110 protein-coding genes (1 of these 110 cut by a window edge) are annotated in these 114,031 nt (G+C 60.9%); 78 read left to right on the top strand and 32 right to left on the bottom strand.

Going from position 1 to position 114,031, the window contains the following annotated elements:
* Positions 1-983, bottom strand: partial view of a methyl-accepting chemotaxis protein gene (locus GA0061101_RS23415; RefSeq protein ID WP_092575186.1) — the start only. 1,030 nt of this gene lie to the left of the window's left edge; 983 of the gene's 2,013 nt are visible here — the first part of the coding sequence; its start codon is at positions 981-983; its stop codon lies off the left edge, out of view.
* A 494-nt stretch (positions 984-1,477) separates the two neighbouring features.
* Here GA0061101_RS23415 and GA0061101_RS23410 point away from each other — a divergent pair, with 494 nt between their 5' ends.
* Positions 1,478-2,287, top strand: coding sequence for a transporter substrate-binding domain-containing protein (locus GA0061101_RS23410; protein WP_245297559.1), 810 nt, complete (start codon positions 1,478-1,480; stop codon positions 2,285-2,287).
* On the opposite strand, the gene GA0061101_RS23405 is transcribed toward GA0061101_RS23410, so the two are convergent.
* The 4 genes from GA0061101_RS23405 to GA0061101_RS23390 all read right to left on the bottom strand — a co-directional run bounded on the left by GA0061101_RS23405 (position 2,288) and on the right by GA0061101_RS23390 (position 5,164).
* A complete protein-coding gene (locus GA0061101_RS23405) occupies positions 2,288-2,701 on the bottom strand; it encodes a tellurite resistance TerB family protein (RefSeq protein ID WP_034513789.1) in 414 nt (137 codons plus the stop codon). It abuts the gene before it with no gap.
* 78 nt (positions 2,702-2,779) lie between these two features.
* On the bottom strand, positions 2,780-3,925 hold the full coding sequence (locus GA0061101_RS23400; protein WP_092575100.1) for a thermonuclease family protein: 1,146 nt from the start codon (positions 3,923-3,925) through the stop codon (positions 2,780-2,782).
* A gap of 15 nt (positions 3,926-3,940) precedes the next feature.
* Entirely contained in the window at positions 3,941-4,594 is a 654-nt protein-coding gene (locus tag GA0061101_RS23395; protein ID WP_092575098.1) for a S24 family peptidase, read from the bottom strand.
* A 141-nt stretch (positions 4,595-4,735) separates the two neighbouring features.
* On the bottom strand, positions 4,736-5,164 hold the full coding sequence (locus tag GA0061101_RS23390; protein WP_037203157.1) for a hypothetical protein: 429 nt from the start codon (positions 5,162-5,164) through the stop codon (positions 4,736-4,738).
* 109 nt (positions 5,165-5,273) lie between these two features.
* Here GA0061101_RS23390 and GA0061101_RS23385 point away from each other — a divergent pair, with 109 nt between their 5' ends.
* Together GA0061101_RS23385 and GA0061101_RS23380 are read left to right on the top strand one after the other, a co-directional pair.
* Positions 5,274-5,630 carry a DUF952 domain-containing protein gene (locus GA0061101_RS23385; protein ID WP_092575096.1) on the top strand — a complete coding sequence of 119 codons (357 nt, stop codon included), beginning with the start codon at positions 5,274-5,276 and terminating at the stop codon, positions 5,628-5,630.
* Positions 5,627-6,715, top strand: coding sequence for a quinone-dependent dihydroorotate dehydrogenase (locus tag GA0061101_RS23380; RefSeq protein WP_037203160.1), 1,089 nt, complete (start codon positions 5,627-5,629; stop codon positions 6,713-6,715). The genes GA0061101_RS23385 and GA0061101_RS23380 overlap by 4 nt, the downstream gene beginning before the upstream one ends.
* Here GA0061101_RS23380 and GA0061101_RS23375 read toward each other — a convergent pair.
* Genes GA0061101_RS23375 through GA0061101_RS23365 form a run of 3 tightly spaced genes read right to left on the bottom strand, consistent with a single transcriptional unit; the run spans position 6,691 to position 8,829 of the window.
* Positions 6,691-8,040, bottom strand: coding sequence for an MATE family efflux transporter (locus GA0061101_RS23375; RefSeq protein ID WP_037203162.1), 1,350 nt, complete (start codon positions 8,038-8,040; stop codon positions 6,691-6,693). The genes GA0061101_RS23380 and GA0061101_RS23375 overlap by 25 nt on opposite strands.
* Before the next feature lie 17 nt (positions 8,041-8,057).
* Positions 8,058-8,561, bottom strand: coding sequence for a CAP domain-containing protein (locus GA0061101_RS23370; protein ID WP_037203163.1), 504 nt, complete (start codon positions 8,559-8,561; stop codon positions 8,058-8,060).
* 1 nt (position 8,562) lies between these two features.
* Complete coding sequence (locus GA0061101_RS23365) at positions 8,563-8,829, bottom strand: DUF6460 domain-containing protein (RefSeq protein ID WP_037203165.1); 267 nt, start codon at positions 8,827-8,829, stop codon at positions 8,563-8,565.
* Between the two features lie 167 nt (positions 8,830-8,996).
* Between GA0061101_RS23365 and GA0061101_RS23360 the strand changes: the two genes are divergently transcribed.
* Positions 8,997-9,941 carry a class I SAM-dependent methyltransferase gene (locus GA0061101_RS23360; protein ID WP_037203166.1) on the top strand — a complete coding sequence of 315 codons (945 nt, stop codon included), beginning with the start codon at positions 8,997-8,999 and terminating at the stop codon, positions 9,939-9,941.
* Between the two features lie 106 nt (positions 9,942-10,047).
* Positions 10,048-10,683 carry a YitT family protein gene (locus GA0061101_RS23355; protein WP_037203167.1) on the top strand — a complete coding sequence of 212 codons (636 nt, stop codon included), beginning with the start codon at positions 10,048-10,050 and terminating at the stop codon, positions 10,681-10,683.
* A 12-nt stretch (positions 10,684-10,695) separates the two neighbouring features.
* On the opposite strand, the gene GA0061101_RS23350 is transcribed toward GA0061101_RS23355, so the two are convergent.
* Positions 10,696-10,887, bottom strand: coding sequence for a DUF2735 domain-containing protein (locus GA0061101_RS23350; protein ID WP_037203168.1), 192 nt, complete (start codon positions 10,885-10,887; stop codon positions 10,696-10,698).
* Positions 10,888-11,328: 441 nt separating this feature from the next.
* On the opposite strand from GA0061101_RS23350, the gene GA0061101_RS23345 reads away from it, so the two are divergent.
* Positions 11,329-12,369, top strand: a complete 1,041-nt coding sequence (locus GA0061101_RS23345; RefSeq protein ID WP_037203169.1) for a glutamine synthetase beta-grasp domain-containing protein — start codon at positions 11,329-11,331, stop codon at positions 12,367-12,369.
* A gap of 231 nt (positions 12,370-12,600) precedes the next feature.
* Here GA0061101_RS23345 and GA0061101_RS23340 read toward each other — a convergent pair whose 3' ends face one another.
* Together GA0061101_RS23340 and GA0061101_RS23335 are read right to left on the bottom strand one after the other, a co-directional pair.
* Positions 12,601-13,062, bottom strand: coding sequence for a carboxymuconolactone decarboxylase family protein (locus GA0061101_RS23340; protein WP_092575094.1), 462 nt, complete (start codon positions 13,060-13,062; stop codon positions 12,601-12,603).
* 29 nt (positions 13,063-13,091) lie between these two features.
* On the bottom strand, positions 13,092-13,595 hold the full coding sequence (locus tag GA0061101_RS23335) for an RrF2 family transcriptional regulator (protein WP_037203171.1): 504 nt from the start codon (positions 13,593-13,595) through the stop codon (positions 13,092-13,094).
* A 249-nt stretch (positions 13,596-13,844) separates the two neighbouring features.
* Here GA0061101_RS23335 and GA0061101_RS23330 point away from each other — a divergent pair, with 249 nt between their 5' ends.
* Together GA0061101_RS23330 and pdeM are read left to right on the top strand one after the other, a co-directional pair.
* A complete protein-coding gene (locus GA0061101_RS23330; RefSeq protein WP_037203336.1) occupies positions 13,845-16,355 on the top strand; it encodes a ligase-associated DNA damage response DEXH box helicase in 2,511 nt (836 codons plus the stop codon).
* 78 nt (positions 16,356-16,433) lie between these two features.
* A complete protein-coding gene (gene pdeM / locus GA0061101_RS23325) occupies positions 16,434-17,171 on the top strand; it encodes a ligase-associated DNA damage response endonuclease PdeM (protein WP_037203172.1) in 738 nt (245 codons plus the stop codon).
* 6 nt (positions 17,172-17,177) lie between these two features.
* Here the strand turns inward: pdeM and GA0061101_RS23320 are convergent, their stop codons facing one another.
* Positions 17,178-17,738 carry a dihydrofolate reductase family protein gene (locus GA0061101_RS23320; protein WP_092575092.1) on the bottom strand — a complete coding sequence of 187 codons (561 nt, stop codon included), beginning with the start codon at positions 17,736-17,738 and terminating at the stop codon, positions 17,178-17,180.
* Positions 17,739-17,847: 109 nt separating this feature from the next.
* Between GA0061101_RS23320 and GA0061101_RS23315 the strand changes: the two genes are divergently transcribed.
* Positions 17,848-18,351, top strand: coding sequence for a winged helix-turn-helix transcriptional regulator (locus GA0061101_RS23315; protein WP_037203174.1), 504 nt, complete (start codon positions 17,848-17,850; stop codon positions 18,349-18,351).
* On the opposite strand, the gene GA0061101_RS23310 is transcribed toward GA0061101_RS23315, so the two are convergent.
* The 3 genes from GA0061101_RS23310 to GA0061101_RS23300 form a co-directional block, all read right to left on the bottom strand.
* Positions 18,352-19,161, bottom strand: coding sequence for a TIGR02186 family protein (locus GA0061101_RS23310; RefSeq protein ID WP_037203175.1), 810 nt, complete (start codon positions 19,159-19,161; stop codon positions 18,352-18,354). It abuts the gene before it with no gap.
* Entirely contained in the window at positions 19,158-20,081 is a 924-nt protein-coding gene (locus GA0061101_RS23305) for a sulfite exporter TauE/SafE family protein (protein WP_037203176.1), read from the bottom strand. Before GA0061101_RS23305 ends, GA0061101_RS23310 begins: the two co-directional genes overlap by 4 nt.
* A gap of 299 nt (positions 20,082-20,380) precedes the next feature.
* Positions 20,381-24,064 carry a peptidoglycan-binding protein gene (locus GA0061101_RS23300; protein WP_092575090.1) on the bottom strand — a complete coding sequence of 1,228 codons (3,684 nt, stop codon included), beginning with the start codon at positions 24,062-24,064 and terminating at the stop codon, positions 20,381-20,383.
* Between the two features lie 485 nt (positions 24,065-24,549).
* Between GA0061101_RS23300 and GA0061101_RS23295 the strand changes: the two genes are divergently transcribed.
* From GA0061101_RS23295 to GA0061101_RS23280, 4 genes are all read left to right on the top strand, one after another.
* Positions 24,550-26,346: an acyl-CoA dehydrogenase C-terminal domain-containing protein gene (locus GA0061101_RS23295; RefSeq protein WP_092575088.1), complete on the top strand. Its 1,797-nt coding sequence runs from the start codon at positions 24,550-24,552 to the stop codon at positions 26,344-26,346.
* Positions 26,347-26,442: 96 nt separating this feature from the next.
* Positions 26,443-27,651 (top strand): acetyl-CoA C-acetyltransferase, encoded by a 1,209-nt coding sequence (locus tag GA0061101_RS23290; RefSeq protein ID WP_092575087.1) that lies wholly within the window; start codon positions 26,443-26,445, stop codon positions 27,649-27,651.
* Positions 27,652-27,665: 14 nt separating this feature from the next.
* A complete protein-coding gene (locus GA0061101_RS23285) occupies positions 27,666-29,876 on the top strand; it encodes a 3-hydroxyacyl-CoA dehydrogenase NAD-binding domain-containing protein (RefSeq protein ID WP_092575086.1) in 2,211 nt (736 codons plus the stop codon).
* A 100-nt stretch (positions 29,877-29,976) separates the two neighbouring features.
* Entirely contained in the window at positions 29,977-30,420 is a 444-nt protein-coding gene (locus GA0061101_RS23280) for a YybH family protein (protein ID WP_092575085.1), read from the top strand.
* Positions 30,421-30,428: 8 nt separating this feature from the next.
* On the opposite strand, the gene GA0061101_RS23275 is transcribed toward GA0061101_RS23280, so the two are convergent.
* Positions 30,429-31,640, bottom strand: a complete 1,212-nt coding sequence (locus GA0061101_RS23275) for an MFS transporter (RefSeq protein ID WP_092575084.1) — start codon at positions 31,638-31,640, stop codon at positions 30,429-30,431.
* Between the two features lie 135 nt (positions 31,641-31,775).
* Between GA0061101_RS23275 and GA0061101_RS23270 the strand changes: the two genes are divergently transcribed.
* The 4 genes from GA0061101_RS23270 (at position 31,776) to galE (ending at position 35,627) form a co-directional block, all read left to right on the top strand.
* Positions 31,776-32,342, top strand: a complete 567-nt coding sequence (locus tag GA0061101_RS23270; RefSeq protein WP_037203186.1) for a TetR/AcrR family transcriptional regulator — start codon at positions 31,776-31,778, stop codon at positions 32,340-32,342.
* 251 nt (positions 32,343-32,593) lie between these two features.
* Positions 32,594-33,019, top strand: coding sequence for a large conductance mechanosensitive channel protein MscL (gene mscL / locus GA0061101_RS23265; protein WP_037203190.1), 426 nt, complete (start codon positions 32,594-32,596; stop codon positions 33,017-33,019).
* A 144-nt stretch (positions 33,020-33,163) separates the two neighbouring features.
* Positions 33,164-34,330 carry a pyridoxal phosphate-dependent aminotransferase gene (locus GA0061101_RS23260; RefSeq protein ID WP_047641031.1) on the top strand — a complete coding sequence of 389 codons (1,167 nt, stop codon included), beginning with the start codon at positions 33,164-33,166 and terminating at the stop codon, positions 34,328-34,330.
* Between the two features lie 259 nt (positions 34,331-34,589).
* Positions 34,590-35,627, top strand: a complete 1,038-nt coding sequence (gene galE, locus GA0061101_RS23255; protein WP_047641030.1) for a UDP-glucose 4-epimerase GalE — start codon at positions 34,590-34,592, stop codon at positions 35,625-35,627.
* Positions 35,628-35,642: 15 nt separating this feature from the next.
* Here the strand turns inward: galE and GA0061101_RS23250 are convergent, their stop codons facing one another.
* Positions 35,643-36,569 carry a LysR family transcriptional regulator gene (locus tag GA0061101_RS23250; protein WP_047641029.1) on the bottom strand — a complete coding sequence of 309 codons (927 nt, stop codon included), beginning with the start codon at positions 36,567-36,569 and terminating at the stop codon, positions 35,643-35,645.
* Between the two features lie 171 nt (positions 36,570-36,740).
* Here GA0061101_RS23250 and GA0061101_RS23245 point away from each other — a divergent pair, with 171 nt between their 5' ends.
* The 8 genes from GA0061101_RS23245 (at position 36,741) to mmsB (ending at position 45,183) form a co-directional block, all read left to right on the top strand.
* The gene (locus GA0061101_RS23245) at positions 36,741-37,949 is read left to right on the top strand and encodes an ABC transporter substrate-binding protein (protein WP_092575082.1); all 1,209 of its coding nucleotides are present in this window, start codon (positions 36,741-36,743) and stop codon (positions 37,947-37,949) included.
* A 15-nt stretch (positions 37,950-37,964) separates the two neighbouring features.
* Positions 37,965-38,747 carry an ABC transporter ATP-binding protein gene (locus GA0061101_RS23240; protein WP_092575081.1) on the top strand — a complete coding sequence of 261 codons (783 nt, stop codon included), beginning with the start codon at positions 37,965-37,967 and terminating at the stop codon, positions 38,745-38,747.
* Between the two features lie 2 nt (positions 38,748-38,749).
* The gene (locus GA0061101_RS23235; RefSeq protein WP_092575079.1) at positions 38,750-39,451 is read left to right on the top strand and encodes an ABC transporter ATP-binding protein; all 702 of its coding nucleotides are present in this window, start codon (positions 38,750-38,752) and stop codon (positions 39,449-39,451) included.
* 3 nt (positions 39,452-39,454) lie between these two features.
* On the top strand, positions 39,455-40,342 hold the full coding sequence (locus GA0061101_RS23230) for a branched-chain amino acid ABC transporter permease (protein WP_092575077.1): 888 nt from the start codon (positions 39,455-39,457) through the stop codon (positions 40,340-40,342).
* Between the two features lies 1 nt (position 40,343).
* Positions 40,344-41,327, top strand: a complete 984-nt coding sequence (locus tag GA0061101_RS23225) for a branched-chain amino acid ABC transporter permease (protein ID WP_037203203.1) — start codon at positions 40,344-40,346, stop codon at positions 41,325-41,327.
* Positions 41,328-41,489: 162 nt separating this feature from the next.
* Positions 41,490-43,085: a GMC family oxidoreductase gene (locus GA0061101_RS23220; protein WP_092575075.1), complete on the top strand. Its 1,596-nt coding sequence runs from the start codon at positions 41,490-41,492 to the stop codon at positions 43,083-43,085.
* 137 nt (positions 43,086-43,222) lie between these two features.
* Positions 43,223-44,281 carry an enoyl-CoA hydratase/isomerase family protein gene (locus GA0061101_RS23215; RefSeq protein ID WP_092575072.1) on the top strand — a complete coding sequence of 353 codons (1,059 nt, stop codon included), beginning with the start codon at positions 43,223-43,225 and terminating at the stop codon, positions 44,279-44,281.
* Positions 44,282-44,301: 20 nt separating this feature from the next.
* A complete protein-coding gene (gene mmsB, locus GA0061101_RS23210) occupies positions 44,302-45,183 on the top strand; it encodes a 3-hydroxyisobutyrate dehydrogenase (protein ID WP_092575069.1) in 882 nt (293 codons plus the stop codon).
* A 210-nt stretch (positions 45,184-45,393) separates the two neighbouring features.
* On the opposite strand, the gene GA0061101_RS23205 is transcribed toward mmsB, so the two are convergent.
* Positions 45,394-47,463: an ATP-dependent helicase gene (locus tag GA0061101_RS23205; protein WP_037203207.1), complete on the bottom strand. Its 2,070-nt coding sequence runs from the start codon at positions 47,461-47,463 to the stop codon at positions 45,394-45,396.
* Positions 47,464-47,738: 275 nt separating this feature from the next.
* Between GA0061101_RS23205 and GA0061101_RS23200 the strand changes: the two genes are divergently transcribed.
* Positions 47,739-48,611: an SMP-30/gluconolactonase/LRE family protein gene (locus GA0061101_RS23200; RefSeq protein WP_037203208.1), complete on the top strand. Its 873-nt coding sequence runs from the start codon at positions 47,739-47,741 to the stop codon at positions 48,609-48,611.
* Positions 48,612-49,325: 714 nt separating this feature from the next.
* Here the strand turns inward: GA0061101_RS23200 and secD are convergent.
* The 3 genes from secD to GA0061101_RS23175 form a co-directional block, all read right to left on the bottom strand.
* A complete protein-coding gene (gene secD, locus GA0061101_RS23185) occupies positions 49,326-51,884 on the bottom strand; it encodes a protein translocase subunit SecD (protein WP_037203210.1) in 2,559 nt (852 codons plus the stop codon).
* A gap of 94 nt (positions 51,885-51,978) precedes the next feature.
* Positions 51,979-52,398 (bottom strand): hypothetical protein, encoded by a 420-nt coding sequence (locus GA0061101_RS23180; protein WP_037203211.1) that lies wholly within the window; start codon positions 52,396-52,398, stop codon positions 51,979-51,981.
* 15 nt (positions 52,399-52,413) lie between these two features.
* A complete protein-coding gene (locus GA0061101_RS23175; RefSeq protein WP_037203213.1) occupies positions 52,414-54,273 on the bottom strand; it encodes a cation:proton antiporter domain-containing protein in 1,860 nt (619 codons plus the stop codon).
* Positions 54,274-54,375: 102 nt separating this feature from the next.
* Here GA0061101_RS23175 and GA0061101_RS23170 point away from each other — a divergent pair, with 102 nt between their 5' ends.
* Positions 54,376-54,621, top strand: a complete 246-nt coding sequence (locus GA0061101_RS23170) for a helix-turn-helix domain-containing protein (protein WP_376774215.1) — start codon at positions 54,376-54,378, stop codon at positions 54,619-54,621.
* Positions 54,622-54,718: 97 nt separating this feature from the next.
* Here GA0061101_RS23170 and GA0061101_RS23165 read toward each other — a convergent pair whose 3' ends face one another.
* Complete coding sequence (locus GA0061101_RS23165; protein WP_092575067.1) at positions 54,719-56,215, bottom strand: ArnT family glycosyltransferase; 1,497 nt, start codon at positions 56,213-56,215, stop codon at positions 54,719-54,721.
* 721 nt (positions 56,216-56,936) lie between these two features.
* On the opposite strand from GA0061101_RS23165, the gene GA0061101_RS23160 reads away from it, so the two are divergent.
* From GA0061101_RS23160 to fliF, 11 genes are all read left to right on the top strand, one after another.
* Positions 56,937-58,583, top strand: a complete 1,647-nt coding sequence (locus GA0061101_RS23160) for a globin-coupled sensor protein (RefSeq protein ID WP_092575065.1) — start codon at positions 56,937-56,939, stop codon at positions 58,581-58,583.
* 63 nt (positions 58,584-58,646) lie between these two features.
* Positions 58,647-58,943, top strand: coding sequence for an STAS domain-containing protein (locus tag GA0061101_RS23155; RefSeq protein WP_037203221.1), 297 nt, complete (start codon positions 58,647-58,649; stop codon positions 58,941-58,943).
* The gene (gene cheY1, locus GA0061101_RS23150) at positions 58,940-59,305 is read left to right on the top strand and encodes a chemotaxis response regulator CheY1 (RefSeq protein WP_034488652.1); all 366 of its coding nucleotides are present in this window, start codon (positions 58,940-58,942) and stop codon (positions 59,303-59,305) included. Before GA0061101_RS23155 ends, cheY1 begins: the two co-directional genes overlap by 4 nt.
* 16 nt (positions 59,306-59,321) lie before the next feature.
* Entirely contained in the window at positions 59,322-61,607 is a 2,286-nt protein-coding gene (locus GA0061101_RS23145) for a chemotaxis protein CheA (RefSeq protein ID WP_092575064.1), read from the top strand.
* A 4-nt stretch (positions 61,608-61,611) separates the two neighbouring features.
* Positions 61,612-62,079 carry a chemotaxis protein CheW gene (locus GA0061101_RS23140; protein ID WP_092575062.1) on the top strand — a complete coding sequence of 156 codons (468 nt, stop codon included), beginning with the start codon at positions 61,612-61,614 and terminating at the stop codon, positions 62,077-62,079.
* Positions 62,076-62,984, top strand: coding sequence for a protein-glutamate O-methyltransferase CheR (gene cheR / locus GA0061101_RS23135; RefSeq protein WP_037203224.1), 909 nt, complete (start codon positions 62,076-62,078; stop codon positions 62,982-62,984). The genes GA0061101_RS23140 and cheR overlap by 4 nt, the downstream gene beginning before the upstream one ends.
* A complete protein-coding gene (cheB, locus tag GA0061101_RS23130; protein ID WP_037203225.1) occupies positions 62,981-64,024 on the top strand; it encodes a protein-glutamate O-methylesterase CheB in 1,044 nt (347 codons plus the stop codon). Before cheR ends, cheB begins: the two co-directional genes overlap by 4 nt.
* Positions 64,024-64,413 (top strand): response regulator, encoded by a 390-nt coding sequence (locus tag GA0061101_RS23125; protein WP_037203226.1) that lies wholly within the window; start codon positions 64,024-64,026, stop codon positions 64,411-64,413. Before cheB ends, GA0061101_RS23125 begins: the two co-directional genes overlap by 1 nt.
* The gene (gene cheD, locus GA0061101_RS23120) at positions 64,410-64,964 is read left to right on the top strand and encodes a chemoreceptor glutamine deamidase CheD (RefSeq protein WP_037203228.1); all 555 of its coding nucleotides are present in this window, start codon (positions 64,410-64,412) and stop codon (positions 64,962-64,964) included. The genes GA0061101_RS23125 and cheD overlap by 4 nt, the downstream gene beginning before the upstream one ends.
* 16 nt (positions 64,965-64,980) lie before the next feature.
* Positions 64,981-65,370 (top strand): chemotaxis protein CheT, encoded by a 390-nt coding sequence (gene cheT / locus GA0061101_RS23115; RefSeq protein ID WP_037203230.1) that lies wholly within the window; start codon positions 64,981-64,983, stop codon positions 65,368-65,370.
* 167 nt (positions 65,371-65,537) lie between these two features.
* A complete protein-coding gene (gene fliF, locus GA0061101_RS23110) occupies positions 65,538-67,217 on the top strand; it encodes a flagellar basal-body MS-ring/collar protein FliF (RefSeq protein WP_037203232.1) in 1,680 nt (559 codons plus the stop codon).
* A 278-nt stretch (positions 67,218-67,495) separates the two neighbouring features.
* Here fliF and GA0061101_RS39890 read toward each other — a convergent pair whose 3' ends face one another.
* Positions 67,496-67,741 (bottom strand): hypothetical protein, encoded by a 246-nt coding sequence (locus GA0061101_RS39890; RefSeq protein WP_037203233.1) that lies wholly within the window; start codon positions 67,739-67,741, stop codon positions 67,496-67,498.
* Between the two features lie 2 nt (positions 67,742-67,743).
* Between GA0061101_RS39890 and visN the strand changes: the two genes are divergently transcribed.
* Complete coding sequence (gene visN / locus GA0061101_RS23100) at positions 67,744-68,481, top strand: transcriptional regulator VisN (protein WP_037203234.1); 738 nt, start codon at positions 67,744-67,746, stop codon at positions 68,479-68,481.
* An 11-nt stretch (positions 68,482-68,492) separates the two neighbouring features.
* Positions 68,493-69,239, top strand: a complete 747-nt coding sequence (visR, locus tag GA0061101_RS23095; RefSeq protein ID WP_037203235.1) for a transcriptional regulator VisR — start codon at positions 68,493-68,495, stop codon at positions 69,237-69,239.
* A 65-nt stretch (positions 69,240-69,304) separates the two neighbouring features.
* Here the strand turns inward: visR and GA0061101_RS23090 are convergent, their stop codons facing one another.
* From GA0061101_RS23090 to motA, 6 genes are all read right to left on the bottom strand, one after another.
* Positions 69,305-69,745 (bottom strand): hypothetical protein, encoded by a 441-nt coding sequence (locus GA0061101_RS23090; protein ID WP_047555998.1) that lies wholly within the window; start codon positions 69,743-69,745, stop codon positions 69,305-69,307.
* A 5-nt stretch (positions 69,746-69,750) separates the two neighbouring features.
* On the bottom strand, positions 69,751-70,830 hold the full coding sequence (gene flhB, locus GA0061101_RS23085; protein ID WP_037203238.1) for a flagellar biosynthesis protein FlhB: 1,080 nt from the start codon (positions 70,828-70,830) through the stop codon (positions 69,751-69,753).
* A gap of 94 nt (positions 70,831-70,924) precedes the next feature.
* The gene (fliG, locus tag GA0061101_RS23080) at positions 70,925-71,968 is read right to left on the bottom strand and encodes a flagellar motor switch protein FliG (protein WP_037203338.1); all 1,044 of its coding nucleotides are present in this window, start codon (positions 71,966-71,968) and stop codon (positions 70,925-70,927) included.
* A 49-nt stretch (positions 71,969-72,017) separates the two neighbouring features.
* Positions 72,018-72,548, bottom strand: a complete 531-nt coding sequence (fliN, locus tag GA0061101_RS23075) for a flagellar motor switch protein FliN (protein WP_092575060.1) — start codon at positions 72,546-72,548, stop codon at positions 72,018-72,020.
* A gap of 63 nt (positions 72,549-72,611) precedes the next feature.
* On the bottom strand, positions 72,612-73,562 hold the full coding sequence (locus GA0061101_RS23070) for a FliM/FliN family flagellar motor switch protein (RefSeq protein ID WP_167669587.1): 951 nt from the start codon (positions 73,560-73,562) through the stop codon (positions 72,612-72,614).
* Positions 73,562-74,434, bottom strand: a complete 873-nt coding sequence (motA, locus tag GA0061101_RS23065) for a flagellar motor stator protein MotA (RefSeq protein ID WP_037203242.1) — start codon at positions 74,432-74,434, stop codon at positions 73,562-73,564. The genes GA0061101_RS23070 and motA overlap by 1 nt, the downstream gene beginning before the upstream one ends.
* 223 nt (positions 74,435-74,657) lie before the next feature.
* On the opposite strand from motA, the gene flgF reads away from it, so the two are divergent.
* The 13 genes from flgF to fliP all read left to right on the top strand — a co-directional run bounded on the left by flgF (position 74,658) and on the right by fliP (position 83,805).
* Entirely contained in the window at positions 74,658-75,392 is a 735-nt protein-coding gene (gene flgF, locus GA0061101_RS23060; RefSeq protein ID WP_037203244.1) for a flagellar basal-body rod protein FlgF, read from the top strand.
* Positions 75,393-75,404: 12 nt separating this feature from the next.
* Positions 75,405-76,793: a flagellar protein export ATPase FliI gene (gene fliI, locus GA0061101_RS23055; protein ID WP_037203246.1), complete on the top strand. Its 1,389-nt coding sequence runs from the start codon at positions 75,405-75,407 to the stop codon at positions 76,791-76,793.
* Between the two features lie 100 nt (positions 76,794-76,893).
* Positions 76,894-77,439, top strand: a complete 546-nt coding sequence (locus GA0061101_RS23050) for a flagellar protein (RefSeq protein WP_092575058.1) — start codon at positions 76,894-76,896, stop codon at positions 77,437-77,439.
* A gap of 116 nt (positions 77,440-77,555) precedes the next feature.
* Positions 77,556-77,948, top strand: a complete 393-nt coding sequence (flgB, locus tag GA0061101_RS23045) for a flagellar basal body rod protein FlgB (protein ID WP_037203248.1) — start codon at positions 77,556-77,558, stop codon at positions 77,946-77,948.
* A 16-nt stretch (positions 77,949-77,964) separates the two neighbouring features.
* Positions 77,965-78,381 (top strand): flagellar basal body rod protein FlgC, encoded by a 417-nt coding sequence (gene flgC, locus GA0061101_RS23040; protein WP_037203249.1) that lies wholly within the window; start codon positions 77,965-77,967, stop codon positions 78,379-78,381.
* Positions 78,381-78,731, top strand: coding sequence for a flagellar hook-basal body complex protein FliE (fliE, locus tag GA0061101_RS23035; RefSeq protein ID WP_037203251.1), 351 nt, complete (start codon positions 78,381-78,383; stop codon positions 78,729-78,731). Before flgC ends, fliE begins: the two co-directional genes overlap by 1 nt.
* A gap of 96 nt (positions 78,732-78,827) precedes the next feature.
* Positions 78,828-79,616 carry a flagellar basal-body rod protein FlgG gene (flgG, locus tag GA0061101_RS23030; RefSeq protein ID WP_037203253.1) on the top strand — a complete coding sequence of 263 codons (789 nt, stop codon included), beginning with the start codon at positions 78,828-78,830 and terminating at the stop codon, positions 79,614-79,616.
* Between the two features lie 34 nt (positions 79,617-79,650).
* Entirely contained in the window at positions 79,651-80,136 is a 486-nt protein-coding gene (gene flgA / locus GA0061101_RS23025; RefSeq protein WP_376774213.1) for a flagellar basal body P-ring formation chaperone FlgA, read from the top strand.
* Positions 80,133-81,251 (top strand): flagellar basal body P-ring protein FlgI, encoded by a 1,119-nt coding sequence (locus tag GA0061101_RS23020; RefSeq protein ID WP_037203258.1) that lies wholly within the window; start codon positions 80,133-80,135, stop codon positions 81,249-81,251. Before flgA ends, GA0061101_RS23020 begins: the two co-directional genes overlap by 4 nt.
* Before the next feature lie 23 nt (positions 81,252-81,274).
* Positions 81,275-81,802 (top strand): MotE family protein, encoded by a 528-nt coding sequence (locus GA0061101_RS23015; protein WP_245297558.1) that lies wholly within the window; start codon positions 81,275-81,277, stop codon positions 81,800-81,802.
* Positions 81,799-82,512: a flagellar basal body L-ring protein FlgH gene (gene flgH, locus GA0061101_RS23010; protein WP_092575054.1), complete on the top strand. Its 714-nt coding sequence runs from the start codon at positions 81,799-81,801 to the stop codon at positions 82,510-82,512. The genes GA0061101_RS23015 and flgH overlap by 4 nt, the downstream gene beginning before the upstream one ends.
* 43 nt (positions 82,513-82,555) lie before the next feature.
* The gene (locus tag GA0061101_RS23005; protein WP_092575052.1) at positions 82,556-83,050 is read left to right on the top strand and encodes a flagellar basal body-associated FliL family protein; all 495 of its coding nucleotides are present in this window, start codon (positions 82,556-82,558) and stop codon (positions 83,048-83,050) included.
* On the top strand, positions 83,047-83,805 hold the full coding sequence (gene fliP, locus GA0061101_RS23000) for a flagellar type III secretion system pore protein FliP (protein WP_034513680.1): 759 nt from the start codon (positions 83,047-83,049) through the stop codon (positions 83,803-83,805). The genes GA0061101_RS23005 and fliP overlap by 4 nt, the downstream gene beginning before the upstream one ends.
* Before the next feature lie 51 nt (positions 83,806-83,856).
* Here fliP and GA0061101_RS22995 read toward each other — a convergent pair whose 3' ends face one another.
* The gene (locus tag GA0061101_RS22995) at positions 83,857-85,800 is read right to left on the bottom strand and encodes an O-linked N-acetylglucosamine transferase, SPINDLY family protein (protein WP_167669586.1); all 1,944 of its coding nucleotides are present in this window, start codon (positions 85,798-85,800) and stop codon (positions 83,857-83,859) included.
* Positions 85,801-86,133: 333 nt separating this feature from the next.
* On the opposite strand from GA0061101_RS22995, the gene GA0061101_RS22990 reads away from it, so the two are divergent.
* The gene (locus GA0061101_RS22990; RefSeq protein ID WP_092575048.1) at positions 86,134-87,042 is read left to right on the top strand and encodes a flagellin N-terminal helical domain-containing protein; all 909 of its coding nucleotides are present in this window, start codon (positions 86,134-86,136) and stop codon (positions 87,040-87,042) included.
* Positions 87,043-87,149: 107 nt separating this feature from the next.
* Here the strand turns inward: GA0061101_RS22990 and GA0061101_RS22985 are convergent, their stop codons facing one another.
* The gene (locus GA0061101_RS22985; protein WP_092575046.1) at positions 87,150-88,412 is read right to left on the bottom strand and encodes an ATP-grasp domain-containing protein; all 1,263 of its coding nucleotides are present in this window, start codon (positions 88,410-88,412) and stop codon (positions 87,150-87,152) included.
* Positions 88,406-89,893 carry a pyridoxal phosphate-dependent decarboxylase family protein gene (locus GA0061101_RS22980; RefSeq protein WP_092575182.1) on the bottom strand — a complete coding sequence of 496 codons (1,488 nt, stop codon included), beginning with the start codon at positions 89,891-89,893 and terminating at the stop codon, positions 88,406-88,408. Before GA0061101_RS22980 ends, GA0061101_RS22985 begins: the two co-directional genes overlap by 7 nt.
* Positions 89,894-90,331: 438 nt before the next feature.
* Between GA0061101_RS22980 and GA0061101_RS22975 the strand changes: the two genes are divergently transcribed.
* From GA0061101_RS22975 to folD, 24 genes are all read left to right on the top strand, one after another.
* On the top strand, positions 90,332-91,252 hold the full coding sequence (locus tag GA0061101_RS22975) for a flagellin N-terminal helical domain-containing protein (RefSeq protein WP_034513677.1): 921 nt from the start codon (positions 90,332-90,334) through the stop codon (positions 91,250-91,252).
* Between the two features lie 257 nt (positions 91,253-91,509).
* Positions 91,510-92,487 carry a flagellin N-terminal helical domain-containing protein gene (locus GA0061101_RS22970; RefSeq protein WP_092575044.1) on the top strand — a complete coding sequence of 326 codons (978 nt, stop codon included), beginning with the start codon at positions 91,510-91,512 and terminating at the stop codon, positions 92,485-92,487.
* Between the two features lie 247 nt (positions 92,488-92,734).
* On the top strand, positions 92,735-93,367 hold the full coding sequence (locus GA0061101_RS22960) for a FliH/SctL family protein (RefSeq protein WP_092575042.1): 633 nt from the start codon (positions 92,735-92,737) through the stop codon (positions 93,365-93,367).
* A complete protein-coding gene (locus GA0061101_RS22955) occupies positions 93,364-94,800 on the top strand; it encodes a MotB family protein (protein WP_037203276.1) in 1,437 nt (478 codons plus the stop codon). The genes GA0061101_RS22960 and GA0061101_RS22955 overlap by 4 nt, the downstream gene beginning before the upstream one ends.
* A 3-nt stretch (positions 94,801-94,803) precedes the next feature.
* Positions 94,804-96,108 carry a chemotaxis protein MotC gene (gene motC / locus GA0061101_RS22950; protein WP_092575040.1) on the top strand — a complete coding sequence of 435 codons (1,305 nt, stop codon included), beginning with the start codon at positions 94,804-94,806 and terminating at the stop codon, positions 96,106-96,108.
* A 2-nt stretch (positions 96,109-96,110) separates the two neighbouring features.
* The gene (gene fliK / locus GA0061101_RS22945; RefSeq protein ID WP_092575039.1) at positions 96,111-97,727 is read left to right on the top strand and encodes a flagellar hook-length control protein FliK; all 1,617 of its coding nucleotides are present in this window, start codon (positions 96,111-96,113) and stop codon (positions 97,725-97,727) included.
* Positions 97,675-98,262: a transglycosylase SLT domain-containing protein gene (locus GA0061101_RS22940; protein ID WP_037203279.1), complete on the top strand. Its 588-nt coding sequence runs from the start codon at positions 97,675-97,677 to the stop codon at positions 98,260-98,262. Before fliK ends, GA0061101_RS22940 begins: the two co-directional genes overlap by 53 nt.
* A 280-nt stretch (positions 98,263-98,542) precedes the next feature.
* A complete protein-coding gene (gene rem, locus GA0061101_RS22935; protein WP_037203280.1) occupies positions 98,543-99,214 on the top strand; it encodes a transcriptional activator Rem in 672 nt (223 codons plus the stop codon).
* A 272-nt stretch (positions 99,215-99,486) separates the two neighbouring features.
* Positions 99,487-100,752 carry a flagellar hook protein FlgE gene (locus tag GA0061101_RS22930; protein ID WP_037203282.1) on the top strand — a complete coding sequence of 422 codons (1,266 nt, stop codon included), beginning with the start codon at positions 99,487-99,489 and terminating at the stop codon, positions 100,750-100,752.
* A gap of 37 nt (positions 100,753-100,789) precedes the next feature.
* Positions 100,790-102,265, top strand: coding sequence for a flagellar hook-associated protein FlgK (flgK, locus tag GA0061101_RS22925; protein WP_047555967.1), 1,476 nt, complete (start codon positions 100,790-100,792; stop codon positions 102,263-102,265).
* A gap of 3 nt (positions 102,266-102,268) precedes the next feature.
* On the top strand, positions 102,269-103,312 hold the full coding sequence (locus GA0061101_RS22920) for a flagellar hook-associated family protein (protein ID WP_047555963.1): 1,044 nt from the start codon (positions 102,269-102,271) through the stop codon (positions 103,310-103,312).
* Between the two features lie 37 nt (positions 103,313-103,349).
* Complete coding sequence (gene flaF / locus GA0061101_RS22915) at positions 103,350-103,697, top strand: flagellar biosynthesis regulator FlaF (protein ID WP_037203287.1); 348 nt, start codon at positions 103,350-103,352, stop codon at positions 103,695-103,697.
* Positions 103,694-104,146: a flagellar biosynthesis repressor FlbT gene (flbT, locus tag GA0061101_RS22910; RefSeq protein WP_037203289.1), complete on the top strand. Its 453-nt coding sequence runs from the start codon at positions 103,694-103,696 to the stop codon at positions 104,144-104,146. Before flaF ends, flbT begins: the two co-directional genes overlap by 4 nt.
* Positions 104,134-104,610, top strand: coding sequence for a flagellar hook assembly protein FlgD (gene flgD, locus GA0061101_RS22905; protein ID WP_037203290.1), 477 nt, complete (start codon positions 104,134-104,136; stop codon positions 104,608-104,610). Before flbT ends, flgD begins: the two co-directional genes overlap by 13 nt.
* Positions 104,611-104,655: 45 nt before the next feature.
* Complete coding sequence (gene fliQ, locus GA0061101_RS22900) at positions 104,656-104,922, top strand: flagellar biosynthesis protein FliQ (RefSeq protein WP_037203292.1); 267 nt, start codon at positions 104,656-104,658, stop codon at positions 104,920-104,922.
* A 149-nt stretch (positions 104,923-105,071) separates the two neighbouring features.
* On the top strand, positions 105,072-107,159 hold the full coding sequence (gene flhA / locus GA0061101_RS22895) for a flagellar biosynthesis protein FlhA (protein WP_037203293.1): 2,088 nt from the start codon (positions 105,072-105,074) through the stop codon (positions 107,157-107,159).
* Positions 107,156-107,908 carry a flagellar biosynthetic protein FliR gene (gene fliR, locus GA0061101_RS22890; protein WP_037203295.1) on the top strand — a complete coding sequence of 251 codons (753 nt, stop codon included), beginning with the start codon at positions 107,156-107,158 and terminating at the stop codon, positions 107,906-107,908. Before flhA ends, fliR begins: the two co-directional genes overlap by 4 nt.
* A gap of 72 nt (positions 107,909-107,980) precedes the next feature.
* Positions 107,981-108,400 carry a hypothetical protein gene (locus GA0061101_RS22885; RefSeq protein ID WP_037203296.1) on the top strand — a complete coding sequence of 140 codons (420 nt, stop codon included), beginning with the start codon at positions 107,981-107,983 and terminating at the stop codon, positions 108,398-108,400.
* Positions 108,401-108,532: 132 nt separating this feature from the next.
* Positions 108,533-109,129: a rod-binding protein gene (locus GA0061101_RS22880; protein ID WP_047641009.1), complete on the top strand. Its 597-nt coding sequence runs from the start codon at positions 108,533-108,535 to the stop codon at positions 109,127-109,129.
* A 13-nt stretch (positions 109,130-109,142) separates the two neighbouring features.
* Entirely contained in the window at positions 109,143-109,511 is a 369-nt protein-coding gene (locus GA0061101_RS22875) for a hypothetical protein (protein ID WP_037203300.1), read from the top strand.
* On the top strand, positions 109,508-110,035 hold the full coding sequence (locus tag GA0061101_RS22870) for a hypothetical protein (RefSeq protein WP_037203301.1): 528 nt from the start codon (positions 109,508-109,510) through the stop codon (positions 110,033-110,035). The genes GA0061101_RS22875 and GA0061101_RS22870 overlap by 4 nt, the downstream gene beginning before the upstream one ends.
* Before the next feature lie 261 nt (positions 110,036-110,296).
* A complete protein-coding gene (locus tag GA0061101_RS22865) occupies positions 110,297-111,136 on the top strand; it encodes a WecB/TagA/CpsF family glycosyltransferase (RefSeq protein ID WP_037203344.1) in 840 nt (279 codons plus the stop codon).
* A gap of 100 nt (positions 111,137-111,236) precedes the next feature.
* Complete coding sequence (locus tag GA0061101_RS22860) at positions 111,237-113,156, top strand: GumC domain-containing protein (RefSeq protein ID WP_092575037.1); 1,920 nt, start codon at positions 111,237-111,239, stop codon at positions 113,154-113,156.
* 117 nt (positions 113,157-113,273) lie between these two features.
* The coding region (gene folD, locus GA0061101_RS22855; RefSeq protein ID WP_092575179.1) for a bifunctional methylenetetrahydrofolate dehydrogenase/methenyltetrahydrofolate cyclohydrolase FolD at positions 113,274-114,031 on the top strand (758 nt) is incomplete at its 3' end.

Below are 114,031 nucleotides of genomic sequence, written 5' to 3'. Positions count from 1 at the left end.
CGGAGCTGATCGAGATGTTCGACGAATTGGGTGTCGATGCGCGTCATGAGATCGCCTTCCGCAAGACGCTTCAAGCCATCGCCGACCGCTTGAACGGCCTGCTGCAGATGCGCTGCCTCGGCAGCCTGCCGAACCTCGCGTTGAGCGCGTTCGCTGTCGCTGAGCGTCCGGTCGGCTTCGGCCTGCGCCGCGAGCCGCGCGCGTTCTATCGCGTGGTCGCGGAACACGACGACGGCTGATGCCATCTGGCCGATCTCGTCGCGACGGTCGTGGCCTTCGATTTCGCTTGCCGTATCGCCGCCGGCGAGCGTCGTCATGCGGTGATGCAGATGCATCAGCGGCGCAGCAATGCTTTTCTGCGCGACATACATGCCGAAGATCAGGGAGAGAAGTGTCACGGCACCAAGGGTGCCGAGCGTATAATCGATGGCACTGTTGACCTCCGCCGACAAGGCATCGCCGCCGCTGTTCATTCGGTTTGCCAGCGCATCGCCATTGGCTTGCATCTGCACCATGAGCTTGAGCAGTTTGTCGTTGACCACGGCCATGCCCGCCTCGGCGCCTTTGGCGTCGCCATTCTTGCGCTGCTCGATCGCCTTGTTCGTGAGCGTTTGCAAGTCATCCAGTCCGGCGAGGATCGCGTCGATGGGCTGCTTCCGGGCGGGGACAAGGCTCTCGGCATGCTTCAGCCTATCCTTCGCCTCGCTGAAATAGCTGCTGCCCGCCGTCGCCGCCGTCTTGACGGCATCGCTGCCGGGATCGAAATTCAGCATCAGGCTTGCCTGCAGTACCCCGGCCAGTGCGGCGGAATTCGAGCGCGCCCCTTCCGTCGCCGCAATGGCTTCCCGATCGAGGAAGGCCTTGTAGGCCTGGTCCGCCTTGCGGGACTCGCCGGCGATATACAGCAGGCCGGCGAAGGAGATGAGGCCGAGAAAAAGGATCACGGCAAGCATCTTGGTTTTGATTTTCAGGTTCCTGAACATGATGGTCCATTTGGGTGCCGCGCCCTTATCGAGGAGAATGCGCAAGGGTCCGCTCGTCTTGGAAGGACGGTGAGGATCGCGCCGCCTGATATGTGCGGATGAAGCCGAATTTGCGGGATACCTTGCGAAGAAGGCTCGGACGACTTGCATCATGCGATCGGCTGCCGGGCCGACGTCGTCGATGCCGCGAGTACAATCAATAGAGCTTAATCGACCGCTAACGAGGGCACTTATGCGGCCGAATTCCCACGGCAATTTTGTGCTTGTTCAAAATCTCGCAACCGACCGGTGCGGCACGCGTCCGCCATTCATCTTGCGGACGCTGCCGCCATCATTCCTTGGCGCGATATTCCCCCTGCGGCATGACTCTGCTACATCGGTTGGTGAATCAGGGATCGATACACACGACCGGAGGCTGGATCATCACCATGCGTGTTTGCCTTTCGTCGCCAACCTCCGCAACGAAGCTTCTGGCGCGCGCGGCGCTGATCGCCATGTCGTGCGCCTTGCCGCTTGCCGCCCAGGAAGCCAAGCCGCCGAGCCTGCCGATCCTGTTCGATGCGCGCGAGCGACTGCCGAAACCTGATCTGTCTTCTTTGGTGAGATTGAGGTTTCTGACCTCGATCGATTTCCCGCCCTTCAATTTCGTCGATCAGAACGGCAAGCTCGCAGGCTTTCATGTCGAGCTCGCCCGCAAGATCTGCGACGAACTCGGCATATCGGACAAATGCCAGATCCAGGCGTTACCGTTCAACGAATTGCAGGGGGCGCTCACGGCTTCGCAGGGCGATGCGGTGATTGCCGGCGTCGCCGTGACCCCGGAGCTGCGCAAGACCTTCGCCTTTTCACGCCCCTTCCTGACGTTGCCGGCTCGTTTCGTCCGCAACCTCAAGGCTCCGATCAGCGGCACGACGGCCGCATCGCTTGCCGGACACCCCGTCGGCGTGGTCAAGGGGACGATGCACGAGGCTATGATGGCGGCTTTCTTCCCGGCGATCAAGCCGGTGCCGTTTGACGACAAGGCGGCTCTTCTGGCGGCCGTCAAGGACGGCAAGATCGATGCCGTCTTTGCCGACGGCTTGCAACTGTCCTTCTGGGTATCGTCGCCGGCGGCGGAAAAATGCTGCGCCCTTTTCGACGGTCCCTATCTCTCCCAGCAGTTCCTCGGCGAAGGCATGACCATCATGCTGCGTCAGCAGGACGCCGATCTGACGGCGGCGATCAATCATTCCCTCGCCACTCTGTCCCGCGATGGCAGGCTGCAGGAAATCTATCTGCGTTATTTCCCTTACGGGCTCTATTGATCAGGCCTTGCGGTAGCGGGCAATCGCGCTGCGCTCGATGGCCGCGCAGGTGAGCTTGTCGAGGCCCAGGCGGTCGCGAAGCAGGCTGAGAAGGCGCAATTCCTCCGCCTTGACCGACAGATCGGCCGACGCGACTTCCACGGCGAGCGCATACGCCGTGTCGTAGAGCCGGGCCGGCAAGGTGTCGCGCACGGTTTCAAGTACGATATCGAGCCCCTCATTGTTCGCCAGAAGCTTGGCGCAATCGCGGGAGACCGAGATCAGCGTCTCGTCGTCAAAACCCTTGAAAACCGGCAGGGCGTGGATGAGTTCTCCAATCCGGCTGAGTTCCCGGTCGTTCATCGTTCGATCGACGGCCGAGGCCAGTACCATGACGTAGATGAGGGCCTCGTGAGCGGAAAGCGGCTTGTTCATGACAGGCGAAGTCCTTCGAATTTGGCAGACTGAAAAGTCGCGCGTCTCATGGCAAAAGCTGGTGGCGGAAGCAAGGCGTCAGATCGGATTGAGCGGATCTTCCTTGGGCAAAGCAGGCCCAAGGGTCGATTTTCCAGTCTTTCGTGGGTCGTCACCATAGATGCCGCGCTGCTTCTGCTTTGCTTCGTCGACAAGCGGCGCCAGCGGCGATCCGGGTTCCGGCTCGGCCCAGCCGAAACGCACGAGCCAGGCGCTGAGATCGACGCGAACATAGCGGCAGGCACCTTTCACCGTGCCCTGCCAGGTCGCGCTCGGCAGGTCGCAGTCGATGGTGCGTCCGCGCAAATACATGCGGAATGCGGTGCGGGCAGCCAGTCCGCAAGGCCAGCTTTTGCCGCTCGGGCCGGTGCACATCCGATCGACATCGGTTGGGATGATGCCGGTGAGCTGCACGCTCCTGCCCGCAATGGTCAGCACACCCGCCTGATCCGCGAAGGGTCGGACAAGCTCGATGGGCTTTATCTGCTCCTCAGGTTTCTGCGCATCACCGAGCGAAGCCTGCTCCGACTGAGGCCGGGGCGGAAGGGTCTGATGTTCGGATGCAGCCATCTGCCTGTCGATCTGATCGGCCGGCATCCGGTTGTCCGGCGTCGGATCTACTTTAGCCTGGTCGGCAGGCGCAGGATCCGGCGATGTCGATGCGGCGCTGGCCTTGTCCGCCGCGACTTCGGTTGGCCCTGAAGTCTGGTCCGAGGGCGTGTCCGTGTTTTTCAAGAACCGTGCCGGCGGCGCCTCATTCGGCTTTGCCGAAACATTGGTCGACTGCGCTGTGGCGGGAAGGGCCTTGCTCTCTTGCGCCACTGCCGGCTGAGCAGTGGCTGCGTTGTCTTCCGCAGCCTTACTTACATCGCTGCCAGGCGCTATCTCCACGGCCGGCTTGGCGGGCGGCGCCCCGGTCTGATCTTCCGGCTGCGTTTTATTGGAGGTCGTATCGTCCTGCTTAGCTGTATCGATGGGCTTTGGCGCATCATTATTCTTCGCAGGCGTGAGATCGGCCTTGGCGGTTTCCGCCGGCGCTGTCGCCGGCCGATTTTCCGTCACCGCGCCGCTAGCGCCTCGGTGGGGCAGAGAAAAGCCATGCTCTCCCAGCTGGACCACGATCAGCGTCAACCACGAACCGACCACCGCGCCCGCCACACCTCCAAGCAAAATATTACGACGCATACCGAGAAAACTTTCCTATTGGCTTGCCCATATGATCCGGGCGATCCATTCCACATCCGCCAGATCGAAGCTGCGGTTGGGGTGCTCGGGGTTGAGCGACATCAACTCGATCGAGCGTGCACTCTGCCGCAGCAAGACCTTGGCCATGACTTCGCCGTCGCGGGTCTTGACCACGACACGGTCGTTTCGCCGGATCTGAGCCCCTGGTTCGACGATCAGAATGTCGCCGTCGCGGTAAAGCGGCAGCATGCTTTCACCCTGTATCTCCAGCGCATAGACGCCGGCCTCATGCCCGGTCGCGGCGGGAAATTCCACCATATCCCAGCCCTGGCCCGCCGGGAAGCCGCCGTCATCGAAGAAACCGCCGGCGCCTGCCTGGGCAAAACCGATAAGCGGAATGGAGCTGCCGGCTGGTGAAATTCCCTGGGCGGACATCTCGCCACTCCGCAGGAAACCCAGAAATTGCTCGAGGCTCGCGCCTGTCGCATCCAGCACCTTGGCGATCGATTCCGTCGATGGCCAGCGCAGGCGCCCGTCCTGGCTCAACCGCTTCGACTTGTTGAAGGACGTAGCATCGAGCCCCGCTCGGCGTGCCAGACCGGAGGGCGTCAAGGCATATCGCTCGGCGAGCCTGTCTATCGCACCCCATATCTGCTCATGTGACAGCATCGCCGCTCAGCATCCGCGCGCCGGATGGCCCGGCGCTCAACTCATTGCAAAAAGGTTAACCGAGGCATTTTGGCGAGTAAAGGGCGAGATAGGAATACGGTCCTTTATCCCTGTGCTTTCATCGCCCAGCTATCCCGGGCCTCAGGTCTTCTGTGGCTGCGGCTTGGTGTCCGGCTGCTCGTTCTGGAATTCCTTCGCCATGCCCATGAAGCCGCGCATGAATTTCTGCATGATGCCGAGCGTGCGATCGACATCGGCGTCGCTCGGAAGGCTTGATCCGTTGTTGGAGGCAACGGTCTTTTCCAGCTTGGTCACGCGGTCGGAGAGACGGTCGAGCTCGTCGTCATAGGCGGCGCGCTCGTCGGCGGCCATGCGGCAGACGAGGTTGCCGTTCTGATCCTGGCAGATGGACATCGCGCCGGTCTGCCGATCGAGGCGGACGAAATGATCGCCGCTTCGCTCCAGCTGGAAGCGCGTTGCGTCCGGTTCGGCCGCGAATGCGGGTGCAGTCAGAAGAACAGCGGCGGGCAGAAGCAGGGCCGCGATGCCGATTCTCATTTCCTTCGTCATGTCATCCTCCGGATTTTCTGCTTAACTGTGCATCTTCGCGCACGTTTCCCCGTGGACATCGACGGCGGTTTTCGTGCAAAGCCCTATCAGAGCAAATGTTCACATAGGGATGATGACCGCGATGCCAGTGGTTTACAAGATCGTGCCGGATGCGCTCTGGCAGCAGGCCAGACAAACCGGCGTTTTTAATGGCGCGGCGATCGATCTGACCGACGGCTTCATTCATCTGTCCACGGCCAGGCAGGCGGTGAAAACCGCGGAGCTCTATTTCGCCGGCCAGGCAGGGCTGCTGCTGGTGGCGATCGACGGCGATGTGCTTGGCGAGAAGCTGGTGTTCGAGCCCTCGCGTGGCGGCGATCTCTTCCCGCATCTCTACGCGCCGCTGCCGCTTTCGGCGGTGCTCTGGGAAAAGCCGCTGCCGATCGGTTCCGATGGTGCGCATGTCTTTCCGGAGATGGCCGAATGATCGGAGCCTTTCGTGATCTCGGCCGGCGCGGCCTCTTCCTCCTCGATCCGGAAACGGCGCATGGCATGTCGATTGCGGCGCTGAAGTCCGGCCTCGTGCCGGCTTGCCGCGTCAGCGCCGATCCGCGCCTGCGCCAGACCGTCGCCGGGCTCGACTTCGCCAATCCCATCGGCATGGCGGCCGGCTTCGACAAGAACGCCGAGGTGCCGGAAGCCCTGTTGAAGCTCGGTTTCGGCTTTACCGAAATCGGCACGGTGACGCCGAAGGCGCAGCCCGGCAATCCGCGCCCGCGCATCTTCCGTCTCGTCGAGGACGAGGGCGTCATCAACCGCCTCGGCTTCAACAATGAAGGTCATGAAGCGGCTCTCCGCCGGCTGCAGGCTGTTCGCGGCAAGGGCATCATCGGCGTCAATATCGGTGCCAACAAGGACAGCGTCGACCGCATCGCCGACTACGTCACCGGCATTCGCCGCTTCTATTCCGTGGCGCGCTATTTCACCGCCAACATTTCTTCGCCCAATACGCCGGGCCTGCGCGATCTGCAGGGGCGCGAAAGCCTGTCGGCGCTGCTGTCGGCCGTGCTCGCCGCCCGCGACGAGGAGGCAGCGAAGGCCGGCAAGCGCATCCCCGTCTTCTTGAAGATCGCGCCTGATCTGACCGAGGAGGGCATGGACGACATCGCGGCCGAAACCTTGGCCCACGCTTTGGACGGCCTGATCGTCTCCAACACCACGCTTTCGCGCGATGGGTTGAAGGATCAGCGACAGGCGAAAGAGGCGGGTGGCCTTTCCGGCAAGCCGGTCTTCGAGAAGTCGACCATTGTGCTGGCGAAGATGCGCCGCCGTGTCGGCAGCGCTCTCCCGATCATCGGGGTCGGCGGCGTCTCGTCGGCCGAGACGGCGCTGGAGAAGATCAAGGCAGGTGCCGATCTGGTGCAGCTTTATTCCTGCATGGTCTATGAAGGGCCGGGCTTGCCCGGCCAGATCGTCGCCGGCCTGTCGAAGCTGCTCGACCGCGAGCGTGCGGGCTCGATCCGCGACCTGCGCGACATCAGGCTGGACTACTGGGCGAACCGGAACGTCTGATCGGCCCGTTTCTTCAGGCCCATGGCCAGGAAGATGCCGCGGAACAGCAGGAAGGCATTCATGGCCATCCACAGGCCGTGATTGCCGAGCGTCGGGACGAGGATCGCAAGCGCTATAAGGTAGCCACCGAAGGACATCAGCATCCGGTTGCGCATGTCGCGCGACCAGGTGGCGCCGATGAAGACGCCGTCCATCAAGAAGGCGAGAGCGCCTGTCAGACCCGTGACGGCGGCCCAGGGCAGATAGGTTTCGGCAGCGGCGCGAACCTCCTGCGAAGTCGTCAGCAGGCGGATCAGCGCCGGGCCGACGGTGAAGAAGAACACGGCAGCGGCAAGCGCCAGCCCGAAGGACCAAAGCCCGGTCAGCTTCAATCCGCGCTCGAAGGCAGGCCGATAGTTGGCGCCGATTGAGCGGCCGGTAATCTGCTCTGCGGCGTTCGCCAGTCCGTCGAGATAATAGCCGGACAGCAGGAAGAAGTTCATCAGCACCGCATTGGCGGCCAGCATCACCGCGCCGAAGCTGTTGCCGATGCGCGTCATTAGTGTGAATGCGCCGATCAGCACGAAGGTCCGGATGAGGATGTCGCGGTTGAGCGCGAAGAGCTGCGTGAGCTTGGAGCGCGACAGCAATTCGGCGCGCGCCGGCCTCTCTTCGGCGGCAAAGCTGCGTATCACGATGGCGAGCCCCAGCAGCGTGCCGGTCGCCTCACCGATCAGCGTGCCCCAGGCGACGCCGGCAACCCCCCAGCCGAGCCAGAGGCCGAGAAAAATGGCGAGCGCGATGTTGACGCCGTTGATGACGGTCTGCAGCAGCAGCCCGATGCGGCCCTGGCCGCGACCGAGCACGAAGCCGAGCAGCGCGTAATTGGCAAGTGCCGCCGGGCCGGAGAGCATGCGGATGGAGAAGTAAGTGCGTGTTGCATCGGCAATGGCACCTTGCGGCCCCATCAGCTTGATGCCGAGCCAGAGCAGGACGGGCGACAGTACGACGATCAGGAAGCCGCAGCCGAGTGCCGAGATCAGGGCACGCCAGAAGACCGCCTGCTGTTCGTGCCGGTCATGGCGGCCATAGGCCTGTGCGGTAAGCCCGGTCGTGGAGGCGCGCAGAAAGTTGAAACTTGCGAAGATGAGATCGAAGAGCACCGCGCCGATCGCAAGTCCCGCAAGCGCATCCGGCTGGCCGAGATGGCCGACGACGGCGGTGTCGGCAAGACCGAGCAGCGGCGTCGTCATGAAGCCGAGGGTCATCGGAAGCGCGATCGACAGCACGAGCCGATGTGTGACATCGAAGGGCAGAACCCTTCCGCTCGCGTCCTGAACATTCATATCTGCTTCGCGCCTCCTCAATCCGTGGAGAGCACCATGGACCAATAGGGCTTGCTGCCGGAAGAGGGGGCATAGGCAAGAGCGACGCCGATACCGTCATATTTGCCGAGCATGTTGTGCAAATGCTTCGGCGAATTGATCCAGGCCGTGACAGCGGCGTTCACGTCGCGCTGGCCCTCGGCGATGTTTTCGGCGGCCGGCAACTTGACGCCGCTCGCCTTGACCCGCTTGCCGAAATCGTCGCCGATGCCGATCAGATGTTCCATCTTGCCGGCATCCGCCATGCGTCGCGCCTGATAGACGGCGGCGGTGCTGGCGGCGGTGTCGATCTTCAGCGGCGGCAGCCCGTTCTTGGCGCGCAGCGCGTTGACGAGCGGTAGGGCGGAGGCGGTCTGGTCGCTGGCCGGCGTGTTGGAAAGGCGGGCAGGCGGCGTGGCGCAGCTCGCAACGGAGGCAGCGAGCGCAAGGGCGGCGAGGCGCAGCGTATCGCGGCGCGTATAAGGCAATGTCTGGGAATTCATGTCAGCGGTTATAATTGAACAATCGGAGAATGATGAAGAGCGGGATGACGATGGATGCGCCAATAACCAGATAATCACCGAACTCACCGAGCGCAGCAAAGCCGCTGTGCCAGAGATCGACGACGAAGCGGCGCAGGCCGTTGAGGAAATCGAGCGGCCGCCAGCCGAAGAACTTCATCACGAAGCCGACGACGAGCGATACGACAACGAGCTTCACCACTGTGCGGCCCGGCGAGTCGCCGAGGAATCTGTTCACCTGATCGGACATGCTGACGTCTCCATAGTGGGCAGTCGGTCGGTTTTGAGATAGGGCCGCGGGCTGCTGCGCGCAAGCGCTTTTGCCTGGCATCCATCTCAAACACGCGTCTGCCTGAAATAGGACTTGAGTTTTTTTGTGGCCGCGTCCAAAGCCGAGCGTCAAACAGGATCGAACCCATGCTGCCGAGCCAGCTTTCCTCCGGCGATGTCATTGCCGACCGTCGTGCCGACTACGCGAAAATGCTTGCCGAGGGCGGCGAGCCAGCGAGCGCCGGCGAATTGATGGAACAGGCGCTGGAGCTTGTGCCGCACTGGGCCGCGGGCTGGTTCACCCTCGCGACCTATCGCGAAAAGGCCGGCGATGCGCCGGGCGCGATCGCTGCATTGAACGAGGTGCTGGCGCTGGATGCCGGCGACGTCTTCGGCGCGCGCCTTAAGCTTGCGGTTCTGGGAGCAGTGGCGGTGCCGGACCGGCCCCCGAGCCTTTACGTCGAGCGGCTGTTCGACGATTACGCCGATCGGTTCGAGACTTCGCTGGTGGGGAAGCTTGGCTATAGCGTTCCGGGCAAGCTTGCGGCCCTGATCGCCGGCACGGCCGATATATCAACGCATTTCCAACTCGCCGTCGATCTCGGCTGCGGCACCGGCCTGTTCGGGCCGGAGATCCGCGGGCGCGTCGATCGGCTCGAAGGCTTCGATCTGTCGAAGGGCATGCTCGCCAAGGCAGCGGAGAAGGGCGTCTACGACCATCTCGGCCAGGCCGATCTGTCGCTGGAGCCGCTTCTATCGGGCGTTTTCGATGCCGGGCTGGCGCCGGGACGGGCAGATCTCATCACCGCCGCCGATGTCTTGATGTATCTGGGCGATCTGCATGGCGTCATGGCGATCACGCGCATGCTGGCGGCCGACAATGCCGTCTTCGCCTTTTCGGTCGAGGATGCGGAGCATCCTGAGGGCTATGTGCTACGCCACTCTCTGCGTTTCGCCCATTCGGAAGCCTATGTGAGGGAGGTGTTGGCCGACCATGGCTTTGCGGTACAGGATCTCGCGCGCAGCATCATTCGCATGGATGCCGGAAAACCGGTCCACGGCATTCTGTTCATTACGCGCAAATCCGCCTGACCGATCGATTCTTGCGAATTTTAAATAGGTCAGTATTCCTTACATATTTGCTCTTGATTGTGGCACGGGCTTTCAGCAAATTCCCTGAAAACAAAGGGGAAAGCACATGGCAAACCTGAAGAGCGCCTTTGGCGTCTGGAACACGTCCGCGACCCGGCATTCGCTGGTCGAGGATATTCAAGGCATAGTTTCCGGCAGTCTGGTTTCGTCGCTCGGGCTTTTCTGCCTTTCGAGCGCCGGGCTGTTGACGGGCAGCACCGCCGGCGTCGCCTTCCTGCTGCATTATGCGATCGGCGTGAATTTCGGCCTGGCCTTCTTCGTGGTCAATCTGCCGTTCTTCTATCTGTCGCTGAAGCAGCTCGGTCCCGCCTTCACGGTGAAGACCTTCATCGCCATTGCGCTGACCTCGCTGCTGACCAATATTCAGCCGCGCCTGTTCGAGGTGGCCCATGTCAACGCCCTCTGGTCGGCACTTCTCGGCGGCATCCTGCTCGGCTTTGGACTGCTCGCACTCTACCGTCACCGCGCCAGCCTGGGCGGTGTCGGCATATTGGGGATCTATTTGCAGGAGCGTTTCGGCATACGTGCGGGGCTAGTGCAGCTTGCGGTCGACCTTTGCGTTCTCGCGGTCGCTTTTGCAGTGACCTCGCCATTCGTGGTCATCTGCTCGGTGTTGGGCGCAATCGCCCTCAACCTCTTCCTCGCGATCAATCACCGCTCGGATCGCTATATCGCCTTCTAGACGGCCAGTGATTTACTGTTTGCGGGTCTCGTCGGACTCGACGATCGCAGCTTCGTGATACCAGCTGTCGAATGCAGCCGTCGCGATGCTCGTGCCGATGTCCGGGGTGAGGTTTAGCTTAGCGCGCTGGCCGACCGCGGTAGGGCGGGCCTTGACGGGAAACTGATAAATCTTTGCCGTTTCGTGTTGAACACGGATTGCCATTCTTTGTCTCTCCTTTTGGTGTTCAAGCGGGCGTGCTTGAAGAGACAACTCATATATAGCAGAGCCAAACGCAGATTTCAGCATTCTGCTCAAAAAAAATGCTAAACGTTGAAATTATAGGCAATTTAGATGTCGCCAGATCGGCGCCCCCTGTCTGAACCGGCCGATTTTTCGGGCCGGCCCGAATCGGCGAGGGTGCGACAAGTTGGCAGCACCTGCCGTCGAGCGGCTTACGATTTGAAAAGATTTGGGCATTTAATGCTCATAAATCCCCGCGCAAAAGCGTGCGAATTGCGAAATCCTCGTCGCTCGAGTCGAACAGCCGCGTAATCTGGCATGTCAAATGCATGTCATGTGGCAGCCGTTTGTAGTGAAGGATTTTTCGGCGGGCGTGCCGGCAATTTTTTCTACTTCGCCTGATTAACTGTTATGAGGTGCGTAATGACGAAATTTAAGCTCGAGTATATCTGGCTCGACGGGTACACCCCGGTACCGAACCTGCGCGGTAAAACGCAGATCAAGGAATTCGACGCATTTCCGACGCTTGAGCAGCTTCCGCTTTGGGGCTTCGACGGTTCGTCGACGATGCAGGCCGAAGGCCGCAGCTCCGATTGCGTGCTCAAGCCCGTCGCCCTCTATCCCGACCCGGCCCGTACCAACGGCGCCCTCGTCATGTGCGAAGTCATGATGCCGGACGGCGTTACGCCGCACGCTTCCAACAGCCGCGCGACCATCCTTGACGATGAAGACGCATGGTTCGGCTTCGAGCAGGAATACTTCTTCTATAAGGACGGCCGTCCGCTCGGCTTCCCGGAAGCCGGCTACCCGGCTCCGCAGGGCCCGTACTACACCGGCGTCGGCTACAGCAATGTCGGCGACGTTGCTCGCGAAATCGTCGAAGAGCATCTCGATCTTTGCCTGGAAGCCGGCATCAACCATGAAGGCATCAACGCCGAAGTGGCCAAGGGCCAGTGGGAATTCCAGATTTTCGGCAAGGGCTCCAAGAAGGCCGCCGACCAGATCTGGATGGCCCGCTACCTGCTGCAGCGCCTGACGGAAAAGTACGGCATCGACATCGAGTTCCATTGCAAGCCGCTCGGCGACACCGACTGGAACGGCTCGGGCATGCACTGCAACTTCTCGACCAAGTTCATGCGCGAAGTCGGCGGCAAGGCTTATTTCGAAGCGCTGATGGCTCAGTTCGACAAGAACCTCGACGCTCACATCGCCGTCTACGGCCCGGACAACGACAAGCGTCTGACCGGTAAGCACGAAACTGCTCCGTGGAACAAGTTCAGCTACGGCGTTGCTGACCGCGGCGCCTCGATCCGCGTTCCTCACTCCTTCATCAAGAACGACTACAAGGGCTACCTCGAAGATCGTCGCCCGAACTCGCAAGGCGACCCCTACCAGATCGCTTCGCAGGTTCTGAAGACCATCTCGGAAGTCTCGACTGAAGGCTTCGCTTCGGCTGCCGCCTAAAGCTTCCAAGCTTGGCTTGCTGAGCATAGGAAAGTGAATGAATGACGCGGGACTTCGGTCCCGCGTCATTCGTTTTTTTGGGCCAGTTCTGAGCTTATCAAATGGCGTTTATCGCCCAGATTCTCATGTGCGCCGGCTGCTAACCCAGACGCCGTCATCCTCGGGCTTGACCCGAGGATGACGGCGTTCAGTGGCGAGCGGCGACGCACAGCATGTTTAGGAAAAGGAAACTCAGGCCGCCTTGTTTGCCGCATCGACCGGATGCAGCGCGCGGAAGCCGACGGCGAGCCGGTTCCAGATATTGATCGCGCAGATCGCCACGGTGATCTTGACGATCTCCTCTTCGCTGAAATGTTGTTTCAGCGGTTCGTAGTCGGCATCCGGTATGCCCGTCTGGGCAATCTTGGTGACGGAGTCGACCCAGCGAAGCAGGGCGCGTTCGCGGTCGTCATAAACAGGCGATTCCCACCAGACGCACATCAGGTTGATCCATTGTTCGCTAAGTCCGTCGTGCCGGGCTTCCTTCACATGCATGTCGACGCAATAGGCGCAGCCATTGATCTGCGAGGCGCGAAGCTTGATCAGGTGGATGAAGCGGCGCTCCAGACCCGAGCTCTGGACGAAGTTTTCCAGTGCGACGATGGCCTTGTAGGAGTCGGGCGAGGCTTTGGCGAAATTGAAACGGGGATGCATGGTCTTCTCCTTGGGTTCAAGTTCTTGGTTCAGCTTTTGGTCTTGCGTTCATGGATCGCGAGAAAGGCGCAGCCCCTCGCGTTTATGCCGCCGTCCGTGTCCGTTTGCCTGAGGTCGGTCAGCACGTCGGCGATGCTGGTTTTGGCCAGTTCGGCCCGATAGGCGCGTTCAGCCGCAAGCATGGCGGCGTTGATGCCGCAGGGCTTGGCGAAATAGCGCCCCGGCAATGGGCTCGGGCCGCGCTGGCGGATTTCCGCGCAGCGGAAGGCGGGCGCCGGACCCTCGGCGGCCAGCACGATATCAAGCAGGCTGATCGCCTCGGGCTTGCGCGCCAGCCGATAGCCGCCTTTCGGCCCTGGAACCGTATCGAGAATGCCCGCGCCCGAAAGCGCCTGCAGATGCTTCAGAAGGTAGCTGACCGAGACGCCATGAAATTCGGCAAGGGCAGCGGCCGAAAGCACACCTCCATCCGACAATCCAGCCAGCATGCTGACGCAATGGATGGATTGTTCGACGCCGTCTCCGAGTTTCATGTCTCGGCCTCTCTAATCATGGATATTTTTTATCCGCGATTATTCTCGGAGTCAATTGTTTTTTTAATTGGGGCGGTATGTAGCCTGAAAGGTGGCTGTCGATATGCTGCGCGCCCGACACCCCCCTTGTGGGGGAGATGTCACGACAATGAGAGAGGGGGTGCACACTTTCTACGAACTCCAAAACCAACGATGCGAAGTCAAACATCCCCGCTTCTCATCCGCCGCATATCCATTACATTTGCCCGCGTGGACCAGATCGACCCGGAGCACCCTCTTGCCCTGCCTGCCCCCTTCATCCGCTGGTTTGCGGAAAAGGGCTGGCAGCCGCGTGCCCATCAGCTCGAACTGTTAGCTCGCGCCGAGGCCGGCGAAAGCACGCTATTGATCGCACCGACGGGCGCGGGCAAGACGCTGGCGGGCTTCCTGCCGTCGCTCACCGATCTCACCCGCCGCGGCAAAGTCCCGCCCGGCTCGGCCTTCACCGGCATCCATACGCTCTACATCTCGCCGCTGAAGGCGCTCGCCGTCGATATCGAGCGCAACCTGATGAAGCCCGTTACCGAAATGGGTCTGCCTGTTTCGGTCGAAAACCGCACCGGCGATACGCCTGCCGGCAAGCGGCAGCGCCAGAAACTCAATCCGCCCGATATTCTTCTGACGACGCCAGAGCAGGTGGCGCTTTTGCTCGCCAATCGCGAGGCCGAGCGCTTCTTCAAGGATCTGAAATATATCGTCTTCGACGAGCTGCATTCGCTGGTCACCTCCAAGCGCGGTCACATGCTGTCGCTCGGTCTCGCCCGCATCCGCAGGCTCGCGCCAAGCGTCCGGACCATCGGCCTTTCAGCCACCGTCGCCCAGCCGATGGACCTGCAGAAATGGCTGGTGGCGCAAGAGCAAGGGAAGGAGCAACATGCCGGCCTAGTTCTGGTCGATGGCGGCGCCAAGCCTGACATATCGATACTATCAACCGAAGAGCGCATCCCCTGGTCCGGCCATTCCGCGAAGTATGCGATCCCCGATATCTATCGCGAGCTGAAGGCCCATCGCACCACGCTGCTCTTTGTCAACACGCGCTCGCAGGCAGAAATGCTGTTTCAGGAGCTGTGGTCCGCCAATGACGACAACCTGCCGATCGCCCTGCACCATGGCTCGCTCGATGTCGGCCAGCGCCGCAAGGTGGAGGCGGCCATGGACGCCAACCGCCTGCGCGCTGTCGTCGCCACCTCGACGCTCGATCTCGGCATAGACTGGGGCGATGTCGATCTCGTCATCCATGTCGGTGCGCCCAAAGGCGCAAGCCGCCTCGCCCAGCGTATAGGCCGCGCCAATCACCGCATGGATGAGCCTTCCAAGGCAATCCTGGTGCCGGCCAATCGCTTCGAGGTCATGGAATGCCAGGCAGCCCTCGACGCCAATTATATCGGCGCGCAGGATACGCCGCCGATCGGCGCCGGCGCGCTCGATGTTCTCGCCCAGCATGTGCTCGGCATGGCCTGCGCCGAGCCCTTCGACATGCTGGAGCTCTATGATGAGGTGCAGAGCGCCGCTCCCTATGCCGATCTCTCCTGGGAAACCTTCGAGCGCATCGTCGATTTCGTCGCCACTGGCGGCTATGCGCTCAGAACCTATGAGCGCTATGCCCGCATCCGCAAGACGCCGGAAGGACGCTGGCGCGTTTCCAATCCGCAGGTCGCCCAACAATACCGTCTTAACCTCGGCACCATCGTCGAAGAGGCGATGCTGAATATCCGCATGGTGAAGCGCAATGCGCTCGGCTCGCTCGGGCGAGGGGGAGCGCCGCTCGGCAAGGTCGAGGAGTATTTTCTCGAACAGCTTTCGCCCGGGGATACGTTTCTGTTCTCCGGCAAGGTGCTGCGCTTCGAAGGCATCCGAGAGAACGAATGCCTAGCGTCGCAGGCTTTCTCCATGGACCCGAAAATCCCATCCTATGCCGGCGGCAAGTTTCCGCTGTCAACCTATCTCGCCGATCAGGTGCGGGCGATGATCGCCGATCCCGACCGACGGCATCGCCTGCCGGATCAGGTGCGTGACTGGTTGGAACTCCAGAAGGAAAAATCGCTGCTGCCACGGCGCGACGAGTTTCTCATCGAGACTTTCCCACGCGGCAGCCGCGCCTACATGGTCGCCTATCCCTTTGAGGGGCGTTTGGCGCACCAGACGCTCGGCATGCTCTTGACCCGCCGGCTGGAGCGGGCCGGGGCCAAGCCGATGGGCTTTGTCGCCACCGATTATTCCCTTGGCATATGGGGATTGGAGGATATGGGGATGATGATCGCCAATCGCCGTCTCAGCCTCTCCGATCTGTTCGATGAGGACATGCTCGGCGATGATCTCGAGGCCTGGCTCGACGAATCCTTCCTGCTGAAACGCACCTTCCGCAATTGTGCCGTGATTGCCGGCTTGATCGAGCGCCGGCATCCCGGCAAGGAAAAGACCGGCCGTCAGGTGACGGTATCCGCCGACCTGATCTATGACGTGCTGCGCAGCCACGAGCCGGATCATATCCTGCTGCAGGCGACCCGGCAGGATGCCGCGACGGGACTTTTGGATATCGGCCGACTTGGAGATATGCTGAGACGAATCAAAGGCCATATCACCCACCGGGCGCTGGATCACATCTCGCCGCTCGCCGTGCCGGTGATGCTGGAAATCGGCAAGGTGCCGGTGCCTGGCGAGGCCCACGATGCCGTGCTTGCGGAGGCTGCCGACGACCTGATCCGCGAGGCCATGGAATGAAGCATGATCCCAAAAAGTGTGAAGCGGTTATTGGACGAGATCATGCGAAACAGACGACAAAGGTAGAGTATTAGGGTGATGAACCGCCTGGCGCTAGCGCGAGATATCAACGGTCAAGGGAACGGCGCGACAACTGCGTCGGGCGCCGAGACCGTCGTTCACGGCGTTGCCGCCCTCTGCGATCCGCTCGGTGCCCTCTATCTGCCGGATGCCGGCATTCTCGTCGTCTCCGATCTGCATCTGGAAAAGGGCGCCGCTTTCGCCCGCCGCGGCATGCTGCTGCCGCCTTACGATACGCTGGCGACGCTGACCGTGCTGGCAGCCGTCATCTCCCGTTACGACCCGAAGCTCGTCGTCTCGCTTGGCGACAATTTCCACGATCGCCTTGGCTCGCAGCATCTGCCGGAGGAGTTTCGGAGCCTGATCGTCACCATGGCGCGCGGCCGCGAATGGATATGGATCAACGGCAATCATGATCCGGACGGTACCGTCGATCTGCCCGGTCATTCGGTTGACGAGATGCACTATGGCGGGCTGACCTTCCGCCACGAGCCGAAGACGGGACGGCATGCCGGCGAGATCGCCGGCCACCTGCATCCTTCCGCCACCGTCCGTCGCCGTGAGAAATCGGTGCGACGCCCATGTTTCGCCACGGACGGCGCACGTCTGCTGATGCCCGCCTTCGGCGTCATGACCGGCGGCCTCGACCTTCGCCACAAGGCCATGGCCGGCCTGTTCGAGCCGGAGAGCCTGATCGCCCACCTGCTCGGCCGCGACCGGATCTATTCGGTGCGGTTTGGCAATCTGTCGGCCTGAAGCATTTCAGGCAAATTTCACCGGCTCGTAGCGCAGGACCACCGCTCCCGTTTTCAGCGCTCTGGATTCAAGCAGCTTCAACGGTCTCTGCTCGGCTGCCGGCTTGAAATGCGGATTGCCGGCGCCCAGCACGACGGGAACGAGGCAGATGCGGATCTCGTCCACCAGATCAGCCTTGAGCAACACATCCGTCACCTCGGCGCTGCCGAAGACGAACATGGTCTTGCCGGGCTCTTCCTTCAACTTCCTGACTTCGGCGGCAATGTCGCGAACCACGCGGGTATTGTTCCATTCCGCCTTGTCGAGCGTCCGCGAGGCGGCGATCTTGGCGATACCGTTCATATAGGCGGCGATATCGGGTGTCTCAGTTGCGGTCCGCCAGTAGGCGGCCATTCCCTCATAGGTCTTGCGGCCGAAGATCAATAGGTCGCCCTCGTGGCCGAGCTCGGTCGCATAGCGTTCCAGTTCGTCGCCCCAGGTGAGCATGTGAAAATCGAGGTCCCATGGCTTGATTCCCTCGAAGTAGCCGTCGAGCGTCATAAGATTCCAGACAACAAGCTTCCTCATCGTTTTTCCTTCGCCATAACCGTATCATGATCAAAACCGCTTGCTAAATGCAAGCAGTTGAAAACTAGTTCGACTGATGGCAAAATGCAAGCAGTTTTTGGAGACTCTTATGGACGCATTGCACCGCTCAGGCTGCCCGATCAATCTGACGCTGGAAATCCTCGGCGATCGCTGGAGCCTGATCATCATCAGGGACATCATGTTCGGCAATCGCCGCCATTTCCGCGAGCTGCTGCAGAAGTCGGAGGAGGGTATCGCTTCGAATATTCTCGCCGACCGCCTGAAGCGGCTGGTCGAGCGCGGGCTTCTCACCCGTGACGATGATCCCACCCACAAACAGAAAGCCGTCTACAGCCTCACCGAGATGGCGATCGATCTCGTGCCGCTCTTTGCCCACATGGGCGCCTGGGGCCGCAAGCATCTTCCGGTCTCGGAGGAACTGTCGATCCGCGCCGAGCTGCTGGAAGAGGGTGGGCCGAAGCTCTGGGAGGATTTCATGGACGAACTGCGCGCCAGGCATCTCGGCAAGGTGCTGCCACCGGGCACGCCGTCGGTGCTTGGCAGATTGACGCAAGCCTATCTCGCGGTCGTCGAGCGCAAGAAAAGCGAATGATCAGCTTTTCCGGAATATGAAGCTTGCCGCCCATCCGGTAATCAATGCCAGCAAGACGGAGAACACGCCGTAGGTGATCGGTCGCTGGTGCGCGGCGTCGGTTATCATCTGCTCTATGCCAGTCTTGATGACCCGCAGCGGCAGGGATTTTTCGTTCAGAAACTTGCCGGTTTTGAAGAGATAGGCGCGCACCGTATGCACGCCGTTCGGCACATCGGCGGGTATTCTGAGCGTCGCTTTGAACAGTGTGGAACTGACGAAGCGCACGCCTGCCGGATCGCTTTCATAGAGGCCTCCGGCCGATTGCAGCCGGCGGAAGGCCTGCCGGAATTCCGGCACGTCAGCGACATTGCCGACGAAGCCGACCGGGGTCAGGGGAATATGGTCGACGCCGATGCCGCGGTCGCTGAGTTCGAGCGGCGCGGTGATATTGTCGACGGCGCGCGTGCTCGACAGAGAATAGGCCTGCGGCACATGCTCGAATGTCATCGACCGGGTGTTGACCCAGATGCCGAAGACGCGCTCTTTCCTACGCACCGTGGCGTTTTCGCGTGGGCCCTCCAGCACGACGACGATGTCATACTGGCCGATCGCCAGAAGCAGCTGGTCGGTGTTCGAAAGGGCGCCGAAGATCGTCAGGTCGGCGCCGGCGAAGTCTGAGGTGATGGCGATCTCGCTCGTCGAGGTGCCGATCTCCATAGTCTCGCGCGATGATGTCGAGGTCGTCGGCTGATCGAGAAGCACCTGCGCCTGGCCGCCGAGCGGCGCAAGCAGCAGTGTCGCGGCGATGAGCAAGCCGACGCGCCTCATCTGCTTACCCCTTCGAGGACGACAGAATAGACGTCTGCTGGCGTGACCACCAGGGCGATTGCCAGGCGAAGCCCGACGGCGAGAACGAGGAGGCCGAGCAAGGCGCGCAACTGCTCGCCGCGCAGCCTCTGGCCGACGCGCACGCCGTATTGGGCGCCGACGACGCCCGCCACCATCAGCAGGAAGGCCAGTATGATATCGACGGAATAGTTGGTTGCGGCCTGGACGATGGTGGTGAAGGCCGTCACGAAAATGACCTGGAACAGCGAGGTGCCGACGACCACGTTCGTCGGAACGCGCAGCAGATAGATCATGGCCGGCACGAGGATGAAGCCGCCGCCGATACCCATGGGCGTCAGCATGCCGACGAAGAAGCCGAGGCCGACGACCGGTATGGCGCTGAGATAGAGCTTGGATTTCTTGAAGCGCAGCTTCAGGGGCAGGCGCTGCACCCAGTTATGATGGCGCGGCTTGCCGGAGGACGGCGGCAGCTTTCCCGCGGCCCGGCGCATCGCCCGCACGCTTTCCCACAGCATCAGCGTTCCGACGGTGCCGAGCAAAAGCACGTAGATCAGCGAGATGATCAGGTCGATCTGGCCCAGTCGGCGCAGCAGCACGAACAGCCAGAGGCCGAACGTCGCACCCGCAAGGCCGCCCGCCAGAAGTATCGCCCCCAGCTTCAGATCGAGCGAGCCGCGGCGAAAATGGGTAAGCGCGCCCGAGACCGAGGAGGCGACGACCTGATTGGAGCCGGTGGCGACCGCGACGACGGGCGGGATGTTGTAGAAGATCAGGAGGGGCGTGATGAGAAAGCCGCCGCCGACGCCGAACATGCCGGAGAGGAACCCTACGGCTGCGCCCATGCCGAGAATAATGAGGATATTCACCGACAGTTCTGCGATCGGCAGATAGATCGTCACGCGTTGTTCCCATTTGCAGGCATTCCGGCATGTCGACCGGAGCCCGGACCATTTTCCCCTTTAAACAGCGGATTCTAATCTGAAATCGTTGCCAGAGCCTTAGGAAAAGCCATGCCGCTTCAGTTTTCGAATTGCTGGCTCCACTCTAGCGCGGATTTTTCCGCATTTCTGTGACGTTGATCCAGCAGACGGGTGACAGGATGTAGACGGCAGTGCGTATCGCGGCTCCCCGAAACGAAAAATGCCGGCATGGTGGCGCCGGCATGTCGATGTCCTGAACTCCGCAGGAGCCGCAAAGCCTATTTGTTGCGGGCCAGAAGCTCCTTGACGACCTGATCGGTCACCCGGCCGTCCGACGGCAGGCCGACCGACTTCTGGAAGCTTTTCAATGCCGCCACGGTCTTGTCGCCCATGCTGCCATCAGGCGCACCGGCGTCGAAACCGTTCTTGTTGAGGATCGCCTGGATGTTGCGAATAGCCTTCTTCATGTCGATGGAGGCTGTGTTCACGCCCTTGCCGGTCGTCCATTCCTCCGGAATGTCGGTGCCGTTGGCCTTGGCGTCGGTCGGCTGCACTTTCCAGAGGTCGACCTTGGCGCGAGCGCTTTCGAGATCGGCCGGCTTCATGGCGTTGGCGACCTCGTCGCGCTTCTGAGCGGCGTCCTTGTCGCCGCTCTTTGCGGCGATCGCGAACCACTTGTAGGATTCCTGCAGATCCGCCTTCACGCCGTTGCCGCGCGCATAGAGGATCGCGAGGTTGAACTGGCTGTCGGACACGCCGAGGTTGGCGGCGCGGATGAACCAGTTTGCCGCCGAATCATAATCCTGCTGGCCGGCAGCGCCCGAGGCGTAGAGGACGGCGAGGTTATGCATGGCGCTGGCGTTGCCCTGATTGGAGGCCTGCTCGTAATATTGCTTGGCCTTGGCCAGATCGTGGTCGATGCCGTTGCCCTTCTCGTACATGCTGGCAAGACGGTACTGCGCGGGCGCGTAACCCTTGTCGGCCGAAAGCTGATACCAGCTTGCCGCTTGCTTGAGATCCGCCGCGACGCCGCGACCATCCGTATAGCGTGCGCCGATTTCGAAAAGCGCGACCGGGTCGCCCGACTTGGCGGCGGCGGCGAGCGAAGGCGGCTGGATGCCGTCGGGCACACTGATGTCCGTTGGCGCTGAGGAAGCTGCTGCCGGCGCTGCCTTGTCGGCCGGAACGAAGGCTGCCGTCTGCTGTGCGGACGGCGGCGTGCTGCCGACCGGAGCCAGAGCCTCGCTTGCCTGGTTGCCGTCGAGCGGAGCAGCGACCGTCAGGTGATCGTTTGTCTGCGCAGGGGCCGGATTGGTGGGCGCTGCCGTCTGTTGAACGTCCGCCGCATTGCCCGTGGAAACGGCAGGCAAGGCGGATTGGTTTGCGAGCTGCTGGTTGTTCACCATCGGGCTTGCATTGGCGGCGATGCCGTTGGTCGCGGCGCTGGCTGCCGGCGAGGCCATCGTCGAGACCTCTGCGGGCGGCAGGGCCTTTTGGCCGCGCGTCAGCGTGTTGACCAGCGGAAACGCCATGATGGCGAGCAGGGCTGCGCCGACGGCAAGCAGGATCGGCCGACGGAAGCGCGAAAATGCACCGCCCTTTTTTGCGTCCTTCTTGGACGAAGGGGTCGAGCGCTGCGTCTGGTCGACTTCCATCGCCGCTGCCTGAGCGGCGCGGCGGGCTGCTGCGATATAGTCGGCGCGTTCGATTTCGGTCGGCTGGCGGCTGTTGCCGTTGCGCGCGGCATTCTGGCTGGCGCGCACGCGCTCCAGGATTTTTTTGATGTCGGGCGCGCCCGAGCCCGGCTCCAGCAGCGCGTTGGCCTCTTCGGCGGGCATCATGTCGGCGGGATCGATCGACGGCGCCTGTTCGATGACCGGGCGGTCCGGCGGGAAGATCGGTTCCGCCTTTTCGGGCGTGAACAAACGCTTGCCAAGGCTGGCGAGCAGACCGGCCTTCGAGCCGCTCTTCTTCGCAGCCGCCTTGATTTCGGCTTTCGTGTTGGCATCGATCGCTTCCGCGATGGCGACCTCGGAAGAGACGGCGGATTCGGCGGGCGCAATCGTGCGGATGATCGGCCCGGCCTTCTGCTGCCCGGCCATCGGCGGTTTCACTGCCGGCGCATTCTCTTCGGCGAAGACGTCGCTTTCGAAGCCGGCGCCGGGCATGGCAGGTGTCGGCCGGCGATGCTCCATGTGATCCAGGCGGTCGGCGATCTGCAGCAGCGTGCCATGCAGCGCCTCGAAGGTGCGGTGCGTGCGTTCGTCGCTGCTGCGGCTGAGATCCTCTAAATGGCGAAGATCCTCGGCGAGCGCGCTAAGAGCGGACATATCGACGGCCTGCACGCCATTGCCGATCCCGCCGTCCCGGGAATAGGCCTCGACGACTGCTTCCGCCGCGTGGCGCGCCGCTTCGATGATGTATTCGTCATTGGTCGCCATATAGTCTTCGATGGCGCTCATCCGGCGGTCGAAATCGACCGGGATGTGGTCGGCAGCAGCCCTCGGTTCATTCGTCAGCAATGCGGACAGATGGGCAATCTGCTCTTCGAGATTGCGCAGCGCCTGCGTGTCCGTGGGCGCTGCGGCCGTGCTGGCCTCCAGCCGTGCCGCGATATCGGACAGGCGCCCCTCCAGCCGGTGAGCCATGCCGTCGTCGAGGCCGGCCGCGGGAAGCGGCGGATGAAAATCCATCTCGTCGATGCGGCGGGCCAGGTAATCGAGCCGGTCCGCCAGCACGTGATCGACCGACCCATGCTCCAGTGCATCGATCTTGTGGGAGATGTCGGCGAGATAACCGACGAGCTCGGGCTGCACGGCGGCCTTCTGCGAGTGCTCCATCATGTAGGAAAGCTGGTCCAGACGTTCCTCGAGCCGGGCGACGGCCTTGGCGCTGCCCAATTCGTCGATACGCACGGCGAGCGCTTCAAGACGACCGGAGAGATCGTCGGCCGGCTGGCGCCGCGCCGCATCGCGGCCCATCAGGTCTATCTGATCGGCAAGGCCGCCGATGCGGCCTTCCAGCCGTTGCATCGCCTGATCCTGCGGCTGCATCATGCTGCCGAAGCTCTCCACGGCGGTCGCGATCGCCAGCAGCTTGTTTTCCAGGGCATGCACGGCCGGGCTGTCGTTCCTGCCGGCCAGCTGCTGTTTCATGTCGTCGAGGCGATAAGCAAGCGAAACGAGCTCATCCTGCAGGCCGGCGGTGTCGATTGCCTTAACCTGGCGCTCGACATGATGCAGGGATTCCTCGCGGGCAAGGCCGTCCATCAGGGAGCGGAGCTCGTCGAACTCGGCCTTCAGGCCCATCGTTTCCGGCTGGCCAGCGAGTTGATTGATGCTGTCGGCAAGGCGAGTCATGTCTTCGCGAACGTCGGCGGCGAATTGCGTGTTCTGCGCGCTCTCGCGGATGTCGCGGATTTCGAGGCGTAAGGCGCCGACTTCGCGGGTCACGCTTTCGGCGATGTCACGCTTGAGATCCTGGCGAAGGTTGACGAGCGCCTGGGCGATGTCGACTGAGCTTTCGGCGGTCGGCCGCTGCGGCTGGCGCGCGGAGGTATAAGGATCGACCGGCCGGCGGGTCGGCTGTGGTTCGGCATGGGCGATATCGTCACGGCGCGCGTGCAGCCGCTCGCGGTTCGCCTCAAGCGCGCGCTGGCGCTGGCGGATCTCCGCAAGCGGGTCGGGACGAATATCGTTTTCCTGACGCTCGGCACGCAGCGGGCGTTCATAGGGTCGGCTGACCGGGGCCTCGCGTTCGACGCGGGGTGACATGCGCTCCGGTACGGCGGCCCGCTCGGGAGCGGCTGCATAGCCGCCGGCAACGCGCTGGCGGGTCTCCCGGGAGGCGGCGGTGCCCATCAGGCCCTCTATGCGCGCCTCCAGCCCCTCGATCGTGCGGCTCAAAGCGTCCAGCGACGCCCAGTCGCCCGTACCGGTAGGATTTGATCGCGATCCGCTCATGTCTTTTGCTCGCTTCGAACTATCGACCACTACGGGCCACCGGACTGACAGGACGAGGACATCGCGACGTTTCCGCGCCGCCCGCATCCCACCATTCGGAAAGGGATAAATATATTGGCTTTCCTCAAACCGAGCCGCAAAACGGCGTTTCCTCAAAGGACAAAATTGAAGAAACGCGAAGCATTGCTGCTCAACTCGTACAATTTACGAAACGTGGTAAACAACTCGTTAAGTTTTGCCGAAGTCTTAACCTTTTATTTCGGTTCCATAATCGAATGTTCGGATATTCTTATGAAGGGACTGCGCCGGCGGCACCTCCAAAACCGGTGTTTCCCACTGCCTGGATCCAACAGTTCCCGCATCGCCCGTCACCAAAATTTCAACGCGCGGCACAAATTTGACGTTTACGCAAACGTCAATATTTTGTAAGAGTAGCCCAGTGGCCGGAATCTGAGATCCGGCGGCGAATTGGAGGAATTCGAGAAATGCCAGTCTACAAGGCACCGGTGAACGATACGCTCTTCGTCCTGAACGATGTGCTCGGGCTCGAGCGTTACAACAATCTGCCGGGTTACGCCGAAGCCACGCCCGACATGATCGAAGCGATCGTCGGCGAAGCGGCCAAGCTGTCCGAAGAGGTGCTCTTCCCCCTGAACTATTCGGGCGACCAGGAAGGCTGCGTGCGCCATGATGACGGCACCGTCTCGACGCCGAAGGGCTTCAAGGACGCCTATCGCGCCTATCGCGAAGGCGGCTGGCTGGGCCTGGCGGTGCCGGAGGAGTTCGGCGGCCAGGGGCTTCCCTATGTGCTGCATTGCGCTGTCGGCGAATACACCTCCGCCGCCAATATGTCGCTGATGATGTATCCCGGCCTCACCCAGGGCGCGATCGCGGCCGTCCTCGTGCATGGCTCCGACGCGCAGAAGCAGACCTATCTGCCGAAGATGGTCGATGGCACATGGTCCGGCACCATGAACCTCACCGAGCCACATTGCGGCACCGATCTCGGGCTGCTGCGCACCAAGGCGGTTCCGCAAGGCGACGGCAGCTACAAGATTTCCGGCCAGAAGATCTTCATTTCCGCCGGCGAACAGGACATGACGGACAATATCGTCCATCTCGTTCTTGCTCGCATCGAGGGGGCGCCTGAAGGCACCAAGGGCATTTCGCTGTTCATCGTTCCGAAGTTCCTCGTTAGGGAAGACGGTTCGCTCGGAGCGCGCAACCCGGTCTCCTGCGGCGCGATCGAGCATAAGATGGGCATCCATGGCAACGCGACCTGCGTGATGAACTATGACGAGGCCACCGGTTTCCTGATCGGCGCCGAGAACAAGGGCCTCAACGCCATGTTCGTCATGATGAACGAGGCGCGCCTCGGCGTCGGCCTGCAGGGGCTTTCGATCGCCGAGATTGCCTATCAGAACGCCGCCGCCTATGCCCGCGAACGCATCCAGGGCCGCGCGCTCTCCGGCCCTAAGGCGCCGGACAAGAAGGCCGATCCGATCATCGTCCATCCCGATATCCGCCGCACGCTGATGACCATCCGTGCCTTCAACGAGGCCGGCCGTGCCTTTCTGCTGTGGACGGCGCTGAAGTCTGATATCGCCCATCGCTCGCCAGACGAGAAGGAACGCCAGTCCGCCGACGATATTCTCGGCCTGGCGACGCCGATCCTCAAGGGCGTGATGACTGACAAGGGTTTCGAACATGCCGTCATGGCGCAGCAGGTGTTTGGCGGCCACGGCTATATCGAAGAGCATGGCATGAGCCAGTATGTCCGCGATGCCCGCATCACCATGATCTATGAAGGGGCCAACGGCATTCAGGCGCTGGATCTCGTCGGCCGCAAGCTGGCGCTGAACGGCGGCCGCGCCGTCATGGCCATGTTCAAGGAGATCGGCGATTTCTGCGAGGAGCATCGCAACGACGAACAGATGGGCTTCTTCACCAAGCATTTGAAGAAGGGCTTGAACGACGTGCAGGCCGCGACCATGTGGTTCATGCAGAACGCCATGGCCAAGCCCGACAATGCCGGTGCCGGCTCGACCGATTACATGCACCTCTTCGGCCTCGTCGTCCTCGGCTATATGTGGGCGAAGATGGCGAAGGCGGCGCAGGATGGCCTTGCGAACGGCGACAGCGCGCGCGAAGACTATTTGAAGAACAAGCTTGTCACGGCGCGGTTCTACATGGAGCGCATCATGCCGGAAACGGCGCTGCGCAAGGCCCGCATCGAAACCGGCGCAGACACGATGATGGAACTGGCGGCGGAAGCCTTTTGAATTCTACCTTCTCCCCGAGAGGAGAAGGGGGAATTCGCGGCTTCGGTCGCCATATGCTGAATTGGAAGGCGGCACGCCGCCGCAGGGAGATGAGACATGACCGAGGTTTTCATTTACGACCATGTGCGCACGCCGCGCGGGCGGGGCAAGAAGGATGGATCGCTGCACGAAGTGCCGTCCGTGCGCCTTGCCGCCAAGACGCTTGAAGCGATCCGCGACCGCAACGGTCTCGACACAGCGACGGTTGACGACATCATCATGGGCTGCGTCGATCCGGTCATGGAAGCCGGCGCCGTCATCCCGAGGGGGGCTGCCTTCGAAGCGGGCTACTCCACCAAGGCGCCCGGCATGCAGATTTCCCGTTTCTGCGCCTCCGGCCTCGATGCCGTGAATTTCGGCGCGGCCAAGATCGCGCAAGGGGCTGATGATATCGTCATTGCCGGCGGCGTCGAAAGCATGTCGCGCGTCGGTCTCGGCATGTCCGGCGGCGCGTGGTTCATGGATCCCTCGGTCAACTTCCCGGCCTATTTCATGCCGCAGGGCGTCTCAGCCGATCTGATCGCCACCAAATACGGCTTCTCGCGCGATGATGTCGATGCCTATGCCGTCGAAAGCCAGAAGCGCGCGGCCAATGCCTGGGAGAAGGGCTATTTCAAGAATTCCGTCGTCTCGGTGAAGGACATCAACGGCCTGACCATTCTGGACCGCGACGAGCATATGCGCCCCGGCACCGACATGCAGGCGCTGGCCTCGCTCAATCCCTCCTTCCAGATGCCCGGCGAGATGGGCGGCTTCGAAGCCGTCGGCATCCAGGCGCATCCGGAAGTGGAGCGCATCAATTATGTCCATCATGCCGGCAATTCTTCCGGCATCGTCGATGGCGCTGCCGCCGTACTGCTCGGCTCCAAGGCGGGCGGCGAGAGCATGGGCTTGAAGCCGCGCGGCCGCATCAAGGCTTTCGCCAATATCGGCTCCGATCCGGCGCTGATGCTGACCGGCCCCGTCGACGTCACCGAAAAGCTCTTGAAGCGCAGCGGCATGACCCTTGCCGATATCGATCTCTTCGAACTCAACGAAGCCTTCGCCGCCGTCGTGCTGCGCTATATGCAGGCCTTCGACATTCCGCACGACAAGATCAACGTCAACGGCGGCGCCATCGCCATGGGCCATCCGCTGGGTGCCACCGGCGCGATGATCCTCGGCACCGTGCTGGACGAGCTGGAGCGCCGCGACCTCAATACCGCGCTGGTCACGCTCTGCATCGGCGCCGGCATGGGCACGGCCACGATCATCGAACGCGTCTGAGGGAGGGGAAACCAATGGCTTACACAAATTTCACTGTCGAGACCGACGCAGACGGCGTAGCACTCGTCACCTGGGACATGCCCGGCAAGTCCATGAACGTCTTCACCGCCGAGGTGATGGACGAGCTGAACGCCATCATCGACGCGACAGTTGCCGATGCAGCCGTCAAGGGCGTGGTCTTCACCTCGGGCAAATCGTCCTTCTCCGGCGGTGCCGATCTGTCGATGATCAAGTCGATGTTCTCGTTCTATCAGGAGGAGAAGGCCAGGGATCCGGCCGCCGCGACGCAGAAGCTCTTCGATCTTGTCGGTCGCATGACCGGCCTGTTCCGCAAGCTGGAGACCTGCGGCAAGCCGTGGGTTTCGGCCATCAACGGCACCTGCATGGGCGGTGCCTTCGAGCTGTCGCTGGCCTGCCACGGACGCGTCGCTTCGAGCGCCAAGAGCGTCAAGATCGCGCTGCCCGAGGTCAAGGTCGGCATCTTCCCGGGTGCCGGCGGCACGCAGCGTGTGTCACGATTGACTGACGCTCAATCGGCTTTGCAGATAATGACGACGGGCCAGTCGCTGACGGCGGTGCGCGCCAAGGCGATGAACCTGGTGCATCAGGTGGTCGAGCCGGATCAGCTGATCCCCGCGGCCAAACAGATGATCAAGGACGGCCTGAAGCCGGTCGCACCCTGGGATGAAAAGGGTTTCAAGGCGCCGGGCGGCGGCATCTGGACGCCGGCCGCAGCCCAGCTCTGGCCGGCAGCCCCGGCCATCCTGCGCCGCGAGACATCGGGCAATTATCCGGCCGCACTCGCTATCTTGAAATGCGTCTATGAAGGTCTGCAGGTTCCCTTCGACACCGGCCTGAAGATCGAGCAGCGCTATTTCACGCATGTGCTGCAGACCACCGAAGCCTATTCGATGATCCGCTCGCTGTTCATCTCCATGCAGGAGCTCGGCAAGGGTGCCCGCCGCCCGGCGGGACAGCCCAAGACGGAGTTGAAGAAAGTCGGCGTTGTCGGCGCCGGTTTCATGGGGGCTTCCATCGCCTATGTCACCGCAGCGGCCGGCATCCCGGTCACGCTCATCGATCGTGATATGGAAGCCGCGACCAAGGGCAAGGGTGTCGGCGAAGGTTTGGTCAAGGATTCAATTGGTAAGGGAAGACTGACTCAGGATGAGGGAGCAGCCCTGCTTTCCCGCATCACGCCCTCGGCCGATTACTCCGATCTGAAGGATGCGGATCTCGTCATCGAGGCGGTGTTCGAGGATCGCGACGTCAAGAAGGCCGTCATCGAAGCGGTGGAAGCCGTGCTGCCGGCAGGCGCCATCTTCGCCTCCAACACCTCGACGCTGCCGATCTCCGGCCTTGCCAGGAATTCCAAGCGCCCGGCGGATTTCATCGGCGTCCATTTCTTCTCGCCCGTCGAGAAGATGATGCTGACCGAGGTCATCCTCGGCAAGGAAACGGGCGACCGTGCCATTGCCGTCGCGCTGGATTACGTCGCCGCCATCAAGAAGACGCCGATCGTCGTCAACGACACCCGCGGCTTCTTCGTCAATCGCTGCGTCTTCCGTTACATCCATGAAGCCTATGACATGCTGATCGAAGGCGTGCCCGCGGCGATGATCGAGAATGCCGCCAAGATGGCCGGCATGCCTGTCGGCCCGCTGGCGCTCAACGACGAAGTTGCCATCGATCTGTCCTACAAGATCCTGAAGGCGACCGTCGCGGATCTCGGTGAGAAAGCGGTCGATCCGCGTCACATGCAGCTAGTCAGTGGTCTTGTGGAAGGCGAAGGTCGCCTCGGTCGGAAGAATACCAAGGGTTTCTACGACTATCCGCCGAAACCGGCCAAGAAGTCGCTTTGGCCGGGCCTGAAAGAGCTTTATCCGCAGAAGAAGGCCGATGACGTCGATGTCGGCGTGCTGAAGCAGCGCTTCCTCGTCACCATCGCGCTTGAGGCGGCGCGTACCATGGAAGAGGGCATCGTCACCGATCCACGTGAGGCCGATGTCGGCTCCATTCTCGGCTTCGGCTTTGCACCTTATACCGGTGGCGCGCTGTCTTACATCGATGGCATGGGCGCCCAGGCTTTTGTCGATCTCTGCGAAAAGCTCGCGACGGCCTATGGTCCGCATTTCAAACCAACGGCACTCCTGAAGGACATGGCCGTGAAGGGCGAGAGCTTCTACGGCCGCTTCAATCCCTACGGCGTCGAGAAGGCGGCTTGAGGCAATAATCCATCGCGGACAGCAAAAAATGGGCCGCTTCTGTCGGGAGCGACCCTTTTCGTTCGTCCTCTGCTCAGTCCATCAAACCGAGGAGAGTGACATGACAGAGATCATCGGCAATCGCGACGAGGCCGAAGCCATTGGTGCCGTGCTTGCAAGCTGGGCCACCGCCCTTGGCAACAAGCATGCGGCTGGTGTCGTTGGGCATCTGAGCGACGATATCGTCAGCTTCACGCTGGCGGCACCCCTGGTGCACAAGGGCAAAGGTGCAGATGGCTTGGAGAATTGGTTTTCGACCTGGCAAGGCCCGATCGGCGGCGATGCCGTCGACGTCAAGCTGACTGTCGGTGAAGACGTCGCCTTCTGGACCGGGCTTGTGCATATGACTGGCCGGAAGACCGATGGCTTCGAAGTCGACCTCTGGTTCCGCCAGACGCTCGGCCTCAGAAAGCAGGCCGGCGTCTGGAAGATCGTGCATGAGCACACGTCGGTGCCATTTGCGATGGACGGCAGCGGCCGCGCCGAACTCGAACTGAAACCGTAAGGATTATCTTACGCTATGCTCAAGGGTTTCTCCTTGCCAGCCCGCAGGGCAACGACACCCCAGCCGACCAGCAGAAGGATCGCCGCCGCGTAAATGTCGGCTGCCGCAGCAAATCCGAGCGCCTTCGACAGGAAGCCTGCCAGGATCGCCGGCACGCTGAAGGCGAGGTAGCTCTGGATATAGAAGGCCGAAAGCAGCCCGGCGCGCTCGTCCGGCTTCGCCAGCGGCATGATGCTGCGCACGGTGCCGAGGAAAGTCGCGCCGAAGCCTGCGCCGGCGATCAGCGTTCCCGCGGCAAGGATCGACACCTCAGCCGCATGCACGCCGGCGACGACAGTCAATACGCCGAGCGTCATGCTCGATATGCCAAATGTCATTGATGTCGCGGACGATCTCTTGCGCAGCAGAAACACAGCACCCGCGCCGCTGATCGTCAGCGCCGCGACCACGGAGCCGCCGACGAGAGGCGCCGTGCTGCCGGTCGTCGCACTCACGAGCGAGGGCACCAGCGATAGATAGAAGCCGCCGAGGGCCCAGACGGCAACATTGATCGGCGTCAGCGCCAGCAATGTGCGGCGAGCCTGCGGCGGAACCGCCACTTCCGGCTTCAGCGATGCGAGAAGCCCGGCCCGGCGTCGGGTCGTTTCCGGCACCAGCCAGAGAAGCACGGCCTGAATGGCAAGCAGGACGAGCGTCACGGCATAGACAGACAGCGTTGGCGCCGGCGCGTACTCGACCAGCAGGCTCGTACCGAGCGCGCCGATCGCCATGCCGGCAAGCGGCGCAAGGCTGTTGGTGATCGAACCCTTGATCGGATCGAGATCGACAAGCGCGGCGCCGATGGAGCTTGCTGCGGCGCCCGTTGCCAGGCCCTGCACGATGCGCGCGGCAATCAGCCAATTCGGACCCTCGGCCATTAAAAACAACGCCATCGCCACCATATTGAGGAGGATGGACACAAAGATCACCGGGCGGCGGCCGAGATGATCGGAGATCGAACCGACGATGAGCAGCGCGACGAGCAGGGCGAAGGCATAGACGGCGAAGATCACCGTGATCAGCACCGGCGAAAAGGCGAAGGCCTGCTGGTAGAGGCGATAAAGCGGTGTCGGCGCGGAGGAAGCGGCAAAGAACAGGGCGCTCGTCGCTGCATAATAGAACGGCGCCAGGCGTCTGGCCGGCGAAATCGGAGTGCTGGCAGTGGATTCGATCGAGGGCATCGACTATATCCTGCTTAAAGCTAAAAGATTGCGTTAGGCTCATATAGAGCGCCGCATGCACAAAAGCAAATAATTTGCGTTAGTGGACAGTCAACCCCGTTCACGATAGGCAAAAGGGAAAGATTGGCAAGGTTTATGGGCTATAGGGAAAACCCGCGTCCGGGTGGGCGCAGCGCCAGGGTTCAGGCTGCGGTGCACCAGTCCGTCCGCGATATGCTCTCGACAATGGATCGCGCCGATGTGACGATCCCGTTGATTGCGCAGCGCGCCAATGTCACGCCGTCGACGATCTATCGCCGCTGGGGCGATCTGCAGGAGCTCCTGGCCGATGTCGCTGCCTCGCGCCTGCAGCCTGACGGCGCGCCGCCAAAGATCGGCAGCGCGCGCGACGATCTCGAAGCCTGGGTCGAGCAATATGCAGACGAAATGGCCTCCGGCGTCGGCCGGGAGATGATCCGCGATGTGCTCTCGGCCGCCGATGCGACAAATGCCGAAAGGTGCAGCGGCTACACCCAGCATCAATTATGTGTGCTCATTGCCCGGGCCAAGGAATACGGTGAAGCCTTTCCGACCCTGGTCGAGCTGATGGATCACGTCATTTCGCCGATCATGTATCGCGTCCTTTTCGATCAGGCGCCCGGCACAGATTATGTTCGCGAACTCATCGCACGAGCAATGCCGAGGGACACATCCCGAACTTGAGACGGCGTCGATTCCGGCGCACGACTCACCAGACGCTGTCGGGCTGTCTTCTTTGCGACTTTGATTGGTTGCCCGCAACTGACGAACAAGTTAACGGATGAATACACGCAAAAATTGTCAATGCAATGGAATTTCCTTGGAATACGCGTGCCGGAATGGGGCTCTTCGTCAATTTGTTATTGAAAAATAAAGCAGAAGATGATGCTAATTATCTTTAGCGAATTCAACGGCAACGCGAAGGGGTCTGCTCAATGCTTAATGAATTCAAGGCATTTATCGCACGCGGCAATGTCATGGATCTCGCCGTCGGAGTGATCATCGGCGGTGCTTTCGGCGGCATCGTGAAATCGCTGGTTGACGATATCATCATGCCGGTCGTCGGTGCGATTTTCGGCGGCTTCGATTTCTCGAACTACTTCTTCGGTCTCTCCTCGGCGGTCAATGCGCCGACACTGGCGGCTGCCCGCGCCCAGGGTGCGGTTTTCGCCTACGGTAATTTCATCACCGTCCTCATCAACTTCCTCATCCTCGCCTGGATCATCTTCCTGATGGTCAAGGGCGTGAACACGTTGCGCAAGCAAGTCGAGCGCAAGGAAGAGAAGATCGCCGAGGCAGCGCCTCCGCCGGCGGATGTGCAGTTGCTCACCGAGATCCGCGACCTTCTCGCCAAGCGTTGAGGGGGTTCCGCGCCGCTGATTTTAAAGCCTCGGCCCGACAAGGGCCGGGGCTTTATTCATCACCAAAATCGATCGATCACTAAGGCAAAGTCATGGGATTTGCCCACCATTGTGCTCTATGAAGGCGAAAACCGGAGACTTTGCATGTCGATACTGAATAGCCTCAGCCCGCGTGCGCTTGCAGCACCCGAAAGCGGGATCGTCGAAGTTGTGAATTATGCCCGTGGCCGTGACGGCCTCCTGCCGCTCTGGGTCGGCGAGGGCGATCTGCCGACGCCGGATTTCATCAATCGCGCCGCCATGGCCTCGCTCAACGCCGGCGAAACCTTCTACACCTGGCAACGCGGCATTCCGGAACTGCGCCAGGCGCTCGCCGATTACTATGGCCGGCACTTCGGCACCTCCTTGCCGATGGAGCATTTCTACGTCACCGGCTCCGGCATGCAGGCGATCCAGCTTTCCGTACAGGCGATCACCTCGCCCGGCGACGAAATGGTCTATCTGACACCCGCCTGGCCGAATATCGCCGCCGCGCTGGAGATATCAGGCGCCCGCTCCGTCGATGTGCCGCTGCAGTTCGAGAATGGCAAATGGTCGCTCGATCTCGGGCGTCTCGAGGCTGCGATCACGCCGAAGACCAAGGGTCTTTTCATCAACACCCCATCAAACCCGACCGGCTGGACGGCAACGCATCAGGATCTTGCCGATATTCTGGCGCTGGCGCGAAAGCACGGTCTCTGGATCATGGCCGACGAAATCTACGCGCTCTACTATTATGCCGGCGGCCGCGCGCCGAGTTTCCTCGATATCAAGGAAGCCGACGACAAGATCCTCTTCGTCAATTCCTTCTCGAAGAACTGGTCGATGACCGGCTGGCGGGTCGGCTGGATCGTCGCGCCGGCCGAACTCGGCCAGGTAATCGAAAATCTCGTACAATATTCGACATCCGGCGTCGCGCAATTCATGCAGCGCGGCGCGGTCGCCGCCCTGAACGAGGGCGATGACTTCGTTCGCTCGAACATCGCCAAGGCCACCCGTTCTCGCGATATTCTCTGCGATGCCCTGATCGCCACCAATCGCGTGCAGACGCTGAAGCCGGATGGAGCGCTCTATTCCTTCCTCAAGATCGACGGCGTCACCGACAGCCGCGGAGCCGCCATCGACATCGTCGACAAGACCGGCGTTGGCCTCGCGCCCGGAACGGCTTTCGGGCAGGGCGGCGAACTCTTCCTGCGCGCCTGCTTCCTGCGCGACGCGGCTCAGGTCGCCGATGCCGCAGAGCGGTTGAGCCGGTATATTTTGAGTTTGTAACGAGAAGCATCTTCGCGATTGCCGCACCTCTGATACCCCCTCTGTCACGACAGTGACAGAGGGGGATGCGCATCCTCCTCGATATCGATACTTACCCGTCGTATAGCCAATCGATAAAATGCGACCGATCCCGCAAATCCCTACCTAACCATAGAAACAAACTTCCCCTTCCTACAGTCTGCTCAGCGCAGGCTTTTAATCAAATCGCACGAATACAACCCTCATATATCGCCGATACGACTTGGCGGGGACGCGAAGAATGACGGTGTTGGTGACGGGCGGAGCCGGATATATCGGCAGCCATATGGTCTGGAGATTGCTTGAAGCGGGCGAGGACGTGGTGGTCGTCGACCGCCTTTCGACCGGTTTTCGCTGGGCTGTTCCGCCCGCCGCCCGGTTCTATCTCGGCGACATGGCGGACGAAGCGCTGCTGCAGAAGATTTTCGCCGAAAACGACATAGACGCCATCATCCACTTTGCCGGTTCGGCCGTGGTGCCGATGTCGATCGAGGATCCTCTCGCCTATTACGAAAACAACACCGGCAAGACCCGCATCCTGATGAGCGCCGCCGTCAAGGCTGGCATCCGTCATTTCGTCTTTTCTTCCACCGCCGCCGTCTACGGTCCGCAGCCCGCGGAAAGGCCGGTCAGCGAAGGCGCACCATTGCGGCCTGAATCGCCCTATGGTCAATCCAAGCTCATGTCGGAGCTGATGCTGCGCGATGCCGCTGCGGCCTATGATTTCCGTTATGTCGCGCTGCGCTACTTCAACGTCGCCGGCGCCGACCCTAAGGGGCGGGCCGGCCAGTCGACCGAGGGTGCGACCCATCTCATCAAGGTTGCCTGCGAGGCGGCACTCGGCCGCCGCCATCAAGTGGATATCTATGGCACCGACTATCCGACGCATGACGGAACGGGCGTTCGCGACTACATCCATGTCAGCGATCTTGCGGACGCGCACCTCATGGCGCTGCGCCATCTGCGCAGCGGCGGCCGGCCGCTGGTCGCCAATTGCGGCTATGGCCTGGGCTATTCCGTGCTTGATGTGCTCAACATGGTCATGCGCGTCCATGGCCGTGCTTTCCGCATCCACATGTCGCCGCGCCGGCCGGGCGACACGGCCAGCGTCGTCGCCGATGCGACGCTCGCCCATCGGGAACTCGGCTGGGCGCCGAAATACAATTGCCTGGAAACGATCGTGCGCTCGTCGCTGGATTGGGAACTGCAGCTTGCGCAACGTTCAAGCTTCGATGCGGGCGGGCTCAAGAAGGTCTACGCTGCCCCGAGCATCCGGTAGCCGGAGCCGACGGCATCAACTGTCAGCACCTCTCCAAGGCCCGAGAAAGGCCGGCGCATTCCGGCGTACGGCTTCCGTCAGAAAATCGATGACGGTGCGCACGCGCGGCGATTGGCGCAGATCGCGGTGGCAGGTGATCCAATAGTGGCGCTTGAGATCCACTTCCTGCGGCAGCACGACCTGCAGATCCGGATGCTTGCCGGCGATGAAAAACGGCAGCACGCAAAGCCCCAGTCCGTTCTTGGTCGCCGTCAGTTGCGCGAAGATGCTCGAGCTCTGGAATTGCGGCCTGATGCGCGGATGGACGTCGCCGAGATAGTCCAACCCCGGCGCGAAGATCATGTCCTCGATATAGCCGATGAAAGCGCAGTCGGGCAGGTCGTCGCGGCTCTCGATCGCTCGATGGCTGGCGAGATAATCTTGCGATCCATAGACCTGAAGGTGATAGTCGGTCAGCTTCTCGGTGAAATAGGGGCCGGCCTTCGGCGGGTCGAGCACGACGACGATGTCGGCCTCCTTGCGCGAGAGCGACATGATCTGCTGGATGGTGATCAGCTCCAGCGAAATGGTCGGATGTTTAGCCGTGAATTCCGGCAGCACGCCGGTAAAGAAGAAATTCGAAAAGCCTTCCGGCGCGCTGATGCGCACTACACCGCGCTGCGCCGCCGATCCGGCGGAAAGATCCGTCCGAAGACGCTCGGTTTCCTGCTCCATGCGCTCCGCCGTGTCGATGAACCGCTGGCCCATGCCCGTCAGCATGTAGCCGCGCGGATTGCGCTCGAAGAGCTTGACCTTCAGGGCGAATTCCAGCCGGTCGATGCGGCGCGAAACGGTGGCATGGCTGGTGCGCAACTGCCGGGCCGCGGTCGAAAGCTGCCCGGTTCGCGCCACGGCGAGGAAGAATTGCAGATCGTCCCAGGTAAAGTGCGGCGTGCCCTTCATGTTTCCCCCTTCTGTTCAAAAATGAACAGACCCTGTTTGGAATTAATTGCAATCGCGACTTGCGTCAACGCGCGATTTCCTTGATCCTGCACGTCTCGGAAAGTCGTTTGGAGGAAAGCGGCTGGCCAATTTTGAACAGATTCATTTTTGCCAAATCTCTGGGAGGAGAATATGCGAAAGAGTCTTATTGCATCCCTGGCACTTCTGCTTGCAACCAGCACAGCGGCTTTCGCCGCCGGCGCGTCCGACGGTGTCGTCAAGATCGGCATCCTGAATGACCAGTCGGGCGTCTATGCCGATTTCGGCGGCAAGTCGTCCGTGGAGGCTGCAAAGATGGCCGTCGAGGATTTCGGTGGCAAGGTGCTCGGCGCGCCGATCGAGATCGTCGATGCCGACCATCAGAACAAACCGGATATCGCTTCGAACATCGCCCGCCAGTGGTACGACCAGGACAAGGTCGACGCGATCATGGAGCTGACGACCTCGTCGGTGGCGCTTGCCGTGCAGGCCGTCGCCAAGGAGAAGAAGAAGATCGATATCGTCACCGGCGCTGCAACGACGGATCTGACAGGCAAGCAATGCTCGCCCTATGGCTTCCACTGGGCCTATGACACGCATGCTCTGGCCGTCGGCACCGGCGGCGCGCTGGTCAAGCAGGGGGGCGATACCTGGTTCTTCCTCACGGCCGACTACGCCTTCGGCTATTCGCTGGAGCAGCAGACCGGCGATTACGTCAAGGCAAGCGGCGGCAAGATTTTGGGTTCCGTTCGCCATCCGCTGTCGACGAATGATTTCTCATCCTTCCTTTTGCAGGCGCAATCGTCCGGCGCCAAGGTCATCGGCCTTGCCAATGCCGGCCTCGATACCTCCAACGCCATTAAGCAGGCCTCGGAATTCGGCATCACCCAGGGCGGCCAGCATCTGGCGGCACTTCTCTTCACGCTCGCCGAAGTCCACGGCCTCGGCCTGCAGGCGGCTCAAGGGTTGACGTTGACCGAGGGCTATTACTGGAACCTCGACGACAAGAGCCGCGAATTCGGCAAGCGCTTCTTCGCCCGCACCGGCAAGATGCCGAACATGATCCACGCCGGCACCTATTCCGCCGTCACGCAATATCTGAAGGCGGTGCAGAAGGCCGGCACTGATGATACCGAGGCCGTCGCCAAGGAACTGCATGAAATGCCGGTCGATGATTTCTTCGGCCGCGGCGGCACGGTCGGCGCCAACGGCCGCATGATCCACGACATGTATCTGCTCCAGGTCAAGAAGCCGGATGAGAGCAAGCAGCCGTGGGATTACTTCAACGTGCTGGCAACCATTCCTGGCAAGGAAGCCTATATCGATCCCGCCAAGAGTGGTTGCGATCTCGTCAAGCAATGAGGTTACGGCCGGCCGATGGCGATATCAGCAATAGATCAGCATGAAGAGCCTCGGGTGGTCTTGTCCGCCCGGGGACTCCGCCGCGATTTCGGTGGTTTTACCGCCGTCAAGAATGTCGATCTCGATGTGCAGCATGCCCGCGTCCACGCGCTGATCGGCCCGAACGGCGCCGGCAAGACGACGGTGTTCAACCTGCTCACCAAGTTCCTGCAGCCCACCCACGGCACGATCACGCTGCTCGGCACCGATATTACCCGCACGAGACCCGACAAGGTGGCGCGCATGGGCCTCGTGCGCTCCTTCCAGATTTCGGCTGTTTTTCCGCATCTGACCGTGCTCGACAATGTTCGTGTCGCCTTGCAGAGGACGAGCAATCTCGCCCATCAATTCTGGCGGCCGATCTCGGCGCTCGACAGCCTCAACGCCCGCGCCGAGCAGCTTCTCGCGTCCGTCGGACTTTCGAAGGAGCGGGATGCCGTTGCCGCCGATCTTTCCTATGGCCGCAAGCGCGTGCTGGAGATCGCGACGACCCTGGCGCTCGACCCGAAAGTGCTGCTGCTCGACGAGCCGATGGCCGGCATGGGGCTGGAGGATGTCAACACCGTCTCCGCCATCATCCGCGAGGTGGCGCGCGACAGGGCCGTGCTGATGGTGGAGCATAATCTCTCCGTCGTCGCTGACATCTGCCATCAGGTGACCGTGCTGCAGCGCGGCGAGATCCTGGCTCAGGGCGATTACGCCACGGTCAGCCGCGACCCGCGCGTCCGCGAAGCCTATATGGGCATGGAGGAGGCTTGAGGATGGCGGCGTTGCTCGAAGTCCAGGGGCTGAATGCCTGGTATGGCGAAAGCCACATCCTGCATGGCGTCGACATGCGGGTCGGCGAGGGCGAAACCGTCACCATCCTTGGCCGCAACGGCGTCGGCAAGACGACGACATTGCGCACCATCGTCGGCATCGTCCGCGCGCGCAAGGGCAGGATCGCCTTTGCCGGCGCCGACATGATGCAGGTGCCTTTGCACAAGACCGCCCACAAGGGCATCGGTTTCGTTCCGGAGGAACGCGGCATCTTCTCGACGCTCAGCGTCTATGAAAACCTGATGTTACCGCCGGTCGTGGCATCAGGCGGGATGACGGTCGACGAGATTTTCGAACTGTTTCCCAATCTGCACGAGCGCCGCAACAGCGCCGGCACCAAGCTTTCCGGCGGCGAGCAGCAGATGCTCGCCATGGCGCGCATCCTGCGCACCGGCGTTCGCATGTTGCTGCTCGACGAGCCCACGGAAGGCCTTGCGCCCGTCATCGTCCAGCGCATCGGCGAGGTCCTGCAGAAGCTCAAGGCGCGAGGGATGACCATATTGCTGGTCGAGCAGAACTTCCGTTTCGCCAGCCGCATTGCAGACCGCTTCTATGTGATGGATCACGGCCAGATGGTCTCGGAGTTTCCGGTCGGCGAACTGCCCGAGCGCATGGACATGCTGCACAAAGCGCTGGGGGTCTGAACCATGACGACGATATTCGGTATCCCCACCCAGGCCCTTCTCGGACAATTGCTGATCGGCCTCATCAACGGCTCCTTTTATGCGCTGCTGAGCCTGGGGCTCGCGATCATCTTCGGCATGCTGCGGGTGATCAATTTTGCTCACGGCGCGCTTTACATGCTCGGCGCCTTCACAGCCTATCTGCTGCTCGCCTATGCCGGGATCGGCTATTGGCCGGCCTTGATCGTGGCGCCGCTGATCGTCGGTCTGTTCGGTGCCCTCGTCGAGCGGCTATGCCTGCGCCAGCTTTACAACATCGATCCGCTCTACGGCCTGCTCTTCACTTTCGGCATGGCGCTGACCATCGAGGGCACGTTCCGCTATCTCTACGGCTCCTCAGGCCAGCCTTATGCGGTGCCGGCGGAACTGGCGGGTGCCAGGAACATCGGTTTCATGTTCCTGCCCGTCTATCGCGGCTGGGTGATCATCGCCTCTCTCATCGTCTGCATCGGCACTTGGCTGCTGATCGAGAAGACCAAGCTCGGCGCCTATCTGCGCGCGGCGACGGAAAATTCCGTGCTCGTCCAGGTCTTCGGCGTCAATGTGCCCGTGCTCCTGACGCTGACTTATGGTTTCGGTGTCGCACTTGCCGCCTTTGCCGGCGTGCTGGCGGCGCCGATCTATCAGGTCTCGCCGCTGATGGGATCGAACATGATCATCATCGTCTTTGCCGTGGTCGTCGTCGGCGGCATGGGGTCGATCATGGGCGCGATCGTGACAGGTTATATGCTCGGAATTGCAGAGGGCCTGACCAAGGTCTTCTATCCGGAAGCGTCGAATATCGTCATCTTCGTGATCATGGCGATCGTGCTGCTCATCAGGCCCGCGGGCCTCTTCGGTCGGGATGCGTGAGATGGTTGATCTGACCACATTGGGATCCAGGCGACACCAGAGGTTTTCGGCGCAGAAACTGCTGCTGGTTATCGGCGTCGTCGGGCTGATCTGGGCGCCGTTCTTCATCTACCCGATCTTCGTCATGAAGGTGCTTTGCTTCGCACTGTTCGCCTGCGCCTTCAACCTGCTGCTCGGCTATGCAGGCCTGCTCTCCTTCGGTCATGCCACCTTCTTCGGCGGTGCCGCCTATTTCACCGCCTATGCGGTGAAGGAGTGGGGCGTGCCGCCGGAGCTCGGCATCCTGATCGGCGTCGCCGGCGCGGCGCTGCTCGGCCTGGTCATGGGCTTCGTCGCGATCCGACGGCAGGGCATCTACTTCGCCATGATCACGCTGGCGCTGTCCTACATGTTCTATTTCTTCTGCCTGCAGGCTGCGTTTACCCATGGCGAGGACGGCATTCAGTCCGTGCCGCGCGGCTATCTCTTCGGCATCCTCGATCTCAACAATTCCTTCAACATGTATTATTTCGTCCTCGCCGTGTTCCTGATCGGCGTTCTGATCATCTGGCGCTTCATCAATTCGCCTTTCGGCATGATCCTGAAGTCGATCCGCGAGAATGAGCAGCGGGCGATCTCGCTCGGCTATTCCGTCGCGCATTACAAGCTCGGCGCCTTCGTCATGTCGGCGGCGCTGGCGGGGCTCGCCGGAGCGGTCAAGGCGCTGGTCTTCCAGTTCGCGACGCTCACCGACGTCGCATGGCAGATGTCGGGCGAAGTGATCCTGATGACCCTGCTCGGCGGCATCGGCACGCTGATCGGCCCGCTCTTCGGCGCGGGATTCGTAGCGACCCTGGAAAACTACCTCGCGACGTCGGAATTCCCCGTCACCATCATCACCGGCATCGTCTTCATGGTCTGTGTCCTGCTCTTCCGGCGTGGCGTCATCGGCGAATTCTATGCGTCGCGGCTGGGACGGAAGCTGGGATTTGAATATCGGCGTTGATTGGTTGCCTTTCCTTCTCCCCGTTCGCGGGGAGAAGGTGCCCGAAGGGCGAATGAGGGGCTATTTCGAGATTGATCCGCAAGCCGGGATTTGCCGAACCTTCATGCCCCTCACCCTAACCCTCTCCCCGCACGCGGGAGAACGAATGACTGAGTTTTGAACATGGATCGCTTCGACTACATCATCATCGGTGCCGGCAGTGCCGGCTGCCTGCTTGCCAACCGGCTCTCGGCCGATCCCAACAATCGGGTGCTGCTGCTGGAAGCGGGCGGCAATGACAACTATCACTGGATCCATATTCCCGTCGGCTATCTCTATTGCATTAACAATCCCCGCACCGACTGGTGCTTCACCACGACGCCCGAGGCGGGGCTGAACGGTCGCTCGCTGAACTATCCGCGCGGCAAGGTGCTTGGCGGCTGCTCCTCCATCAACGGCATGATCTACATGCGCGGCCAGGCGCGCGACTATGATCTCTGGCGGCAGCTCGGCTGCACCGGCTGGGGCTGGGAAGACGTGCTGCCCTATTTCACCAAGTCCGAGGATCATTACAGGGGCAAGGACGAGATGCACGGCGCCGGCGGCGAATGGCGGGTGGAGAAGGCGCGTGTGCGCTGGGCCGTGCTCGACGCCTTCCAGGCGGCAGCCCGCGAGGCAGGCATCCCCGAAACGGCCGATTTCAATCGTGGCAACAATGAGGGCTCCGGCTATTTCGACGTCAACCAGCGTTCCGGTATCCGCTGGAATACGGCGAAGGCCTTCCTGCGGCCGGCAATGAAGCGAGGCAATCTGACGGTCTACACCAAGGCCCAGGTGCGGCGCCTCGTCATCGAGGGTGATGCCGTGATCGGCGTCCAGTTCCAGCACGATGGCGTGGCGAAGCGCGTCTACGCAAGCAAGGAGACGGTGCTGTCGGCCGGCTCCATCGGCTCGCCGCAGATCCTCGAACTGTCAGGCATCGGGCAGGGCGATGTGTTGAGCAAGGCCGGCATCGAGGTCGTCCGCGAGGTCAAGTCCGTCGGCGAAAACCTGCAGGATCACTTGCAGCTTCGCATGGCTTACAAGGTGACCGGCGTTCCCACCTTGAACGAGAAGGCGACGAAGCTCATGGGCAAGGCGGCGATCGGCCTCGAATATCTCATCCGCCGCTCCGGGCCGATGGCGATGGCGCCGAGTCAGCTCGGCATCTTCACCCGCTCCGGGCCGGACAAGGAAACGCCGGATCTGCAATATCACGTGCAGCCGGTCTCGCTCGACAAGTTCGGCGATCCCGTCCATCCTTTTCCGGCGATCACCGCCAGCGTCTGCAACCTGAGGCCGGAAAGCCGCGGCTCGGTGCATGTCCGCAGCCCCGACTTTGCCATGCAGCCGGCAATCAGCCCGAATTATCTCTCCGCATCGCGCGACCGCGAGATCGCCGTGCGCTCCATCCGCCTGACGCGGCGGATCGTGGCGCAGCCTTCCTTCGCGAGATTCAGTCCGGAGGAGTTCAAGCCCGGCCCGTCCTATCAGACCGATGCTGATCTCGAGCGCGCCGCCGGCGACATCGGCACGACGATTTTCCATCCCGTCGGCACATGCCGCATGGGTAGCGATCCGCAAAGCGTCGTAGATCCCCGTCTGCGGCTGCGCGCCCTTGCAGGGCTGCGCATCGCGGATGCGTCGATCATGCCGTCGATCACATCGGGCAACACCAACTCGCCGACGATCATGATCGCCGAAAAGGCGGCTGAGATGATCCTTGCCGACAACCGCTGAACGCCTGCTGATGAGAGCAAGTCCAGGAAAAGTGCGCAGCGGTTTTCCGTCCGGAGTTGCGATAAGACAAAGAACCGGAACGGTCCGGCAGTTCCGTGAAATGCGAACGGTTCTGGCGGCAAGGACAGGAGATTTGCATGGATAGCACGGACGAAGTGATCATCGAGCGACGCGGATCGGCTGGCATCATCCGGCTCAACCGGCCGAAGGCGCTGAACAGCCTGACGCTTCCTATGGTGCGGACGATAACCTCGGCCCTTGAGGAGTTCGCCATCGATCACGCCATCGCCGCCGTCATCGTCAAGGGCGAGGGCGAGCGTGGCTTCTGCGCGGGCGGCGATATCCGCCTGCTGCACCAGAGCGGCAAGGAGGGTTCGGACGGCGCGGAAACCTTTTGGCGCGAGGAATTCCGGCTCAACCATGCCATTTCACGCTATCCCAAACCCTATGTCGTGCTTATGGACGGCATCACCATGGGCGGCGGCGTCGGCCTTTCGGCGCATGGCAGCCATCGCATCGTTACCGAACGCACGCGCCTTGCCATGCCTGAAACAGGCATCGGGTATTTCCCCGATGTCGGCGCCACCTGGCTCTTGCCGCGCGCGCCGGGCGAAGCCGGCACCTGGCTGGGCCTGACTGGCCTTCCCGTCGACGCCGCCGACGCACTGCACGCAGGATTCGCCGATCATTGTGTTGCCTCCTCGGCGCTTCCTGTATTGATAGATGCGATCGCGGCGCTGCCTGCCTCGGCTTCCGCCGCCGATGTGCATGCCCTGATCAAGACCATGGCAACGGATGCAGGCGAGAGCCGCCTTGCGGCAAATCGTGACGTGATCGATCGCGCCTTTGCAGGGGATACGGTCGAGGAGATTCTACAGGTGCTGGCCAAAGAATCGGGGGAATTCGCCGCCGAAAGCGCCGGCGTGATTGCCGGCCGCTCGCCGACCAGCCTGAAGCTGACGCTGCGGCTGCTGCGCGCCGGGCGTACGAGCGGAGATCTCGCCGAGTGCCTCAATCGTGAACTCGGCGCCTGCCTGGGCATATTGTATAATCATGATTTCTACGAAGGCGTCCGTGCCGCCGTCATCGACAAGGACCGCAACCCGAAATGGTCGCCGGCCAGTCTTGCCGAGGTGAGGTCTAGCGATATCGACCGCTTCTTCGTACCGGCGCAGCCGCCGCTTTTCGCAGCATAACGGATCATGGGAGGAAAATCATGACACGGATCGCATTCATCGGCCTCGGCAATATGGGAGGCCCGATGGCCGCCAATCTGGTCAAGGCCGGCCACGCCGTCATCGGTTACGATCTCTCGCATGACATGCTCAAGGCCGCCGAGGCAACGGGAGTCAAACCCGCGAACGTGCTGACCGAAGCCTTGGCGGAGGCTGAGGTGGTGGTGACTATGCTGCCGAAAGGTCAGCATGTCCTTACGGTCTGGACCGATATCCTTCGCTCCGTGCCGAAGGGTACCCTGCTGATCGACAGTTCCACCATCGATGTCGATAGTGCCCGCAAGGCTCACGTCATGGCGGGTGAGGTTGGCTGCCTCTCGCTTGACGCGCCGGTCTCGGGCGGCACGGGTGGCGCCTCGGCGGGAACGCTGACCTTCATGGCGGGTGGCTCCCCGGAAAGTTTTGCGGCCGCCAAGCCATTGCTGGAGGTGATGGGCCGCAAGATCGTCCATTGCGGCGATGCCGGCGCCGGACAGGCGGCGAAAATCTGCAACAATATGATCCTCGGCATTTCCATGATCGGCGTCTGCGAGGCCTTCGTGCTCGGCGAAAAGCTCGGCCTTTCGCATCAGGCCCTGTTCGATGTCGCCTCGACCTCCTCCGGCCAATGCTGGTCGATCAACACCTATTGCCCGGTGCCAGGCCCCGTGCCGACATCGCCGGCCAATAACGACTATAAGCCCGGGTTCTCGGCAGCCTTGATGCTGAAGGACCTGCGCCTGTCGCAGGAGGCGGCGCTGTCGAGCGGTGCATCGACGCCGCTAGGCGCGGAAGCGGCGCAGCTCTACGCGCTGTTTGAAAAGCTCGGCAATGGAGGGCGTGATTTTTCCGCGATCATCGAGATGTTTCGGGAAGCTGGTTGAGTATAATCGGTAACAGTCCAGTGAGTTGAAAGCCCGGATTGCCCCTCACCCCGGCCCTCTCCCCGCTCGCGGGGAGAGGGGGATTATGCCCCATGCTACTTCAACCGGACTGAGAGCAGGCTGTTTTACGCTATAGTTCCCTCTCCCAGCGAGCCGGGCGAGGGCGAGGGGCTCTTTGCCGAGCAACAGCCTCAAAGAATGAGCTTGAACTCACCGCCACATGCCGCGCATGCGCGCGCCGACATCGACGCGCACCTGCCGGGCTCGAATGGCGGCGGGGCTTTCCGCCCGCGCCTGAGGCCAGCCGCAGACTTCGAAGAATTGCAGCAATGTCGCCGGGATGAAGCGCGTGCGCGAGGCAAAGACATGCTTGTCGCCCTGCGCATGCTGGCCGTGAATGAAGAACCGTTGCGGCGTGACGAGATCGAGATTGTCCTTGGCCCGCGTCATCGCGACATAGAGCAGGCGCCGCTCCTCCTCGATCTCTGCGGATGATCCGACGGCGAGATCGGCGGGGATGCAGCCGTCGACGGCATTGAGGATGAACACCTTCGTCCACTCCTGCCCCTTGGCGGAATGGATGGTCGACAGGATCAGATAGTCTTCGTCGAGCAGCGGCACGCCGGCCTGGTCGCTGGTGGCATCCGGCGGATCGAGCGTCAGTTCGGTCAGAAAACGCTCGCGCGAACCATAGCCGGCGGCAATCTGCTCAAGCTGGACGAGATCCGCCTGGCGCGTCGCAGCATCCTCGTGCGCCCGCTCCAGATGCGGTTCGTACCATTGCCGCACCAACCCGATTTCCGCCGGCCAGCCGGCCTTGCCGCTCTTCACGTCTCGCATTGTGTCCACGAAGACGGTCCAGTCATCGCCCGTGCGCGGCGGCGTCGGAAGCTCGGCGAGGGCGGCGATCGGATTGGCATGTTCGCCGATTTGGTCGAGCACGCGCTGCGCCGTGGAGGGGCCGACGCCGGGCAGAAGCTGCATCAGCCTGAAACCCGCCACCCGGTCACGTGGGTTCTGGGCGAAACGCAGCGCGGCCAGCATGTCCTTCACATGGGCGCTGTCGAGAAACTTCAGCCCGCCGAATTTGACGAAGGGGATATTGCGGCGGGTAAGCTCCACTTCCAGCGGCCCGCTATGACTTGAGGTGCGGAACAGCACCGCCTGCTGTTTGAGCCTGGTGCCGCCCTCGCGATTTTCCAGCACTTCGTCGGCGACATAACGCGCCTGATCGCTTTCGTCGCGCACCGTCACCAGTCGCGGTCGCTCGACGCTCTGCCGTTCCGTGCGCAGATTCTTGGTGAAGCGCTCGGAAGCAAGATCGATGACAGCATTGGCGGCGGCGAGGATTGGCTGCGTCGAGCGGTAATTGCGGTCGAGCGTCACGATATCGGCAGCGGGCGTGAAGGCTTTCGGGAAGTCGAGGATGTTGCGCACCGTCGCCGCGCGGAAGGAATAGATCGATTGCGCATCGTCGCCGACAACGGTCAGGCCGCGGCCATCCGGTTTCAGCGCCAGCAGGATCGACGATTGCAGCCGGTTGGTATCCTGGTATTCGTCGACGAGCACATGGTCGAAACGACCGCCGATATCCTCGGCGATCAGCGGCTCTTGAAGCATATGCGCCCAGTAGAGCAGCAGATCGTCGTAATCGAGCACATTCTGCGCCTGTTTCGCCTCGACATAGGCGGCGAAGAGATCGCGCAATTGTTGTTCCCAGGTCGCGCACCATGGGAAGAAGTCGCGCAGCATCTCTGCGAGCGGTGCTTCCGAATTGACGGAGCGTGAATAGATGGCAAGGCATGTCGCCTTGGTCGGAAAGCGGCTTTCGAGCTTGGAAAAGCCGAGGTCGTGGCGCGCGAGGTTCATGAGGTCGGCGCTGTCTTCCCGGTCGTGGATCGTGAAGGCCGGATCGAGCCCGATCTGCTCGGCATAATCTCTCAGAAGACGTGCGCCGATGCCGTGAAACGTGCCGCTCCAGGCGAGCGCATCGGCTGTAATACCCGCATTGGCACCGATCACCTCGCGGCAGATTCGCTCGACACGGCGGCCCATTTCGGCGGCGGCACGGCGCGAGAAGGTCATCAGCAGGATCCGGCGCGGGTCGGCGCCCTTGACGATCAGATGCGCGACACGATGAGCAAGCGTATTGGTCTTGCCGGATCCGGCCCCGGCGATGACAAGCAGTGGCCCTGCGACATGGCCGTCGCCGGCCGTTGTGCCGTGCTCCACCGCCAGTCGCTGCTCCGGGTTCAGCTTTTCCAGATAGGCCGCGCTCATGAACTCTCCTGAATGCCTCGGATGAAGGGCGCGCCAGGCGCAAATCCGCGACGAATCGAATCGGCGAAATGATCCGGACGTTCTATGGATGTTCCGAATTGCCTAAACCTGTCAAGATTTGTGGGATTCGCTGGGGATGTGATCTTTTGCGCAAGAATCCTACCCGGATTTGGTCAGGCATGGCTCGAAAAGGACTATCCTCATGCTTATGTATCATTATGACGCTCATCTTGAGTTTTGGGTTTCAGCAGTGCGTTGAGTGAAGGTTTCAGAATATGAACGAAACGATCGCCACTGGGCTGCATCTGCCGGGCGGACTGGTGGCTTTGCCGGATGGGCGCATCGCGCTCGTTGAGATGGATCATACCCGCCGCGGTCTGAAGCTTTTCGACACTAGCGGTGCGCATCGGGAAGTTTGTCGGATCGGTGGTCGTCCGACCGGGATTGCGATCGACGGCGATGGCTGCTTCTGGATAACCGACGGCCCAGAGCATTCCCTCGTCAGGCTCTCGCCGCAGGGCCGGGTGCTGCAGGTGATCGAAGGTGGCGCGGACGGCTCGTTTCTCCATCCGAACGATCTCGCTTTCGGGCCTGACGGCTTGCTCTACATGACCGATTCGGGCATCCGCACCGCCGATCTGCTCGAAGGCGGCCATATTCATCCGGATTTCTTCAAGGCGGCCTACAATGGCTGCGTCTATCAGATCGATCCCGCCGAAGGCCGCGTCATCAGGGTCCTAGCCGCGGGCTTGCTCCTTGCCAATGGCATCGCCTTCAGCGCCGACGGGCTGCTCTATTACAGCGAGACCCTGACCGGAAAAATTCATCGGCAGATCGTCGGCGGGCGGCAGGAGATGTTCGCGCAGTCGATGACATCGCCCACCGTCAACGCGTTGCGCGGGCCGGCCGGCATCGCTTTCGATCGCAGCGGCGTGCTCTATTGCGCCATGTACGGATTGGGCGAAATTTCGCTTGTCGATACCGAGGGCAGGATGGCGGGCCATATCCGCACGAACGGCGCGCGGCCCGGCAAGATTGCCTTTACTGTCGACGGCAAGCATTTGCTCGTCAGCGAGCAGGACAATGGTGCTGTGGAAAAGATAACGGCGCCGCGACCCGGGCTGCCATTGCATATGCCGTCCATCTAGAGACTCGATCTCCCGCCATATCCGTAGTCATGAAGCGATGAAAGGAAAGTTGCAGGGGTCTGGTTGGGAGAACCACGTGCTTATCACACATCACACAAATTTCCTCGCGTGATCCGTCTCCGCAATCCTGCTTGGCGCAGTTCTTGTCGCTTCTCCTGCTCTCGCCAACAATGGCAATGGCGCTGGCAACGGCAATGGCAATGGCAGTGGCAGTGGCCATGCAAATAGCAAAAACGCCGACAATTCCGCTCAGGACGCATCGGCGAGCGATGCTTCGACGTCAAAAGCCAAATCGGCGAGTAGCCTTGGTGCTTTGAACGGCTTCATGCACGCCTCGCCCAAAGCTTTGGCACATGCCTCCGCCAAATCGGAAATCGGCAGGGTTGCTGTCGTCTATGGTGGCCTCCTGCAGAATTACCTGTCACCGCGGCAGGGTACCACGCCCCATCGGCCCGCCGGAGCCGGCGAGAGCGCTTCCATATCCACTGTCGATATGATTGCTGAAGCGGCTCTCGTGTCCGCGAAATCATGTCCGTGATCGACCGGACTTCTCCGGAAAAGACTTAGAGCGGCTAGGCGTTTCACTGAATCGCTTAACCGCTCTATGTTTTTGCTTTGCGCAATTCCGGACGGAAAGAACGCCCCGGTGTCCAGTGTGGACGCCGGTGGACATGCCCGGAGGCCGGGCATGTCCTGTTCCAATCGCGCTGCCGCTTATTCCGCGGCGGGGATCTGCTTATTATCCTTGCCGGACTTGCCGTCCGCCGGCTTCTCGTCGTTGGCAACTGTCTTGGCGTGACGGCGGCGCCAGTCGCCGAGGAAGAGCAGGATGGGTGCTGCGATGAAGATCGACGAGGCGCCAGCGACAAGTATGCCGAACACCATCGGGATCGCGAAGCTGGAGACGGCGCTGCCGCCCCAGATCGCCATCGGCACCAGCGCCAGGAAGGCGGTGGCGTTGGTATAGAGGCTTCGCGCCAGGGTCTCGTTGATCGACTTGTCGATGATCTCGCGCAGCGGCATCGACTTGTAGAGCCGCATGTTTTCACGCATGCGGTCATAGACCACGACCTTGTCGTTCACCGAATATCCCACAAGCGTCAGGATCGCGGCGATGGCCGTCAGGTTGAAATCGAGGCCGGTGATCGCGAAGAAGCCGATCGCCTTGGTGACGTCGAGCACCAGCGTGACGATTGCGCCGACTGCGAACGGCCATTCGAACCGCACCCAGATGTAGACGAGCATCGCCAGGCTGGCGATCACGACCGACAGGATGCCGGCCCAGGCAAGCTCGCCCGAGACCTTCGGACCGATGACATCGGTGCCTTCAATGGTCGCGGCTGGGTCGATCTTGGTGATTTCCGCCTTGAGCTTGGTCACCGCTGCTGTCTGTGCCTCTTCGCCGCCGTCCTGGCGCTGGGCGCGGACAAGGATGCTGTTGTTGTCGCCGAAAGACTGCAGTGAGATTTCGCCGAGGCCGAGTGTGTTCAGCCCCTGGCGGAACGTCGACAAGTCGGCCGCGTCCTTGGTCTTGACCGACATCTGGATGCCGCCGCGGAAATCGACGCCGTAGTTGAGGCCTGGATGGATGAATAGCACCACCGAGGCGATCGACAGGATCGCCGAGACGGTGACGCCAAAGAAGCGGGCCTTCATGAAGTGAATGTGCCTGTCATAGGGGCTGAAGGGGATCAGCGGCCTGATGTTGAGCACCTTCAGCTTGCGGCGACGGGTGATGGCGATCATCACGACGCGCACGAAGGCGACGGAGGTGAACATCGAGATAATGAGGCCGAGCCCCATGGTCACGGCAAAGCCGCGAACCGGGCCGGAGCCAAAGTAGAACAGGATGGCGGCCGCGATCAGGGCCGTCATATTGCCGTCGATAATCGTCGAATAAGCCTTCTTGAAGCCGTTATCGATGGCGGCGAAGGCGCCGCGGCCCTTGCGGGTTTCTTCGCGGATACGCTCGTTGATGAGAACGTTGGCATCAACCGCAAGGCCGATACCGAGGACGATGCCGGCGATGCCGGGCAGCGTCAGCGTGGCGCCGACCAGCGTCAGGGCCGAGAAGGTCAGGATCGTGTGAACGAGCAGTGCAAAATTCGCGAGAATGCCCCAGGCGCCATAAAGCACGAAGATGAAGGCGGCAACCAAGACGAAGCCTACCAGGCCGCTATAGATGCCCTTCTGGATCGCATCGGCGCCGAGGTCAGCGCCGACGGTGCGTTCTTCGATGACGGTCAATTTGGCCGGGAGCGCGCCGGCGCGCAGCAGGGCTGCGAGCGTGGTAGCGCTGTCGGCGGTGAAGTTGCCGGAGATCTGGCCCGAACCTCCGGTGATCGGCTCACGAATATTCGGTGCACTCAGCACCTTGTTGTCGAGGACGATGGCGAAAGGCTTGCCGACATTTTCGCGGGTGATTTCGGCAAAGCGGTTGGCACCGGCGCTGTCGAAACGGAAGGTGACGAGCGGCTCATGCGTGTTCGGATCGAAGCTCACGCGGGCGTCCGTCAGGCGGTCGCCGGACAGTTCGATACGGTCGAGGACCGGATAGCTGTTGCCCTGCTCATCCTTGAGGATCGTGACGCCGGGACCGGGATTGTTCGGATCGGCATTGTCGGCAAGCAGGTGGAAGGACATCTTCGCGGTCGAGCCGAGCAGCTCGCGCAGGCGCGACGGGTCCTGTGCGCCCGGAAGCTGCACGAGAACGCGGTTCGGGCCGACGCGCTGGATGGTCGGTTCGGCAACGCCCACTTGGTCGACGCGCTTGCGGATGACTTCAAGGCTCTGCTGGACGGCGGAATCGACATTGCTGGCGATACCGGCCTGCGAGAAGGACATAGTGATCGTGCCGCCGTTCGGGGCGATCGTCAGGTCTGACTGGCCGGCGGAGAGGCCCGAGGTGACCGTGTTGGCAAGCGTCTGCAACTGCGTCACCGCATCGCCGCTTTGCGTGGGATCGGTGAGTGTTACGACGACCTGGTTGCCGTTGCGGATGATCGAGCGGGTCTGGATGTTCTTGTCGCGCAGAACGCGGCGCGAATCCTGCTGCAGCGATTGCAGCCGGCCATTCGTCAGGTCCTTCTCGTCGACTTCGAGGACGAGATAGGAGCCGCCGCGAAGGTCGAGGCCGAGCGGTACCTGGCTATGCGGCAGCCAGTTTGGGATTTTGCTGAGAGCCGACTGCGGAAGTACGTTCGGCAAGGCAACGAGAATGCCAAGCACGATGATCACCGAGTAGAGTGCCACCAGCCATGGTGAAGTGCGCATGGGTATTATCCTTGGAAATACGCTGATGCCAGCGGTGGTGCCGCTGGCGGACGTAGGTCATGTCGGGGAATGCGCCAAAGGGCGCGTTAACCGGTCAGATGAGGCCGACCGGCGGGGCGCGCGCGAGATAGGCGCGAAATGCCAGGATTTCAGGCTGCGTGACGTCATTGCGATCGCGCGGCTGCCAGAGATCGATGAGAAGTCGGAACGATGGAGCGGTCGCGAGCGTCGCGGGCCCAATATCATGCCAGGTGGCTTTCGGCAGAGCCGTGCGATCGGCGACCACCATGCCGCGAACCGGGTCCCGCAGCGAAAGGTAAAGGGGTTGATTGTCCTTACCGGAAGAAAGCGCATCTGCATCCGAGCGAGCGGCAAGGTTGATGCCGCCGCCAAGCGCCAGCCCGAGATAAGCGAAGAAGGCGAGGAACAGCGAGGCGATCACGCGCGCTCCGGCGCGGTGCGTCCTGTTGTCCTTATCTTCGCTGTCGGCGGCGCCGAATTCGAGCGGGTTCAACGGTAAAAGATGCCTTCATTCCTTTGCCGGCGCGGGCTCCGGCGGTTCGGTCATGATATCAGGACGCTCCGCGTCTTCATAGTGCGGCCTGTCATGATGCACTTGCGCGAGCCGGTCAACCATGCCAAGCGCGATTTCTCGCTCTCCCATGATGACGGTATCGGCGCCGTATTGCTTCAGCACGTCGATCTCGATATCGGAATGCGCCCGTGCGACGATCAGCAGCGGAGGGTTGATCGCCCGAGCCTGCTCGGCGATGCTGCAGGCTTCGAATGCGTTGGGAATGGCGATGACCAGGCTGCGGGCTGCGGCGATATTGGCATATCCCAGCACCAGCGCCGAGGCGGCATTGCCGTAGATCGCTTCGATCCCTGCCTGCTTGAGCTCGCCGATCCGCTTTTCGGAATCCTCGATGACGACGAAGGGCGTAGCAGACGATTTCAGATTCTCGCCGACGATGCTGCCGACCCGGCCATAGCCTATCAGCACGGCGTGACCGGTCATGGTGACCCTGCGCAACTCTTCATCGACTTCGGCGGCAGCTGGCTGTTCGGCAGGAATGGGCGATGGCTCGACGGTCGCCGCCTTATCGGCCTGCACAGCCGCCTGCTCTCCGCTTTCGGGTGTCTCGCCGCCCTGCCGCCTGGCGTCCAGCATCTTGCGCAGCCAGTCGCAGGCGATGAAGGCAAGAGGGTTCAGGATGATCGAGATGATCGCGCCGCCGAGAATGAGGTCGCGCCCTTCGCTCGGCAGCAGACCGAGTTCGACGCCGAGGGCAGCGAGGATAAAGGAGAATTCGCCGATCTGCGCCAGACTGGCGGAGATGATCAATGCCGTACTCATCGGCTTGCGGAAGGCGAGCACGATAACGAACGAGGCGACCGATTTGCCGATGACGATGATGAATACGGTCGCAAGCAACGGCAGCGGATTATCGATCAGGATATTGGGGTCGAACAGCATGCCGACGGAAACGAAGAAGAGCACGGCGAAGGCATCGCGCAGCGGCAGGCTTTCCTGTGCTGCCCTGTGGCTGAGCTCGCTTTCCGAAAGGATCATGCCGGCGAAGAAGGCGCCGAGCGCGAGCGAGACGCCGAAGAGCTTTGCCGCGCCAAAGGCGACACCGAGCGCGATGGCGAGGACGCCGAGGCGGAAAAGTTCGCGCGAACCGGTGTGAGCGATGCGGTGGAGGATCCAGGGAATGACCCGGCGCCCGACAACCAGCATGAGGCCGACGAAAGCCGCGACCTTGAGCAGCGTCACCCCGATGATGCCGGTGATGCCGAGATCGAGGCCGAGCAGCCGGCTCAAGCCGGCTGACAGCGGTTCGACGCTGCCGTGGCCGTTACCGGAAATGCTGGCCGCGGCCGGAATGAGCACGAGAGCCAGAACCATCGCGAGGTCTTCGACGATCAGCCAGCCGACTGCGATCTTGCCCCGCTCGGTCTCGACCAGCCGCCGCTCCTGCAGGGCTTTCAGAAGCACAACCGTCGAAGCGACCGAAAGCGCAAGGCCGAACACCAGGCTGCCGCCGAGTGGCCATCCCATCAGTGTGCCGAGGCCCCAGCCGAGCAGGGTGGCAAAGCCTATCTGGACGATTGCGCCGGGAACGGCGATGCCGCGCACCGACAGGAGATCCTTCAGCGAGAAATGCAGGCCGACGCCGAACATCAGAAGGATGACGCCGATTTCCGCCAGTTCCGGCGCGAGGTTCTGGTCGGCAACGAAGCCCGGCGTATGCGGGCCGGCCAGCACGCCGGCGATGAGATATCCCACCAGCGGCGGCAGTTTGAACCGGTTGGCGATGGCGCCGAGGATGAATGCCAGGACAAGGCCTATGACGATGGTCGAAATCAAGGGCGTGTCATGTGGCATTGCCGTCTCCTCGATGCTGGAAATCCTGTGCGATTATGCTATAATTTGGTTTATGTTGACCAATATGGTTGGTTTTTGATCGTGAATCAAGGCATGAAACCAATGATTCTGACCCCGGCGCTGTGTCGCGCGGCACGTGGCCTGCTCGATTGGACTCAATCGGACATAGCGGAGAAGGCTGGCGTATCGCGAAGCACGATACGCGACTATGAAGGCGGCCATCACGAAATCCACCGGGCGACCGAGGCACAACTGCGCCTCGCCTTCGAGGAAGGCGGCGTCGTTTTCACGGAGATGCCGGGTCTCGGCTGGGGGCTTTGCCCGCGCGTGCCTGTCATTCGCGATTAGAGCAATTCCAGGAAAGTGCGTAGCGGTTTTCCGTCCGGAATTGCGTAAAAACAATAGCATAGAGCGGTCGGGCGATTCCGTGAAACGCGTAACCGCTCTAGGATTTGGGCGACAGGCAGCTCGCCGGGACGCGATAGGCGTAGAGCGTCTTTCCCTTCATGTCACCGAGATCGGGCGACCAGCTCTTGATCAGCTCCGCTTGGCCCCCGACACAGTCGAACGGATCGTCGGAGACATAGAGCACGCTGCCGGTCACGGTCGCTGGAAGAGAGAAATTCTGCTCGTAATAGCTTTTCGGGAAGCCGCCGAAGTTGCGCGCATAGATGTGGAACGGCTTGCCCTTCAGCGTATAGAAGAGATCGGCGAGAATATCGCGGTCTTCGCCGACGATATCCGGTGTCTTCGCCATTGTTGCGATGTCGGCGATTTCCAGGCTGATGGCGCTGCGGCCGATATAGCGCTTCATGACCAGATCGCCGTTGGGCAGCTTGATGTCATAGGCGAAGACAGTCAGGATCGGGATGACGAAGGCAACGACGCCACCGATGATCAATGAGGTCACCAATCCCTTTTTCGTCAGCCGATAGAGCAGCCAGACGGCGAGGATGATGCCGGCGACATAGGCGGTAACAGCCCAATTGGCATAGGCCTTGGCGAAAAGGGCCTGCAGGGTGATCAGGGCCACCACCGGAACGGAAAACCAGAACAGCAGCTTTTCCCGGTCGTCGCTCTGGCCCCGGATCAGCCGCCACCCGGCCCACAGCATGGCATAGAAGACGACCGGCCCGACCACGCCGAACTGCGCCCCGACGAAACCGAGTGCGCTCAACACATGTTTCAGCAGCCCGCCGTTGCCGCCGCCCGTGCCCCAATGGGCGATGGTTTGCGTATGGCGCACGGTCGCCGCTCCATGGGTGACGTTCCACCACAGATTGGGCGCAACGACGATGGCGCCCGCAATGGCAGCGATTGCGACGTCGCGCCAGGCGATGCGGGCGGAGCGCAGCGTCAGCATGGCGATGCCGACGCCCGGCAGCAGGAAGAGTACCGAATATTTGGTCAGAAAGGCTATGCCGAGGCTGATACCCAGGATCAGCGCCTCGAGAACAGAGGAGCGCTTCGTGAGGCCGAGAAAAGCCCAGATCGCAATTGTCACGAACAGGATCTGGATCGTGTCTGTCGATACCAGCACGGCCGAGAGCGAGGCGGCAGGCAGGGTGATGAAGATCACGCCGACCCAGGGCTCGATATCGCGCCCGGCGTCTCCGTCGATCAGCCGCCGTGTCGTGCGCATCAGCATCAGGGCGGTGGCGAGATGAAAGAGCGGCGCCGATACGCGGATCCAGAATGTCGAATCCGATCCCGATATGGTGTTGAAGAAGCGGATGACCCAGGCGATCATCGGCGGCTTGGAATAATAGCCGAAGTCCAGGTTCTGACCCCAGAACCAATATTGCGCCTCGTCGACGAACAGGTCCGTCCTGTTGAGCAGCAACATGATCACGCGCCAAAGCGTGACACCGAAGATGATTGCAAGACCGAGCCCCAGCGAAAGTTTCTGGGTGTCTGTTCGGGAATGGGTCGTATCGGGCATTGACTGATGGATCTCGGTGCCGGGTCGTGGGGCTTAATACGGAACTATCAAGCTCAATGCTAGCTCCCGACGGCCGGGAAAGATGGCGAGACGCCCGTTGCCGCCGCCTCCAAAAGGCTCCGCGGCCGATTTTTGCGTCCGAGATACCGGGTAGGTCTTCCCTAAAGGACGCGAGATGCGGTCTTGCCGCGCGCCTGTTCTATGCGGCATAGAAGCATGAACGCCGCTAGCGTCAGGCTGGCCATCAGCGAAGCGGTCAAACCAAGAACAATCATTGCTCTCTCCGTATCGACATCGAAGGTGTCTATGCCTTCAGCAGTAGGGCATGAAGCTTGCTCGTGACTTGCGATCGGCAGCTTTTTTCAGTCGGCTGAACGTTCATGAAGCGCATCGCTAAATTAGGGCTATTCGAAACAGGACGCTCGGCGTGATGTCATTAACCTTCGGGCAAGGAATTAACCATAAACATTGAGCTTGAACGTCGGAATGGGAAAATTGTGACTCGTTCTCACCAGGCATGAAGCCGCCCCGCCGTACCGTGTAGATCCGGTATCCATCTCATCAGACAGGTCCGCAAAAGACTTTGATGAACGAGCGAGCTTCAGCGCCTAGATCACACGATCGAAGGCTAAGGGCCCCTTTCTCGCCTCCTCATAGCGTCCGGCGCGGATCATCAGCGGTTTCGCCAGCGCTTGGGCGCGCGGCAGTTGCGAGGACGATTTTGGCGCAGGATTCGCCGTCAGATCAGGCAGGTAGGGCGCAGGCTGGCAGCCTTCGCGACCGCTTGCGTTTTGCTGGCCTCGACGCCGGACAATGCGAAACCTTGCGCCGCAACCGACCGATGCTCGAAGCTCATCTCAAGGCTGGCCTTCGCGATCTCTTCCATCGGTTCCAAAGCTTTCCGGACGCCGCCCGCAATTTTACGAGTGAAAGCCAGCTCCAACGGCTTCAGGATCTGCAAACCTCGCATTGGGACGTGCTGACGGATGCGCGCTTCGACAGTCTCTATGCCGAGCGTGTCAAGGTTCTCTCCGACAGCGAAAGCAAGATGGGGCTCGATCCGCGCTGGCATGTCGCGGGCCACGGGGTGGTTCTGGAGCATATGCTTGCCGGCATCATCGACGAGATGGGCGCCCGCGCCATCCTGCCGGGAAGCAAACGTCGTGCCCGGGAACTGAGCGAGCTCGTCGCCGCCGTCATTCGCCTCGTCATGGTGGATGTCGAGATTGCGGTGTCGCTTCGGTTCAATGAATTGCGTGTCGGCCACCAGCGCGCGCTTGCCGAGCAGCGGGCTGCCGATCGCGCCGAGGCGGCCGACCTCATTGCGGAAGTCGTCAACGGTCTTGCCGTGCGCGACCTGACGGTTCGCCTGCCCATGGATTGTCCCAAAGCCTATGCGGAAGTGGCCGAGGCCCTGAACGCAGCTCTCGACGACATCCAGCAGCAATTTGCCGCTCTGTCCGGTGGTGTTCAGGCGGCGGAGACCGCAACGGACGCCATCGCCCGCGCATCCAGATCCTTCGCCGAGGCTTCGGCAGAACAGTCGCAAGGGCTTGCAGCGTCCGCGCGGCAGCTCGCTGAACTGGCCGATCAGGTGCGTGGCAATGCGGCCAATACGCGCTCGGCCGAACGCGCCGCCGCTTCTACCCGGGTGGCTGCGGAAGACAGTGGCCGGATTGTCGGCCAGGCCATATCGGCCATGTCGGATATCGAGACCTCGGCCGAAAAGATCGGTCAGATCATCGGTGTCATCGACGAGATCGCCTTCCAAACCAATCTGCTCGCCCTGAATGCCGGCATCGAAGCCGCCCGCGCCGGCGACAGCGGTCGCGGTTTTGCCGTTGTCGCGCAGGAAGTTCGCGCCCTGGCGCAGCGTTCCGCCGATGCCGCCCGCGAGATAAAGGTTCTGGTGACCGGCACCAAGGCACAGGTGGATGCCGGCGTGCAGATGGTCGGCCGTACGCAGGACGCGATCGGCAGCATCGTTCGCCAGGTGACCGACATCAATGACGTCATCTCCGGGATCGCGACGGCCAGCGATGAGCAGGCCGTCGGCCTGCATTCGGTCACGACCGATATCGGGGGCTTCAGCCAACGCGCCGCTGCGGGGGAAAGCCTTGCAAGCCGCGCGCACGAAGGTGCCGATCATTTGCAGACCGTCGTCGTCGAGCTTGGCCGGACGATCCGTGAATTCCGCATCGAACGCGAACGGCGCCATGCTGCCGCGCCGGTGCAGGTGGCGGCCGCGCGCCAGCGCCAGCTTCCCGGTCGCGACGAGTTCGTTGCCCGGCGGGATGAGGACGATGTGTCCGAATTCGATTTTCCGCTTCGCAGGATCGGCCTGGGAGGCGAGCGGAATGCCTATTGATGTCTCTGTTTTATGCGCATGCGGGCCGTCAGGCCCGATTTCAGACAACTAAGGAATGAAGCGATGCGGAGTAGGAAAAGCGAAAAGGCAGTCAGTCTGGCCGCGGTGCTGGACCTCAACGAGGCCGCGGCACTTCGCGGCAAGTTGATGGGGTTGCGCGGCAGCAATGTCGTGATTGATGCGTCCGGCGTCGAGAGGATCGGGGCCCTGTGCGTTCAGGTCATCATGGCCGCTGCCAAGACGTGGAATGAAGACAAGCTGTCCTTCACTTTCTCCAAGGTGTCGGACGCATTTCAGAAAACGATGCAGGTGATCGGGGTGGATATCTCCCATCTGCTTGCCAAGGAGATCCGGCAATGAAGAAAAAAGTTCTGACCGTGGATGACTCACGGACCATTCGAAACATGCTTCTCGTCACCCTCAACAATGCGGGCTTCGAGACCATTCAGGCCGAAGACGGTGTCGAGGGCCTGGAGATTCTGGAAGAAGCCAACCCGGACGTCATCGTCACCGACATCAACATGCCGCGCCTCGACGGGTTCGGCTTCATCGAGGGCGTGCGCCGCAACGACAAATACCGCGCCGTTCCGATCCTCGTGCTGACGACCGAGAGCGATGCTGAAAAGAAGAACCGTGCCCGCCAGGCCGGTGCGACCGGCTGGATCGTCAAGCCGTTCGATCCCGCCAAGCTGATCGATGCCATCGAGCGTGTAACCGCTTAAACAGGATTCACCCCTCATGGATATGAACGAAATCAAAGAGATTTTCTTCCAGGAGTGCGAAGAGCAACTCGCCGAACTGGAATCCGGTCTCCTGAAAATGAATGATGGCGACCGCGACCCGGAAACCGTCAATGCCGTATTCCGAGCTGTTCATTCCATCAAGGGTGGGGCGGGGGCCTTCGGTCTGGACGATCTGGTCGCATTCGCCCACGTCTTCGAGACCACGCTCGATTGCGTTCGATCCAACAAGCTGGAGCCGACTCAGGATGTCTTGAAGGTCATGCTCAAGGCCGCCGACGTTCTGGCCGACCTGACCAATGCCGCCCGCGACGGCGGCAGTGTCGATCAGGCGCGCAGCCGGGGCCTGGTCAAGGAGCTGGAGGCGCTGGCGCACGGTGTCCTGCCGGCACCATCCGCCGCTGTTGTCGCCGAGGCGGCTCCGAAGGCCGCCACACCCGCGCCCGCGCCGACGGATGACAGCGGCTTCCAGCCGATCCCCTTCAGCTTCGATGATGACTTCGGTGCCGACGAGGCCGCTGGCGCCGTACCGGAATACGAAGTGAGCTTCCGCCCGCGCTCCGATCTCTACGCCAAGGGCAACGATGCCACGCTGCTGCTGCGCGATCTCGCGCGCTTGGGCGAGATGAGCATCTATTGCGACGTAGATGAGTTGCCGGGTCTTCCCGAACTCGATCCGGAAGCGGCCTATTTCAAGTGGACGATCTCGATCAAGACGGACAAGGGCGAGGATGCCATTCGCACCGTCTTCGAATTTGCCGAATGGGATTGCGACCTTGATGTCCGGCAGGTCGAAGATGCCGCCGGGCCTTCCGGTAACGAAGAATTGCCGATGGTGCCGGTGCCCTTCGATCTTTCCATCCTCGATGAGGAGAGCACCGAGCCGGAAGCCGAGCCGATCGAGGAAGCACCGCTGCCGAAGAGCGATGCGGCCGCGGCCGTTGCGGCGGCTGAAACCGCCAGCAACGTTACCCAGCTTGCCGCTGTCGCCGCTCGCGTCGAAAAGAAGGAAGCGGCCCTGGCCGCTGCCGCCGCTGCCAACGCCGCCGCCGCGCAGAACAGCGCTGCCGCCGCTGCGGGACAGACCATTCGCGTCGACCTCGACCGCGTCGATCGACTGATCAACCTGGTGGGTGAGCTCGTCATCAACCAGGCCATGCTGTCCCAGAGCGTCATCGAAAACGACAACAATGGCACGTCCTCGATCAACATGGGCCTCGAAGAGCTGCAGCAGCTCACCCGCGAGATCCAGGACAGCGTCATGGCGATCCGCGCCCAGCCGGTGAAGCCGGTGTTCCAGCGCATGTCGCGTATCGTGCGCGAAATCGCCGACATGACGGGCAAGTCGATCCGTCTGATCACCGAGGGCGAGAACACCGAGGTCGACAAGACAGTCATCGACAAGCTCGCCGAACCGCTGACCCACATGATCCGCAATGCCGTCGACCACGGCATCGAAACCCCTGAAAAGCGCGAGACGCTCGGCAAGAACCCGGAAGGCACCGTCCGCCTGACGGCAAAGCACCGTTCGGGCCGCATCCTGATCGAGCTTGCCGACGACGGCGCCGGCATCAACCGCGAAAAGGTGCGCCAGAAGGCCATCGACAATGATCTGATCGCGGCCGACGCCAATCTTTCCGACGAGGAGATCGACAACCTGATCTTCCTGCCAGGCTTTTCGACCGCCGACAAAATTTCCGACATCTCGGGACGTGGTGTCGGCATGGACGTGGTCAAGCGCTCGATCCAGGCGCTCGGCGGCCGCATCAACATCACCTCCAAGCCGGGGCAGGGCTCGGTCTTCACCATGAGCCTGCCGCTGACGCTTGCCGTCCTCGACGGCATGGTGGTGACGGTTGCCGGCCAGACCCTGGTCGTGCCGCTGACCGCGATCGTCGAGACGCTGCAGCCGGAGGCCGCCGCCATCCATTCCTTCGGCGCGAACCATCGCCTGATCTCGATCCGCAACAGCTTCTGCCCGTTGGTCGATGTCGGGCGCATCCTGAATTTCCGCGCCACACAGGCCAATCCGGTCGAGGGTGTCGCACTGCTGGTCGAATCGGAAGGCGGCGGTCAGCGTGCGCTCATGGTCGATGCCATTCAGGGTCAGCGTCAGGTCGTCATCAAGAGCCTTGAAGCCAATTATACGCATGTGCCCGGCATTGCGGCCGCGACCATCCTCGGCGATGGCCGCGTCGCCTTGATCCTCGATGTCGATGCGGTGGTCGGCGCTTCGCGTGGCCAGTCGCTGAAGGCCGAGATGTCTTACGCAGCGGTGGGGTAAGTCTATGTCCTATGCCGTCAAGAACCTGACCCGGGAAGACCGCGAGCTGATCGCCTTCCGGATCGGCGACCAGGAATTTTGCATCGCCATCATGTCGGTTCGCGAAATTCGCGGCTGGACACCGGCTACAGCGATGCCGCATGCACCTGCCTACATGCTTGGCGTCATCAACCTGCGTGGCGCGGTGCTGCCGATCGTCGATCTCTCGGCCCGGCTCGGCATGAAGCGTGCGGAACTGACTGCGCGGCATGTCATCATCGTGGCGCAGGTCAAGCGAAAGGTCGTCGGCCTTCTGGTCGACGCCGTGTCCGACATACTGACGATCACGACCGACAATATCCAACCGACACCGGAAGTCTCCTCGGACCATGAGCGGCAGTTCGCGCGCGGCATCGTCGCAATCGAGCGCCGCATGATCTGCCTGATCGAACTGGAAGCCCTGTTTCCTGAAAACGAAAGCGAAGCTGCATGAGCGTGATGGGAGCAATAGATCTCAAGGCATCGCCAGACGAGGTCCTGGCCAGCGGCGAATATCCGCTGACCCGGCGCGATCTCGCCGAGATCGCCGCCATGATCTATGCGGATGCGGGCATTTCCCTCAACGAAAGCAAGGCGTCGCTGGTCTATTCACGGCTGTCGAAGCATATTCGTGCGCTGGGCCTGCGGGGCTTCAGAGACTATTGCCTGCTGGTTTCCTCTCCGGCGGGAAGCGCTGCACGGCGCGAGATGCTGTCGCATCTGACGACCAATTTCACCCGTTTCTTCCGGGAAAATCATCATTTCGATCATCTTCGCGATGAGGTTCTGCCTGGTCTCCTCGCCCGCGCCAAGGCCGGAGGCCGTGTGCGGATCTGGTCGGCTGCCTGTTCCGACGGGCAGGAGCCCTATTCGATAGCATTGACGGTTCTGGCGCTCATGCCGAATGCCGCGGACTTCGATTTCAAGATTCTGGCGACGGATATCGACCCCAAGATCCTCAGTCTGGCCCGCGCAGGCGCCTATGACGAAGCAGCCCTCGAGACGATCTCGCCTGCCATGCGCAAGCAATGGTTCCAGGATGTTGATGTTCAGGGGCGACGCAAGTTCCAGATCGACGATCGCGTCAAGCGGCTGATCACCTACAACGAGCTGAACCTGATGGCGCAGTGGCCCCTCAAGGGTGCCTTCGACGTCATCTTCTGCCGCAACGTCGTCATCTATTTCGACGAACCGACACAGGTGAAGATCTGGTCGCGCTTTGCCGGACAGCTGCAGGAGGGCGGCCACCTCTATATCGGCCATTCCGAGCGGGTTGCCGGCGAGGCGAAACATCTCTTCGACAATGTCGGCATTACGACCTACCGCTATCTCGGTAAAAACGCGGGGAGAAAGTCATGAGCGCCGCTGCCCGTGTTCTCGTGGTCGACGATTCCCCGACCATGCGTGGCCTGATCACCGCTGTACTGCGCTCCGATCCGGAGGTCGACGTCATCGGTCAGGCCGGCGATGCTCTTGAAGCACGCGCTGCGATCAAGGCGCTCAATCCGGATGTCGTCACGCTCGATATCGAGATGCCGAACATGAACGGCCTCGATTTTCTCGAAAAGATCATGACGCTGCGGCCCATGCCGGTCATCATGGTATCCACAATGACACATCGCGGGGCGGATGCGACGCTCGCCGCGCTGGAAATCGGTGCGTTCGATTGTGTCGGAAAGCCCTCCCCGGGCGAGCCGCACCCCTTCGGCGACCTGGCGGAGAAGGTGAAGGCCGCCGCCCGCTCGCAGCGGCAATATGTCAAGCCCGCCGCCAGCCGTACGCCGCCGCCGGCCGTTGCCGATTTCCGCGTCGGCCGCAAGATCGTCGCCATCGGCTCGTCCACCGGCGGCGTCGAGGCATTGATCAACGTGCTGCAGAAATTTCCGGCCAACTGCCCGCCGACCGTCATCACCCAGCATATGCCTCCGAGCTTCACGCGCAGCTTTGCCGAGCGGCTGAACCGCCTCTGTGCGCCTGTCGTGGAGGAGGCGACCGACGGGGCACGGCTTGAAATAGGCAAGATCTATCTGGCGCCCGGCGGCGAAAGGCACCTGCGGGTCGCCAACGCTTCGGCACCCCATTGCCGTCTGGCAGACGGTGGGCCGGTGAATGGCCATCGCCCTTCCGTCGACGTGCTCTTTGATTCCGTCGCCGAACTGGCGGGCCGCAATGCCGTCGGCGTGATCCTGACCGGCATGGGGCGCGACGGCGCCTCCGGTCTTCTCAAGATGCGTCATGCCGGCGCGCGCACCATCGGCCAGAATGAAAAGACCTGCGTGGTCTACGGGATGCCGAGGGTCGCCTACGAGCTTGGTGCCGTCGAACAACAGTTTCCGCTGAACGCCATTGGCGAGGAAATTTTGAAAATAACAGCCGCCCGAAAGGAAGGGAGCGAATAATGTCTCTAGCGGAGAAAATCAAAGTTCTGATCGTCGACGATCAGGTCACCAGCCGCCTCTTGTTGAGTGACGCGCTGACGCAGCTCGGGTTCAAGCAGATCACGGCTGCCGGTGACGGCGAACAGGGGATGAAGATCATGCAGCAGCAGCCGCATCATCTGGTCATCTCCGATTTCAACATGCCCAAGATGGATGGGCTCGGCCTTCTTCAGGCCGTCCGCAACAATCCGGCGACCAAGAAGGCGGCCTTCATCATCCTGACGGCGCAAGGCGACCGCGCTTTGGTTCAGAAGGCGGCACAACTCGGGGCCAACAACGTTCTGGCCAAGCCTTTCACCATGGAGAAAATGAAAGCGGCCATCGAGGCCGTGTTCGGAGCGCTGAAATGATTGCTGAGGGTGCGGTCCGTCGCATGCACATCATCCAGGGTGAGTACAAGGTTGTCAGCGATCCGGACGTGGTGCTGGCGACCATCCTCGGCTCGTGCGTGGCGGCCTGCCTGCGTGATCCGGTCGCTGGCGTCGGCGGCATGAACCATTTCCTCCTCCCGGGAATGGCGACTTCGCCGATGAGCGGTGGCGATGCGACGCGTTACGGCGTGCACCTGATGGAACTTCTGATCAACGGCCTCCTGAAAAAGGGCGCGCGGCGTGATCGGCTGGAGGCTAAGGTCTTCGGCGGCGCCAAGACGATCGCGACCTTTTCCAATGTCGGCGAGCAGAATGCGGCTTTCGCCATGCAGTTTCTGAAAGACGAAGGTATCCCGGTTGTCGGCTCCAGCACGGGCGGCGAGCATGGGCGCAAGATCGAATATTGGCCGATCTCCGGACGTGCCAGGCAATATCCGCTAACCGGCGCAGAGACGCAGAAGACCGTGGCGCTCGAGCAGCGTCCGGTTGTTGCACCCAAGCCGGTCGACAACACGATCGAGTTTTTCTGATCAGCGAGGCTACTGCATGACCCCCTTCCAGCGTGCCGAAACGTCCACCATCGAGGAAACGCTTCCGGCCATCCTTCTGCGCATTGTTTCCGAATTGCATGACGTCGCCTATCTGATCGAACGCATCGAACCGCAACTGCTCGACATCAGTGGTATCAACGTGCTCGAATCGCCCGACACGATGAAGGTCATCCAGGGTATCGATCTCGCCGTCCAGAAGACGCGCGGCATCGCTGAATTCATCGACACGATTGCAGGCGCCATGCCGGAGGGCTGGACGGTCGATCTTGCGACGGCCTTGAGCCTGGTCAAGCTGACGGAAATGCAAAAGGCGCTCGGCGGGGGCAGTTTCCATGCGCACTCCCAACCCATGGCGAAGGCCGCCGGCGATTTCGATTTCTTCTGATCGAAGCCGGCCACGGTGAATGCTGCTTTTCTTTTGTAATTTTCTCTAATTTACACCGGGTTTTTTCCTGCTTTTCGGCCCGACGAAACGTTCGCACAAGTTTCGATTTCTATTTTCGCTGCACGGCACAAAGCCATCAGGTCTTTGACGAATCGTGCGAGAACAGAATGAATCTGTTAAATCAATTAGTTCCCTTGTTCCGGAATCTCCAGAATCTCGGGAGAACACGCCTGCTGATCATGGGCGGCGTGGGCGCAGCTTCCATTGTGCTGGTCCTTCTTGCCGCCCTTTACGTCAATAAGCCCACCCAGGAGACGCTTTATGTCGGCCTGGATGCCACTGATCTCAATCAGATCAGCATCGCGCTTGCCGAAGCAAAGATCAACTTTCAGGTCGGTACGGATGGTACCAGCCTGACTGTGCCGACCGGCATGACCGGCAAAGCCCGCGCTCTTCTCGCCGAGCGTGGTCTGCCGAATAGCGGCAATGCCGGCTATGAGCTGTTCGACAATGTCGGTTCGCTCGGCCTGACCTCATTCATGCAGGAAGTCACCCGCGTTCGTGCGCTCGAAGGAGAAATCAGCCGCACGATCACCTCCATCGCCGGCATCAGCGCGGCGCGCGTGCACATTGTCATGCAGGATGTCGGCAACTTCCGAAAGGCGGATCAGAAGCCGACTGCCTCGGTCATGATCCGCGCCAGTGCGGAAGCGGCGCGCAAGTCGGCGCCGGCTATCCGGCATCTCGTCGCGTCCGCCGTTCCGGGTCTTGAGGTCGATGACGTCACGATTCTCGATTCGACCGGCCAGTTGCTTGCCTCCGGCGACGATCCCAGCAACGGTGCGCTCAGCCGCAATCTCGGCATCGTGCAGAATGTGCAGGGCGAAGTTGAGTCGAATATCGACAAGGCGCTCGCACCCTTCCTCGGCATGGACAACTTCCGCTCCAGCGTAACGGCGCAGCTCAATACCGACAGCCAGCAGGTGCAGGAAACCACCTTCGATCCGGAATCGAAGGTCGAGCGCTCCGTCCGCACGGTGAAGGAAGCGCAGAAGTCGCAGCAGAGCCAGCCCGACAGCGCGGCAACCGTCCAGCAGAATATTCCGCAGGCGGCCCCGCAATCCGGCGGCAACACGCCGACCTCGAACGATCAGTCCGACAAGCGCGAAGAACAGACCAACTACGAAATCAACAGCAAGACGACGGCGACGACACGCAACAGCTACAAGATCGAGAAGCTGTCCGTCGCCGTGGTCGTCAACAGGGGCCGCGTCGCGCAGATGGTCGGCCAGGGCGCGGATCAGGCGAAAATCGACGCCTATATCGCCGAGATGCAGAAGATCGTGGCGACTGCGGCCGGCGTCGATCCGAGCCGTGGCGACATCGTCACCGTCAATGCGATGGACTTCCTCGACAATCAGTTGCTCGACGACAATTCCTCCAGCTTCAGCGTCACGGATATGCTGGGCCGTAACATGGCCGGCATCATCAACTCGCTCGCCTTCGTCGCGGTTGCCTTCCTGATCGTCTGGGTCGGCTTCCGCCCACTGATCCGCTCGCTCGGCGCTGGCGCGGGCAGCGGCACGGCTCTGCCGGAAGCAGCGGGCCTGGAACTACCGGACTTCGCTCCCGCGGTCGAGGGACCCGGCGCCGCCCTGATGGACGGCTTCGGCTCGGATTTCGGCTTCGACAGCACCGACGATTTGCTGACGATGGGCGACGATGGCGGCACCTTCAACCGCCGCGTCAAGGAAGGGCCTGAACGCCGCCTCTCGCGGATGGTGGAGATCAGCGAGGAACGAGCCGCGAAGATCCTCAGAAAATGGGCCGTCGACCAGGCAGCCTGACGAAAGGACCGGGAGAGATCCCGGTCCTTTCTCATTTGAGGGTACTTGAAATGCCGCTCTTCCCTTGCCCTTGCCGTCCCGGGGCCTCTCTGATTCAACTGGGTAATTTGACGTGTGCGTAAGATGGAATTTCACTGGAAATGCCGTTGCTGGGTAGAAAGAATCGACTTACAACTGATATGCCTTTCCGCAATGGTTGTTTAAGCAGCGCGATTCGGCCCTCGATTTCCGTGTTTCGCAGGTTCGAAGAGTTTGCAGAGTCCGGGAACGCGGAAAAATCAATTCATGGTTCGATGGTTGTGTATGCGGCGATTGATGCCAATGCGATTGCCGACATGGAATTCAGTAGTGAGTGCGCTCATCTGCCCCGCCCGCGCCGGGATGTATTTTAGTCGCGGAAGAGAATGAATCGGCGCGAATGCCTTGCCGAGAACCGAAAGCGGCTTTCTTGGCAATGCGCTGGGCGCTGACGGAACAATGCTCTCGTTTGACGGCCGATCGTCCAGCAGCGGCAGGAAATGCAAGAATGGATATGCAGATATCGCAGGCGAGCAAGGGCGACAGGGATGCGCGATCAGCGGCATCCATCGGCGCCATGTCGCGCGAGCAGCTCATTCTGCAGCTGAGCGCCATTGCCGGCCCATCCTATCTGCAGGCCGGCCTGCGCGCGCTGGCGAGCTATGCCGGCGCCTCTCATTATCTTCTGGCGCGGTGCGATCTCATACAGGAGAACGGTCTCGATTTCGTCGTGGCCTGCGATTGGCCTTTCGATCTTGTCAGGCGCCTTGCACCGGAGTTGACGAGCGGCTATGGCCGCACCGGCGAGTTGGAAAAATGCATGGCGCTGTTCCAGCCGAGTGCGGCTGTCTTGCCCGACGATGTCGAGCTGCCGGAAGGCGTCGGTCGCCAATATTATGCTATGACTTTCAACGTCGGCCGAACGCGCTTCTCCTTGCTGCTGTTGACCCGCGACTCCGTGCCGTTCTTGCTCGAACGGCTCCGCGATGTCGGTCTATTGTCGGGTTATCTCGCCAGCTTCACGCGTTGCGTCGAAGTCAGGTCGGAGCGCGATTTCGATCTGACTGAACGTGAGCTGGAATGTCTGTTCTGGATCGCCGAGGGAAAGACGAGCGACGAGATTGCCATGATCCTTGGAATATCGCGCAATACCATCAACAATTACATCACCAGTGTCATGCGTAAGACCGCGACCAAGACCAGATCGGAGGCAATTGCCTTCGCCGTCCGAAACAATCTCGTTTGAAGGCATAGTGAATGCGATATCAGCCAGACAGGACGACGGGTACGCCGGCAGAAACACGGCTTACCCGCTCGGGCAGGATTTCTGGCCGCTCCGATCTTTTTCCGAAGCTCGTCTCGATGCTGAAGTTGATCGATGCGCAGCATTTTGCGGTTTATCGTCTCCACGGCTCCGGCCTGCCGCACAAGCAGCGCCTGGTATGCGAGCTCGACAATTGGGGCTCAGCGAACTCCGTCGTCGGCAAGGCTTTCGTCGACGCCTATAGCGATGCGCTGATCGAGCATATCGAGAAATCGATGCTTCCTCTCATGTGGAACGGCCGCGATAGCGACAGCACCGCCGAGACGCTGGACTTCGCCTCGTTCACGCAGCGCCTGAAACCGCATCTCGTGCCATTTGCCGGCGTTGCCTTTCCCGTACGGCTGGGTAGCGTGGGGAACGGCTATGTCGTCTTCACTGCGAAATTCATGGATCTGGCGAGCGACATGATCGTGGAGCTGCACGGCCGCTGCTGCCAGCTCATGATGGAGCTCCTGTCGCTTGATGAACGCCGCTCGCAGGCCGCCGAAGCACTCAGCGAGCGTGAGATCGTCTGTCTGCAGCTCGCCGGCGACGGCCGCATCAGCGAGGAAATTGCCGAGAAGCTCGGATTGTCGGTACACACCGTCAACGCCTATCTCGGCTCGGCCACGATAAAGCTTGACAGCGTGAACCGCATCCAGGCGATCGCGAAGGCGATCCGCTTCGGTTATATAAGCTGATAGGCTGAGCCGCCGCGCCGCGGCGGATAGCCCTTATCACATAAATTGCAAGATTTGGAAGCAGCTCAGCTCGCGCGAGCAATCTCGCCATGGATTACGTAGCGGGCATCCATGAGACTACGTGCGAGCAGCGCCGTATTCTCGTCCGGATCGGTCGACGCCCTGTCAAAGGCGATGTGATTGATCTCGATGCCGGCATGATGCTCGGCCAGCGCCAGTTTCGCATAGATGGTGACGCCGTGCGGCTTGATTTCGAGGTCGATCGTGACCTCCGCCGGGCCGCCCCAATCGAGCTTGTAATCGCCGCCAAGTCCGAAATTGACTGTGCCGGGGAGGAAATAGAGCTCGGCCGCCGAGGCAACGAGGTCAGCAATATTACCATATCGTTCGAAACGCAGCAGCGATATCAGGTCGGCGGCGTCGAGGAGGCGCAGCTCGCTCGCGACCGGGCTGATGGCTTCGGCAAGTATTTGTTCACGTTGGGCAGAGTAGGGGCATTTTTTCATTTGGTTTATCGTACCCGTTTTCTATTCGTCTGCGCGGCGTAGATCCTATGGATGAGCTCGGCGACAGCTTTGTAAAATACTGACGGGATGACGCTATCAACCGAGACTTGCGCAAACATGGAGCGTGCGAGGGGCACGTCTTCGAAAACGGGAATATTGTTGGCCTCTGCTATCTCTCTGATTTTCAAGGCGATAAGGTCCTGCCCCTTCGCGACGACGACGGGCGCGTCATTCTCTTCGCGCACATAGCGCAGCGCCACGGCAAAGTGCGTCGGGTTGGCGATGACGAGGGTCGCGCGCGGCACTTGCTTCATCATGCGGCGCCGGGCGCGGTCTCGCGCGATCGAGCGCTGGCGCGATTTGACGATCGGGTCGCCCTGGGATTGCTTGTGCTCGTCCTTGATCTCCTGCTTGGTCATTTTCAGCTGATCGAACCAGTGATATCGGCTCCACAACACGTCGGCGATACCGACGACCGCCGTCGCCATGAGCACGATGACCAGAATCCGCTGAACGATCGTCGACAGGCGCACGAAGATTGTCTGCGGGTCGGAAGACATGGAGTCCATCGCGTGGAAGAACTGGCTTCGCAGCACGAAAAACATGATGATGCCGACCACCACGATCTTGGCGAGAGATTTTCCGAATTCCACCAGGCCGGATGTGCTGAAGATCCGCTTCCATCCGGAGACGGGCGATATTCGGGAAAATTGCGGCTGGATGCGGTCGAGAACCGGCGTCGGCAGATTCTGGAACATCGAGGAGCCGATGCCGAAGGCGAAGAACAACACGACGGCCGGCAGCACCAGATTGCCGACTTCCCAGCCCAGGCGGGTAAACAGCAACATGGCGTCGGGGCCTGTTTCAAGTTGCCATTGATCCGGCTTTTCGAAGAGGTCGCGCAGGACTTCGCCCATGCGGCCCATGCGCTCCGGCAGGAAGAAGGTGACGTAGATGATGGTCGCGAGCATGGAAGCAAAGATGGTTGCGTCCCTGGAGTGGGGAACGTTGCCCTTCTCCACCGTGTCGCGGAGTTTTTTCTCCGTCGGCTTTTCTGTTTTACTGTCCTTGTCTTCGTCAGCCAAAACAGCCGTCCTTCATGAAACGGAAAGAGGCCGCGCATCACACGCGGCCCTGAGCTTGAACATACTAAGACGAATTAGGTGAGTCGTGCGGAGATTACGCTGCTTCTTCCACAGGCGTATTTTCCTTGGACTTGAGCTCGATCTGGCCGGAATTGGCGAGCCGGATGGCCTCCTGCGCGATAGCGCGTCTCGCGATGGCGATTTCGCGTGGGTTGATGCCGGTATTGCCCATCTGCAGATCGGATTCGATCATGCGCCGTTGGCGCGGGCTGATCGAGGAAAGCACGATCTCGCGGATTTCGTTGTTCGAACCCCGGAGCGCCATGGTGAGAATGTCGGCGGCGATGTCGTTGAGCAGCAACACGCGGCTCGGCTGCGGCATGCGGATGAGATCGTCGAACAGGAAGATCTTCGGACGGACCTTCTCGACCGATTCCTTGTTGATCGATTCCAGCGAGTTGAGCAGGGTATCGACCACCGGCTTGTCGAGTTCGTTCATCAGATCCGCGACCTTGGTCGAGCCGGAAGCGTTGCGTTCGGCATCGATCTCCGCCATCAGCCCGAGAACGCGGTTCTCGATGATCTGCGCCGCCTTCGGACTGACTTCCTTCAGGTTGACAGTACGGTTCATGATGTCTGGGCGCTGCGCTTCCGGAAGCTGCAGCAATACCTTCGCGCCGAAGGCCGACGGCATCATCGACAGCACATAGGCGACGGTTTGCGGATGCTCGCGCAGGAGGAACTTCGCGACGAAAACCGGATCGGCCTCGCCGAGACGGTCCCATATCGAGGTTTCGTAAGCCTGGAAGGCGGTACGCCTGCCGAGCAGGCTGTCTACCTCGTCCGGCGTCAGGCCTTCCTCGAGAATGCTCTCGATGGCCTTGGCGTTGTCCATCAGGCCGGCGCCCTCCGTGAAGAGGTCCTCGAATTCCGCCACGAGTAGCGCCAATTCATCCGGTGGAATGAGCCTCAGCGATTGTGCCGAGGCGATGATGAGCTGCAGTTCATTCTGGGTAAAATACTTGAGCAGCCGTCCCGCCACCTGCTTTCCCATGGCAAGAAGGACGGCCGCCGCTTTTTCAGTCTGAGATAACGGTTTCTCGGCAAGCGCGCCGCTGAAATCGTCAAAGTCCATCATGGTCTTCGTCTCCATCCCGCACGGGGAGTGGGCTCATCCTGAGCCGGGTTCAGCTTTTTTTCGTATTGTATATTTCAATGAGCTTGATACCGAACCTGGTGTCGTCATGTTCCAGAACGGTAATTTCGCCCCGGCCGATCTTGCGGCCGTTTACGGTAATTTCGACCGGCTCGCCGATCTTCTTGTCGAGTGCGATAATGGCACCTTCGGTCAGGTTCATCAGGCCGGAGACCTGCATCCGGCAATTACCGAGAACGATCTGGACGTCGATCGGGATATCCATGATCAGGTCGAGATTGGCGGCAAGAGCGCTACCCGGCGGGACAGGCTCGGAGGATGGGCCACCGAAGTCGCTGTCGCCGAAGGCCGAGCCGGAGTTGTCGTCGCCAAAATCGCCGAATGTCGAAAGGCCGGTGCTTGGTTCCGCGCCGAATGCATCGGCATCGAGATCCGGCATGCCGCCTTCATTGCCCTTTTTCAGGACGCCGCGCAGGCCATCGATGGCCTCGTCCAACGCGGCGTCGCTGCTTGAAACTTCGAGCGATTCCTCGCTGCTTTGCTGTATCGTCTTCGTAGCCATGAAATCACTATTCCAGTTGAAACTTGCCTCAAGCTGCCGTGGGTGGCGGGCACCGCCAGCCGGTCAATTCATCAGGTGCCGAAGAAGCTCGTCATCGGAATTCACATTGTCCTTGACGCGCACCGTATAGTTTTCGCCAGAGCGTCCGAATTCGCAGATGTAGAGATCCTTGCTGTTGGCGCTGACCTCGACCCGCACGTCGCCCGCATCCATGAATGGAATGACATCGCCGACGGCGAGCCTGGAAATCGTATCGAGCGTCAGGGATTGCAGCCGGATGCGCGCATCCAGCGTCACCTGCGAGCGGCGCACCTGCTCGCCGAGCTGTTCCGACCATGTCTCGGAGGCTGCCGTCGTGTTCTTCGGCCGCGGTGCACTGACGACGGTCCGCAACAGTTCGCGCTGGGGCACGATGATGACGACCTGGGAAAGCGACTTGCCGAGCGAAACCGTCATCGTGATCGCCGCGGCGAATTCATCCTTTTCGCCGCTGACCGGTGCCGGACGATCTTCGACATTGTGGGGCGGGTCCAGATAGGGCTCGAAGCCGCCGGTCGCATTGACGGCCGAACGCAACACATTGGCGATCTTGTCGAACACCATGACGGAAAGATCGAGTTCGATCACCGAAAGCGGCCGGGGAACGGCGGCTTCCATGTCCTCCAGACGAGCTCCCAGCATATGTTCCATAAGCGTCATGATAAAGCCGGCGCCGCAGCCGAGCACGAATTTCGGCGCCCAGTTGCGCAGCGAACCGTTTACCAGGGCGTAGCTGCCGCCAAGTCCGGCAACCAGATCGTTCATAAGACCCGGCTGACAGCTGGCATAGGCGATCCCTATGTCGAGACCGGTTTCGCTCTTGATCATATCGGGCAGAAATTCAGCATAGACCTGTCCGAACGCCGTGCCGAGCTTTGTAAGCGCCGCCTCATCGCCAAGGCTGCCCGTGAGCTTGGCGTAGAGGATTCGATCCATCGTCTGCATCTTGTGTGCGGATTGCTGGCTCATGGTCATCAGGCCGCCTTGCTCTCACCGCCGGGGTTCATCATTTCCTGCTCGACGGCGTCGATGGACGGACGCTCATAGGAGGAGATGGTCTTGCGACCATATTCAAGCGCCACCTGCGGTACGGAGCCGTTCATATAGGCCAGCAGCGTCTGCTTCACGATGACGTAGAGACGATGCTGCTTGTTGCGCACGACCTTGATCTGCGAGACCAGCGGCGCGCAGACTGAGTAGGACAGGATGATACCGAGGAAGGTGCCGACCAGCGCCGAGCCGATGAGATGGCCGAGCACTTCGGGTGATTCGTTGATGTGGCTCATAGCCTTGATGACGCCGAGAACGGCGGCGACGATACCGATGGCGGGGAAGGAATCGCCCATGATCGTGATCGAATGATAGGGCTTCATCTTATCGTGCTGCATGGTGTCGAGTTCTTCATCCATCAGCGCCTCGATCTCGTGGGAGCGGGCGTTGCCTATGATGATGAGACGAACATAATCGCAGATGAAGGCCGTCAGATCCTTGTTCTTCAGCACGGTCGGCGCCGCCTTGAAGATCACCGATTCATCGGGGTTGTCGATATGGGCTTCGATTTCGTTGCGCGACTTGGTGCGCAAGTCCCGCATCAGGGCGTAGAGCACGCCGAGCGTGTCGAGATAGTCGCGCTCCTTCGGAACTGCATGCCGGAACGCTTCCAGCAGTGCCTTGCCCGAGTCCTTCACGACCTTCATTGGATTGGCCATGATGAAGCCGCCGAGACCGGCGCCTGCGATAATGACAAATTCGAAGGGCTGGAATAGCGCGCCTACGTCTCCGCCCATGGCCATGAAGCTGCCTATGATGCAGCCGCAGGTCACTACAAATCCGATAATAATGTTCATCGTCGGTCCACACCTGAACGTTGCTTCATACGATGAACTAGGAGACCTGCCTTGCGTGAGGCTGTTCGTCGTGTTGCGCGACCGCCTTTTGCCTTGTCAGCTTCGCACAAGCCAGTGCAGGCAGAGTAACGTGCAAGGGCATCCATGCCCCGCTAACGAAATGTAGGAGCGCCGTTCGGCGTTTCCTTTCCCGTTATTCTCCAATGTCCGGAGGGCGTTGAAAATGCAGTCTGGTATCTATGTGGCGCTGTCGTCCCAGATGGCGCTTGAGCGGCGTCTGACCACGATCGCCGACAACTTGGCAAACGTGAATACGACGGGCTTCCGGGGCACCGAGGTCAAGTTCGATCAAGTCCTCAGCAATACCCAAAACAAGCTGAACGCCAAAGTCGCCTTCGTGTCGCAAGGCAACGACTATCTCTCGACCGACAATGGCGAATTGCAGAACACCGGCAATCTATTCGACTTCGCCGTCAAGGGCGACGCCTGGTTCGGCCTCAACACACCGGCGGGTCTGGTGTTGACGCGCGACGGCCGTTTCACCATGACCGACAGCGGTGCTCTGGTGTCCGTGCGGGGCTTTCCGGTGGTCGATCCCGGCGGCGGACCAATCCAGCTCGACCCGGCGGGCGGCGCGCCGACCGTTTCGTCGGATGGTACCGTCTCGCAGAACGGCAAGCGCATGGGCCAGATCGGTCTCTATGATGCGGATGTCGGCAAGGGCTTCCTGCGCTACGAGAACAGCGGCATTCTGCCGACGGACACGCCCCAGCCGGTTGTCGACCGCTCGAATGTCGGCGTCGCCCAGGGTTACCTCGAAAACTCCAACGTCAACGGCATGCGGGAAATGACCCAGCTGATCGAGGTCAATCGCGCCTTCGACAGTATCAGCACGCTGACGAGCAGCAGTGAGGGCACGCTCACGGACGCGATCAAGACCCTCGGCGGCAGCCAGTAAAGAGGGCGGATCATGTTCGAGGATCGGTTGCCGGATGGTGCATTGTCGCCGAAGCTTTCGCACATGGCTGTCCTGGCGGGCCAGTATGCGGTGGCGGAAAATGCCGTGGCCCATGGCGGCCACGTGCGGACGATCGCCGCCGGGCATTACACGGTTGCCGGTCTCTCCAGACAGGTGCGTCTCGGCGATTTCGTCGCGCATCGTTCGCAAACGGGCGTCCATCTCGGCGAGGTCGTCCGCGTCGAACCCGAGCTGACCTATGTCTGTCCGATCGAGCCGGGAGAACCGATCGGCATTCAGGATACCATCATCCGCAAGGGCGCCTTCCGCATCGCGCCGAGCGACGGCTGGTGCGGTCGCACGATCAATTCGCTGGGTGAACCGATCGACGGGCTGGGACCGCTGGCGATGGGGCTGGAATCGCGCGCCATCTCCAACACCGCGCCGCCCTCGATGACGCGCAAGCGCGTCGATACCGGCTTCAAGACGGGCGTGCGCGCCATCGATATCTTTTCGCCGCTGTGCCTCGGCCAGCGCCTCGGCATCTTTGCCGGCTCCGGCGTCGGCAAGTCGACGCTGCTGTCGATGCTGGCCAGAGCCGACGCCTTCGACAAGGTCGTGATCGCACTGGTCGGCGAACGCGGCCGCGAAGTGCGCGAATTCATCGAGGACACGCTCGGCACGGATATGCAGAAATCGGTGGCCGTCGTTGCGACCAGCGATGAGAGCCCGATGCTGCGCAAGATGGCGCCGCTGTCGGCGATGACCATCGCCGAACATTTCCGCGATCAGGGCGATAACGTGCTGTTGATCGTCGACAGCGTCACCCGCTTCGCCCATGCCATTCGCGAGGTTGCGACCGCGTCGGGCGAACCGCCGATCGCGCGCGGATATCCGGCCTCGGTCTTCACCGAACTGCCGCGTCTTCTGGAGCGCGCCGGCCCAGGACCGGAGGGCACCGGCACGATCACCGCCATCATTTCCATCCTCGTCGACGGCGATAACCACAACGATCCGATCGCCGATTCCACCCGCGGTATTCTCGACGGCCATATCGTCCTGCAGCGCAGCCTTGCCGAGGAAGGCCGCTATCCACCGATCGATCCGCTGGCGTCGATCTCGCGTCTGGCGCGCAAGGCCTGGACACCGGATCAGGAAAAATTGGTTTCGCGTCTGAAGGCGCTTGTGCATCGCTATGAAGAAACCCGGGACCTGCGCCTCATCGGCGGGTATCGCCAAGGGGCTGACGCGGATCTCGATATCGCCGTCCGCCAGGTTCCGATCATCTACGAGATACTGAAGCAGACCCCTGGCGAGCGGCCGTCGGCCGACGCGTTTACCGACCTTGCGACCGCTTTGAAGAATGCCTCGGCCGGAATGGTTCCGGCCAAGGGAAGATAGCGGTGGCAAGATGCATCACCTCATCCATCCCTTTGAATTCAAAGATCCTGTTCTCAGCTAGCCGACATTTCCTAACTTCGTGCCGAAAGAGGGACCAAACGTGAGAGAATCCGATGCAGACGAACCGGTCGCTCCGCTGAAGCCGGCGAAGAAGCGAACTGTCACGGACAGGGCCTTGGTCTGCGCGGGCCTGGCGCTTGCCGGCGCGTCAGCCTTTTTCCCCTGGTACGTCTTCCTGAACCCGGACAAGTTCGGCATCCACGTGGCCGAAGGCGACCGCTCGCGCGATTTGCCGAACTGGCCGGGCCGTGAGATCGTCAGCGTGTCGCCGCTTGCCATGGTCAACAAGAACCCAAACGGCCCGAAGGACCTCATTCCCGATCCCTTGACGACCGCGACTGTCAGCAATGTCGGGCGCGAGGACGATAAGGGACAGCCCGCCGAGGACCAGCCGCTCCCCGGCAAGTCCCCGTTCCATCTGCTGCACGTCGCAAACGGCCGCGCTTTGATCGAGGATGACACGGGCATGTACGTCGTGCGCGTCGGATCGATTCTGCCCGACAACAGCCGTCTGGCCACCATCGAGCAGCGCGATGGAAAGTGGGTGATCGTCACCTCGACGGGTGATGTTTACGGCCACAATTGAAAAGCCCGGAATCGCCTGCGTTTCAGGCGTTTCGAAGAGTTTGCAGGAACGCATTTCCCGCAAGTCCCACGCAAGATTATGCCGCTAGGGTGATAGTGTAAGAACGGAGAGAAGCCATGCAACCCATTCAGCTCTTTGACCTGGCCTCGCGGCAAGCCGAGTGGCTCCAGGCGCGTCAGGAAGTTGTTGCCGGCAATATCGCCAATGCCAATACCCCGAAATATCGCGCCAAGGACGTTACGCCGTTCCAGGCCGTTCTGGACAACCAGAACGTCGGCATGGTGAAAACCAATCCTGCACATCTTTCGGGCAATGAATTCAGCGCGAGCGGCGACGTCAACGTCGAAGAAGCGTCGCTCAGCCAGGAAATAGGCGTCCAGGAGTCGGGTAATACCGTCGGCCTGGAAGACGAACTCTCCAAAGCCGGCGATATCAAGCGGCAATACAGCTTGAACACCGCGCTCGTGAGCTCCTTTCATCGCATGATGTTGATGACCGTAAAACAATAGATGAAGTGAAGATGTCATGGACCCCTTATCAGCCGCATTGAAGATTGCAGGCTCCGGCCTGGAGGCCCAATCGACCCGTTTGCGTGTCGTTTCCGAAAATATCGCCAACGCCCGCTCGACGGGCGATACACCCGGCGCCGATCCCTACCGGCGCAAGACCGTGACTTTCGGCGCCGAGCTGGACCGTGCCAACGGGTTGACGACGGTCGGCGTCAAGAAGCTGGGCGAAGACACTGGCAAGTTCGTCGAGGAATACGATCCGGACAATCCGGCAGCGGACCAGAAGGGCTACGTCAAGATGCCTAATGTCAACGTCCTCGTCGAGATGGCCGATATGCGGGAAGCCAACCGCTCCTATGAGGCCAACCTGCAGACGGTCAGGCAGGCCCGCGATCTCATCTCTTCCACTATTGACCTGTTGAAGAACCAATAATGATCGATTCAATCAAGAATGTCGCCTCTCTCTCAGCCACCCGCGGCCTTGGCAGCATTGCCACGGACCTGACCTCCGCCGCATCCGGAGTGCTTGGCTCATCGCCGGCCGTCGCGATGGGAACCACGGCCGGAATGAGCTTCGCTTCGGTCATGTCGAATGTCGCGAAGGACTCCGTCAACACGCTGAAGGAAGCTGAAAATGCTTCCTTTGCCGGCATGAAGGGCCAGATGAGCACACGCGAAGTCGTCGACAAGGTCATGCAGGCGGACCAGACGTTGCAGACCGCGATTGCACTGCGTGACAAGCTCGTGTCAGCCTTTCTCGACGTTACGAAAATGCAGATCTAGAGCGGTGTTACCGCTCTAATTAACTGATTTGGCGGGAATTATTCGCAGGCCGCGCCGCGGTTTCGAAGGCCCCGCCCCACCTCGAAGGACGAAAGCATGAGAGCGCTCGCAATTGCCGCGACGGGCATGGACGCCCAGCAGACCAACCTGGAAGTGATCGCGAACAACATCGCGAACATCAATACGACGGGTTACAAGCGTTCGCGCGCCGAATTCTCCGACCTTCTCTATCAGACCGAGCGCGCCAAGGGCATCGCCAACCGGCCGAACCAGGCCGTGGTTCCCGAAGGCGCCAACATCGGTCTCGGCGTGCAGACCGTGGCTGTGCGCAACATCCAGATCCAGGGCGAACTGTCGCAGACGCAGAACGATCTCGACGTCGCGCTCGTCGGCCGCGGCTGGTTCCAGATTCAGATGCCGGATGGCACGACGGCCTATACCCGCGCCGGATCGTTCAACAAGAGCGACACCGGCCAGATCGTCACGCCCGACGGCAACGTGCTCGAGCCCGGCATCACGATCCCGAACAATGCCAGCAACATTACCATCAGCTCGGCCGGCCAGATCGCAGCCACCATCGGCACGGCGACGACGCCGACCGTTCTCGGCCAGTTGCAGATCGCCAACTTCGTCAACGAAGCCGGCCTGCAGCCGATGGGCAGCAACCTTTTCACACAGACGCCCGCCTCCGGCAATCCGGTCGTCTCCGATCCGAACGAGAACGGTTTCGCATACCTGAAGCAGGGTTATCTGGAATCGTCGAATGTCGATCCGGTCAAGGAAATCACCGATCTGATCACGGCACAGCGCGCCTATGAGATGAATTCCAAGGTCATCACGACGGCTGACGACATGGCGCAGATCGTCAGCAAGAACCTGAAGTAGCGGGAAGGACGGGCCGAACATGAGGTTTCGCCGGATGAAAAGCTTAGCAATGGCCTGGCTCGCCGCAGCGAGCCTCTCCGTCGTGTTCGTGTCGATCGCGCCCGTAGGCGCGGCACGCGCCGACGCGGCCGGCATGGGTACCGCGGTGGTGCCGACCGAAACGATCTATCCGGGCGACATCATCAGCAGCGGTCAGCTCGAGGAGGTCGAAGTCACCAACCCCAATCTGACGGGCGATTATGCCAAGCGGCTCCGGGAGGTGACGGGTCTGGTATCGAAGCGGACGCTTCTGCCTGGCCGGACCATCTCCGTCTCCGCTTTGCGCCAGCCCTACGCGGTAACGCGCGGCTCCAACATCCGCCTGGTGATGACCATGGGCAGCATGACGATCACCGCGGCCGGGACTCCGCTGGATGACGGCGCCGTCGGCGACAGCGTGCGTGCCCGCAATATGGATTCCGGCATCATCGTCAACGGCACGGTTCTCGAAGACGGCACGATCCGCGTGGTCGCAAAATGAAGAGACTTCGTCAATTTTTCGCGGTTCTGCTTGCATTGCCAAGCCTGATCGTTGCCGATCCGGCCATGGCGATGCAAGCGCGCATCAAGGATATCGCCTCGCTGCAGTCAGGACGTGACAACCAGCTCATCGGCTACGGCTTGATCGTCGGTCTCCAGGGGACCGGCGACGGCTTGCGTTCCTCGCCTTTTACCGAGCAGTCCATGCGGGCGATGCTGCAGAATCTCGGTATCTCGACCCAGGGCGGCCAATCTGCCGCCAGGAACACCGCCGCCGTCATGGTCACGGCGAACCTGCCGCCGTTTGCAAGCCCCGGGAGCCGCATCGACGTGACAGTCAGCTCGCTCGGCGATGCGACGTCGCTTCGCGGCGGTACGCTCATCATGACCTCGCTGAGCGGTGCCGACGGGCAGATCTATGCCGTCGCGCAGGGCTCGGTCATCGTTTCGGGCTTCCAGGCCCAGGGCGCTGCCGCAACGGTCACCGAAGGGGTCACGACGGCCGGCCGCGTACCCGGCGGCGCCATCATCGAACGCGAGCTGCCGTCGCGCTTCAAGGATTCGGTCAATCTGGTCCTGCAGCTGCGCAATCCGGACTTTTCCACCTCCATCCGCATTGCCGACACCGTCAATACCTGGGCGACCTCGCGCTTCGGCGCGCCGATCGCCGAGGCCAAGGATTCGCAGGAAGTCGCGATTGCCAAGCCCAAGATGGCGGATCTGACGCGGTTAATGGCCGACCTCGAAAACCTCAGTGTCCAGACCGACACACCGGCCAAGGTCGTCATCAACGAGCGGACCGGAACGATCGTCATCGGTGCCGACGTTCGCGTCTCGCCGGTCGCCGTCAGCTATGGAACGCTGACGGTACAGGTCAGCGAGAACCCGCAGGTCATCCAGCCGGAGCCCTTCTCGAACGGCCAGACGGCCGTCCAGGATCAGACCGACATCACCGCCACCAAGAGCGGCGGCCGTGTCGCGGTGCTGGAAGGGCCCGACCTGAAAACGCTGGTCTCCGGCCTCAACAACATCGGCGTCAAGCCGGACGGTATCATCGCCATCCTGCAAGGCATCAAATCGGCCGGCGCCCTGCAAGCGGAGCTCGTATTGCAATGATATCGATCGCCATCGCCCGGAAAATGCTGAACTCCTGTGGCCTCGCGGCAACCTTGGCAACAGTTACCATGGTGCTGTCGCTCGGCTTCGCAACGGCGCAGGAAGCGCCAAAGCCGGTCGTCGTCGACCCGGCTTCCAGCCAGGATGAGATCCGGCAATTCTGCACCAACATCGCCAATCCGGCCCGGGATCAGCGCTACCTGCTGCAGAAGCAGGAATTGGAGAAGCTGCAGGCGGATGTCGATCAGCGCATCGCCACCATGGACAAGCGCAAGGCGGAATACGAGGACTGGCTCAAACGCCGCGACGACTTCCTGAAGACTGCGGATCTCGGCCTGGTCGACATCTACAAGAACATGAAACCGGACGCGGCGGCGGCGAGCCTCAACGATGTCAGGATCACGGTGGCAGCGGCGATCATCATGAAGCTTTCGGCGCGCCAGTCGAGCCTCATTCTCGCGGAAATGGATGCAAAGAAGGCGGCTGTCATCACCAACATCATCTCCAGCGCATCCGACCCGAATACATCGAAGTCGAAGGACCCCACATGAACATGCGTCTTACGGCCACGTGCGCGGCCGTCGTCTTCCTCGCCGGCTGCAACTCTCAAGCTCTGAAGGAGATCGGCAGGGCGCCGGCCATGAGCCCGATCGGCAGCGGCCTGCAATACGCACAGACGCCACAGATGTCGCAATATCCGAAGCGGCCTCACCAGGTCGCGCAGGGCTATTCGCTCTGGAACGATTCGCAGGCGGCCCTCTTCAAGGACGCGCGCGCCCTCAATGTCGGCGACATCCTGACGGTGACAATCCAGATCAACGACAAGGCGAACTGGGATAACGAGACCAACCGCAACCGCACGAACAAGAGCGACATGAACTGGAACATTGCCGCCAAGATCTTCGGCTGGCAGCCTGCCACCAATGCGACGGCGACCTCGGGCTCCGATACCAGCACCGACAGCAAGGGCAAGATGCAGCGTTCCGAGCAGATCAACCTGCTCGTGGCTGCGGTCGTGACAGGCATTCTCGAGAACGGCAATCTGATGATCAGCGGCTCGCAGGAAGTCCGCATGAATCAGGAAATCCGCATTCTCAACGTCGCCGGTATCGTGCGTCCGCAGGACGTTACCGCGGACAATACGATTTCCTACGACAAGATCGCCGAGGCGCGTATTTCCTACGGCGGCCGTGGTCGTCTGACGGAAATACAGCAGCCGCCGTCGGGTCAGCAGGCCGTCGACTTGCTGTCGCCGCTCTGACGGCCGGTGGCATCGGATAGTTTGATAACGGACGGACAAGGACATGGCAGTAGCCACAGACGAACCGGCAAAAGGCAAGGGATCACCGCTGATCATGACGATCGTCGGGCTGCTGGTGCTGACCGTGCTCGGCGGCGGTGGCGGCTGGCTGCTCGGCACAGTGGTCGCCCCGAGGATCAAGACGGCCACGGCGGCCATGCAGACAACCAAGCAAGCCGCCGGCGACAGCAAGCAGGCCGCGGCGGCCGCTCTGGCGAACGGTATCATCGCGCTCGATCCGATCACCGCCAATCTCGCCTATCCCTCGCAAAACTGGATAAGGCTCGAACTTGCGCTGGTATTCAAGGGTCAGCCCGACGCGCAACTCGCCCAGGCCATCCATCAGGATATCATGGCCTATATCCGCACGGTCTCCCTGCAGCAGATCGAAGGCGCGCGGGGGATGCAATATCTTCGGGATGACATTCAAGAGCGTGTTGACCTGCGCTCGGAAGGACGCGTATCGAAAGTTATGTTCAGAACTTTCGTGATCGAATGATTCGGTTAATACTTGTCCTATCTGTATTAGTTATTGCTGTATTGTCGCCTGAACTGGCGATGGCGCAGCAATTGCCGCAACAGCTCCCCACCGATCTTCTGAACGTGCCCGTAAATGGGTCGGTCGCGGCCTGGATCATCCGCACGTTCGGCCTGTTGACGATCCTGTCGATCGCGCCCGGCATCCTGATCATGGTGACGAGCTTTCCGCGCTTCATCATCGCTTTTTCGATCCTGCGTTCCGGCATGGGCCTGGCGACCACGCCGTCGAACATGATCCTGCTCAGCCTGGCCCTGTTCATGACCTTCTACGTCATGTCGCCGACCTTCGATCAGGCGTGGAAGGATGGCGCGCAGCCATTGCTCGCCAATCAGATTTCGGAAGCCGATGCGGTGCAGCGCATCGCCGAGCCGTTCCGCACCTTCATGTCCAACAATACCCGCGACAAGGACATCAAGCTTTTCGTCGATCTGGCGCAGGAGCGCGGTCAGACGCCGGTGGTTGACAACAAGATCGACTACCGTGTTCTGATCCCGGCCTTTATGATCTCGGAGATCCGTCGCGGTTTCGAGATCGGTTTTCTTGTGGTACTGCCGTTTCTCGTCATCGACCTGATCGTATCCACCATCGTCATGGCCATGGGCATGATGATGTTGCCGCCGACCTCGATCTCGCTGCCGTTCAAGATTCTCTTCTTCGTGCTGATCGACGGCTGGAACCTGCTGGTCGGCAGCCTCGTCCGTTCCTTCCACTGATAGTCAGTCGCCGGCGATCGTCGGAAACTGGTTCCCGACGATCTGCAAGCCTTATTCGGCGGCGATTGCCGCCGCGTTCTGATCATAAGTCAGAAAAGGCTCCATGCGGAGCGGCAGCGCCGGCACATCCATGTGGTCGGGCGCAAGGCCCTGCTTGGCGCGCGCCACCATCATCTCGAAGGCCGTCTCCAGATGGTGGGTGAAGCGCTCGGCGTCGAAGAGCGGCATGATCGAGCGATTGACGGCCAGTGTTTCCTTGAACTGCGCAATGCGTTCCGGCTGGCTGGCGAGCTCTACCGCCATATCCTCATAGCCTTGGACGTTCTCGGCCACCAGTTCCGGCAAGCCGATCGCGTTCAGCAGGCTTTCGCTGACGCGGGAAGCGAAGTTGGTGCCCTTCGTGGTGAGGACCGGCAGGCCGCCCCAGAGCTGCTCCGACGTGGTCGTATGACCGTTGACGGGGAAGGTGTCGAGGCCGAGATCGGCAAGCTGCTGACGATCGATGTGGTCCTCGTAGCGAATACGGGTGGTGAAGACGACCCGCTTGCGGTTGACACCGCGCGCTTCCAGACGTGACCAGAGATTGGCTTCGGCGCGGGGGCCGTTGCAAAGCAGCCAGAGCACGCTGTCCCTGCTGCGCTTCAAAATGTTGCACCATACGTCGACCATCTGCGACGTGACCTTACGGTTGCCGTTGAAGGAGGCGAAGACGAAGGCCTCCTCGGGCAGGCCGTGCTGCGCGCGCGTCGTCGGCCTTGGCTTCGGGCGGTACAGCGGATCGTTCGGCTGATAGCATTCGGGCAGGCGGCAGAACTTCTCGTGGAAATGCGCCTTCGAATGGTCTGGCAGCACGTAGGGGTCGCCGACGATGTAATCGAGATCGATATTGACGGCCGTGCCGGGGAAACCCAGCCAGGCAGCCTGGATCGGGGCGGCCATGTGATTGAGGATGCGGGCGCGGCTTTCCTTGGTATGTCCCTTGAGGTCGACCAGGATGTCGATACCGCGGGCGCGGATCATTTCCGCAGCAGCCTGGTCGGAAAGGCTGCGAACGTCGACCATCGCCCCCCATTTGGCGTGATCGAATTCCTGCTCCCGCTGGGAAGACAGATCCGAATGGTCGAAGAGCGTGATCTCGAACCGATCCCTGTCATGCAGTTCCAGGGTACGCTGCATGAGTTTCATGGTCGCATGTCCCGGCCAGAAGTCGGACGACAGATAGCCGATGCGTATCTTGTTGCCCCATACATGCGGGGCCTCGCGCCGTGCCTCGGCATGGCCGGCTGGCAGCGGCACGGTATCGTGGATCGCAAGCTTGTTGATCGCCTCGTCGCCGCACCAGTGCAGATGGAAGAAGGGATTGTCCGGAATCACATAGTCGAGATTGCCTTGCGCGATCGACGCGGTGATGGGGGCCATGTGCTTGTCGACGACTGCAAGGTCGGACACCTCGCGGGCGAAGATCAAATAGAGCGTGCGAAAGATGATGTTGTCGGGGTGCTTTTTGAACAGCGTCGCGACGATGTGTCGGTTGCCCTCGTCATAGAGATCGTCCGTCAGGAGTTTTGCCGCCATCAGCCGATGTCTGAGTTCGGGTCCTTCGACCAGCACGGTCTTGAAGCCGGCGAGGAGTTCCTTCTGCTGACGGCTCAGGAAAATGCGGGTGAGGACGAAGGCAAGGTCCGGATCCTTGAACGCCATCGGCAGGATCAGACTTCCGATCGCCAGCGCCTGATCGTCGTTGCCGCAATCGCCGTGCAACAGCAGCGCTTCGCGAAGATAGTCCTCGCGACGGGGCTTTTGCCTGCCTGCCAGCTCGTAGGCGCTTGCCGCATCCGATTTGAACCCGAGCTTGAGCAATGTTTTCGCCAGCAATGCGTAGGTCTTCGGCGACCTGTCGACGTTAAGCAATTCGTTCAGCGTTTCCAGCGCGCGCGTATATTGTCCCTTCTGATAGAAACCGGACGCTGTCACAAAGGCGTTTTTCGTATTCACGAGCGAGAACTCCGAGCGGAATGTTGAACTGGCTCCGGTCGAAGACCGAGCGCCGGCATCATGGATTCGCCTCATCATCGCGCGCGTAGCTTGCCTGAAACCGAAGCACCGATCGAAAAGGTCTTCATGCTTTCTTAGCTACGTTTCGGAGAGATATTTCCCGGCATCCGGCGTTTAATGAATTGGCAAGCAATGGATGCGAGTGTCCTTGCGACATGACGGGTTTGGTCCGCTAGGAAATGGATCGAGGAGCATGAAGCCGCTCCGTCATCGCCGGTATTCCCAGTCCGGTATGTCCTCCTTTTTGTATCCAGTTTTCAGGGGACAACCTCAATGACCAGCATCATTACCAACAATTCCGCAATGGCCGCCCTCCAGACGCTGAAGGGCATCAGCAGCAGCCTCCAGAGCACTCAGAGCGCCGTTTCGTCCGGCCTGCGCATCTCCAAGGCTTCCGACAACGCTGCTTACTGGTCGATCGCCACCAGCATGAAGTCCGACGACAGCGCCCTCGGCGCCGTTTCTGACGCTCTCGGCCTCGGCGCCGCCAAGGTTGATACGGCATCGACGGCCGTCACCAGCGCCATCGACGTCGTCGGTCAGATCAAGAACAAGCTCGTCACCGCCATGGAAGGTTCGGTCGACAAGTCGTCCGTCCAGCAGGAAATCGGCCAGCTGCAGCAGCAGCTGCAGAGCGTTGCCCAGTCGGCTTCGTTCAACGGCGAAAACTGGGTCATCGCCAAGGGCGGCGACTCCGCTTCGGTTGTTTCCTCCTTCATCCGTGGCACCAACGGCACCGTTTCGGTCAGCACGACGTCCTACGCGTTCGACTCCGGCGCAACCGGCAACGTTCTGTTCGGTGCGAGTGCATCCGGCACGATCGACACGACGTCTGGCATTCTCGGCACCGCGACCGGTTCTTACTCGGTCTTCAGCCTTGACATCTCCGGCATGACCGGCGGCCAGATCTCCAGCTCCCTCAACATGGTTCAGACCGCTCTGAACTCGTTGACCAGCATGGGTTCGAAGCTTGGCTCGATCTCGGGTCGTATCGACCTGCAGACGACCTTCGCCTCCTCGCTCTCCAGCTCGATCGAATCGGGCGTTGGCAAGCTGGTTGACGCCAACATGGAACAGGAATCGAGCAAGCTGTCCGCCCTGCAGACGCAGCAGCAGCTGGCCGTCCAGTCCCTGTCGATCGCCAACTCCTCGACCCAGTCGATCCTGTCGCTCTTCCGTTAATCGGAAGCGTCGGCGCAGCGCGCCGGTCGAAATCTCTGAACAAGAAGTCAACCGCGCCTATCAAAGGCGCGGTTTTCCTTTTTCGTCGCTTGCTGCTGCGGTGGCCGTTACGAAGCGGCTGCAAGTGTTGCGCCAGCCTTGCCGCGAACCGCATCGACGAAGCCGTCGAACAGCTTGCGCATGGCGACCTGCTTGTAGGGATAGATGGCTGGGTCATCCATATTATGGACCACCATCGCGACATCGAGTTCGAACACCAGCAGGCGTCCGTCGGAGAGTTCGGCGCAGTCGATGCCGAAATAATCGAGCCCGATGTGGCGGTGGAGAGCCGCAAAACTGTTCTTGTGACGAACCGCGAAGTCCGTATCGAAGTTCTCCATCCAGGCCTGCTCGACGGCGCGCTTTGCCGGGCTTTGCCCCATGCCGGCGCTCAGATAGTGCACGATCCAATGGTCGGAAAGCGCCATGTGGCTCGCGAAAGCCCTGCCGTTGATGAACACGACGCGCTGCTTGTTGTAGTAGCCGTCCGGGCCGCGGAAATCGATGAAGGGCGCGACGTAAAGCTCGGGAGCGGGCTGTATCTCCAGCCAGGCTGACAGTGCCGCCAGATCGACGATGCGCTCCATTCCGTGGCCGGCATGGGTGCTGATCGGTCGGATGACCAGCGGGAATGCGAGGCCCGGAACGCAGTCTTCCAGGCGTTTGACACCCGCACCAACGGCGACGAGATCCTGGCGTGATACGCGATAGGTGGTCGGCGAGAGAATTGATGGTTCATTGGCCAGCATTTCGCTCACGCCGTCGCGTGTCAGCCTACTGATCAGTTCGGGATTGCGGTTCATGACAGGGCCGTCGAAACCTGCAAGCAGCTTTTGCATATGGGCGAGGAGAGGCGCGTTCTCGGTCGATTCCCCGATTGCCATGAAGGCCACGTCATATTCCGGCAGATCTGCGAGCGCGGTGGTTTCGAGGTCGACATAGTGCAACCACAACACACAATTGCTGCCCGCCAGCAGGAAGTCCACCGGCGTGTTCGCCATGAAATCGCCTTCCGTGACGAAGGCCAGAAGGTGCGGGCCGGTTCCATTGCCATGGACCACACAGAAATCGCGGCGCAACTGCACGGCATTGTGCAGGATCTGGCGGGCCTCCTCGGTGCGGCCCAGCGTCTGCAGGATCGTCGCCAGGTCCAGGAGTGCTGCGGCATCGGTATCATCCGCCGTCGCGCGCTGCATCAGCTCGTTCCAGAGCGGCGTCACGTCGCGGCCGGCATAGACGAGCGATACGATTCTCTGCATGCCCAGAATGCGGGCGGCGGCAGACGTGTCCAGTGAGGCCGAGGCGGCAAAAGGGGCTTTGGTCATCAGCATTGGCGAAGATCCTGTCGGGAACCGAGTGTCAAAATGCCTTGAACGAGCGCGTCTATGTCCGCCTGTCGCGTGCGATGGTTCACGATCGCGGCGCGGATTGCCGGCTGTCCGTTCAGATGGGTCAGAGACGGAGCGACCCGGCCTTCGGCATGGAGGCGTTCAACGATATCAGCGTTAATGGCCGGCGGTGCCTTGCCGTCGGGGCCGACATAGGCAAAGCAGACGATATTGAGCGCGACAGGCGACAGCAGCTTCAGGGCCGGCTCCCGCTCGACCTTTCGCGCAAGGTCGCGCGCCAGCATGCAATTGGCGTTCATCGCATTGCCCAGCGCCTTGATGCCATAGGTCTTCAGAGTGAACCAGGTCTTCAGCGCGCGGAAGCCGCGGGAAAGATCCGGACCGTAATCGCAGGGCCACCAGTCGCCGCCCGCAAGTCCCGTGGCTGCACGGCTGAGATAAGCGGCTTCCGATGCAAAGGTTTGACGCTGCCACTCGCTGTCTCGAACGAGCAGGAAGCCGGCATCGTAGGGTACCTGGCCCCATTTGTGGAAATCGAAGGCCAGCGAATCGCAGGTCTCGATGCCCGCGAACAGATCGGCGAGATCCTCGCTCAGGATACCCAGCGCGCCCAGCGCACCGTCGACGTGAAAATGAAGATCATAGCGGTCGGCGATGCCGCGCAGTGCGGCCAGATCGTCAACGGCGCCGGTATTCACGGTTCCAGCACTTCCGATCACGAGGAACGGCCTGTGCCCATCCTGCCTGTCGCGCAGGATCGCCTGCTCCAAGGCTTCGATATCGATCTGTCCGGCGCTGTTGACCGGGATGCGCCTCAGCTGATCGCTGCCGATCCCGGACATCTCGAAGGCGCGCGGCACGCAGCCATGCACCTCACGCGACGCATAGGCCACCAGGCGAGCTTCGTCGGATAGCCCCGTCGCGCGAACATCGACGCCGAGCTTGCGGCATCTTGCAAGTTGCACCGCCACGAAATTGGCTTGAGACGCGCCGGTCAGGAATATGCCGCCGGCCGTATCCGGAAACGAGAATATCTGGCGTGTCCAGCGGATGATCTGGCGTTCGACCTCGATCGGCATATGGTCTCGGCCGCCGAGATTGGCGTTCAGCCCTCCAGCGAGCATTTCGGCAAGCATGCCGGTAACCGTGCCGCCGCCCTGCACCCAGCCCATGAATCCCGGATGGATATTGCCGCTGCCATAGGGGAGGATGTTGTCGCGGAAAATCGCATGGACATCTTCGAGGTCGCTTGCTTCGACGGGCAACGGTGCATCGAATAGCGCGCGTCCGGAAGACGGAGCGGGTTGCCAGACCGGCTTTGCAGCAAGTGTTTGCAGATGATCGAACATGTCGTCCAGCATCTGATGGCCCTGCTTCCGCAAGGCCTGCCAGTCGTCGGGATCGAGGCTCGTCCGCTGATGGCGATCATCCGCCACCCGCCCGGCCTCCTGCAAGCTAAACATCATCACCTCGTATTCGGCCGCTGTGCCGACATTGCCGCCTGGCCGCGTCTTACTCGACATTCGTCGGATCGGCGCAATGCTATGCCGTCCAAGATGGCGCGAGGCTGACTTGCGTTGTTCAAACGCTCCAAAACGGCAAGATCACCCCGAAATCGATGCTTTCATGCACGTGAAGCGAAAAGTTCTTTGTCATACGCAATGCGAGGTGGTGGATGTGGAATCCCCGAGGGCTGGATCAGCTATTCTCCAGAAAGTATGATTCCGTTAACTTTTACGCGCGGCATTAACCTTTTGTTAAGGCTAATGCTGTCACTTGCAGCTAACGCAACGGTTGGTTAACCACTCTTAAGAGCCGGTTAACAAGCATGAGGCTGATTGCCGTTCCCGGCCGCAGACCGGAATGTCCCTTCCAAATTCAGCCACAAGGGGCACCCTTCGATGACCAGCATCCTCACCAATAACGCGGCAATGTCCGCTCTTCAGACTCTGCGCTCCATCAATACGAACCTCGAAACTACTCAAAGCCAGGTTTCATCCGGCTTTCGCGTCGCCAAGGCATCCGACAACGCTGCCTATTGGTCGATTGCAACCACCATGCGCTCCGACAACAGCGCGCTTTCCGCCGTCTCCGACGCGCTGGGGCTGGGTGCCGCCAAGGTCGATACCGCCTATACGGCAATGGACAATTCCATCACCGTCGTTCAGCAGATCAAGGACAAGCTCGTCGCCGCAACCGAAAACAGCGTCGGCAAGGCTGATGTGCAGGAGGAGCTCGCGCAGCTTCAGCAGCAGTTGGAGAGCATTGCCCAGTCCGCGTCCTTCTCCGGACAAAACTGGATGTATGCTGCCAATGGCGCGTCGGCTTCCGTCGTTTCTTCCTTTGTGCGCAACAATGACGGTACTGTTGCCGTCAACAGCACCAGCTACAGCTTCGATACCGGGTCGCAGGGCAATGTCATGTTCGGCGCGGATGCCGCAGGCGCCATCGATACAAGTTCGGGCATCCTCGGTACCAAGCAGGATATCAACGGCACATCCTATTCCGTCTTCAGCCTCGATATCACCAACATGACGAGCGGTGATATCGCCAAATCGATGAACCTTGTACAGGGCGCCCTCAACGCCATGACAAGCACCGCTTCGCAGCTTGGTTCGCTCTCGACCCGCATCGATCTGCAGACCGGCTTCGTCTCCTCCCTGCGGGATACGATCGACTCGGGCGTCGGCAAGCTCGTCGATGCGAACATGGAAGAAGAGTCGAGCAAGCTTTCGGCGTTGCAGACGCAGCAGCAACTGGCGATCCAATCGCTGCAAATCGCCAACAGCAGCGCGCAGAACGTCCTGGCGCTCTTCAAGTGAGCCTTGACCGGAGCTTACGTTGAGATGGCGCGGCGGCTTTTCTCTCTTGTCGCCGCGCATAAGCTTTTGTTAACCTTGCCGCGTAACTGATTTGCAGTTTTCTGCGCTGGGCCGTTTTTCGATCTCTTTGGAGCGATTTCGGCACCTTGTTTTAGCGACGGGCCGTGCTGGGATATCTCCCGCTGGTGGGCATGAGGCCAATCGTTGCTGCCGGATCGGCCCGGTTTGCCAGTTCCAATGGAATTACGGATATTCAGATGAGCAATGTGACGACGAACCGCGCCACGTCCGCGGCACTGACCGTGTTACGCGGAGTCAACAAAGACCTGGGTGTCGTGCAGCAGCAGGTTTCATCCGGCTTTCGCGTCCAAACTGCAAGCGACGATCCCACCTATTGGTCGATGGCGACAACGATGCGCTCGGACCAGAGCAGTCTTTCCACGATTACGGACGCACTCGGCCTCGGCTCCTCCAAGGTCGACACGGCGTCCACGGCCATGGACAACGTCGTAAGCCTGCTGACCCAGATCCAGACCAAGCTGGTTTCTGCAAAGGAGTCCGGCACGAACAAGGATGCCGTCAATGCCGATATTCAGCAGCTCAAGGGTCAGCTGCAATCGGTCACGCAGTCAGCGTCCTTCTCCGGCGAGAACTGGCTCTACAATGCCGATCAGCAGGCCGCGACGCAGCAATCCGTAATCAGCAACTTCACCCGCGGTGCCAGCGGGCAGATAAGCCCCGTGTCGATCAACTACGACAGTTCGCAAACCCTGATGATCGATACTGTCGATCCGAGCCGCGGATTGTTGACGAAGAATGTCGATGCAAGCACGCTCGACACCTCGAGCAGCAGCACTACGGCCCGCAACTATTATCTTCTGGCCGCCGATAGCGGCACGACGCCCGCAGGTGGGACGGAAATCGCGATCTCGAACAGCACGACGGACGCTGAATTGACGGATATGCTCAATGTCACGAATTCGCTTCTGACGTCTGCAACCGCGGCGGATTCGACCCTTGGCCTGATGAAGTCGCGCATCGACGATCAGTCCAGCTATATTTCAAAGCTCAGTGACGCCATCAAGAGCAGTGTCGGCGATCTTGTCGATACGAACATGGAAGAGGCATCGGTGCGGCAGAATGCCCTTCAGACGGCGCAGCAGATGGGCGTTCAGTCGTTGTCGATCGCCAATAGCATGGCGAGCAAGGTGTTGATTCTCCTTCAGGGGAAATGATGGTGGGGCGGCGCGGCCAGATCGGCAGCGGTCCCGTCTTCATCCTCGCACAAGTTTGACTGCCTACGGTCCATCGCAGTGGCATGGTTGCGCAGTTTGCCGATGACATCAGTCGTCATTTCCGGCAGCGCAGCCACAGGACGGAAACCGGAAGCGTGATGATCGACGTTTTGAGCATGGGAATTGTTCGGCCCTCTTATGGCATCCACTCGCAACGCCATGCCGATGCGAACGGGGAGATACACGCGTGAGCTTGGTATTATCCCGATACCTCAAGGATTTCAGTGCCGAGCAGGCGCCACCTTCCGACGTGGCGGACATGCCATTCGGCGAGACAGCCTTTGTTCCGGATAGTCCGGTAGAGCCGCCGGTTGATATCGAGGCGGAGCGCCGCGAGGCATATGCGGAAGGGCACGAGGCGGCCACGCAGGAACTGTCTGAGAAGCATCAGGCTGAGCTCGATGCCATGGCGGACTCGTTCCGCAATGAAATCGATGCCCTCCGAGCGCGCTACGAGGAGCAGGCAGCGGAAAGGATTGCGGCGGACATGACGCGTATGGCGGCGATGCTCGGCCAGGCGATCAGCGCGGAAGCCGCCGCGGCGCTTGCACCGATCATGACCGAAACGCTGACCGCCAGCGCCGTCGCCGATCTTGCCGATCTGGTCAAGGCAGCGATCCTCGACGGCAGCGCCGGCCCGATGGTGGTCAGTGGGCCGCATCATCTCTTTGAAGCCCTTCAAGACCATCTCGGCGACGATGGCGCTCTCCTGCGCCACGTCGAAGCGCCGGATGTCGATCTCGCCGTTACCATCGGCGATAGCGTTCTTGTGACGCGCATGTCCGCCTGGGCCGCCAGTCTGAGAGAGATTCTGAAATGAGCGACGGCGATCAAAATCAGGGCAAGCACGAGATCATCATCGTCAAGCGTCATGGCGGCGGCGATCACGAAGGCGGCCACGGAGGCGCATGGAAGATCGCCTATGCCGACTTCATGACGGCCATGATGGCATTCTTCCTGGTGATGTGGCTAGTGAACGCTGCAAACGAGGAGACGAAGGCCTCGGTCGCCTCCTATTTCAATCCGATCAAGCTTGCCGATGAGAAGCCGACGGAGAAGGGCGTCAAGAAGCCTGTGGACCAGGCTGAAGGCGAGAAGAATCAGCAGAAGTCAAATCAGCCGCAGGACAGACCGAACGACGGCAAATCCGCCAAGACTGGCGAAGACCTGACGTCCACCTCCGGCGACCAGACGAACTACTCGGAGGCCGACTTCTTCGAGAACCCCTATTCGGTCCTGGCGGAAATCGCACAGGAAGTCGGTCAGCAGGCCAATGTCAGCGCCAAGGGTGAGGGCGGTGCCGCCCAGTCGGGTCCGGCCACGGGCGCGGACGGCGGTCAAGCCTATCGCGATCCATTCGATCCGGATTTCTGGACCAAGCAGGTCAAGGTCTCCAGCGCGTCGAAGAATGCGAACGAGGAACAGTCCGCCAAGTCGGATCAGTCGCCAAAGGGCGAAGTCATCGCACTTTCCAAGGCAACCGCGGCCGATACCGGCCAGCCGGCCAATCAGCTGCAGACCCCCGAACAGCAACCGACGGTGAGCGAGCAGCAGGCATCCGGCGCGCAGCAGCAGAACAATCGGGCAGGGAAGTCGGCACAGACCGCGAGCGCCGCCGGGCAAAGCGATGCCTCGACCTTCGAGGACAACGCCGCCGTGGCGCAGGGCAAGAGCACGACGCCGACCAAGGCGCAGCAGCAGGAAGCCAAGGAACTGCAGCAGGCGATACAGTCTGAGATCAACGGTGTCGCGGGCCAGCTGGCCGAGGGTCTGCAGGTTACGTCGACCGAAGGCGGTCTGTTGGTGACGATCTCCGACCAGAGCAACGATCCGATGTTCAACATAGGCTCCGCCGTGCCGCGCCGGGAAATGGTGATGGCTATGGAGAAGATCGGCAAGATCCTGGCGGAGCGCAAGGGATCGATCCTGGTCCGGGGTCATACCGACGGCCGCCCCTATATGGTTGGCGGCCGCAACGACAACTGGCGGCTGTCGCTCGACCGCGCCCAGAGTGCCTACTATATGCTGACCAGCGGCGGACTGGATGAGAAGCGGATCGTACAGGTCTCCGGCTTTGCAGACCGGCGCCTGAAATTGCCCGACGATCCCTTCAACGACGCCAATCGCCGTATCGAGATCCTGATTGCGAACCCGTCGAGCCAGGCGTCGAAAGACCAGGCACCTCCCGATACCCAGAACCCCGTGAAGCCCATTCCGGGCAAGGGCAAGTCAGGTCAAGGCAAACAGGGATAGTCCATGGCGCGCAAACAGCATCGTCATAGCCTTGTGCTCGCGCTGACCTTCGGCATGCTCGTGCCGGGTGGTGTTCGCGCCGAGGGGCAGGACGTCCTGCCACTCTACAAGATGCTGCGCTCGCTCGAATTCATCCAGGATTCCGTCGTCGCAGGCGACAGCTCCGCCGGTGAAATGCAGCGTTTCATGCTGGCCACCATCGATGAGCGCCTGCGCAATGTGGACAAGGCGGTCTTCGACGACGACCGTAACGTCGATGCTGCCCTGATCTACACGATGAGCGGTGGCAATCCGGCAACGCTCGAATATCTGATGTCGCGCGACGTCAATGGCAATTTCGACAACCGGGTTGCCGACGTTCTCAGGAAGTATCTGAACGGCAAGGGTCTTCTGGTCGTCAACACGCTCGCCGACATTGCCAGGGAATATCGTGACAAGCCGATCGGCCCCTACCTCGCACTGGTTGCCGGCAATGTGATGTCCGGAAAGAACCCGACGGCGGCCTTGAAGCTTTATGACTGGGCGCGTTTGACCGCGCCGGGGACGATCGTGGAGGAATCGGCACTTCGACGTTCGCTTGCCCTGTGCACCGATGCCGGGCTGGTGCCATCAGGGCTCGAATACGCGCGGCGCTACACGAGGCGCTTTCTGCATTCGCCCTATGCAAGCCAGTTCGCCGATCTTTTCGTGCAGCTGGTCGTCGATCACGACTCCGCTGTCAAACAGCAGGATATCGTCGATATCCTCTCCTTCATGGATCCTCCCAGGCAACGGGAAATCTATCTGCGTATGGCACGCCGTGCGGCGATCGCCGGCAAGTCCGATCTCGCGACGCTCGCGGCCGGTCGTGCCCAGGCGATATCAAACGACGGCAGCGACGCCTTCGGCGCATTGGCGGGCTTCTACGGCGGGGTTGCGGGCGTATCCACGCCAGCTTTGCAATCGGCGGTCAACAATCTCGACCAGATGCCTGCGGGTGAACTGAACGCGGAGGATCGTGCGTTGCGCGATGCCGCCAAGGCGGTGGCGCAGGAGATTCTACGCGCACCCGACCCCGCAAGCCTCGGGCAAGGCACTGTTCCTAACCTGCCCAACCAACAGAGTACTGAACACGATGCTGCTGTGACGAATCAACCGGGAGGCCAATTGCCCGGCACGGCGGGTGTTGAGGAGGGAGCCGCGGCAAGCGCTGCTCTTACCCCGGAGGGAGGGCGGCAGGAGGCCGACCCTTCGTTCAACGCATTCGTCACGACGAGCCGTTCGAAGCTTGATGCGATCGACGGCATGTTGAAGCAGGAAAGTCACTGATCATGAACGACATCGGTATATCCGGCGCCTCTTCAGGGGTGGATGTTCTTGCTTCCTCCAAGGGTGCGCGCCCGGGAAAACAGGATGACGGCAAGGGATTTCTGGATGCGCTGACCGGCTCACTCGGCAACGGACGTAACACGTCCGGGACGAGTGCCGGCACGGACGCGAAAGCCGCTGCCGATATGAACGGGAATGCGGACACCGGGAAGGCGGCATCGGGCGATCAGGCGCCTGACGCTCCGGCTCCCAGCACTCCGGCTATCGATGAAAGCATCAATGCCGGGGCTGGAATGATCGATACTTCCGCCGCCGATCTCGCCAATCTTCCCAGCCTTCCCAAGGGCGCCAAGCTCGGGCAGGGTGCCGGGACGGCGACCCTCTCTAAATCTCTGATAGAGCTTCAAAAAGCCATTTCGGCCGGTTCCGATACCGACCCGGCCGCGGCAACGACCGATCCGACCGCAGCGACGACTGATCCAGCTATGCCTTCTCCCGAGGCGCGTGACGTGCCGGCGCAGCCCAAGGTCCTGGATCAGTTTGCGGATATGGCGCAGCAGCTGGTCGAGGTGGCCGCAGCCGCTGACCAGCCGGCGCCAGCCGAAGGTGACGGCAAGGCACCGGTCGTAAAGGGCGGCAAAGGCACCTCGACGACGGATGACGGTAAGTCTTTACTAACGCAATCCGCCCATGCGGCTGGCACGATCTCTGACGCCTTGTCACTCCTCAACGCTCCGCAGACCGTTGCCGCGGTGCAAGGCGTAACGGTCCCAGATAGTCAGGCTGCAGGCGGCGATACGAAGGTTCAGGGAGCTGTGCTCGGCAATGCGGCGCTGACGCAAGACTCGTCGGACAATACGGCGGCGTTGCCTAGCGACGGCAATGGAGCGGATGCGGCGCAGACCTTTCGGCTGACACGCGCAGACGGGCGAGGCGGCGCGCTCGACATGTCGATCACCAAGAATGGTCACGACGCGGCAGATGTCAATGTGGCGGCCTCCGCGAACGGCGATGGGCAGGCGGTCACAGTGCTCGAAAGTCGCCGCTATCTGGGCCTGACCGCCAGCCCCAACTCGGCGCTCGTTGCCGGTTCGCTTGCCGGCGATCGCGAATGGTCGGCTGCGATGCAGCCGGGCTCGGCGCTCTCCAACGCAGCAAGCTTGACGAGCACCGGCAAGGTCGTCAACACCCTCAAGATCCAGCTGCGTCCCGACAATCTCGGCGATGTCACGGCCACCATGCGGCTCTCCGGCGACCAGTTGAGCGTCGACCTGAAGGTGCAGACGGGCGAGGCCTACAGACAGCTCCATGCCGATCAGAGCCGCATGGTCGATGCGCTGCGGGCTCAGGGCTATCAGGTCGACAGCATCACGGTGACCATGGCTTCGAATGCGGATCAGCAGTCCGACAGCGGCAGCCGGCAATCCGGATCGGGGCAGTCGCAACAGCAATCCCTCTTGAACCAGGGGCAAGGCGGCGATGCACGTCCGAAGGGCCAGAACTATTCGGGACAGCAGGCAAATGGCAATGACGGCAATCGCAGCTCGGGTGAGCGCGGCGTGGAAGATGGCGCTGCTGGCAACGCTCAGCGTTCTCGCTCTGGCGCAGTTTACCTGTGAGGCGTTCGCATCCGGAAACGCGACGCCACCCGACAACGGTGCGGCCGGCCTCTGCGAACGTGAAATTCAGTCGGCCGCCGCGAAATACGGAATACCGGAAGGAATTCTTTACTCGGTCGGGTTGACGGAAACGGGACGCAAGGGTTCGCTCTATCCTTACGCCCTCAATATTGAAGGCCGGCCGGTCTTCCCGCCGTCCGAAAATGCCGCTCTGCAAGCTTTCGCCGCAGCGCGACAGAACGGCGCAAAGCTTATCGATATCGGCTGCATGCAGATAAACCAGTATTTCCACGGCGAGAATTTTCCCTCTGTTGCCGCTATGTTCGATCCTCGCAGTAACGTCGAGTATGCCGCAAAGTTTCTCCGCAATCTCCATGACCAGCATGAGACATGGACGATGGCGGTAGCTAGATACCATGCCGGTCCGAACAATAACCCCGCCCAGAAGGTCTATGTCTGTCGCGTGATCGCCAATCTGGTTGCCACCGGCTATGGAAAATGGACGCCCAACGCGGCGACCTTCTGCCAGGACTAGACAACCTATAGGTTGCATACCCCTTCCGGTTAGCCGTCACTAACTCTTTCGATGGAGTTGACAGTCGCGAGATGGCCTGAATTACATATATTAATAATGTAATAACTAACTACTTTTTTATCGGTGTAAATTGCCGAGCACCTACTATATCTAGTGCAAATCGCCCCTCGAAAGTTAATCAATTATTAATTCCCGTCACTCATTTCCGACAGTTGTTCGTGATTCGCCCGATTCGTACCCATAGTTCATCGAAACACCACACTGATTCGGAGGCGGACGAATGATCGTAGTGGTTGATGAGCGAGAGCTTGTTAAAGACGGATATACTTCACTTTTTGGACGGGAAGGCATCCCATCCACGGGATTTGATCCTCGCGAATTTGGCGAATGGGTCACGACGGCGGCAGAGGGCGATATTGCGGCAGTCGAAGCATTTCTGATCGGGCAGGGACAGCACGTATACGAGCTTCCCAGGGCGATCCGTGACCGGACGATGGCACCCGTCATCGCGGTCAGCGATCATCCCTCGCTCGAATCGACTCTTGCGCTTTTTGATTGTGGCGTCGACGATGTGGTCCGCAAGCCGGTGCATCCGCGGGAGATCCTGGCACGGGCCGCGGCAATCCGCCGTAGGCTCAAGGCAATCACCAACTACACCGATATTGGCGCGATTCGCATCTTTGCCGATGGTCGCGACCCGGAAATCAACGGTGATGTTTTTGCATTGCCGCGGCGTGAGCGGCGCATCCTGGAATACTTGATCGCCAATCGCGGCCGCCGGGTGACCAAGACGCAAATCTTCAATGCGATCTACGGCATCTTCGATGAGGAAGTCGAAGAAAATGTGGTGGAGAGCCATATCTCGAAGCTGCGCAAGAAGCTGCGCAAGAAGCTTGGTTTCGATCCGGTCGATTCCAAGCGCTTCCTGGGTTACTGCATCGATTGGAGCTGAAGCTCCCGATCCTGCCTCCAGTCAGTTGAATTCAAGCAGAAGCCCGAGAATCCAGCGATTCTCGGGCTTTTGCTTGAGCAGTCGTCAGGCTGTGTTTTCTTTCTAAGGTGCGTCGTCTCTTACCATTTGCCGTCTCGTTGATGCGCGGGCGGATGCAAGGCGACGCTCTTCGAAAAGTCGCCTCGCGACGAATGACTTTTCCTCCTCTCAGACAGCTTCACGCAAGGCCCGCCACCTACTCTCAGTCGCAAGAAGGAAAACGAGGATTCCAGATGAGCATTTTCGGTAGCATGAAAACCGCGGTTTCAGGGATGAACGCACAGGCGAATCGTTTGGGGACCGTTTCGGACAACATCGCCAACTCCAGCACGACAGGCTACAAAGAGGCGTCGACGAGCTTCTCCTCGCTCGTGCTGCCTTCTTCCGGCGGCAGCTACAATTCCGGCGGCGTGGAGACTTCGGTTCACTATGCGATTTCGCAACAGGGCAACGTGTCGGCCACCACTTCGAGCTCCGACCTTGCAATCCAGGGTAACGGCTTTTTCGTCGTTCAGAGCGCGGCGGGACAAACGTTTCTGACCCGCGCCGGCGACTTCTCGCCCGATGCCAGCGGCAACCTGGTCAATTCCGCCGGCTTTACGCTGATGGGCTATTCCGCCGCCGCTGGCTCCCCTTCGGTTGTTGTCAACGGCTTTGGTGGCATGGTGCCGATCAATGTGACCCAGAGTGGCGTAACAGCGGTCGCAACGACGACCGGCACCATGTCGGGCAATCTCAATTCCAATGCCAAGATCGCCACCAGCAGCGCGACCGGATATCTGCCGTCCGAAAACCAGGCGCCGGTCACCACCGACACGAGCAAGGCGTCGATCACAGGCTACGACAGTCAGGGCAACGCCGTCACCTTCGACGTCTATTACACCAAGACTGCGGACAACACCTGGGATGTCTCGATCTACAACAAGGCTGACGCCGCTTCGGGTGACACGCCGTTCCCCTATTCTTCAGGCCCCGTCGGCAGCACGACCCTGACGTTCGACAGCAATGGCGCGCTGACATCGGGCGGGACGTTCGACGTCACCTTCGGATCCAACTCGCAGACGATTGCCATGGATATGACCGGCTTCTCCCAGGTAGCCACCGATTTCAGCGCCACCGGCAAGATGAACGGTCAGGCTCCCAACCCGGTGACGAGCGTCACCGTCGGTAAGGATGGCACTGTCAACGCCGTCTACAAGGACAGCTCGACCAAGGCACTCTACCGCATTCCGCTCGCCACCGTGTCAAGCCCGGACAATCTGACCGTGGAAACCGGAAACGTCTATTCGGCGAATGGTGTGTCCGGCGTAACGGTCAGCGGTTGGCCTCAGAGCGGCGGGTTCGGTTACATCCAGTCCAACGCACTGGAGGAATCCAATGTCGACCTCGCAACCGAGCTGACGAATATGATCGTATCGCAGAAGAGCTACACCGCGAACTCGAAGGTCTTCCAGGCCGGTTCCGATCTTCTCGACGTTCTCGTCAACCTCCAACGTTAAACTCCAACGTTAAAACGGATAGGGTATCGAGTCAGTCATGTCGCTCACAACAGCACTCAATAACGCACAGGCGATATTCAACAATACCGGCGCGCAGAGCAGCGTCGTATCGAACAATATCTCCAATGCTAGCAACGCGGATTATTCGCGTCGCCAGGCGATGCTGACGACCGACATGTCTGGCGCGCAGGTGGTGAAGATCGCTCGCGCCGATGAGCCGGCGCTGCAGAAGGCCTATCTCGGCAACGCGTCGGCCGACGCTGCGCAACAGCTGCTTCTGAAGGCCTATAACAGCCTTCAGTCAGCGACGATTGGCGGCAACGACAACGAGACCGCACCTGCGACCTACCTGTCTGCCTTTCAGACAGCGATGCAGACTTATGCGGGGTCGCCGTCCAGCACCACGGCGGCTCAATCCGCCATCAATGCGGCTCAAAGCCTTGCCACCGGGCTCAACGACGCCACGACCGTGGTGCAGAGCACCCGGGCCGATGCCGACAAGCAGATCGCGTCCGATGTCGATACGCTGAACGGTCTGTTGAATCAGTTCCAGACGGCAAACGACGCGGTCAAGTCCGCGACGGCAACCGCCGGGCCTACATCGAGCGCGGTCGCCGATGCGCTCGATCAACGCGATTCCGTCTTGAAGCAGATCTCGCAGATTGTCGGTGTGACGACGGTGACGCGCGCCAACAACGACGTGGCGCTCTACACCACAAACGGTGCGACCCTCTTCGAGACCATTCCGCGCTCGGTGACCTTTACGCCGACGAATTCCTACACGGCAGGCACTCCCGGCAACAATGTCTACATCGACGGTGTTGCATTGCCTGCGGGTCAGGGCGCCGCCACCACGGCGCAGGGTAGCCTCCAGGCGTCGTTGCAGGTTCGAGACGACGTCGCTCCGACCTACCAGAAACAACTCGATGAAATCGCGCGCGGTCTGGTAACGGTCTTCTCGGAGAAGAACCAGACGGATCCTACCGCAGCGGCGCAGACCGGTTTGTTTACCTGGAGCGACGGCACTGTTCCAACCAGCGCATCCGTCGTCACGGGTATGGCCGGCTCGATCACCGTCAACCCGGCATTGATCGCGTCGCAGGGCGGCAATCCGAACCTCCTGCGCGACGGCGGTATCAACGGGACGGACTATGTCGTCAACGCCAGCGGCGATAGCGGTTATTCCACCCAGCTGGATGCCTACATCACCGCCATGAACACGAAGATGGATTTCGACTCCACTGCGGGCTCCGACACCAGCGCCAGCCTCATGGATTACTCGTCCAGCTCTATCGGCTGGCTCGAGGGGCAGCGCAGCGCGGCGACGACGGCGGGTGAAAACACGTCTGCGGCACTGTCGCGCTCCTCAAGCGCCTATTCAAACGCGACCGGTGTCAATCTCGACGAAGAGCTGACGCTGATGATGGATATCGAACAGTCCTACAAGGCTGGAACCAAGATATTGAATGCAGTCAACGAGATGCTTCAATCGGTACTGGATATTGCGAGCTAAGCCATGAAACTTTCTTTCATTTCGAGCACAGCCATTCAGAACTCCATGCGTCAGACGATCCGTCAGGCGCAGAACGAGATGACAGATGCATCGACTGAGGCCACGACAGGTACCTATGCGGATATTGGCGTTTCGTTGGGCAGCGGCACGACGCAGAACGTTAATCTGACGAGGGAAGTGACGCGCATCGATTCGATCCTCAGCAGCAACTCGATCGCAAACCAGCGAATGACGTCGTCGCAGACTGCCTTGAGCGATATGAGCTCTCAGGCACAGAAGTTCATGGATCAGCTGGTGGCGCTGCGCGGCAATACCGACGGTAGTAGCGTGTCGCTGACGCAGCAGACGGCCACGGCGACCATGTCCAGCTTTATTGCGGACGCCAATACCATGGTCAACGGCGAATATCTTTTTGCCGGCACCAACACCGACGTGCAGCCCGTGACAGACAACTCCGCGGCGGCGACCACCGCGATCCAGACAGCGTTGACGCAGTATGCCACGGACAATGGCACAACCGTTGACCAGCTCAGCGGCGCCCAGATGAAGGACTTCATCACGACCATTGTCGAGCCGATGGTCACGTCCGACAGTAGTTGGTCCAGCTGGTCGAGTGCGTCGGATCAGAACATGACCAACCGGATTAGTAACTCTGAAGTCATCGATTCGTCGACAAATGCGAATTCGTCGGGTATGCGCTATCTGGCACTCGCAACGACCGTTGCCAATTCGCTGATGAGTACGACGCCCAGTCTTGGTCAGGATGCATTGAATGCAGTCACCGACCAGGCGACCAGCTATGCGCGCCAGGCGATCGACGGACTTAACACCCAGGCGAGCCAGCTCGGCCTCTCTCAGTCGCGCCTGACGGATGCAAACACCGCTCTGAATGCCCAGAAGACCATTCTCAATACCAATATTGGCGACCTGACGGGAGTGGATCCCTACGAGGCTTCCACCAAGGTCAATAGCCTCGAGACGCAGCTCCAGACCGCTTACACCATCGTCTCGAAGATCCAACAGTTAAGCCTTGTAAATTACCTTTGATGATCAAAGGGAAGTAATGACCAGGAAGGATGCATGAATGTATCAGTTCTCATATGCGGAAGTCATGCAGGATGCAGTGGCCGACGCCAAAGAGCGAGAACGACAAGTTCTGGACCGGTCGATTGCCCTTCTCTCTGCGGCCCGTGATGCGGGGAAATACGGCCGTGAAGCGATTGAAGCCCTGTTCTATACGCGGCGCGTATGGGTCAGCTTCGTCGAGGACCTGAAAAGTCCGGAGAACCAGCTCAATGTCGAACTGCGCGCCAACTTAATTTCGATCGCCATCTGGATATTGAAGGAATGCGATCGGATCCGGCGGCGCCAGTCGGAAAACTATCAAGGCATCATCGATGTCACCACCATCATCAGGGATGGACTTAAATGAAAAGTACGCTTCGCATATCGCTTAAAGCCGGGGAAAAGATCTTTATCAATGGGGCTGTTCTGCGTGTCGATCGCAAGGTCGCCCTGGAATTCCTGAATGATGTGACCTTCCTCCTTGAAAACCACGTGCTTCAGCCAGAGGACGCCAACACCCCGCTGCGCCAGCTCTATTTCATCGCGCAGATGATCCTCATCAATCCCGAAGGCAAGGAACAGTCGACGACGATGTTCCGCAAGTCGATCGTTATGCTGCTGTCCTGCTTCCATAATGAGGAAGTGCTGGCCGAGTTGAAGCGTATCGACGGCCTCGTGGCCACCGGCCGCGCCTTCGATGCATTGAAGGCGATCCGCGGGCTCTATCCGGTCGAGGACAATATTCTGAATAATCAGGAGATGCCCGCGGCCACGATCGAACACATTCGCCGGGAGATTGCTCCATGGCAGCGGTAGATGCCGTCAACAGCAGCACGAGCGGTTCCTCCAAAACCGCTGCCGCAGCCTCGGCGAGCGCCACCCTGAATTATAACGACTTCCTGCAGCTCCTCATCGCACAGATGAAGAACCAGGATCCGACCTCTCCGATGGATGCCACCCAGCAGATCTCACAGCTTGCCAGCTTCTCTCAGGTCGAGCAGCAGATCCAGACGAACTCACACCTCGAAACGGTGTTGCAGAACCAATGGATCTCGCAGGCGTCCGACTATATCGGCAAGCAAATCCAGAGCGCCGACGGCAAGGTCACGGGCACGATCAAGGAAGTAACCGTCTATTCGGACGGTGTTATCGCCCAGACCACGGCGGGCGACAAGGTCCTGATCCAGGCCGGTGTGACGATTGCCCCGGCTGGCACGGCCATTGATACGACGACATCATCGAGCGATACTGGCACCGGCGATTCGTCGAGTACGAACTAGAGCAGCAGCTTATGAGGAGCTGGCTGAACCTGAGGTGAAGATGTCATGAATGAAGCCGATGCATTGGATATCTTCCAGGCGGCGATCCGGACGGTGCTCGTGGCTTCCGGCCCGGCGGTTCTCGCGGCCATGATTGTCGGTCTGGTGATCGCCTTGATTCAGGCGCTGACCCAGGTGCAGGAGGCGACATTGACCTTCGTGCCGAAGATCGTCGCCGTCATGGTGACCATCGGCATCACGGCCCCTTTCGTCGGCTCGCAGATCTCGATCTTCACCAATCTTGTCTTTTCCCGAATCCAATCGGGCTTCTAGATCGGGGCCGGAGGCCGAAATGGCTTTCGGCTCAGATGTTTCGCTGGCTGTAAGCCATTCTCGCACAAGCTTCGCCTCTTAAAGATCGGTTCGAATAGGGCAGGCGGATCAGCCGTTTGCCCCCTCTCATGAAGAGACGGAACCGGTCGATGGCACAACCACCCGCATTAGCACTCCCCAAAGCCAATCCAAGCGTTCGTGATATCGGGTTCGCCCTCGGTATCATGGTCATTCTTTGCGTGCTGTTCCTGCCGATCCCGCCGTTCCTGATCGATCTCGGGCTCGCTTTTTCGATCGCGCTTTCGGTGCTGATCCTCATGGTGGCATTGTGGATCAAGAAGCCGCTGGAGTTTTCGTCCTTCCCGACGATCCTTCTGATCGCCACGATGACGCGTCTGGCGCTGAACATCGCGACGACGCGTGTCATCCTCTCGCATGGCTATGAGGGGCATGACGCCGCGGGCGGCGTCATTGCGGGCTTCGCCAGCCTGGTGATGTCGGGCGATTTCGTCATTGGTCTGATCGTCTTCATGATCCTGATCACCATCAACTTCATCGTCATCACAAAGGGCGCGACGCGTATCGCCGAAGTCGGCGCCCGCTTCACCCTGGATGCCATCCCCGGCAAGCAGATGGCGATCGACGCCGATCTTTCGGCGGGCCTGATCGATGAGAAGGAGGCGCAGCGACGCCGTCGGGAACTGGAAGAGGAAAGCTCCTTTTTCGGCGCCATGGACGGTGCCTCGAAGTTCGTGCGCGGTGACGCGGTTGCCGGCCTTTTGATCACTTGCATCAATATCTTCGGCGGCATCATCATCGGCTATTTCCGTCACAGCATGCCGATCGGCCAGGCTGCGGACGTCTTCGTCAAGCTTTCGGTCGGCGATGGTCTGGTGTCGCAGATGCCGGCGCTGATCGTGTCTCTGGCCGCCGGCCTCCTCGTTTCGCGCGGCGGCACCTCCGGTTCCACCGATCAGGCCGTCATCAATCAGTTGAGCGGCTATCCGCGCGCGCTCGCCGTCTCGGCGGTCCTGATGGGCATTCTGGCCATCATGCCCGGCATGCCATTCGTGCCCTTCGTGTTCCTTGGCGGCCTGATGGCGGCCGGCGCCTGGTTCATTCCGCGCCAGGTCGAAGCCGAGAACAAGCTTCGCCGCGACGCCGAGGAGCAGAAGGTGATGCAGACGAAGGAGATGGAGAAGGATTCGGTCAAGTCGGTTCTGAAGACCGCCGAGATCGAGCTGGCGCTTGGCAAGATCGTCTCCACCCGCCTGCTCGGCGCCCATCAGGAACTGGCCTTCCGCGTCGGCAAGATGCGCAAGAAGTTCGCGACGCAATACGGCTTCGTCGTGCCGGAGATCAAGGTGATCGACGACATGGCCATCGCCGACAAGTCGTATCAGATCCGCATCCACGGCACGACGATCGCCTCCAACGTGCTGCGCGTCGGCGAAGTGCTTGTCGTCACCGGCGCGGGCCGCAAACCCACCGTTCCGGGCGATGACATCCGCGAACCCGCCTTCGGCATGCCGGCCGTGTCCGTTCTCGAAGCCTTCACGGAGGATCTGAAGCGCGAAGGCTTCCAGCCGATCGACAATGTTTCCGTCGTGCTGACCCATATGAGCGAGGTCATTCGCAACAACTTGCCCGCACTTCTGTCCTACAAGGACGTGAAGATATTGATCGAACGTCTCGATCCCGAGTACAAGAAGCTCGCCGACGAGATCTGCTCGTCGCATATGTCCTATTCGGGCTTGCAGGCGGTGCTGAAGCTGCTGCTTGCCGAGCGCGTCTCGATCCGCAACCTGCATCTCATCCTTGAAGCCGTGGCCGAACTTGCGCCGCACGTGCGCAAGACGGAGCAGATCGTCGAGCATGTCCGCGTGCGCATGGCGCAGCAGCTCTGCGGCGATCTGGCCGACAACGGCGTATTGCGAGTGCTGCGCCTCGGCAGCAAATGGGACCTGGTCTTCCACCAGGCGCTTAAGCGCGATCAGAAGGGCGAGGTCGTCGAGTTTGACATCGATCCGCGCAGCCTCGAGGAGTTCAGCGAGCAGGCAGGCAAAGTTATCCGTGAATATATGGACCGAGGCATGCCCTTCGTTCTTGTCACGTCGCCGGAAACGCGCTCCTATGTGCGCATGATCATCGAACGCTTGTTCGCGACACTTCCGGTTCTGTCGCATGTGGAATTGGCCAAGGGGATCGAGATCAAGATTCTAGGTTCCATTTCATGATATCTGACCCCCAGGGTACCATTCTGGCGCTGTTCGTCGCCTTCTGCCGCATCGGCGGCTGCATGATGGTGCTTCCGGGGTTTTCGTCGGGCCGGGTGCCGACGCAGATTCGGCTGCTTATCTCGGTGGCCTTGTCGATGGCGATCCTGCCGCTGCTCTGGAATACGATCTATCCCGAAGTGTCGAAGAGCGGCGCGAGCTATATAGCGTTGATCTTCACCGAAGCGATCATCGGTCTGATGTACGGCATGATGGCCCGGATCTATACGCTGGGCCTGCAGTTCGCCGGTACGGTCATATCAATGATGATCGGCTTCAACGCTCCGGCCGGCGCTGATATGATCGAGGATTCAAGCGAGACCTCGATGACCAGCCTCATCAGCTTTTGCGGGCTGATGATTCTCTTCATCCTGGATTTTCATCACTACGTTCTGCAGGCGTTGGTCGATTCCTATTCCCTCATTCCCTTCGGCGGGCATATCGAGCCTCGGACCGCGCTGATCTCCATTACGGACGCGCTGGAAGCAACTTTCTTCATCATGCTGCGGCTGGCGAGCCCTTTTCTGCTTTACGGCCTGATGTTCCAGATCTCGATCGGCTTCATCAACAAGCTGGCGCCGCAGATACCGATCTATTTCATTTCCACGCCCTATCTTCTGATGGGCGGTTTGTTCATGCTCTATCTCAGTATGGCGACGATGATCAGCCAGTTCTCCAATGCGTTCCTCACTGTTTTCAACGGGCATTAGCGGATGAGCGGAAAGGCTGCGCATCGCACCTTGGACGGGCTCGGGAACGCACAGACGGTGGGCAGGTAGGCCATGGCGGAAAGAAGTCGTTCTGAAAAACTGAAGCGCCTCGTCGCGGTGCAGCGGCATCTGGAACGGATAGCCGAAAACGAGCTTGCCGATACGACGCGTCAGCGCGACGATGTCACCGCATCGATGGAAAGGGTGATGGATGCGATCAGCTCCGCCGACCCCATTCATATGGCGTTCTCCATACAGTATGCCGACCGCTATGGCCGCCTGACGATCAGGGATCAGCAGCTTGAAGGCATTCAGGAGCTGATTCAGATGAAGGTCCAGCAGGAACGCACCAAGGCTGACCGGCTGGAAGAGCATATGAAGGACGCTCGGGAGCTCGAAACGCGCGAAGCTGACGATAATGCGGTCTACGACATCGTCGATCAGCACTTCGCCGCTGCAACGCCAGCCTCCAGCAAGGTTCAAAAACCATAATCACCGCGATCATGGAGCAGGATGTGCATCGTTGGGTTGCCCGCCTGCTCTGACCGTTTGATTCGACATGCCCTCCACGCGATCGATGCATCGTGTGTTTCCGGGGCATGCGATAGCAGAAGGAGACGTGACGTGGCTATTTCGCCTCCGAGTGATTTGGTTCTGGATGTCGTCAAGGCCGCCAATCCGACCGATGTCGAGGCCGCCCAGGCCAAGCTCGCCGCCAACAAGGCCGCTTTCGCCGCCACCAGCCTCGCCGAAAACGGCAATGGCTTCGGCGCGGCATTCGATGCCCTTAATAGCGCTGCAACCCAGGCCGGCCTCAGCAACGCCAATACCCACACTGGCCCGACGAAGGTACCACAGGTCTATCGCAAGTTCGAGGCCATGATGCTGCAGAATTTCGTGAAGAACATGCTGCCGAGCAGCGAGACGCTCTACGGCAAGGGTTCGGCTGGCGAGATCTGGAAAGGCATGATGGCCGAGCAGCTGGGCAACACGATCGCCAAGAATGGCGGCGTCGGCATCGCCGAAAAGATGTATCAGGAACAGGTCACCAAGATGCGCAATACCGGCGCCATCAATTCCGCGACCAATGAGAACGACAAGAAGATGGCCTTGAGCGCCGTCACGGATTTTCAGCGCAAGACGCTGGCCGCCGCTGACGACAATAGCGATAGCGATACCAGCATCACCAATCAGAACACGCTGACGTCCCAGAAAGCATAAGCGAGGTAATACCATGGAAGTGATGTCGCAAGACTATCGGATCAAATCGGTCCTTGGCCGCCTGGAGATGATTATCGATAACGAGAACAACCGGATCGGCACCGACCCGGAGTTCGATCTGAAGGTGTCGAACGCTCACAAGAGCCGCTGCCTCTACGAATTGTCGATGCTGTTTCGGGATACCGATCCGGCGGAACTCGCCGTCGCTCATATCGAGCAGCTTCATGGCCTGAAGAAGAAACTGGTTGTGAACGCGCGTCGCGTCGAGGCTCATCTCGAGGCCGTGCGCGCGGTCGCCGACATTCTGCGGAACGCGGTGCAGAACGCCGATGCGGACGGCACCTATTCGCAAGAGCAATTCCGCGTCCGTGAGGCTGGATGATCAAGCTCGTTCTCACCGGCCTGTGGGTCTGCGCCGTAACATTGGCCTCGGTCTATTTTTCGGTGCAGACGGCGACGGCGCCCGCGACCAGTCCTGACGATGCCAAGAAGGCACAGCAGGAACTGGTCAAGGGCGAATCGATCAATGTTCCCGTCATCGCCAACGGCCAGGTGACCGGCTATTTCCTGACCCGTATCTCCTTCATGATGGAGAAGGGCAAGGTAAACGCACTGCAGATACCCTTGCCGGAACTGACGACCGACGAGCTCTTTTCGCTGCTGATCGGCAACAAGGCGATCGATATCGCCCACGTCGAGAGCTTCGATGTCGCTGCCTTTCGCAGCGATCTGAAGAAGCGGATGAACGAACGGCTCGGCGGCGACTATGTTGCCGACGTGCTGATCGAACAGCTCGACTACCTCTCCAAGGAGGAAACTCATGGCGGCGAAAGCATCGGCAGGAAAACGGTCAAGCCGGTGAAGATCGTGAAGGATGCCACGACCGACAGCGCGACTGCTCACTAGATATCGGCTTGCCAAGGCGATAGCGCCGCCCCATCCGAGCGGCGGCAAACAACGATTTGCCGCCCGACGACAAAGTTAACAAACCCCTGACAATTTCAAGCAATTTAAAGGATTTATTCTAACGGAAGGTTGGAATTGCCTTGCTATAAGCACCTCCTGTGCATGCCTCTCTAGTTGCCGCGCCGACGAACGGCCGGGGAGGCGTGCCTTGTATCGCCGGCGCCGGATATGGTTGAGCGCTGCCGGCAGGAGGTTGTTGGATTGAATCCGGTCGCTGATTTTGCCGTACTCGCGTCACGCCGCATGATCTTCGATCTGCCGGTCTGCGATCTTGATTGGGAAGACGCGCTGACCTTCATCGATGAGCTCGCATCCCTGCCGGTCGGACATACCGCGATTTCCTTCGTCAATGCCCACAACATGCTGGTGATGCTGCGCGACGAGAGCTATCGCGAGGTTCTGGAGCGCAATCTCGTTTTGCCTGATGGCGTGGGTCTCGATATCGCCTCCCGGGTTGCCCACGGAGAGCCCTTTCCCGCCAATTTGAACGGCACCGATTTCGTACCGGCGCTGCTGACCTTCATGGAGCGGCCGAAGCGCATCGGTCTCGTGGGTGGCCGTCGCGCGATCGTCGAGAAGGCCGCGGAGAGAATGCGGCGACACGCGCCTTGGCATGAATTCATCGTCATCTCGGACGGCTTCTTCGATCCGGCGAGAAGCGACGCGGTAACCAGGGAAATCAGCCGACAGAAGATCGATGTGCTGATCGTCGGCATGGGAACGCCGCTGCAGGAAAAATGGGTTGCCGAAAATGTCGGTCCGCAGCATGCGCGGTTGGTGCTGACCGTTGGCGCGCTGTTCGATTTCTTTTCCGGAACGGTGCCGCGCGCTCCGGGGCTGGTACGCGCATTGCGCAGCGAATGGATGTTCCGCCTGCTGTTGGAACCGAACAGGCTGTGGCGGCGCTATGTCCTCGGCGTGCCGCTGTTCTTCTATCAGGTGATTCGGCACCAGTTCGGCCGCAAGGAGCGTATCCTTCGCGCAGAACCACAGGAAGCGCCGCAGCCGCTGCTCGTATCGCGAGATAAACTCGCGAGTTGATCACGCGCTGACGTGGCGTTAACCTTTTCTTTGGCATGAAAATTTAGAGTGGGTTAACCATTCGCATCGGTCCCCGACCATGCGCGCGAGATGACCTGCCATGTCGGAAAACAAAGCAAGGCTCGGATTTTACCCTGACGATGCGGAAGCCTTCGAGGTTTCGCGCCGGCCGCACCGGCGTGTCGCCTCCGATCGGGAAGACAATATACCCTCTGCTGCCTCCCATCTGCGTGCGGCCAACTCTGACGATCCACGCGATGCGGAGCTGCGCGCGATTCTGCGCAGAATGCTCCGCGGCGATCCCTATCCTGTCTCGGGTCGAAAGGCATTCGTGGAGGAAGGTGCGCAGCAGGCCCAGTCCCTGACCGAGCATATCAGCAGCATTCTGAGCCATCGCTACATCGACGAGCCGGTCAGTCATCCGTCATCGGAGGCCGACGTGGATCTGCTGGAATTCGTGCCCGACCTGCTCGATGGCGGAACCGGGCTGCCGGCTCAGACCGCCACACCAGTCTCGCGCGAGCAAATCCCCCCGCTGCGTCCTTGGACTTTTGGTGTTGGCTCCATCGGTTTTGTCATCGCAGCTTCGCTGGCGGGAGCGGCCATTCCGACGATGCTCGCGCCACCGCCGCTCTATATGTCGCAGACCGTCCTGCATGTTGAAGGGAAGGAGGGCCGCGCGCGCCAGGCATTGCTGGATGTAGCGGCAAAGCGCGCGGTCGCCCCTTCAGCCCTTTCCGACGTCGTCGCCAGGCTGAAGCTGGATCGCGATCCGGAATTTACCGGCAGCCGGGCGGGCGCTCTTGGCGTTGCCGTCGAACTCCTGTCCGGCAACGGCAATGCCTCCGATGCGCCGTCGCGCGCGCAAGCCGCTCTTCGCAAGGGCGTCGCCGTGAGCGTCGATGGCTCGGCCGGCCTCCTGCGCTTGGCTGTCACCACGGGCGATCCGGTCAGGTCCGCCGAGATCGCCAATCGGCTGGCTGTGGCCACGACGCATGATGCCGCCGTCGCGCAGGCGGCGGGAACACCAGCCGTTGGCGATATGGCAGCCGATAACAGTCGCAAGGAGCTCGAGCGTGCCTCGGCCGCACTCGCCGGCTTCAAGGCGCAGTATGGCGAAGACAGGATCGCGGCGGCACTGGCGTTGCAGGAGCAGCGGCAGCAGTTGGATGGCGACATCAAAGCGGCCGGTCTGGCAGTGCGTAGCGCCAAGGCGCGCGTTTCGGCGGTCAAATCCGCGACACCTGCTTCCGTCCTCGGCGGTGCATTGCCGGGCGATCTGGCATCGGCCGCCCTCGATGATCTGCGCAGCCGTTACAACGCCGCCAAGGCGCAGCTTACGCAGCTCTCGACGCAGCTTGGTCCCCGCCATCCCCGCCTGCTCGCGCAGCAGGCAACCGTCGATGATCTCACGGCCAGCATCCGCAGCCAGCTGCAACGGCTTGTCGTCAGCAGCGATGCAGCCTTGAAGACCGCCCTTGAAGACCAGCAGGCCCTTTCTGCGCGTATGACCGCTCTCAGCCAGAAGAGCGTCGATATTGACGTCGTCCGTCTCGCGCAATTGCAGGATGCCGTTGCCGCCGCGCAAAGCCGCTACGAGGCCGATCAGCAAAATCCCGTTATTGCTCCGCCAGAAGCCGGGGCGCCGTTGACCGTGGTGTCGCAGGCCGTCGCAGCCGCAGCGCCGCTGGACGACGGTCTTGTCGGCAATCAGGCGATCGGCTTCCTGGGAGGGCTCTGCCTGGCTCTTTGCCTGGTTTTCCTGCGTAAATGGCTTACTGGTGCCGCGCCGACGGAGGACGATACGGTCGTCGATGCCACCACCGCTCTTCAGCAGGATATCGAGCTGGAGTTTCCGTCAACGCACGATGCTCCCGACGAACCTGTTGCGACCCCTATGCCGGAAATGGGAAGCCAACCGGCCGGCGCCGATGAATGGACGCGTGTCCGTCAGGAACTGGCGTTCCTGCGTGCCAAGGTTCAAACCTATGCCGCGCACAGGCATGTCGGCCGCGGTTGATCGGCCCGCCGTTTTCTCCTTGCAATTACCACTTTCAGACACCATAGGGCGTTTGCAGGCAATTCGATCAGGCTGACGGCTTGTAGATTGCTGCCGAATTCATATCGGGAGACGAGCGTGACGACAGTGATCGACGGAAAGATTGCGGCGGCTTCGGTGATCGAGGCGGTGAAGGTTGCCGCCGGCGGGCTTGAGACGGAGACCGGTGTTAAGACCGGACTTGCCGTCGTCATCGTCGGCGACGATTCGGCCAGCCACGCTTATGTGAACTCCAAGAGCAAGATGGCCAAGGAATGTGGCTTCAAGTCCATCCAGCACACGCTGCCGGCGGAAACGACGCAGGAAGAACTCGCTGGTTTGGTACAGTCCCTGAACGAGGATCCGTCCATTCACGGCATTCTGGTGCAGCTGCCGCTGCCGAAGCATCTGGATTCCGATGCGATCATCCAGTCGATCCGGCCGGACAAGGATGTCGATGGGTTGCATGTGGTCAATGCCGGCAAGCTTGCGACCGGCGATCTCTCAACCGGACTGATCTCCTGCACGCCGGCCGGCGCCATGCTGTTGGTGCGGCGCATTCATGGCGAGGACCTGTCGGGGCTGAATGCCGTCGTCATCGGCCGCTCCAATCTGTTCGGCAAGCCGATGGCGCAATTGCTGCTCAATGCCAATGCGACTGTCACGACGGCGCATTCGCGCACCAGGGATCTGGCATCTGTGGCTCGCGGCGCTGATATCCTGGTGGCCGCGGTCGGTCGGCCTGAGATGGTCAAGGCCGATTGGATCAAGCCGGGCGCAACGGTTATCGATGTCGGCATCAACCGCATTGCCGCACCGGAGCGCGGCGAGGGCAAGAGCCGGCTGGTCGGCGATGT

It is taken from the genome of Martinezella lusitana (genome assembly GCF_900094565.1).
Classification (GTDB): domain Bacteria; phylum Pseudomonadota; class Alphaproteobacteria; order Rhizobiales; family Rhizobiaceae; genus Rhizobium; species Rhizobium lusitanum.
Note: the sequence above shows the minus strand (reverse complement) of the source record. Positions and strands in the feature narration are given on the sequence as shown.

Coding starts and splice junctions, on each gene's coding strand:
- GA0061101_RS23410 (WP_245297559.1), top strand. CDS start 1,478: ATGTCGTGCGCCTTGCCGCTTGCCGCCCAGGAAGCCAAGCCGCCGAGC.
- GA0061101_RS23405 (WP_034513789.1), bottom strand. CDS start 2,701: ATGAACAAGCCGCTTTCCGCTCACGAGGCCCTCATCTACGTCATGGTA.
- GA0061101_RS23400 (WP_092575100.1), bottom strand. CDS start 3,925: ATGCGTCGTAATATTTTGCTTGGAGGTGTGGCGGGCGCGGTGGTCGGT.
- GA0061101_RS23395 (WP_092575098.1), bottom strand. CDS start 4,594: ATGCTGTCACATGAGCAGATATGGGGTGCGATAGACAGGCTCGCCGAG.
- GA0061101_RS23390 (WP_037203157.1), bottom strand. CDS start 5,164: ATGACGAAGGAAATGAGAATCGGCATCGCGGCCCTGCTTCTGCCCGCC.
- GA0061101_RS23385 (WP_092575096.1), top strand. CDS start 5,274: ATGATGACCGCGATGCCAGTGGTTTACAAGATCGTGCCGGATGCGCTC.
- GA0061101_RS23380 (WP_037203160.1), top strand. CDS start 5,627: ATGATCGGAGCCTTTCGTGATCTCGGCCGGCGCGGCCTCTTCCTCCTC.
- GA0061101_RS23375 (WP_037203162.1), bottom strand. CDS start 8,040: ATGAATGTTCAGGACGCGAGCGGAAGGGTTCTGCCCTTCGATGTCACA.
- GA0061101_RS23370 (WP_037203163.1), bottom strand. CDS start 8,561: ATGAATTCCCAGACATTGCCTTATACGCGCCGCGATACGCTGCGCCTC.
- GA0061101_RS23365 (WP_037203165.1), bottom strand. CDS start 8,829: ATGTCCGATCAGGTGAACAGATTCCTCGGCGACTCGCCGGGCCGCACA.
- GA0061101_RS23360 (WP_037203166.1), top strand. CDS start 8,997: ATGCTGCCGAGCCAGCTTTCCTCCGGCGATGTCATTGCCGACCGTCGT.
- GA0061101_RS23355 (WP_037203167.1), top strand. CDS start 10,048: ATGGCAAACCTGAAGAGCGCCTTTGGCGTCTGGAACACGTCCGCGACC.
- GA0061101_RS23350 (WP_037203168.1), bottom strand. CDS start 10,887: ATGGCAATCCGTGTTCAACACGAAACGGCAAAGATTTATCAGTTTCCC.
- GA0061101_RS23345 (WP_037203169.1), top strand. CDS start 11,329: ATGACGAAATTTAAGCTCGAGTATATCTGGCTCGACGGGTACACCCCG.
- GA0061101_RS23340 (WP_092575094.1), bottom strand. CDS start 13,062: ATGCATCCCCGTTTCAATTTCGCCAAAGCCTCGCCCGACTCCTACAAG.
- GA0061101_RS23335 (WP_037203171.1), bottom strand. CDS start 13,595: ATGAAACTCGGAGACGGCGTCGAACAATCCATCCATTGCGTCAGCATG.
- pdeM (WP_037203172.1), top strand. CDS start 16,434: ATGAACCGCCTGGCGCTAGCGCGAGATATCAACGGTCAAGGGAACGGC.
- GA0061101_RS23320 (WP_092575092.1), bottom strand. CDS start 17,738: ATGAGGAAGCTTGTTGTCTGGAATCTTATGACGCTCGACGGCTACTTC.
- GA0061101_RS23315 (WP_037203174.1), top strand. CDS start 17,848: ATGGACGCATTGCACCGCTCAGGCTGCCCGATCAATCTGACGCTGGAA.
- GA0061101_RS23310 (WP_037203175.1), bottom strand. CDS start 19,161: ATGAGGCGCGTCGGCTTGCTCATCGCCGCGACACTGCTGCTTGCGCCG.
- GA0061101_RS23300 (WP_092575090.1), bottom strand. CDS start 24,064: ATGAGCGGATCGCGATCAAATCCTACCGGTACGGGCGACTGGGCGTCG.
- GA0061101_RS23295 (WP_092575088.1), top strand. CDS start 24,550: ATGCCAGTCTACAAGGCACCGGTGAACGATACGCTCTTCGTCCTGAAC.
- GA0061101_RS23290 (WP_092575087.1), top strand. CDS start 26,443: ATGACCGAGGTTTTCATTTACGACCATGTGCGCACGCCGCGCGGGCGG.
- GA0061101_RS23285 (WP_092575086.1), top strand. CDS start 27,666: ATGGCTTACACAAATTTCACTGTCGAGACCGACGCAGACGGCGTAGCA.
- GA0061101_RS23280 (WP_092575085.1), top strand. CDS start 29,977: ATGACAGAGATCATCGGCAATCGCGACGAGGCCGAAGCCATTGGTGCC.
- GA0061101_RS23275 (WP_092575084.1), bottom strand. CDS start 31,640: ATGCCCTCGATCGAATCCACTGCCAGCACTCCGATTTCGCCGGCCAGA.
- GA0061101_RS23270 (WP_037203186.1), top strand. CDS start 31,776: ATGGGCTATAGGGAAAACCCGCGTCCGGGTGGGCGCAGCGCCAGGGTT.
- mscL (WP_037203190.1), top strand. CDS start 32,594: ATGCTTAATGAATTCAAGGCATTTATCGCACGCGGCAATGTCATGGAT.
- GA0061101_RS23260 (WP_047641031.1), top strand. CDS start 33,164: ATGTCGATACTGAATAGCCTCAGCCCGCGTGCGCTTGCAGCACCCGAA.
- galE (WP_047641030.1), top strand. CDS start 34,590: ATGACGGTGTTGGTGACGGGCGGAGCCGGATATATCGGCAGCCATATG.
- GA0061101_RS23250 (WP_047641029.1), bottom strand. CDS start 36,569: ATGAAGGGCACGCCGCACTTTACCTGGGACGATCTGCAATTCTTCCTC.
- GA0061101_RS23245 (WP_092575082.1), top strand. CDS start 36,741: ATGCGAAAGAGTCTTATTGCATCCCTGGCACTTCTGCTTGCAACCAGC.
- GA0061101_RS23240 (WP_092575081.1), top strand. CDS start 37,965: ATGGCGATATCAGCAATAGATCAGCATGAAGAGCCTCGGGTGGTCTTG.
- GA0061101_RS23235 (WP_092575079.1), top strand. CDS start 38,750: ATGGCGGCGTTGCTCGAAGTCCAGGGGCTGAATGCCTGGTATGGCGAA.
- GA0061101_RS23230 (WP_092575077.1), top strand. CDS start 39,455: ATGACGACGATATTCGGTATCCCCACCCAGGCCCTTCTCGGACAATTG.
- GA0061101_RS23225 (WP_037203203.1), top strand. CDS start 40,344: ATGGTTGATCTGACCACATTGGGATCCAGGCGACACCAGAGGTTTTCG.
- GA0061101_RS23220 (WP_092575075.1), top strand. CDS start 41,490: ATGGATCGCTTCGACTACATCATCATCGGTGCCGGCAGTGCCGGCTGC.
- GA0061101_RS23215 (WP_092575072.1), top strand. CDS start 43,223: ATGGATAGCACGGACGAAGTGATCATCGAGCGACGCGGATCGGCTGGC.
- mmsB (WP_092575069.1), top strand. CDS start 44,302: ATGACACGGATCGCATTCATCGGCCTCGGCAATATGGGAGGCCCGATG.
- GA0061101_RS23205 (WP_037203207.1), bottom strand. CDS start 47,463: ATGAGCGCGGCCTATCTGGAAAAGCTGAACCCGGAGCAGCGACTGGCG.
- GA0061101_RS23200 (WP_037203208.1), top strand. CDS start 47,739: ATGAACGAAACGATCGCCACTGGGCTGCATCTGCCGGGCGGACTGGTG.
- secD (WP_037203210.1), bottom strand. CDS start 51,884: ATGCGCACTTCACCATGGCTGGTGGCACTCTACTCGGTGATCATCGTG.
- GA0061101_RS23175 (WP_037203213.1), bottom strand. CDS start 54,273: ATGCCACATGACACGCCCTTGATTTCGACCATCGTCATAGGCCTTGTC.
- GA0061101_RS23170 (WP_376774215.1), top strand. CDS start 54,376: ATGATTCTGACCCCGGCGCTGTGTCGCGCGGCACGTGGCCTGCTCGAT.
- GA0061101_RS23165 (WP_092575067.1), bottom strand. CDS start 56,215: ATGCCCGATACGACCCATTCCCGAACAGACACCCAGAAACTTTCGCTG.
- GA0061101_RS23155 (WP_037203221.1), top strand. CDS start 58,647: ATGCGGAGTAGGAAAAGCGAAAAGGCAGTCAGTCTGGCCGCGGTGCTG.
- cheY1 (WP_034488652.1), top strand. CDS start 58,940: ATGAAGAAAAAAGTTCTGACCGTGGATGACTCACGGACCATTCGAAAC.
- GA0061101_RS23145 (WP_092575064.1), top strand. CDS start 59,322: ATGGATATGAACGAAATCAAAGAGATTTTCTTCCAGGAGTGCGAAGAG.
- GA0061101_RS23140 (WP_092575062.1), top strand. CDS start 61,612: ATGTCCTATGCCGTCAAGAACCTGACCCGGGAAGACCGCGAGCTGATC.
- cheR (WP_037203224.1), top strand. CDS start 62,076: ATGAGCGTGATGGGAGCAATAGATCTCAAGGCATCGCCAGACGAGGTC.
- cheB (WP_037203225.1), top strand. CDS start 62,981: ATGAGCGCCGCTGCCCGTGTTCTCGTGGTCGACGATTCCCCGACCATG.
- GA0061101_RS23125 (WP_037203226.1), top strand. CDS start 64,024: ATGTCTCTAGCGGAGAAAATCAAAGTTCTGATCGTCGACGATCAGGTC.
- cheD (WP_037203228.1), top strand. CDS start 64,410: ATGATTGCTGAGGGTGCGGTCCGTCGCATGCACATCATCCAGGGTGAG.
- cheT (WP_037203230.1), top strand. CDS start 64,981: ATGACCCCCTTCCAGCGTGCCGAAACGTCCACCATCGAGGAAACGCTT.
- fliF (WP_037203232.1), top strand. CDS start 65,538: ATGAATCTGTTAAATCAATTAGTTCCCTTGTTCCGGAATCTCCAGAAT.
- visN (WP_037203234.1), top strand. CDS start 67,744: ATGGATATGCAGATATCGCAGGCGAGCAAGGGCGACAGGGATGCGCGA.
- visR (WP_037203235.1), top strand. CDS start 68,493: ATGCGATATCAGCCAGACAGGACGACGGGTACGCCGGCAGAAACACGG.
- GA0061101_RS23090 (WP_047555998.1), bottom strand. CDS start 69,745: ATGAAAAAATGCCCCTACTCTGCCCAACGTGAACAAATACTTGCCGAA.
- fliG (WP_037203338.1), bottom strand. CDS start 71,968: ATGATGGACTTTGACGATTTCAGCGGCGCGCTTGCCGAGAAACCGTTA.
- fliN (WP_092575060.1), bottom strand. CDS start 72,548: ATGGCTACGAAGACGATACAGCAAAGCAGCGAGGAATCGCTCGAAGTT.
- GA0061101_RS23070 (WP_167669587.1), bottom strand. CDS start 73,562: ATGACCATGAGCCAGCAATCCGCACACAAGATGCAGACGATGGATCGA.
- motA (WP_037203242.1), bottom strand. CDS start 74,434: ATGAACATTATTATCGGATTTGTAGTGACCTGCGGCTGCATCATAGGC.
- flgF (WP_037203244.1), top strand. CDS start 74,658: ATGCAGTCTGGTATCTATGTGGCGCTGTCGTCCCAGATGGCGCTTGAG.
- fliI (WP_037203246.1), top strand. CDS start 75,405: ATGTTCGAGGATCGGTTGCCGGATGGTGCATTGTCGCCGAAGCTTTCG.
- flgB (WP_037203248.1), top strand. CDS start 77,556: ATGCAACCCATTCAGCTCTTTGACCTGGCCTCGCGGCAAGCCGAGTGG.
- flgC (WP_037203249.1), top strand. CDS start 77,965: ATGGACCCCTTATCAGCCGCATTGAAGATTGCAGGCTCCGGCCTGGAG.
- fliE (WP_037203251.1), top strand. CDS start 78,381: ATGATCGATTCAATCAAGAATGTCGCCTCTCTCTCAGCCACCCGCGGC.
- flgG (WP_037203253.1), top strand. CDS start 78,828: ATGAGAGCGCTCGCAATTGCCGCGACGGGCATGGACGCCCAGCAGACC.
- flgA (WP_376774213.1), top strand. CDS start 79,651: ATGAAAAGCTTAGCAATGGCCTGGCTCGCCGCAGCGAGCCTCTCCGTC.
- GA0061101_RS23020 (WP_037203258.1), top strand. CDS start 80,133: ATGAAGAGACTTCGTCAATTTTTCGCGGTTCTGCTTGCATTGCCAAGC.
- GA0061101_RS23015 (WP_245297558.1), top strand. CDS start 81,275: ATGCTGAACTCCTGTGGCCTCGCGGCAACCTTGGCAACAGTTACCATG.
- flgH (WP_092575054.1), top strand. CDS start 81,799: ATGAACATGCGTCTTACGGCCACGTGCGCGGCCGTCGTCTTCCTCGCC.
- GA0061101_RS23005 (WP_092575052.1), top strand. CDS start 82,556: ATGGCAGTAGCCACAGACGAACCGGCAAAAGGCAAGGGATCACCGCTG.
- fliP (WP_034513680.1), top strand. CDS start 83,047: ATGATTCGGTTAATACTTGTCCTATCTGTATTAGTTATTGCTGTATTG.
- GA0061101_RS22990 (WP_092575048.1), top strand. CDS start 86,134: ATGACCAGCATCATTACCAACAATTCCGCAATGGCCGCCCTCCAGACG.
- GA0061101_RS22985 (WP_092575046.1), bottom strand. CDS start 88,412: ATGCTGATGACCAAAGCCCCTTTTGCCGCCTCGGCCTCACTGGACACG.
- GA0061101_RS22980 (WP_092575182.1), bottom strand. CDS start 89,893: ATGTTTAGCTTGCAGGAGGCCGGGCGGGTGGCGGATGATCGCCATCAG.
- GA0061101_RS22975 (WP_034513677.1), top strand. CDS start 90,332: ATGACCAGCATCCTCACCAATAACGCGGCAATGTCCGCTCTTCAGACT.
- GA0061101_RS22970 (WP_092575044.1), top strand. CDS start 91,510: ATGAGCAATGTGACGACGAACCGCGCCACGTCCGCGGCACTGACCGTG.
- GA0061101_RS22955 (WP_037203276.1), top strand. CDS start 93,364: ATGAGCGACGGCGATCAAAATCAGGGCAAGCACGAGATCATCATCGTC.
- motC (WP_092575040.1), top strand. CDS start 94,804: ATGGCGCGCAAACAGCATCGTCATAGCCTTGTGCTCGCGCTGACCTTC.
- fliK (WP_092575039.1), top strand. CDS start 96,111: ATGAACGACATCGGTATATCCGGCGCCTCTTCAGGGGTGGATGTTCTT.
- GA0061101_RS22940 (WP_037203279.1), top strand. CDS start 97,675: ATGGCGCTGCTGGCAACGCTCAGCGTTCTCGCTCTGGCGCAGTTTACC.
- rem (WP_037203280.1), top strand. CDS start 98,543: ATGATCGTAGTGGTTGATGAGCGAGAGCTTGTTAAAGACGGATATACT.
- GA0061101_RS22930 (WP_037203282.1), top strand. CDS start 99,487: ATGAGCATTTTCGGTAGCATGAAAACCGCGGTTTCAGGGATGAACGCA.
- flgK (WP_047555967.1), top strand. CDS start 100,790: ATGTCGCTCACAACAGCACTCAATAACGCACAGGCGATATTCAACAAT.
- GA0061101_RS22920 (WP_047555963.1), top strand. CDS start 102,269: ATGAAACTTTCTTTCATTTCGAGCACAGCCATTCAGAACTCCATGCGT.
- flaF (WP_037203287.1), top strand. CDS start 103,350: ATGTATCAGTTCTCATATGCGGAAGTCATGCAGGATGCAGTGGCCGAC.
- flbT (WP_037203289.1), top strand. CDS start 103,694: ATGAAAAGTACGCTTCGCATATCGCTTAAAGCCGGGGAAAAGATCTTT.
- flgD (WP_037203290.1), top strand. CDS start 104,134: ATGGCAGCGGTAGATGCCGTCAACAGCAGCACGAGCGGTTCCTCCAAA.
- fliQ (WP_037203292.1), top strand. CDS start 104,656: ATGAATGAAGCCGATGCATTGGATATCTTCCAGGCGGCGATCCGGACG.
- flhA (WP_037203293.1), top strand. CDS start 105,072: ATGGCACAACCACCCGCATTAGCACTCCCCAAAGCCAATCCAAGCGTT.
- fliR (WP_037203295.1), top strand. CDS start 107,156: ATGATATCTGACCCCCAGGGTACCATTCTGGCGCTGTTCGTCGCCTTC.
- GA0061101_RS22885 (WP_037203296.1), top strand. CDS start 107,981: ATGGCGGAAAGAAGTCGTTCTGAAAAACTGAAGCGCCTCGTCGCGGTG.
- GA0061101_RS22875 (WP_037203300.1), top strand. CDS start 109,143: ATGGAAGTGATGTCGCAAGACTATCGGATCAAATCGGTCCTTGGCCGC.
- GA0061101_RS22870 (WP_037203301.1), top strand. CDS start 109,508: ATGATCAAGCTCGTTCTCACCGGCCTGTGGGTCTGCGCCGTAACATTG.
- GA0061101_RS22860 (WP_092575037.1), top strand. CDS start 111,237: ATGTCGGAAAACAAAGCAAGGCTCGGATTTTACCCTGACGATGCGGAA.